The 115,343-nt window shown below is 42.2% G+C and carries 95 protein-coding genes (2 of these 95 running past the window's edge); 40 read left to right on the plus strand and 55 right to left on the minus strand.

Annotated features, from left to right (window positions below):
• Together J4E06_RS02225 and J4E06_RS02230 are read right to left on the minus strand one after the other, a co-directional pair.
• Positions 1 to 958, minus strand: partial view of an aldo/keto reductase gene (locus J4E06_RS02225; protein ID WP_349522415.1) — the 5' portion only. It extends 47 nt beyond the left edge of the window; 958 of the gene's 1,005 nt are visible here — the first part of the coding sequence; it begins with the start codon at positions 956 to 958; its stop codon lies off the left edge, out of view.
• A 574-nt stretch (positions 959 to 1,532) separates the two neighbouring features.
• Positions 1,533 to 1,688, minus strand: coding sequence for a site-specific integrase (locus tag J4E06_RS02230; RefSeq protein ID WP_349522416.1), 156 nt, complete (start codon positions 1,686 to 1,688; stop codon positions 1,533 to 1,535).
• 259 nt (positions 1,689 to 1,947) lie between these two features.
• On the opposite strand from J4E06_RS02230, the gene J4E06_RS02235 reads away from it, so the two are divergent.
• Positions 1,948 to 2,331, plus strand: coding sequence for a nucleotidyl transferase AbiEii/AbiGii toxin family protein (locus tag J4E06_RS02235; protein WP_349522417.1), 384 nt, complete (start codon positions 1,948 to 1,950; stop codon positions 2,329 to 2,331).
• Positions 2,332 to 3,025: 694 nt separating this feature from the next.
• Here J4E06_RS02235 and J4E06_RS02240 read toward each other — a convergent pair.
• Both J4E06_RS02240 and J4E06_RS02245 read right to left on the minus strand, forming a co-directional pair.
• The gene (locus J4E06_RS02240; protein ID WP_349522418.1) at positions 3,026 to 3,778 is read right to left on the minus strand and encodes a LytR/AlgR family response regulator transcription factor; all 753 of its coding nucleotides are present in this window, start codon (positions 3,776 to 3,778) and stop codon (positions 3,026 to 3,028) included.
• Between the two features lie 7 nt (positions 3,779 to 3,785).
• A complete protein-coding gene (locus J4E06_RS02245) occupies positions 3,786 to 5,582 on the minus strand; it encodes a tetratricopeptide repeat-containing sensor histidine kinase (protein WP_349522419.1) in 1,797 nt (598 codons plus the stop codon).
• A 188-nt stretch (positions 5,583 to 5,770) separates the two neighbouring features.
• Here J4E06_RS02245 and J4E06_RS02250 point away from each other — a divergent pair, with 188 nt between their 5' ends.
• The 5 genes from J4E06_RS02250 to J4E06_RS02270 are packed head-to-tail and all read left to right on the plus strand — an operon-like array spanning position 5,771 to position 10,822.
• The gene (locus J4E06_RS02250) at positions 5,771 to 6,310 is read left to right on the plus strand and encodes a hypothetical protein (protein WP_349522420.1); all 540 of its coding nucleotides are present in this window, start codon (positions 5,771 to 5,773) and stop codon (positions 6,308 to 6,310) included.
• A 14-nt stretch (positions 6,311 to 6,324) separates the two neighbouring features.
• Positions 6,325 to 7,353, plus strand: a complete 1,029-nt coding sequence (locus J4E06_RS02255) for a hypothetical protein (RefSeq protein WP_349522421.1) — start codon at positions 6,325 to 6,327, stop codon at positions 7,351 to 7,353.
• 3 nt (positions 7,354 to 7,356) lie between these two features.
• The gene (locus tag J4E06_RS02260) at positions 7,357 to 8,388 is read left to right on the plus strand and encodes a hypothetical protein (RefSeq protein WP_349522422.1); all 1,032 of its coding nucleotides are present in this window, start codon (positions 7,357 to 7,359) and stop codon (positions 8,386 to 8,388) included.
• Between the two features lie 16 nt (positions 8,389 to 8,404).
• Complete coding sequence (locus tag J4E06_RS02265; protein ID WP_349522423.1) at positions 8,405 to 9,565, plus strand: hypothetical protein; 1,161 nt, start codon at positions 8,405 to 8,407, stop codon at positions 9,563 to 9,565.
• A 3-nt stretch (positions 9,566 to 9,568) separates the two neighbouring features.
• Complete coding sequence (locus tag J4E06_RS02270; protein ID WP_349522424.1) at positions 9,569 to 10,822, plus strand: hypothetical protein; 1,254 nt, start codon at positions 9,569 to 9,571, stop codon at positions 10,820 to 10,822.
• Positions 10,823 to 11,007: 185 nt separating this feature from the next.
• Here the strand turns inward: J4E06_RS02270 and J4E06_RS02275 are convergent, their stop codons facing one another.
• The 9 genes from J4E06_RS02275 to J4E06_RS02315 all read right to left on the minus strand — a co-directional run bounded on the left by J4E06_RS02275 (position 11,008) and on the right by J4E06_RS02315 (position 28,558).
• Positions 11,008 to 12,675, minus strand: coding sequence for a sulfatase family protein (locus J4E06_RS02275; RefSeq protein ID WP_349522425.1), 1,668 nt, complete (start codon positions 12,673 to 12,675; stop codon positions 11,008 to 11,010).
• A gap of 6 nt (positions 12,676 to 12,681) precedes the next feature.
• Positions 12,682 to 14,949 (minus strand): beta-glucosidase BglX, encoded by a 2,268-nt coding sequence (gene bglX / locus J4E06_RS02280; protein ID WP_349522426.1) that lies wholly within the window; start codon positions 14,947 to 14,949, stop codon positions 12,682 to 12,684.
• Between the two features lie 25 nt (positions 14,950 to 14,974).
• Positions 14,975 to 15,778, minus strand: a complete 804-nt coding sequence (locus J4E06_RS02285) for a carboxylesterase family protein (RefSeq protein WP_349522427.1) — start codon at positions 15,776 to 15,778, stop codon at positions 14,975 to 14,977.
• A gap of 1 nt (position 15,779) precedes the next feature.
• Positions 15,780 to 17,156: a glucoamylase family protein gene (locus tag J4E06_RS02290; protein ID WP_349522428.1), complete on the minus strand. Its 1,377-nt coding sequence runs from the start codon at positions 17,154 to 17,156 to the stop codon at positions 15,780 to 15,782.
• Positions 17,149 to 18,522, minus strand: a complete 1,374-nt coding sequence (locus J4E06_RS02295; RefSeq protein ID WP_349522429.1) for a glucoamylase family protein — start codon at positions 18,520 to 18,522, stop codon at positions 17,149 to 17,151. The genes J4E06_RS02290 and J4E06_RS02295 overlap by 8 nt, the downstream gene beginning before the upstream one ends.
• Positions 18,523 to 18,569: 47 nt before the next feature.
• Positions 18,570 to 20,942, minus strand: a complete 2,373-nt coding sequence (locus J4E06_RS02300; RefSeq protein ID WP_349522430.1) for a LamG-like jellyroll fold domain-containing protein — start codon at positions 20,940 to 20,942, stop codon at positions 18,570 to 18,572.
• A gap of 24 nt (positions 20,943 to 20,966) precedes the next feature.
• Entirely contained in the window at positions 20,967 to 22,514 is a 1,548-nt protein-coding gene (locus J4E06_RS02305) for a RagB/SusD family nutrient uptake outer membrane protein (RefSeq protein ID WP_349522431.1), read from the minus strand.
• 13 nt (positions 22,515 to 22,527) lie between these two features.
• Positions 22,528 to 25,566, minus strand: coding sequence for a SusC/RagA family TonB-linked outer membrane protein (locus tag J4E06_RS02310; protein ID WP_349522432.1), 3,039 nt, complete (start codon positions 25,564 to 25,566; stop codon positions 22,528 to 22,530).
• A gap of 235 nt (positions 25,567 to 25,801) precedes the next feature.
• Positions 25,802 to 28,558, minus strand: a complete 2,757-nt coding sequence (locus J4E06_RS02315; protein WP_349522433.1) for a helix-turn-helix and ligand-binding sensor domain-containing protein — start codon at positions 28,556 to 28,558, stop codon at positions 25,802 to 25,804.
• A 320-nt stretch (positions 28,559 to 28,878) separates the two neighbouring features.
• On the opposite strand from J4E06_RS02315, the gene J4E06_RS02320 reads away from it, so the two are divergent.
• The 9 genes from J4E06_RS02320 to J4E06_RS02360 all read left to right on the plus strand — a co-directional run bounded on the left by J4E06_RS02320 (position 28,879) and on the right by J4E06_RS02360 (position 39,615).
• The gene (locus J4E06_RS02320; RefSeq protein WP_349522434.1) at positions 28,879 to 29,112 is read left to right on the plus strand and encodes a thioredoxin family protein; all 234 of its coding nucleotides are present in this window, start codon (positions 28,879 to 28,881) and stop codon (positions 29,110 to 29,112) included.
• Positions 29,113 to 29,191: 79 nt separating this feature from the next.
• Entirely contained in the window at positions 29,192 to 29,929 is a 738-nt protein-coding gene (locus J4E06_RS02325; protein ID WP_349522435.1) for a hypothetical protein, read from the plus strand.
• A 70-nt stretch (positions 29,930 to 29,999) separates the two neighbouring features.
• On the plus strand, positions 30,000 to 30,263 hold the full coding sequence (locus J4E06_RS02330; protein ID WP_349522436.1) for a DUF2024 family protein: 264 nt from the start codon (positions 30,000 to 30,002) through the stop codon (positions 30,261 to 30,263).
• Positions 30,260 to 30,616, plus strand: coding sequence for a gamma-glutamylcyclotransferase family protein (locus J4E06_RS02335; RefSeq protein ID WP_349522437.1), 357 nt, complete (start codon positions 30,260 to 30,262; stop codon positions 30,614 to 30,616). Before J4E06_RS02330 ends, J4E06_RS02335 begins: the two co-directional genes overlap by 4 nt.
• Positions 30,613 to 31,218 carry a MarR family winged helix-turn-helix transcriptional regulator gene (locus tag J4E06_RS02340; protein ID WP_349522438.1) on the plus strand — a complete coding sequence of 202 codons (606 nt, stop codon included), beginning with the start codon at positions 30,613 to 30,615 and terminating at the stop codon, positions 31,216 to 31,218. Before J4E06_RS02335 ends, J4E06_RS02340 begins: the two co-directional genes overlap by 4 nt.
• A gap of 622 nt (positions 31,219 to 31,840) precedes the next feature.
• Complete coding sequence (locus tag J4E06_RS02345) at positions 31,841 to 32,437, plus strand: Crp/Fnr family transcriptional regulator (protein WP_349522439.1); 597 nt, start codon at positions 31,841 to 31,843, stop codon at positions 32,435 to 32,437.
• Positions 32,438 to 32,878: 441 nt separating this feature from the next.
• Positions 32,879 to 33,427: a DUF4347 domain-containing protein gene (locus J4E06_RS02350; protein ID WP_349522440.1), complete on the plus strand. Its 549-nt coding sequence runs from the start codon at positions 32,879 to 32,881 to the stop codon at positions 33,425 to 33,427.
• An 11-nt stretch (positions 33,428 to 33,438) separates the two neighbouring features.
• Positions 33,439 to 38,691 carry a T9SS type B sorting domain-containing protein gene (locus J4E06_RS02355; protein ID WP_349522441.1) on the plus strand — a complete coding sequence of 1,751 codons (5,253 nt, stop codon included), beginning with the start codon at positions 33,439 to 33,441 and terminating at the stop codon, positions 38,689 to 38,691.
• A gap of 33 nt (positions 38,692 to 38,724) precedes the next feature.
• Positions 38,725 to 39,615, plus strand: a complete 891-nt coding sequence (locus J4E06_RS02360) for a PorP/SprF family type IX secretion system membrane protein (RefSeq protein ID WP_349522442.1) — start codon at positions 38,725 to 38,727, stop codon at positions 39,613 to 39,615.
• 103 nt (positions 39,616 to 39,718) lie between these two features.
• Here the strand turns inward: J4E06_RS02360 and J4E06_RS02365 are convergent, their stop codons facing one another.
• Together J4E06_RS02365 and J4E06_RS02370 are read right to left on the minus strand one after the other, a co-directional pair.
• On the minus strand, positions 39,719 to 40,456 hold the full coding sequence (locus J4E06_RS02365) for a carbonic anhydrase family protein (RefSeq protein WP_349522443.1): 738 nt from the start codon (positions 40,454 to 40,456) through the stop codon (positions 39,719 to 39,721).
• A 548-nt stretch (positions 40,457 to 41,004) separates the two neighbouring features.
• Positions 41,005 to 42,201: a GAF domain-containing sensor histidine kinase gene (locus J4E06_RS02370; RefSeq protein ID WP_349522444.1), complete on the minus strand. Its 1,197-nt coding sequence runs from the start codon at positions 42,199 to 42,201 to the stop codon at positions 41,005 to 41,007.
• A gap of 1,164 nt (positions 42,202 to 43,365) precedes the next feature.
• On the opposite strand from J4E06_RS02370, the gene J4E06_RS02375 reads away from it, so the two are divergent.
• Positions 43,366 to 44,895, plus strand: coding sequence for a sensor histidine kinase (locus J4E06_RS02375; protein ID WP_349522445.1), 1,530 nt, complete (start codon positions 43,366 to 43,368; stop codon positions 44,893 to 44,895).
• A 316-nt stretch (positions 44,896 to 45,211) separates the two neighbouring features.
• On the opposite strand, the gene J4E06_RS02380 is transcribed toward J4E06_RS02375, so the two are convergent.
• Positions 45,212 to 46,399 (minus strand): formylglycine-generating enzyme family protein, encoded by a 1,188-nt coding sequence (locus J4E06_RS02380; RefSeq protein ID WP_349522446.1) that lies wholly within the window; start codon positions 46,397 to 46,399, stop codon positions 45,212 to 45,214.
• Between the two features lie 257 nt (positions 46,400 to 46,656).
• Between J4E06_RS02380 and J4E06_RS02385 the strand changes: the two genes are divergently transcribed.
• Both J4E06_RS02385 and J4E06_RS02390 read left to right on the plus strand, forming a co-directional pair.
• Positions 46,657 to 47,802 carry a helix-turn-helix domain-containing protein gene (locus J4E06_RS02385; protein WP_349522447.1) on the plus strand — a complete coding sequence of 382 codons (1,146 nt, stop codon included), beginning with the start codon at positions 46,657 to 46,659 and terminating at the stop codon, positions 47,800 to 47,802.
• Between the two features lie 37 nt (positions 47,803 to 47,839).
• Complete coding sequence (locus J4E06_RS02390; protein WP_349522448.1) at positions 47,840 to 49,246, plus strand: S41 family peptidase; 1,407 nt, start codon at positions 47,840 to 47,842, stop codon at positions 49,244 to 49,246.
• Between the two features lie 48 nt (positions 49,247 to 49,294).
• Here the strand turns inward: J4E06_RS02390 and J4E06_RS02395 are convergent, their stop codons facing one another.
• The gene (locus J4E06_RS02395) at positions 49,295 to 50,059 is read right to left on the minus strand and encodes a 3-keto-disaccharide hydrolase (protein WP_349522449.1); all 765 of its coding nucleotides are present in this window, start codon (positions 50,057 to 50,059) and stop codon (positions 49,295 to 49,297) included.
• Between the two features lie 151 nt (positions 50,060 to 50,210).
• Between J4E06_RS02395 and trxA the strand changes: the two genes are divergently transcribed.
• On the plus strand, positions 50,211 to 50,510 hold the full coding sequence (gene trxA / locus J4E06_RS02400) for a thioredoxin (protein WP_349522450.1): 300 nt from the start codon (positions 50,211 to 50,213) through the stop codon (positions 50,508 to 50,510).
• A gap of 2 nt (positions 50,511 to 50,512) precedes the next feature.
• Here the strand turns inward: trxA and J4E06_RS02405 are convergent, their stop codons facing one another.
• The 8 genes from J4E06_RS02405 to J4E06_RS02440 form a co-directional block, all read right to left on the minus strand.
• Positions 50,513 to 51,373: a universal stress protein gene (locus tag J4E06_RS02405; RefSeq protein ID WP_349522451.1), complete on the minus strand. Its 861-nt coding sequence runs from the start codon at positions 51,371 to 51,373 to the stop codon at positions 50,513 to 50,515.
• Between the two features lie 4 nt (positions 51,374 to 51,377).
• The gene (locus J4E06_RS02410) at positions 51,378 to 52,223 is read right to left on the minus strand and encodes a universal stress protein (RefSeq protein WP_349522452.1); all 846 of its coding nucleotides are present in this window, start codon (positions 52,221 to 52,223) and stop codon (positions 51,378 to 51,380) included.
• A gap of 271 nt (positions 52,224 to 52,494) precedes the next feature.
• Complete coding sequence (locus J4E06_RS02415) at positions 52,495 to 54,114, minus strand: sodium:solute symporter (protein WP_349522453.1); 1,620 nt, start codon at positions 54,112 to 54,114, stop codon at positions 52,495 to 52,497.
• Between the two features lie 10 nt (positions 54,115 to 54,124).
• The gene (locus tag J4E06_RS02420; RefSeq protein WP_502877324.1) at positions 54,125 to 55,312 is read right to left on the minus strand and encodes an aldose epimerase family protein; all 1,188 of its coding nucleotides are present in this window, start codon (positions 55,310 to 55,312) and stop codon (positions 54,125 to 54,127) included.
• 21 nt (positions 55,313 to 55,333) lie between these two features.
• Positions 55,334 to 56,839: an L-arabinose isomerase gene (gene araA, locus J4E06_RS02425; protein ID WP_349522455.1), complete on the minus strand. Its 1,506-nt coding sequence runs from the start codon at positions 56,837 to 56,839 to the stop codon at positions 55,334 to 55,336.
• A 12-nt stretch (positions 56,840 to 56,851) separates the two neighbouring features.
• Positions 56,852 to 57,553: an L-ribulose-5-phosphate 4-epimerase gene (locus J4E06_RS02430; RefSeq protein ID WP_349522456.1), complete on the minus strand. Its 702-nt coding sequence runs from the start codon at positions 57,551 to 57,553 to the stop codon at positions 56,852 to 56,854.
• 3 nt (positions 57,554 to 57,556) lie between these two features.
• On the minus strand, positions 57,557 to 59,233 hold the full coding sequence (locus J4E06_RS02435) for a ribulokinase (RefSeq protein WP_349522457.1): 1,677 nt from the start codon (positions 59,231 to 59,233) through the stop codon (positions 57,557 to 57,559).
• Positions 59,234 to 59,265: 32 nt separating this feature from the next.
• A complete protein-coding gene (locus tag J4E06_RS02440) occupies positions 59,266 to 60,813 on the minus strand; it encodes an alpha-N-arabinofuranosidase (protein WP_349522458.1) in 1,548 nt (515 codons plus the stop codon).
• A 239-nt stretch (positions 60,814 to 61,052) separates the two neighbouring features.
• On the opposite strand from J4E06_RS02440, the gene J4E06_RS02445 reads away from it, so the two are divergent.
• The gene (locus J4E06_RS02445) at positions 61,053 to 61,787 is read left to right on the plus strand and encodes an NUDIX hydrolase (RefSeq protein ID WP_421812834.1); all 735 of its coding nucleotides are present in this window, start codon (positions 61,053 to 61,055) and stop codon (positions 61,785 to 61,787) included.
• Between the two features lie 44 nt (positions 61,788 to 61,831).
• On the opposite strand, the gene J4E06_RS02450 is transcribed toward J4E06_RS02445, so the two are convergent.
• The 4 genes from J4E06_RS02450 to J4E06_RS02465 form a co-directional block, all read right to left on the minus strand.
• Positions 61,832 to 63,532 (minus strand): DUF885 family protein, encoded by a 1,701-nt coding sequence (locus J4E06_RS02450; RefSeq protein WP_349522459.1) that lies wholly within the window; start codon positions 63,530 to 63,532, stop codon positions 61,832 to 61,834.
• Positions 63,533 to 63,623: 91 nt separating this feature from the next.
• Positions 63,624 to 64,631 carry a 4-hydroxyproline epimerase gene (locus tag J4E06_RS02455; RefSeq protein WP_349522460.1) on the minus strand — a complete coding sequence of 336 codons (1,008 nt, stop codon included), beginning with the start codon at positions 64,629 to 64,631 and terminating at the stop codon, positions 63,624 to 63,626.
• Between the two features lie 3 nt (positions 64,632 to 64,634).
• Complete coding sequence (locus J4E06_RS02460) at positions 64,635 to 66,158, minus strand: aldehyde dehydrogenase (NADP(+)) (RefSeq protein ID WP_349522461.1); 1,524 nt, start codon at positions 66,156 to 66,158, stop codon at positions 64,635 to 64,637.
• A complete protein-coding gene (locus tag J4E06_RS02465; protein ID WP_502877325.1) occupies positions 66,155 to 67,078 on the minus strand; it encodes a dihydrodipicolinate synthase family protein in 924 nt (307 codons plus the stop codon). The genes J4E06_RS02460 and J4E06_RS02465 overlap by 4 nt, the downstream gene beginning before the upstream one ends.
• 137 nt (positions 67,079 to 67,215) lie before the next feature.
• Here J4E06_RS02465 and J4E06_RS02470 point away from each other — a divergent pair, with 137 nt between their 5' ends.
• Both J4E06_RS02470 and J4E06_RS02475 read left to right on the plus strand, forming a co-directional pair.
• Complete coding sequence (locus J4E06_RS02470) at positions 67,216 to 68,058, plus strand: AraC family transcriptional regulator (protein ID WP_349522462.1); 843 nt, start codon at positions 67,216 to 67,218, stop codon at positions 68,056 to 68,058.
• 71 nt (positions 68,059 to 68,129) lie between these two features.
• Positions 68,130 to 69,497: an exonuclease domain-containing protein gene (locus J4E06_RS02475; RefSeq protein WP_349522463.1), complete on the plus strand. Its 1,368-nt coding sequence runs from the start codon at positions 68,130 to 68,132 to the stop codon at positions 69,495 to 69,497.
• A 13-nt stretch (positions 69,498 to 69,510) separates the two neighbouring features.
• Here the strand turns inward: J4E06_RS02475 and J4E06_RS02480 are convergent, their stop codons facing one another.
• The 3 genes from J4E06_RS02480 to J4E06_RS02490 all read right to left on the minus strand — a co-directional run bounded on the left by J4E06_RS02480 (position 69,511) and on the right by J4E06_RS02490 (position 72,891).
• On the minus strand, positions 69,511 to 70,287 hold the full coding sequence (locus J4E06_RS02480) for an aldose epimerase family protein (protein ID WP_349522464.1): 777 nt from the start codon (positions 70,285 to 70,287) through the stop codon (positions 69,511 to 69,513).
• A complete protein-coding gene (locus J4E06_RS02485; RefSeq protein WP_349522465.1) occupies positions 70,287 to 71,585 on the minus strand; it encodes a M20/M25/M40 family metallo-hydrolase in 1,299 nt (432 codons plus the stop codon). Before J4E06_RS02485 ends, J4E06_RS02480 begins: the two co-directional genes overlap by 1 nt.
• A gap of 64 nt (positions 71,586 to 71,649) precedes the next feature.
• On the minus strand, positions 71,650 to 72,891 hold the full coding sequence (locus J4E06_RS02490) for an ABC transporter permease (RefSeq protein WP_349522466.1): 1,242 nt from the start codon (positions 72,889 to 72,891) through the stop codon (positions 71,650 to 71,652).
• A 3-nt stretch (positions 72,892 to 72,894) separates the two neighbouring features.
• On the opposite strand from J4E06_RS02490, the gene J4E06_RS02495 reads away from it, so the two are divergent.
• On the plus strand, positions 72,895 to 74,118 hold the full coding sequence (locus J4E06_RS02495; RefSeq protein WP_349522467.1) for an exo-beta-N-acetylmuramidase NamZ family protein: 1,224 nt from the start codon (positions 72,895 to 72,897) through the stop codon (positions 74,116 to 74,118).
• Between the two features lie 272 nt (positions 74,119 to 74,390).
• On the opposite strand, the gene J4E06_RS02500 is transcribed toward J4E06_RS02495, so the two are convergent.
• Entirely contained in the window at positions 74,391 to 75,221 is an 831-nt protein-coding gene (locus J4E06_RS02500; RefSeq protein ID WP_349522468.1) for a sterol desaturase family protein, read from the minus strand.
• Positions 75,222 to 75,242: 21 nt separating this feature from the next.
• Entirely contained in the window at positions 75,243 to 75,737 is a 495-nt protein-coding gene (locus J4E06_RS02505) for a YkgJ family cysteine cluster protein (RefSeq protein WP_349522469.1), read from the minus strand.
• Between the two features lie 212 nt (positions 75,738 to 75,949).
• On the opposite strand from J4E06_RS02505, the gene J4E06_RS02510 reads away from it, so the two are divergent.
• Complete coding sequence (locus J4E06_RS02510) at positions 75,950 to 76,660, plus strand: class I SAM-dependent methyltransferase (RefSeq protein ID WP_349522470.1); 711 nt, start codon at positions 75,950 to 75,952, stop codon at positions 76,658 to 76,660.
• Positions 76,661 to 76,701: 41 nt separating this feature from the next.
• Positions 76,702 to 77,523, plus strand: coding sequence for a hypothetical protein (locus J4E06_RS02515; RefSeq protein ID WP_349522471.1), 822 nt, complete (start codon positions 76,702 to 76,704; stop codon positions 77,521 to 77,523).
• Between the two features lie 9 nt (positions 77,524 to 77,532).
• On the opposite strand, the gene J4E06_RS02520 is transcribed toward J4E06_RS02515, so the two are convergent.
• The 3 genes from J4E06_RS02520 to J4E06_RS02530 form a co-directional block, all read right to left on the minus strand.
• Positions 77,533 to 78,165 carry a 7-carboxy-7-deazaguanine synthase QueE gene (locus tag J4E06_RS02520; protein WP_349522472.1) on the minus strand — a complete coding sequence of 211 codons (633 nt, stop codon included), beginning with the start codon at positions 78,163 to 78,165 and terminating at the stop codon, positions 77,533 to 77,535.
• 49 nt (positions 78,166 to 78,214) lie between these two features.
• Positions 78,215 to 80,749, minus strand: coding sequence for an FIDD domain-containing protein (locus J4E06_RS02525; protein WP_349522473.1), 2,535 nt, complete (start codon positions 80,747 to 80,749; stop codon positions 78,215 to 78,217).
• Between the two features lie 92 nt (positions 80,750 to 80,841).
• Positions 80,842 to 81,294 carry a Rid family detoxifying hydrolase gene (locus tag J4E06_RS02530; protein ID WP_349522474.1) on the minus strand — a complete coding sequence of 151 codons (453 nt, stop codon included), beginning with the start codon at positions 81,292 to 81,294 and terminating at the stop codon, positions 80,842 to 80,844.
• A gap of 56 nt (positions 81,295 to 81,350) precedes the next feature.
• Between J4E06_RS02530 and J4E06_RS02535 the strand changes: the two genes are divergently transcribed.
• Together J4E06_RS02535 and J4E06_RS02540 are read left to right on the plus strand one after the other, a co-directional pair.
• The gene (locus J4E06_RS02535; protein ID WP_349522475.1) at positions 81,351 to 82,856 is read left to right on the plus strand and encodes a helicase HerA-like domain-containing protein; all 1,506 of its coding nucleotides are present in this window, start codon (positions 81,351 to 81,353) and stop codon (positions 82,854 to 82,856) included.
• Between the two features lie 5 nt (positions 82,857 to 82,861).
• Positions 82,862 to 83,410, plus strand: a complete 549-nt coding sequence (locus tag J4E06_RS02540) for a hypothetical protein (protein WP_349522476.1) — start codon at positions 82,862 to 82,864, stop codon at positions 83,408 to 83,410.
• Between the two features lie 11 nt (positions 83,411 to 83,421).
• Here J4E06_RS02540 and J4E06_RS02545 read toward each other — a convergent pair whose 3' ends face one another.
• The gene (locus tag J4E06_RS02545) at positions 83,422 to 83,844 is read right to left on the minus strand and encodes a winged helix-turn-helix transcriptional regulator (protein ID WP_349522477.1); all 423 of its coding nucleotides are present in this window, start codon (positions 83,842 to 83,844) and stop codon (positions 83,422 to 83,424) included.
• A gap of 97 nt (positions 83,845 to 83,941) precedes the next feature.
• Here J4E06_RS02545 and J4E06_RS02550 point away from each other — a divergent pair, with 97 nt between their 5' ends.
• Positions 83,942 to 84,781, plus strand: coding sequence for an alpha/beta hydrolase (locus tag J4E06_RS02550; RefSeq protein WP_349522478.1), 840 nt, complete (start codon positions 83,942 to 83,944; stop codon positions 84,779 to 84,781).
• 33 nt (positions 84,782 to 84,814) lie between these two features.
• Positions 84,815 to 85,237, plus strand: a complete 423-nt coding sequence (locus tag J4E06_RS02555; protein ID WP_349522479.1) for a VOC family protein — start codon at positions 84,815 to 84,817, stop codon at positions 85,235 to 85,237.
• A gap of 1 nt (position 85,238) precedes the next feature.
• Here the strand turns inward: J4E06_RS02555 and J4E06_RS02560 are convergent, their stop codons facing one another.
• Positions 85,239 to 85,865 (minus strand): DUF2306 domain-containing protein, encoded by a 627-nt coding sequence (locus J4E06_RS02560; protein WP_349522480.1) that lies wholly within the window; start codon positions 85,863 to 85,865, stop codon positions 85,239 to 85,241.
• A gap of 120 nt (positions 85,866 to 85,985) precedes the next feature.
• Here J4E06_RS02560 and J4E06_RS02565 point away from each other — a divergent pair, with 120 nt between their 5' ends.
• On the plus strand, positions 85,986 to 86,138 hold the full coding sequence (locus J4E06_RS02565) for a hypothetical protein (protein WP_349522481.1): 153 nt from the start codon (positions 85,986 to 85,988) through the stop codon (positions 86,136 to 86,138).
• Between the two features lie 6 nt (positions 86,139 to 86,144).
• On the opposite strand, the gene J4E06_RS02570 is transcribed toward J4E06_RS02565, so the two are convergent.
• From J4E06_RS02570 to J4E06_RS02585, 4 genes are all read right to left on the minus strand, one after another.
• Positions 86,145 to 87,023 carry a bifunctional 5,10-methylenetetrahydrofolate dehydrogenase/5,10-methenyltetrahydrofolate cyclohydrolase gene (locus J4E06_RS02570; protein WP_349522482.1) on the minus strand — a complete coding sequence of 293 codons (879 nt, stop codon included), beginning with the start codon at positions 87,021 to 87,023 and terminating at the stop codon, positions 86,145 to 86,147.
• A 79-nt stretch (positions 87,024 to 87,102) separates the two neighbouring features.
• Positions 87,103 to 88,431, minus strand: a complete 1,329-nt coding sequence (ffh, locus tag J4E06_RS02575) for a signal recognition particle protein (protein WP_349522483.1) — start codon at positions 88,429 to 88,431, stop codon at positions 87,103 to 87,105.
• A 105-nt stretch (positions 88,432 to 88,536) separates the two neighbouring features.
• Entirely contained in the window at positions 88,537 to 89,016 is a 480-nt protein-coding gene (locus J4E06_RS02580; protein ID WP_349522484.1) for a hypothetical protein, read from the minus strand.
• A gap of 47 nt (positions 89,017 to 89,063) precedes the next feature.
• Complete coding sequence (locus J4E06_RS02585; protein ID WP_349522485.1) at positions 89,064 to 90,830, minus strand: hypothetical protein; 1,767 nt, start codon at positions 90,828 to 90,830, stop codon at positions 89,064 to 89,066.
• A 111-nt stretch (positions 90,831 to 90,941) separates the two neighbouring features.
• On the opposite strand from J4E06_RS02585, the gene J4E06_RS02590 reads away from it, so the two are divergent.
• The 3 genes from J4E06_RS02590 (at position 90,942) to J4E06_RS02600 (ending at position 95,183) form a co-directional block, all read left to right on the plus strand.
• The gene (locus J4E06_RS02590) at positions 90,942 to 91,442 is read left to right on the plus strand and encodes an RNA polymerase sigma factor (protein ID WP_349522486.1); all 501 of its coding nucleotides are present in this window, start codon (positions 90,942 to 90,944) and stop codon (positions 91,440 to 91,442) included.
• Between the two features lie 281 nt (positions 91,443 to 91,723).
• Complete coding sequence (locus J4E06_RS02595; protein ID WP_349522487.1) at positions 91,724 to 92,638, plus strand: FecR family protein; 915 nt, start codon at positions 91,724 to 91,726, stop codon at positions 92,636 to 92,638.
• Positions 92,616 to 95,183 (plus strand): TonB-dependent receptor, encoded by a 2,568-nt coding sequence (locus J4E06_RS02600; RefSeq protein ID WP_349522488.1) that lies wholly within the window; start codon positions 92,616 to 92,618, stop codon positions 95,181 to 95,183. The genes J4E06_RS02595 and J4E06_RS02600 overlap by 23 nt, the downstream gene beginning before the upstream one ends.
• Here J4E06_RS02600 and J4E06_RS02605 read toward each other — a convergent pair.
• Positions 95,139 to 96,068 carry a Brp/Blh family beta-carotene 15,15'-dioxygenase gene (locus J4E06_RS02605; protein WP_349522489.1) on the minus strand — a complete coding sequence of 310 codons (930 nt, stop codon included), beginning with the start codon at positions 96,066 to 96,068 and terminating at the stop codon, positions 95,139 to 95,141. The genes J4E06_RS02600 and J4E06_RS02605 overlap by 45 nt on opposite strands.
• Before the next feature lie 98 nt (positions 96,069 to 96,166).
• Between J4E06_RS02605 and J4E06_RS02610 the strand changes: the two genes are divergently transcribed.
• On the plus strand, positions 96,167 to 96,895 hold the full coding sequence (locus J4E06_RS02610) for a bacteriorhodopsin-like (RefSeq protein WP_349522490.1): 729 nt from the start codon (positions 96,167 to 96,169) through the stop codon (positions 96,893 to 96,895).
• Positions 96,896 to 96,955: 60 nt separating this feature from the next.
• Here the strand turns inward: J4E06_RS02610 and argS are convergent, their stop codons facing one another.
• Positions 96,956 to 98,734, minus strand: coding sequence for an arginine--tRNA ligase (argS, locus tag J4E06_RS02615; RefSeq protein WP_349522491.1), 1,779 nt, complete (start codon positions 98,732 to 98,734; stop codon positions 96,956 to 96,958).
• Positions 98,735 to 98,827: 93 nt separating this feature from the next.
• Here argS and J4E06_RS02620 point away from each other — a divergent pair, with 93 nt between their 5' ends.
• The 5 genes from J4E06_RS02620 to J4E06_RS02640 all read left to right on the plus strand — a co-directional run bounded on the left by J4E06_RS02620 (position 98,828) and on the right by J4E06_RS02640 (position 103,909).
• A complete protein-coding gene (locus J4E06_RS02620) occupies positions 98,828 to 99,253 on the plus strand; it encodes a hypothetical protein (RefSeq protein ID WP_349522492.1) in 426 nt (141 codons plus the stop codon).
• On the plus strand, positions 99,250 to 100,671 hold the full coding sequence (locus J4E06_RS02625; protein ID WP_349522493.1) for an SDR family oxidoreductase: 1,422 nt from the start codon (positions 99,250 to 99,252) through the stop codon (positions 100,669 to 100,671). Before J4E06_RS02620 ends, J4E06_RS02625 begins: the two co-directional genes overlap by 4 nt.
• A gap of 551 nt (positions 100,672 to 101,222) precedes the next feature.
• Entirely contained in the window at positions 101,223 to 102,734 is a 1,512-nt protein-coding gene (locus J4E06_RS02630; protein ID WP_349522494.1) for a peptidase associated/transthyretin-like domain-containing protein, read from the plus strand.
• A gap of 166 nt (positions 102,735 to 102,900) precedes the next feature.
• Positions 102,901 to 103,356: a helix-turn-helix domain-containing protein gene (locus J4E06_RS02635; RefSeq protein ID WP_349522495.1), complete on the plus strand. Its 456-nt coding sequence runs from the start codon at positions 102,901 to 102,903 to the stop codon at positions 103,354 to 103,356.
• Positions 103,346 to 103,909, plus strand: coding sequence for a PIN domain-containing protein (locus J4E06_RS02640; RefSeq protein ID WP_349522496.1), 564 nt, complete (start codon positions 103,346 to 103,348; stop codon positions 103,907 to 103,909). Before J4E06_RS02635 ends, J4E06_RS02640 begins: the two co-directional genes overlap by 11 nt.
• Positions 103,910 to 104,226: 317 nt before the next feature.
• Here the strand turns inward: J4E06_RS02640 and ctlX are convergent, their stop codons facing one another.
• Together ctlX and J4E06_RS02650 are read right to left on the minus strand one after the other, a co-directional pair.
• Positions 104,227 to 105,132, minus strand: a complete 906-nt coding sequence (ctlX, locus tag J4E06_RS02645) for a citrulline utilization hydrolase CtlX (protein ID WP_502877331.1) — start codon at positions 105,130 to 105,132, stop codon at positions 104,227 to 104,229.
• An 80-nt stretch (positions 105,133 to 105,212) separates the two neighbouring features.
• On the minus strand, positions 105,213 to 106,127 hold the full coding sequence (locus J4E06_RS02650) for a dimethylarginine dimethylaminohydrolase family protein (protein WP_349522497.1): 915 nt from the start codon (positions 106,125 to 106,127) through the stop codon (positions 105,213 to 105,215).
• A 286-nt stretch (positions 106,128 to 106,413) separates the two neighbouring features.
• Between J4E06_RS02650 and J4E06_RS02655 the strand changes: the two genes are divergently transcribed.
• A complete protein-coding gene (locus J4E06_RS02655) occupies positions 106,414 to 106,881 on the plus strand; it encodes a hypothetical protein (protein WP_349522498.1) in 468 nt (155 codons plus the stop codon).
• A gap of 62 nt (positions 106,882 to 106,943) precedes the next feature.
• Here J4E06_RS02655 and J4E06_RS02660 read toward each other — a convergent pair whose 3' ends face one another.
• The 8 genes from J4E06_RS02660 to rpsK all read right to left on the minus strand — a co-directional run.
• Positions 106,944 to 108,227 (minus strand): citrate synthase, encoded by a 1,284-nt coding sequence (locus J4E06_RS02660; protein ID WP_349522499.1) that lies wholly within the window; start codon positions 108,225 to 108,227, stop codon positions 106,944 to 106,946.
• A gap of 119 nt (positions 108,228 to 108,346) precedes the next feature.
• On the minus strand, positions 108,347 to 109,885 hold the full coding sequence (locus J4E06_RS02665) for a glycogen synthase (RefSeq protein WP_349522500.1): 1,539 nt from the start codon (positions 109,883 to 109,885) through the stop codon (positions 108,347 to 108,349).
• A gap of 297 nt (positions 109,886 to 110,182) precedes the next feature.
• Positions 110,183 to 111,475: a phosphopyruvate hydratase gene (eno, locus tag J4E06_RS02670; protein ID WP_349522501.1), complete on the minus strand. Its 1,293-nt coding sequence runs from the start codon at positions 111,473 to 111,475 to the stop codon at positions 110,183 to 110,185.
• A 282-nt stretch (positions 111,476 to 111,757) separates the two neighbouring features.
• Positions 111,758 to 112,870, minus strand: coding sequence for a glutamine-hydrolyzing carbamoyl-phosphate synthase small subunit (gene carA, locus J4E06_RS02675; protein WP_349522502.1), 1,113 nt, complete (start codon positions 112,868 to 112,870; stop codon positions 111,758 to 111,760).
• A gap of 97 nt (positions 112,871 to 112,967) precedes the next feature.
• On the minus strand, positions 112,968 to 113,480 hold the full coding sequence (gene rplQ, locus J4E06_RS02680) for a 50S ribosomal protein L17 (RefSeq protein ID WP_349522503.1): 513 nt from the start codon (positions 113,478 to 113,480) through the stop codon (positions 112,968 to 112,970).
• Positions 113,481 to 113,540: 60 nt separating this feature from the next.
• Entirely contained in the window at positions 113,541 to 114,533 is a 993-nt protein-coding gene (locus J4E06_RS02685) for a DNA-directed RNA polymerase subunit alpha (protein ID WP_349522504.1), read from the minus strand.
• A 21-nt stretch (positions 114,534 to 114,554) separates the two neighbouring features.
• Positions 114,555 to 115,160 carry a 30S ribosomal protein S4 gene (rpsD, locus tag J4E06_RS02690; protein WP_349522505.1) on the minus strand — a complete coding sequence of 202 codons (606 nt, stop codon included), beginning with the start codon at positions 115,158 to 115,160 and terminating at the stop codon, positions 114,555 to 114,557.
• A 109-nt stretch (positions 115,161 to 115,269) separates the two neighbouring features.
• Positions 115,270 to 115,343, minus strand: the end of a protein-coding gene (gene rpsK / locus J4E06_RS02695) for a 30S ribosomal protein S11 (RefSeq protein WP_014031989.1). It continues 319 nt past the right edge of the window; the window shows 74 of its 393 coding nt (coding positions 320–393); the start codon falls outside the window, past its right edge; it ends in the stop codon at positions 115,270 to 115,272.

Here is a 115,343-nt window from a genome sequence, read left to right on the forward strand (position 1 = left end):
CTTCAAATTGATGTTTTTTCAGCGCCGCTAACGAATCATTCAATTGCTCTGGGCGACTAACGCCAAGTAATACAGATGTAACACGGGGATCGCGCTTTGCCCATACAAGTGCCATTTGAGCTAGGGACTGGCCCCGTTTTTCTGCTACATCATTTAGCTTACGCACAATTTCGATCCTTTCAGGGGTGATTTGGTCGACCTCCAAGGCACCATTGCCACGGGCAGATGCTGCACGAGATGTTTTTGGAATCCCATTAAGATATTTATTGGTTAACAAGCCTTGTGCCAAGGGCGAAAACACGATACATCCAACACCCTGTTTTCCAAGAAGCTCTAACAATCCATCTTCTATCCATCTATCAAACATAGAGTATCGAGGTTGATGTATCAAACACGGAGTACCCAATTCATCAAACATCTTTAAGGCGGCTTTTGTCTCCTCTTTATCATAACTTGATATACCCACATACAGTGCTTTTCCCTGTCGAACCATTAAATCCAATGCTCCGATGGTTTCTTCTAAAGGTGTGGATGAATCAGGACGGTGATGATAGAAAATATCCACATAATCAATGCCCATGCGTTTCAAACTTTGTTCCAAACTGGAAACCAAATATTTCTTGGAGCCAAAATCACCATAAGGACCTTCCCACATCTTCCATCCTGCTTTGGTACTAACAATTATTTCATCCCTGTAATTGGCCAAGTCCAATTTTAAAATTTTGCCAAAGTTGGATTCGGCCGAACCAGGTGGCGGCCCATAATTATTTGCTAAATCAAAATGTGTGATACCTGCATCGAACGCATTGCGCACAATAGTACGCGCATTGTCAAAATTATCATTAAGACCGAAATTATGCCATAGACCAAGCGAGAACTCAGGCAATAATAGCCCGCTGTTACCACAACGTTTATAGGACATTTCATTATAACGATTGGAATTTGGTTTGTAATCCATATCTTATTTTTAAATTATCAAAAGAACTCTCAGTTTTACAACTGTAGAAATTTAAAGGAAAGTCACCTATCCTTTTAGCATAAATTATTGAAAACAAGGAAGCGCAATAAATAAGAGCTTTCCAAATACGTGTTCTAGTCCTCCTGTACAATAATCCTTTTTTTTTTGGTATAGGTTCTCTGCCAATTCATTGATATTGTTCCCTAAACTTTTGGGCAATTGTACTGTCAATTCGATTAATTTGAAATAAAGGATTTCATAGTCTTCCAAATACTTTAGCAAAGCAATGTGACTTTAAATGAGATATTCGGATTGTACTGTTTGAAAAATTAACGCTTTAAGTTAAAAGCACTCTTTCATACTGTTAAACAGAGCTTCTTGCCTACCCCATAACACTACTATTATCCATATGAATTTGACTTCGTTAATCCCAATATACGCATTACGATAAGATTCAAGCCCTATCCTTAAAAACATTAACCCAAATTAGTTCTACCAACCCAAAACCCTATCGGCATCATTATCCCTTCTATTTTTCAAAACAGACCGAAGCCCCTCGATATTCGAACTGATCTTATCCTCCAATACCCGTGCATAAACTTATGTTGTAATTTTGGTAGCCCAAAATTTTGCTCACGGACTCAATCGGCATACCATTGGAAAGGGTCACGGTAGTGGCAAAAGTATGACTGAAGCAATGAAAGTTCAGTATGTCGCTATATACCAACATGTTACGTTATTTTTTGAAAGAAGGTAACCGAATAGGTAACTTTTAACCACTTCGATAAGCTTTCGAAACCAAATTTAATAAAATCGGAGAACATTAATAGTACATTGGAAATTAAACTATCGTTTTATTAAACTTTTGGGTTGATACAAGTTTTTCCGACTTCATAAAGTTTTTTACCTAACCTATGACCCGGTCGTAAAGTGTTGTGAAAATAGATTTGAACTGACCTCCTCTAAATTTCAATACAGAAGAGAAGTTATTGCTAAGGCCATTTTCTTTTTATGTAAAGTGTTTTACCGGACCAAGCTTGTTTGCTGGAAAAGTACACGCGTTATTATTCAGAAAATGGAAAGACAGGGTAAAAGGACGGGATTGGTATGATATGGAATGGTACATAAAGAAGGGGATTTATTTGGACTTGAACCATTTTTTGGCAAGGGCAAAAGACACAAATGACTGGCAAGAGAAACATATTTCTCCCGAACAGATAATTGAACTACTCCAAATGAGAATTGAAGTAGTGTCATTTAAAAATATCAAAGAAACTGTTGTAAGGTTTATTAAAAATGATGATGTTTTAAGTATTTGGAGTCCTGAATATTTCAATGATCTCGTTGGGAAAATCAAATTCAAAAACGAATAATTTCACGCAAGTCAAATACACTTAACTCATCGGCAACATAATTAAAGTGAAAATATGCGATTGGAGTTCCATATGTCCACTCCTCGATTCATAATCAGTGTATATAATATATAATTGATTTTTAATCAGTTAATAACAAGGTGACCTATTCGGTGAGCATACAATTTTGTAACGCCTGAAACCCTTGGTTTATTAGGGTTCCCAGGGGTAGGTTCTAGTACCTCCGGCTCCACTAGAACACCATCAAAACACAACAACAAACCTGTAAATCACTGATTTACAGGTTTTTTTGTTTTATCTAGTTTCATTTATCTTCAATTAAAATCAATATAAAAGACACCAAATCGATACCCAAAATATGTAAAATTCCTTTGCAGTACTTTTTTATCTAAAAGACAAGCTACTCGATAAATATGGAAACGCAAGACATAGTACACCGCCCCAGCCTTCTAAAATTTAGCATAGCAAAATATAAACAAACAACTGAACAACAAGCTTCTAAGACAAAACTTGCGATGGTTCAAAACATCCGTTTTCAGTGATTCTCGGTATCTGTTATTTCCAAGGGTGTCTCAGAACTTCATTCTACACATCCTAAAAGGATTTGTTTCCACTATAGCAATAGACTAGCTTCAACCACTGAATTTATGGTATAGCTGTAGTGAGAAATTCAAGGTTGGATATATCCGTAAAGTCAAGAATTGGGAGCAAGCTTTTTTACGAGCTCATCTTTACGTCTAACTGCAACCTCAATTTTGGAGCCATCCTTCAAAATAATATGGCCTCCTTTTCCCCTAATATAGTTCTCTACAAATGATAGATTGACAAGATGGGATTTGTGCACCCTGAAAAACGTGCTGTTTTCCAGAATACCTTCAAAATACTTCAAGGTTTTGGAGGCTGTTATTTTTTTGTTAGAAAGTGTATGGATGTGGGTATAATTGATATCCGATTGAAACCTAATGATATCGTTTGTGTCGACCAGGGCAAATCCATCCGTGGTAGGGATTGCAATTCTTTTTGATGAATCGTTTCCCTCTTTAAAATTGTGGAATAGAATATCTATCTTTTTGGAGGTTTCTTTTAGGTTTTTGTGTTGCCTTAGTTTTTGCAATGCACTGGCCAAATCGTTTTTGTCTATGGGTTTTAAGAGATAGTCCATGGCAGAGAACTTAAATGCCTTTAAGGCATAATTGTCAAAAGAGGTGGTAAATATCACTTCAAAATCGAAAGAATCCAGTTGCGATAGCAGTTCAAAACCTGTATTGTTCCCAAGCTGCACATCCAAAAAAACAAGATCAGGCCATGAATCAGTGATTTCACGTTTTGCCTCATCAATGGTCTTACAGCGGGCCATAACTTCAATGTCGGGCGCTTCGTCCTGCAACAGTAAGTCCAAACGGTTGATACAATGCTGCTCATCATCTACGATAATAGCCTTTAACATAGCGTTTTTAAAATTGAAGTTCCAAAGGAAGTCTTATCTCTACACGAAGTCCTTCCGTTTTGTCCAACAAATTAATAGATCCATTGGTATTATTTAAATGGTTTATGATTTCTATTCGATTACTGGTAATCTTTACACCGAACGAACCTTTCTTTTTGGCGTGTGTATGGGTTGCCGACCTTCCAATCCCATTGTCCTCAACAATATACTCCAACATATTTCCGTCTTTTTTTATCAAGAGGGCGATTTGTCCATCTCCTTGTTTTGGAGCGATTCCATGCCATATACTGTTTTCGATAAAGGGTTGTAATATGAGTGGGGGGACCAAGGTGTTGTCCGGTTCAACACTATCATCAACCGATATATGGTAGTTGAGCTTGTTCTCCAACCGGAGGGACTCTATCTGCATGTACAGTTCCATCAATTCCAAATCTTCCTCCAAGGTAATCCATTTTTTTTCGGAGTTTTCAAGGATGGATCGTGTGAGTTTGGAGAACTTGACCAAATAGTCATCGGCCTGTTGGATATCGTTCTTTGAGATAAAATCACTAATGGAATTGAGTGAATTAAAAATAAAATGAGGGTTCATTTGGGAGCGAAGGGCCTTGAGCTCGGTCTCTGCCACCTTTGCATTGAATTCGGCCAATTTTCTTTTTTCCAGTGCATCGCGTCTTCGTTTGTACAAAAAATATCCTATTATGGAGATCAATGCCAAGAGTATGGCCCCCAACAAATACCCATTTTTCACCAATTCCTGTCTCTTTATTTCCTCTTGGGCGACCGCTTGTTGCCGCTCCATCTGAAACTGCATTTCCTTTCGGGTCAATTCAGACCTCTTTTCCTCGTTCAGCACACTGTCCCTCAGTTGCACATGCTCTTTATAGGCATCAAGGGCTTCGGCCATATTTCCGTTGTACTCGTACACTTGACTCAACACTTCCCATGAATCGGATTCCCATTCCACAGCACCAACCTCCTGGGAAAGCGCAAGGGCTTGGCTGGCACTTGCCTCGGCCACTCCATAGTTTTCGAGCAGTACATTGATTTTGCCAATACTGTTAAGTGCGGAGGCCTCAATATACTTATTGTCAATCTGCTGGGCGAGGTCTACTGCTTCTTGATAGTGTGCAAGTGCTTTTTCGTTCTGTCCCAGCTTTTTGTAAGCCAAGGCCAAGTTATTGGTAATCGCTGCTATAAACAGGTTGTTTTCTTCCAATTTGGCCAAAGTCAGGGCCTTCTCCAAATAGGAAACACCTTCTTCAAACTTTTCCGTGTCGTTATAGATAATGGCAATGTTGGAAAGTGCTTTGATTTCATCTGGTCTGTTGTTCAGTGATTGTGCCGTCGACAAATAGGCATGATACTTTTTCAAGGCCTTATCATATTCCTTTAAATCAGCATGGATATTGCCAATATTTCCCAATAGACTTGATTCCAGTTGTCTGTTGGCCATATTTTGGCTCAAAACCAAAGCTTTTTGATAAGCATCCAATGCATTGAGGTTGTCTCCTAAGACATAATAGAGGTTACCTTTTTGACGGTTGGCCATAGCCTCACCCTTGATCCAGTTTGTTTTTTCTGAGATATTGAGGGCTTCCTCAATATACGGAAATGCTTCATTGGGACTGGAATAGGTCATCTCCCCAGCCATTTCAATAAGCAGTCCGGCTCTTAGGGTATCTTGTAAAGTAAAATTCTCCAATTTATTTCCCAGGGAATCAAGTGGTACCTGCTGTGAATGGCTTAATAAGGGTATAAGTATAATGAAAAGGTCTAAACAGTTTCTTTTGATGGATTGCAGCATGTTCTGAGGTTAGTGAATCCCAAATTTAAACCATTTGACCCATTAATGGGCTGTTATACCATGGTTTACGGATATTGGAAAATCCACTACGGTAACTCTTGATAACATTACGTAAAATAATTGACCATGGCACAGGGATAAAGGAATTCATAGTTTAGAGATTACTATACGGCATAACCATTAACTATATGAAGTACCCTACCATGCTCTTTTTGTCCTGTTCTATGTTATTTTTCCTTGTTGGTTGCGGCACCGATGATGGTAACGAACCTGAAAACGGTACATTAAACGAAGTACAAGGAACCATACAATTATCCGGGGAGGAAACTTCGGAACTGGGTACTTCATTGACCGTTGGTAATATTGAAGTGGCCAATGTTGCCCTTTCGGGGACAGATAAATCGGTAATTCTATTGTCTGAGAACATAACTGTGGTTGATAATGAATTTGTTTATGATAATGACCAAAACGGATTTGTAATCGTGGCGGCAGATTTTTCCACTGGTGGCTCTACGGATATTGACAAGACCATATCCATGACCATAGTAAGGAACGGCCAAGAGTTTCGCCATGCCTGTTCCTCGCCCTACCAAAACTTTTTTACAGCATGCGGTGACGGTTTCGGTGTTGATTTTGAAGCCAAACAGATCACCTTTGAAAATACAACGGTAATCAATACCGATGATGACACCATTTTGACCATGGATGGAACAATAAATTGGGAATGAACATCAAAAAAACAATGTTAAAGGTAAGATCGGTATTTAGTATTTTTCTGATGGTAGCAACTGTGCACCATGGTTTTGCACAGACGGCTGACGCAGATGAACTGATTGCCTTCAAGCCGCCCTCGGACAATTTTGTTTCAATATACCTTCAGACATACAAAGGCTTGCCCAGGTTTGGTGTTGTGGATTCTTATAAAAATCAAAGCGCCAATGCACAAGCCAATCCTAGATCCAATGTAGCAAGGCCCGTTCGCGGTGGTGGTAGAAACCCAGAGCAGCTTAAAAAAAACAATATGGTGAACAAGGGAAAAATCAATTTCTCTTTATTGATCAGCTTAAAATATCTCAAGCCATTTATGAGGGACCTGGACAAGGACCGATTGATCATTTTTAACGATAGGCTTACAGAACAACAATCGAATTCTGCTTACCTCCAGAGATTCTTGCTCAATCAGGTGGCTCCGAACTTATGTGTGGACGCGGCATGTAAGAATGCCAATGGAGGCAAGAACGAGTTTGAAAAACAACGAAACTATAAAACTTTTGTAGACAGTTATTTAGAGCCGCTATTGGAATGGAGTCAAGATGTTTTTAAAAATGATGTGTTGATCGGCTATCATGTTTCTACCCTAAATATTGGAAGAAATTATGATTTTGACAAAAAAGGCTATTGGGTGAGTCATTATCTGGCCCTCAATGATATTTTCCCATTTAAACAGGGAGGATTGAAAAGAGTGGTCTTTGAACCTGTCAAACCCTATGAAAATCAGCTTCTAAAAAAAATGTCTCTAGGAAAAAACATCAATTTCTTCTTGCCGATGGATGAGCAAACTGCTGAGCGCCTAAAAAAAAAGGGCATCAACCGATTATATCTGGTAAAAAAGATAAAACTGCAACATTCGGATAAGCGGATGGATGTTCCCACAGACCCCATCAACTTTAATTATTCCCATGAAAAAAGTGATGTGGAAATTTATACGGACGAAGCTCTTGCAAATCATTTTAGGACATTATCCCTAAACAATCTTATTCTTAAAAATTAATGCATGAAACATATCCTTTTTATAACAGCGGTCTTGGCATTCCAACTAATAGGGTGGGGACAGTCGCAGGAAAAGACTTTTGATCCTCCGACTGCCGATTTCATTTCCCTTTCCTTGCAGACCCACATGGGTAAACTCCGTTTTGGGGTGCAAGATGAGTATTTTCTAAAATCAGATGGTACCTATGTAAGTTCAAGGGATGATGAGTACTTTGAAAGGGATAAACAGTTCAGCCATAACAATGCGAGTAGGCATGCTTTTGTGGAGCTTTTGAAAATGAGGTTCAAAGAAGACATGTTCGAAGTGATGGACCGGGACTTTTTTACAGAACGGACACAAAACATGTACGAAAAAGACCTTAAATCCTATACGGCCCAACAACATGTGCTGGCCCTTGCCAATGCCTTGTGCAACAAACAGCAGTCCATACGGTTTTTCTGCAACCCAAAAGAAGAGGATTGTGCTTCAGGATTCCTTCAAGAGGGCTATTATAACGAACCGCGCAGCATTAGGCCATGGGGAGGAAGAGGCGCTTCGGAATTCCAAAAATTAAGGGCGTACACCAATTTTGCAAAGGAGAAGTTTCCGTTGGTCGAAAAGTGGGCAAAGACACTTTATTCCGACAATGTACTGGAGGGATATTATGTTACACGGACCAATTTGGGCACCTACGATTTTAAGAGTGGAGGTTATTGGTTGAATACGCATCAGTTTTACAATCAGGGTTTTTTATTGCGGTGGTATGGACTCCAACCCGTCAATTCATCAGAAAGAAAGTTGATGCACCCCAACGGTTCGTCGATACTGTTCAAAATGTCGCCCGAAGTGGCTGAAACCTTCTTAGAAAAGTACCAAAAGGTTTATTTGGTATTTGATGTGACTGGTAATCTAAATGGCCTGGAAAATTATAGAGCCGATCAACTCAAGACCACTTTTAGCCTTAACAGTCCCGTTATTGAAATCTATTCAGATGATGGTCTTACACAAAAAGTGGGTGAAATCAACATCACAACCATGGTAGCCAAGACTAGATAATCCAAAAGTTATGAAAATGAAACTTATAAAAACAAATGCCGTCTTGATTGTGACCGTGCTGGGAACGCTAATGCCGGTTTCCGCCCAAGGTCAGTTTTTTAAAAAATTAAAAAAGAGTGTTGAAGACAAGATTGTAAAAACAGCAAGCGATAAAACGGACAAATTGCTGAATGGTAATGGAGCAGCAGCATCGGTTCCTGATGCCAAACCTGGGCCAGTATCGGACAATAAAACCTCCCAGAGCGAAAAAGTTGATAAAAAAGCTCCTTTTGCTGTAAACGATCAAAATATTCTAACATTTAAGGCACCCTCCAAAGATTTTAGAGATGTGGTCATACAAGCACACAAAGGACTTCCTAGATACGGAGACCTTTATTTTTTGAGAGGGACCACGACACCGACAATGAACAAAGCTTATGAGGCACTTTTAGAGTTGAAGTTTTTGGAAAATACCTTTAAGGATTTGGATCGATCAAAATTGACCAAACATCAGAACATCTCAGGAGATCTTGAAAAAAAGAATTCTGTATTTGCCCAAAATCACTTGTTGATTCTTGCTAGGGAAACCCTATCCGATGAAAAGCTTCAAGAATACTTTTGTGATTCCGAGGCCAAATCTCCCTGCAATTTTTATAATTCCGCAGGAGAAAGGAGCCGTGTGTCCTATTGGGGAGGTACTCATAATAATGAATTTGCACAAAACCGCAGTTATACAAAGTTCATCAAGAACCATTATGGCACTCTTCAGACATGGAGCAACTCCTTTTATGAAGATGGGAGTCAAATTGCCTATTTCGTTGCAAGGGGGACAGTGGCCGAAAAATATGATTTCGGAAACAAAGGTTTTTGGATTGTAAATATATTCTCCGTTGGCGGTGACTTTATTTTGCACAAGTCCAATTTTATGGCGTATTCGGAGAATGAGAAAACCCTGAAAAATTATTCAAAAAAGGTTTTCCTGCCTGTTGAGCCCACTGCTGCCAAAGCATTTAATTTGATTGAGCGTTCCCCCGTGTTTGTGGTATTTAAAGTCAAAGTGACCCCTAACGTAACAAGCCCGACGCACATAGCCTGGGAATTTGAGATGGAAGATACCATAATGGAATTTTACAAGGATAGCCCACTAAGTCAAAAAATGGGAGAATCGGACATCAGAACCATAAAATTTAAGGATTGAGAAATGAAATGTAATTGTTCCAAACAGATTTTATGGGTGATAACGGCTGCTTTGACGCTAGGTTTGCCACAAACTACGACAGGTCAATTTTTTAAAAACCTGAAAAAGCAGGCTGAGGAGAAAGTTATTAAGAAAGCGGATAGCAAGGTAGATGATATTCTTAATGGAAATAATAGTAAGGTGCAAGGACCGGGCATACAAACGGGCAGTACAATACAAACAGAGGAAAAAAAACCTGACAAAAAATCGACTCAACAAAATACAAATACATCATTCAACGATTCCGAGTATTTGGCCTACAAATCTCCTGATCCGGCGTTTAAAGACATTGTAATTCAAAAGTACAAAGGACTTCCGAGATTTGGCGCCATTGATTTTTATATGATGCGTGACAACCCAAAGAAAGTAAATCTTTCCAAGGAAGCCGCTGAAAAAAGGAACCTGACCAGCCTGGGATATGCTGGGTTTGCACATTTGGTACGGATACATATGTTGAAAGAGCACTTCAAGGTAATGGATAGGACTGCTTTAACAGAACAAACCAAAGGCAAAATTATTGAAAAGGAGGCCAAATCCAGTCTGGCCCAAAAAGTATTAAAGGATTTTGCCTTTGATATGGGAACTGATGCTCTTAAAAAGGAATATTTTATGAATGATTGGAGCGGAACCGGCAAAAGTGCAGTGGTAAGGGAATGGGGAGGACACGGAGCAGATGACTTTACTGAAAATGAACGGTATGTGTCCTTTGTGGAAAAATACCTGGATATCATTTTAGAATGGAGCGAAAGCTTTTTTAGCAATGGAACGGAAGATTTTCAACTGGTCCATGCCATAAAATTTCAAGGGCAATATGACTTTGATAAAGGAGGTTTTTGGGTACGCCTGCCCATTAAAAGACCGCCTCAAGGTATTATTTCCTCGGTCGAGTATTTTAATGAATTTGCACCAAAAACACATTACGGACATGAGTTTTTCAATAAAACTGAACAAGTGGATTACATAAATGGCGATGTGCTATTTAAAATGAGCCCGGATAAGGCTGAAGCATTGATCAATGATAAAAGCGTGATGTTACAGTTAACAATGAAAGTTAGGTCTGTTTTCAAAGATTTTGATACGGGGAGCCCTTTTGCCTATGGAGCCTATTATACCTATCATTTTCTTGACCCCATTTTAGAGCTGTATTCGGATGCCCAATTAACTAGAAAAATAGGGGAAATCAATATGGAAAGTCTAGTGTTTAAAGAATCCAATTGATATGAGTGAAGCTAGAATCAATATCGATGGGATTGCAATAGGTCTTGAAATCATTGTGCGATAGAACTGCTTCCATTGACACCACAACTCCAGTCTTCTCTGAACTTGAGTCATTTTTGCAGGCAGAAGTATAACCACTGCTATGTATACAGATGATTTTTTCATTTTTAGCGCTTAACGTTTTCCTATTTTATGGGGTCGTAGGCCGTACCGGTAGTTCCCCTTAACTTTTCAAACTGTTCATAGGCGCTTTGAACACTTTCCTTTGGAGCATGTTCAAATTCTTCGTTCGTTACTTGATATTGTCTCTGCAAATCGATCAATCGCTTCCTGAGCCGTGATTCCACCTCATCATAAAAAGGATTATCGATTTGGTTATGTATTTCGTTAGGATCTTCCTCTAAATCATATAGTTCCCACGTATCGATATCATCGTAAAAGTGCATCAGCTTGTAACGCTCCGTCCTAATGCCATAATGCTTCTTTACCATATGGAATGCGGGATAATCATAATAATGGTAGTACACCGCATCCCTAAAATCATCATCATTGATGGTATCTTCCAACAAGGGCCGTAACGATTTGCCTTGCATATCCTTTGGAATATCGACACCTGCATAATCCAGAAATGTTTCGGCAAAATCGAGGTTTTGGGTCAGGGCATTAATTTCAATGCCCGCTTTGATATGGTCGGGGTATTTCATCATGAGGGGCATTGCCAATGATTCTTCATACATATAACGTTTATCGAACCATCCCTTTTCACCCAAGTAAAAACCTTGATCGGTCGTATAGATGACTATGGTGTTTTCGACCATGTTACTGTCTTCCAAATAATCCAATATTTTGCCCACCCCTTCATCTACCGATGCCAAGGTGGCTAAATATTCTTGTAAATAGCGCTGCCCTTTCCATTCTGCCAATGCCCTGCCTGATAGGTCGGCATCATGAAATGCATCGTTTTTGGCCTGATACGCATTATCCCATGCGGCACGCTGTTCTGGAGTCATACGTTCAAAATCCGTTTTCCAAGGATTCCATGCCAATTCAGGGCTTCCCTTTCTCTTGGTCATTTTTAAATCGTGACCTTCATACATATCCCTATAAATCGTCTGCAATTGATCTTTGGAACCCAGAGAACCTGCATGATCGGTGAAATAGGTATCCGGTAATGGAAATTGAATGGAGTCAAATTTATTTGCATGTCGCAGGGCGGGCATCCAATTACGATGTGGCGCCTTATGTTGCAACATGAGCATAAAGGGTGCCTCGGAACCCGTCCTGCTCCTGAGGTAGTCAAGGCCTTCTTCGGTGATAATATCCGTTGCATATCCCTCGATTACGGTGGTATCGACTGCTTTGGTCTGTCTGTCGATCGAAATAAAATCCGGGTTGTAGTAATTGCCTTGGTCCTTTAAAATGCTCCAGTAATCGAAACCTTGGGGCAGACCGTGTAAATGCCATTTGCCAATGAGAGCGGTATTGTACCCCGCCTTTTGGAGGAGTTTCGGAAACGTTTGTTGGTCTCCGTCAAAGCGGTTACCATTCATTTTAAATCCATTTATATGGCTGAATTTCCCTGTTAAAACCACAGCTCTACTAGGTCCGCAAATCGAATTGGTACAAAAATTATTTCTGAACAGAGCACCTTCGTTTGCTATTCTATCAATATTGGGTGTTGGGGCTAAATTACCGATTGGGTGACCATAGGCACTAATGGCCTGCTCCGCATGGTCATCCGACATGATAAAAATAATGTTCGGCGGGCCTTGGGCCACTTCTTCCTTTGGTTTTTCCAGTTGATTGCACGAAACCATAATGAATAGAACAAGAAGTATCGACCTTATATACATATGGTTTTATTTTAGTGTGAACGATTTGGATAATTCCGCATCGGAGTTGGTTCCCACAAACACTTCAAACTCCCCAGGTTCCGAGACAAGTTCAAGTTGACCGTTGTAGAATTTCAGATCATCGGGAGACAAAGTGATGGAAACCTCTTTTCTTTCCCCTTTCCTTAGCATGATTTTTTGAAACCCCTTTAATTGACGCTTGGGAGGCGTAATGCTCCTTACTACGTCTCGAAGGTACAATTGCACCACTTCTTCCCCATCATAATCCCCCGTGTTCGTAAGGGTCACGGTAGCGGTAATTCCCTCTCCTTGACGGACCTGTTTCTTGTCCAATTTTAAATTGGAGTATTCAAATGTGGTATAGCTCAACCCATGGCCAAAAGGCAACAATGGGGCATTGGGCGCATCCAAATAGTTGGATTTAAATTTTTGGAAGGCATCGCTTTCTGAAGGAGGTCTCCCTGTAACCTTTGCGCTATGGTACACCGGAATCTGTCCAACATTCACAGGCCAGGTCGCGGTTAATTTTCCAGCTGGATTGTAATCCCCGAATACCACATCAGCTATGGCATTTCCTGCCTCAATACCAGGATGCCACACTTGTAGTATTGATACGGGCATTTCATACTCCTCTGCAATGGTCAATGGCCTACCGCTCATCAACACCAAGGCTACAGGTTTTCCAGTCTCTACCAAGGCTCGTATCAATCTCTTTTGACTTTCCGGAATTGAAATATCGGTTCTACTTGAGGATTCCCCGCTCATTTCCGTAGCCTCCCCCACAACTGCCACCACAACATCCGAAGTTTTGGCCAGAGCAACAGCCTCTTGCAGCATGTCTTTCGAACTACGCTCATTTATGCTTATTCTAGGACCAAATACGTTAACGCGTTTGGCAAAATCCGCATCATCCGATATGTTGGCCCCTTTTGCATATGCAATCTCGGTAGTGGGCGCTATATTTTTAAATCCTTCCAAAATGCTAACCGCCAATCTAAAATCCCCCGTAGGTGCCCAGGTCCCCAACATATTCTCCTTACTATCGGCCAAAGGACCGACCAAGGCTATCTTTCCCTTTTTTTCCAAAGGAAGTACACTGTTATGATTTTTGAGCAACACAAAGGAACGGCTCGCCAATTTTCTTGACAGTTCCCTGTTGTAATCCGTCAAAATATCTTTTTCAGGTCGCTTGGTATTCAAATATCGGTAAGGGTCATCAAAAAGTCCGGTATTATATTTGGCCTCCAATACTCTTCTGCAAGCATTGGTGATGGCAGCTTCGGTCACCTTTCCTTCTTCAAAGGATTTCTTCAGACTGGTCAAAAAACCTTCTCCCACCATATCCATATCCAGTCCGGCTTTCAATGCCAAGGCAGATACTGCTTGCAAGTCCCCTAAACCATGTGCTATCATTTCGTTCAGGGATGTATAGTCCGAGACCACAAAACCATCAAAACCCCATCGGTCTCGCAACAAATCCGTAAGTAACCACTTGTTTCCCGTGGCAGGGACTCCATCCACATCATTGAACGATGTCATCACACTGGCAGCACCAGCATCTATGGCCGCTTTGTAGGGCGGTAGATATTGGTTGAACATTTTGATTTTGCTCATATCCACAGAATGGTAATCACGGCCCGCCTCAACTGCTCCATAGAGCGCAAAGTGTTTTACACAGGCCAACATGGTATGGGATGCGGACAGGTCTTCACCTTGGTAACCTTTCACCATTGCCTTGGCTATTTTAGAACCTAGATACGGGTCCTCACCCGCCCCTTCGGATATACGTCCCCAACGTGGGTCCCGGGCAATGTCCACCATAGGGGAAAAGTTCCAGTTGATACCATCGGCCGTAGCCTCCTTTGCTGCCATTTGGGCTGCCTGTTCTACCAAATCCATATCCCAACTGGACGAAAGTCCCAACGGAATGGGGTAGGTAGTCCTATATCCATGGATTACATCGGAACCTATCAACAACGGTATTCCCAATCGGCTCTTTTTTACAGCCAGTTCTTGAGCCACCCTTACTTTTTCTGGGCCCGCCACACCAAAGAGGCCTCCCACTTTCCCTGCTCTGATCTTAGCTTCCACATTTTCACTGACCACAGCACCTGTGGCCACTCCCCCACCAGGGGTCAACAAGTTCAATTGACCTATTTTTTCCTCAAGGGTCATTTTTTGTAAAAGCTGCTCAACTTCAGGGATCCGTTTTTGGGCATGGGAAGTGAAAAGCACCAAGCCCATTAAGGCCAAAGCTATGTTTTTAGGGTTCATGACAAGATGTTTTTTAATTTCCGTATTAATCGTTCGTGTCGGCAGTTGTTGCTTTCAGCTTGGAAAACAGCCAAGGCAACAGGTCCGGTTCGGCAAATGCCGGGTCCCAGCTATTGTGATTGGCAAAATCGTAGATCGTGAATTTTGGATGGGCTCCTGCTTTTAGCAATGCAGCAACCATTTCAATGGATTGCAAGGGATGCACTACATTATCCTGCGCTCCATGAAACACCCATAAAGGTGTATTTTTTGCATAAACGGAAACGGATTCGGGTTCGCCACCTCCGCATATTGGCACAGCGGCCGCAAACGTATCTGGTTTTCTGCTCAATAGTTCAAAAGTTCCCATGCCTCCCATGGAAAGCCCCATCAAATAGACTTGATCATCTTTGGTGTAAGGTTCGGCTATGGTGGTTTCAAGCAAATCCATGACCATTTTCAGCGGCTTTGTCGGTCCCTCACTGTATGTAAAGTCTAAATTGATAGGATATGAACTTCTATCCACATCTACATTGGACCAATAACTATCTTTGGGACATTGTGGAAAAATTACAATGGCCGGGTATCGTTCTTGCAAATAATCAGTAGCAAACAATTTAGCACCGTGCCACAGTTGTTTTTCGTTGTCATTTCCACGCTCTCCTGCTCCATGGAGAAAAAGTACCAAGGGATAGTTTCCATTCGCCTTGAAATTTTTGGGATACATAATGCGATACCTTAAGGTATCGTTCCCATCAATAAGCATTTTGGCCTCGTATTTGGATTGCCATTGTGCGGATAACATAGTACACGTGAGAAACAAAAGAAAAAATGATAATTGTTTTTTCATATTAAAATCCAAGTTTGGTCAGACCAGCTTGAACGTCTTCATTACCCATAAACAGGTTCCAAAGCAATCCGGTCCGATAGTTTTCAATCATGATAATCTGGGGTCCTTGATCAATAGCCAAATAAGCCTCGGCTACCCAATCGTATTCGGGGCTAAAGGCATCGTAAAAACCTGCAGGACCCAACAAATCATCCTTGTTCCTATAAAAATAGTGCAGGGCGGCCAAGGATTCCTCCGGTGCATACGGAATGGAACTAATTGCTGCAGTAGGTGATATGACACCGGTGTCATTGTTGGGACTGTGGGCATTGTACCCGATACTGCCATCATTGTTACGGGAATAACTGGCCGTTAAACCCCAACACTCTTCACCATAATCTTGGTATTGGTCCGGATTGTTCACACAGTATTCGTAATTAATCATAGTATGGTTGACGTTTACATCCCAAAAGTCCACATATTCGTCGGACAGGTTATGTGGATCTAATCCCAAGTAAGAATAATGTGCCCAAAACAATGGTCCACCAAACTGTTCGGAGCCATTATGTTTAACCAAAATCGGATAACCATATTGGGTGTTCCCTGATTGGATACCTCCCCCTGAGGCCCAACCATTGGTATACACTTCTTTTTCTATGCCAAAATCGGGTGATGCCGCGGCCATCACGTAGGTAATCAACACCTCATTGTATCCTTTTAGTTGAAGATTGATATCAAAGCCGTGGTTGGGGCTCCAATGCCAATACAATACATTTTGATTTTGGGTGTACCAATCCCACTCCACCCCTTTCCAGAGGTCATCGGCCTGTTGCGCCAAATTTTGCTCTGCATCGGTACCGTTTTTAAAATATTCTTTGACACAAACAAGACCTTGGGCCAAAAAAGCAGTTTCTACCAAATCGCCCCCATCATCCAAATCGCTAAATGGAATCACATCACCTGTGGAACCATTGATCCAATGCGACCATGCACCGTGAAAGCGATCGGCATTTTCCAAAAAATCCAATAAGGTATTCAAGCGTTCAACACCTTCCGCTCTTGAAACGAACCCCCTTTCGATGCCCACCAAAATGGCCATAAGTCCAAACCCTGTGCCCCCAGCGGTAACAACTCCTTCACTATTACCCGGGTCATTCGGGTGGTACCTCTCTCTTGCCCCGCCTGAGCTGGAATCGGCAAAATCCCAAAAATATTTAAAGGTTTCTTCTTGGGTCAGGTTCAACAACGCTTCATCTGAAATGACAGGAACCTCATCATCATCACCAGAACCGTTACCGGGAAGTTCAGGTTCCGTGGGAATATAGGTGTAATCATCCCCTCCTCCACAGGATACCATAACTATGGAAACAATAAAAAGATAGATTGCCTTTTTAATCATCGGCTGTTTTCAAATTAGGGCTTTCAAAACCCAATTTTATTAGACCTTCTTGTACTTCTGTATTGGCCATGAACAACTTCCAAAACAGCCCGCTTCGGTAATTTTCAATCATTACGGGAATGGGGCCTTGGTCTATAGCCAAATACCTTGGCAGGTACCAATCGTCTTCCAAACTAAAGGCATCGTAAGGTCCGTACTTCCCTATTAGGCTATCCTGTTCGTTGTACATAAACCTCAAAAACTGTTTGCTCTCCTCTGGGGTATAGGGCATGGAAGAGAGTGCCGCCGTAGGTGAAATCACTCCTAAATCCGCTTCTGGACGATGCCCTGCATAGCCGTTGATGGAATAACTAGAGGTCAAGCCCCATAAGTCTTTTCCATATCCTTCGTAATCCTTTGGATTGTCCACAGCATACTTATAATGAATCATTGCATGGTTCTGGTTCAATTTCCAGTAATCACCGAACTGATCCTTCAATCCTTTTGGATTCAAGCCCAAATAGGAATAATGGGCCCAAAATAAAGGTCCTACGGGCGCATCGCTATGCTCATAATGATTGAGCTCCGTTTCCAAACCGTAGTAAGTGGTGTCCTGTGAAATTTCACCTGAACCGGCCCAACCAATTTCATAGACGGACCTATCAATGGAATGTGTTGGGGAAGCAGCAGCAAGAATGTACATAATGAGTGCTTCGTTGTAGCCCCCTACGGGAAAGTTCATTTCCCATTCATACTCTGGGCTCCAATGCCAGTACAACACATCTTCACCATTTTTGGTGTACCAGTCCCATTCTACGCCTTCCCACAGTTCTTGGATTTTTTCCGCCAATTGCTGTTCGCGCTCATTTCCATTTTTGAAATAAGCTTGAACCGTTAACAATCCTTGCACCAAAAAGGCGGTCTCCACCAAATCCCCTCCATTATCCTTTTTGCTGAAAGGGGTCACTTTCCCTGATGGCAACAACCAATGTGGCCATGCTCCATGAAAACGGTCTGCATTCTCCAAAAAATTGACAATGCGTTGGTAGCGCTCCAAAGCCTGCTCACGAGAAATAAAACCTCTTTCCACACCAACCAAAATGGCCATGAGTCCAAACCCGGAACCACCTGTGGTTATGATGTCCTTATCGTGGTTGGGATACACCCCATCCAAATGTATACGCTCCCTGGCCAAGCCTGAAATCGGTTCCGCACCTTCCCAAAAATAATTGAAAGTCTGAAATTGTATGGAATCCATCAATTCCTCATCGGATACTGTTGGGCGTTCAACTGCTTTTTGGGCCGTTACTTCTTTTTTATTAGCATTATGGCCATTGCACCCTAAAATTAGGGTGACAACGGCCAATGGTAACATAATCAACCTCATATAACTAAACTAACTCTAATATTAAAAAATGCTGCTATGGAAGCACATTAATTGCTCATGATTTCCTGAATCTCCTCTTGCGTCAATACTCTATCAAAAAGATAGAGGTCATCGATATAACTGAGGTCGGATAGGTGGTTCCAACCGATGAAGTTGGGGGCTCCAGAACCGATCGACAAAATGGAACAGTTGTCCCAGCTTATAGTCTTTCCGTCCATGTCCCCGGTATTCACCGCCGGTTCACCGTTCAGATAAATCAAGGTTTCCGTTTCCGTAACGGTAAAGGCCACGTGCACCCATTCGTCGAGCGTGGCATCGATAACATCCCCATCGTTCCAAACATCTCCGGCATCGGTGCCCAAATGCAGTTTGATACGCTGCTCATCGGCACTTCCTTCCCTGATCAACCTAAAGCCTGCGGAAAGATCGTTATCCGTTCCATTCATTGGAGGGCTTACCGTTAAAATACCTGCCCTGTCAGGGTCAGCATTGACCTTGTACCAGAAAGCGCCACTGAATTGATTATTGAACAATCCATCCATCGGGAAGGTGAGATACGAATCCGTGGCACCTGCATAGGCATTGCTACCCACGGCACTCTCCCCTGCAAAACCGGGAGAACCTACCACCGTGGCCTCTTCGCCCGAGTTGTCATCCACATTGGACCCATCAAAGGGCATGTACAATGTGGAGCCATAGTTTTGTGGCGTGACTTCTCCTCCAAATACTTCGGCCACTTCTTCCGGAGATAGTGCTTTGCTGTAGAACCTTAAATCATCGATGATACTATTATCGGAGGTATGACCCCAATAATCGAAGGTTGGTCCACCCGCACCTATGGTGAAGGTATCACAGCCAGTCCAATCGATTGGTGCGGACATAGCCGAAGACAAGACTTCAGCACCATTCAAATAGATAACATTTTCAGTGTTTGATATGGTGAAGGCTACGTGTACCCATTCTCCTGCGGTAACGTCGATCACGTCACCATCGTTCCAGCTTTCTCCACTACCGGTTCCAACGTTCAACTTGATGCGCTGTTCATCCACACTTCCTTCACGGAAAAGACGGAAACCTTGAAAACGATCCGCAGCATCATCACCTATGGTAATAATGCCCGCCCTATCAGGGTTGGCATCCACTTTGTACCAAAAGGACCCACTGAATTCAGCAGTCATCAATCCTTCCGCTGGATAATTGATATAAGAATCTGTCGCACCCAAATAGGCTTGCCCCCCTACCTGACTTTCGTCGGTAAAGCTTGGCGAGCCCACGGTTGTGGCCGCCTTACTCCCTATTAAATCTATATAATCCCCTTCAAAAGGCATATAGAATGATTCACCATCATATTGGGGAATATACGGGTTGGCTGCATTCATCATAATTTGTATGTCGCTCTGTGTCAGCGCCTTGTTAAATATGCGTAGCTCGTCCATTTGACTGGCGTCGTAACCATGGTCCCAGTAATCAAAAGTTGGCCCTCCTGCACCAATATGCAATTCCTCGCAACCTGTCCAATCGATTGGTGCGGGTAAATCAGCTGTCAACATTTCTACCCCGTTAAAATAGATGGTACTCTGGGTCTGTGAAATGGATACGGCCACATGCACCCATTCGCCTACGGTTACGTCAATTACCCCACCATCGTTCCAACTCTCTGCGGCACCAGTGCCCACATTGAGCTTGATGCGTTGTTCATCGGCATTGCCTTCTCGAAACAAACGGAATCCTTGGTTTCGGTCTTCTGCATCATCGCCCACCACCAAAATTCCAGCCCTATCCGGCGTTGGATTGACCTTGTACCAAAAAGCGGCACCGAATTCCGTGCTCTTTAAGTTATCCATTGGAAAAGTCAGATATGAATCAGCAGCACCTTGAAAGGCGTCAGCACCCAAGAAAGCATCTCCCGCAAAACCGGGATTGCCGACTTCTCCCGCTTCCTGAAAACTGATAAAGTCCATAAAGTCCGCATTAAAGGGCATATAGAGTACTTCGCCATCAAATTGAGCGCTATATGGAGCCAGTTTGGCAAAGCTAACTTCTTGGGTGGTCGTTTTGCCTTCGGCGTCCGTAGCCGATACGGCAACGGTATGCTCCCCATTGCCCAATCCGTCGTAGGTTACTTCTTCCAATACAATTCTATAATCTTTAAAGGAACTGAATGCTGCTATCTGTGACCCATCCATGGATACAGTTATGCTGACCACTTCGATATCGTCGGTTACCTCAAACGCTATGTCAATTGATGTTTCTTCTTCAAATGGCATGAGTTCCACGCCTTCGGTCGGATAGGTTATGTTAACCTGAGGTGCCGTTTCATCCACTCCTGCATCTATTGCCGTGATGGGATCGATTCCCTCATTACATGAAACCACCAGAAGGCCCAGTAGTATCATTATGGATTTAACTATATGTTTCATCTTGTGCTGTTTATTTAGTTAATTTTAGTCATCGCTGCCACCGCCACCCAATGATGGAAGTGCATCCAGCTGGGCTTGCGGATAGGGCAATAGTTCTTTGTCGGATGTAAAAGTTCGTCCGTCGTAACTCAGTTCAGAATAGTTGTCCAAGCGGATCATATCATAATAACGAATACCCCACTCCATGCCCAATTCTGCAAATTTCTCATCCATTACGTCACTGGATGTCACTCCTGACAACGATGGCATCCCTGCCCTACTGCGAACCAGGTTTACAGCTTGGTCCGCTGTCATTCCGGATCCACTGGCCCCTCTTGTGAGGGCCTCGGCATACATCAACAATATTTCGGCATAGCGTATAACGATCATATTTTTACCTCCGCCGTAATCATTTCGTTGATCGGTAAGCTGAACGGAGGGCAAGTAATGTTTACCGCTAGAAAACAAAGCCCTTGCATAGTCGTTGATCACATCCCCATCGCGTGTAGTGTTGCTCACAAAAGCAGGGAGCGTGGCATAATTGGGATCGGTCTGCAATTCGGCAATACCGCGGTCTGTCCAAAGCACACTGGTTTCCAAACGAACGGCTTCTTCCCTGTCCAACATAAATTTGATGAACTTCATACTTGGCTCATAGAAGCCCCATCCACCAGAGGCATTTTCCCTGGCAGGGGTCCATCCCTGAGGACCAAACGGTGCGTACAAGTGATAAAAGGTATCCCCGGTACTTGAGCCATAATCGGAAAATTGTAGTTCGAACAAACTTTCATCGCTCAACTCCCCAGGCTTTTTGAACAGGCTATAAAAATCGGGGTACAACGAAAACTTATTGGAGTTTATTATCGCCGCACAGGCGTCAGCCATACCTTGATAATCCTCCATTTCCATATGTGCCATCGCTTTTAGCGCATACGCGGTGTAACTTGTGACACCGCCTGGAATGTCGGTTCTTTCATTGGGCCTCATATTGGGCAAGAGCGGAATGGCCTCATCCATTTGATCGGAGATATACTGCATGATCTCTTGCTTGGTCGCTGGCCCACTGGCTATCTCGGCATCGGGCTGTGTGGATTCGATAATAAATACATCGCTCCACACCCTTGCCAAGTTAAAGTGCAACCAAGCTCGCATCACCTTGATTTCAGCTATGTACTGGTCTGCGGTCGCTTTTTCGCTCTCGTCAGCAAAATCCTTGAAGTTTTCGATCAATTCGATTTCCGTATTCAATTGGACAATGTCTCCATAGTGCACGTTCCACAAGGAGTTGTACATCCAATACCCTTGGGCATAGATATAGTTGTCGGTGTCCGCAAAAGGCTGTTGATCGCCAAGACCTCCTGCATTTACATCATCCCCGCGAACGGAAAGCAACAATGGTTCCTCCCATCCTCTTGTAGCAATGATATAATAAGATCCTATCAAGGCTTGAACCATATCCTCGGTAGCCGAATAATCCAGATCGTCAGCATTAAGCTGTCCTTCAATGTTATCAAACTTGTCCGAGCATGCTTGGATAGTGAGTATCGCGATCAGGACAACTATTATTCGATATAAAAGGTTGTTATTCTTCATCTCAATTTTCTTTTTATAGTTTAACATTAACACCTACGGTGTAAATTGCGGGAACAGGATATGTTTGACGGTCGACCCCATCCGATACCTCGGGGTTAAATCCGTTGTAGTTAAAGAGGGTCAAAGGTCTTTCGGCAGTCAAGGTGAATTTAATGTCGGGTGCATTCCCCTTAAGCTTGTCGCCACGTATGGTGTACGCCAACTGAATGTTTTGGATTCTAAAGAAATCCCCATCCTCTACCCAAAAATTGCTCAATCTTTGGTTCCAACTGTCCCGAAGCCCGGCCGATGAAGGGTAACTGTTACTGGTTCCTTCGCCATGCCAACGATTCTTGGCCAAATCCGCGTCCATATTTGTATCGTTGGTAAAGATGACTTCACCACGTTTTCGGTTCAGAATCTTGTTGCCTGATTGTCCGTAGAAGTTCATGGAAAAACCAAAATCTTTATAGTTCAATCCAATATTGCCACCATAGGTAAACTTGGGAAGGAAGGACCCCAACACCATTCTATCCTGATCTGTGATAGCTCCATCACCGTCCCTATCATTGAATATGAGGTAACCAGGTTGTACGTTTTGGCCATCAGCTATTGCATTCTGTGCCACGGGATCGGCATCAATCTGAGCTTGGTTCTGATAAACACCGGTAGCTTGGTAACCGTAAAAGGCATACAATGGCTCCCCGACCAAGGTTCGCTGCCTAAACTCGGCCGAACCTGAATCGATATAACCGCTTTCGTCCTCAATCTCTATGGCTTCGTTTTTTACTGTGGTAAAATTGGCACCTACGGTATAGCTAAAGTCAGGCGTAATCTCATCGCTCCAGTTCAAGGCGACCTCTACCCCTGAGTTTCGAATAACCCCTGAGTTTCTTAATACGGTCTGGTTCGCAATAGGGATGTATACCGGCATAATGGCATCCTCTGTATCCCTGATATAATAATCGGCCTCAACGGACATGCGGTTGTTCAAGATGTTCATATTAAACCCAAAATCCAATTCTTCCACAACCTCCCAGGTCAAATCGGTAAAAGTACTTGTAGCGGTAATCCCTGTATTTGGCGTATCGCCCAAATCCACGGTTTGATTGGAAATAGTATTTGCTCCTGAACTTGCCGGAACATTATCGTTGCCCAATCGGCCCCATGCAGCCCTTAACTTCAAAAAATCGAAGAAACCGACGTTTTCCATAAAAGGTTCTTGGGAAATTACCCATCCAGCACCCACGGAGGGGAAATAACCCCATTGCTCTTTGGTAAACTTGGAGGACCTATCCGCCCTAAAGGTTCCGTATAGCAAGTAACGGCTCTTGTAGTTATAGGATACCCTTCCGAAATATGATTGTCCGTAAATCCTGCGATTGTTCTCTGCAACATTGTTGTTAAAGGACAAGGGATCTGCAAAGTTCAGATACCATGAGGTTTCAAAATCGATTCCAGCAATGTCGCTGCCTGTTGCCTGGAACTGATTGGATGCCTCGTCCCGATAGGAAGTACCGGCCATAACGGTTACATTATGATCATCCGCATAGGTGTCCGTATAAGTTAAGACATTGTCCCATATTTGATTATAGTAGTTGTTTTGACGTCTATTTATGGATGATATTCGCTGATCGCCAAATCCCATATTGTAAGGTAGGTTCACATAGCGTTCCTCCAATGCCGAAAAATCAATGTTATAGGCGGTTTTGAAGGTGAGTTTATCTTTGATCAAATCTGTTTCCAAATAAATATTGGCCAACAACTTGCGTATCTTCAATCTATTGTCGTTGTAATCCATATCCGGGAAAGGGTTTTGAGTACCTCTATACCCCAAAGCTTGGGCATTGGCATAGCGTGTGGGTGTAGCCTCCGTGTTCAAATCATCGAACACGGGAAGAATGGGTACCGCAAAATAGGCTTTAAACCACGCCGAGTTTTCTGGGGTCTGCTGTGTAGCGTTACTGAAAACAGTGTTGACCCCCATTCTTAGATTATCCAAGATGTCCACGTCCAGTTTGGAACGGATATTGAATCGTTCGTAGTCGTTCTTCATATCCAACAACCCTTCTTGGGAAAAGTAGTTTGTGCCGAGGGAATAGGAAACATTGTCCGTGCCTCCGGTAACACTTATACTGTGGTTTTGAATGAGTCCATCCCTGATGATTTCATCATACCAATCCGTATTAACATCCGGTACATTGGGGTTGATTCGACTTCTTCCATAGCGCTGCATAGCATTTAGGATGAATTGGACATCTGCATCCGAACCAGACTCCACCGCCATGGTAACAAATTGCTCCGCGTTGGCCATTTGTAAAACGTTCTGAGCCCGCTGAATCCCAGTGTAACCATTATACTCTATGGTCGGTTTTCTGTTTTTACCTCCGGATTTGGTTTCTATAATAATAACCCCGTTGGCAGCCCTTACCCCATAAATAGCGGAAGAAGATGCATCCTTAAGTACGTTCATGGACTTAATGTCATTCGGGTTCAAGAAATCAATATTGCTATAGAACATACCATCAACAACATATAAGAGGCTTGTCGCATCCGAATAAGTTCCCAGCCCACGAATACGTACGGTCGGAGATGCCCCAGGAGAACCAGGGGTGACAATCTGCACTCCGGCCACTTTGCCCTGTAAGGATTGAACCGGGTTAGCAGACGGTGTTTTCTCAATTTCTTCAGCATCCACTGTAGCAATGGAACCTGTTAGGTCGGCCTTCTTTTGGGTACCATAACCAACCACTACAACTTCATCCAAAGTTTGGGTGTCTTCTTGAAGGGTTAAGTCAATTGTAGTCCTACCATTGATAGGTACGTTTTGAGTAGTGAATCCAACATAACTGAACACTAAAGTTCCATCACTTGGAACGTCCTCCAAACGATAATTTCCATCAAAGTCAGTTTGAATTCCTGTAGTAGTGCCCTGAAGCACTACGCTTGCCCCGGGCAATGGTTGCCCTTGATCATCCAAGACCGTTCCTGAAATCGTTATATTGCTTTGTGCCCAAAGTACGACCTGAAACAGCAAAAACGATATTAGCAAAAGTTTGCTTTTAATTTTCATAATTATGCAAAAATATAGTTTGTTTTCTACTAAATTAACAAGAGCTTAGTGATTAAAAGCTCCGATAGGATACATAAAAAATACATCATCCCAACAATCGCCGTAAACCCCTATTGCAGCACACTTGCAGTAGTATGCATAGATCTTGATGTAAAAAGAATTAACATAGTGATGTAGTATTGATGTAGTGTCAAAATAGGATGCTAGACCTCTTCAACAAGCTGATACATCATTCCTAGAAAGTGATAAGAAAATTGGAAAGGTTTTCAGAGCTGTCCATATCAAGCTTCTTGCGAAGCCGATAGCGATGTATTTCCACTCCCCTTACTGTTATCCCCATAAGAGGTGCAATCTCTTTGGTGGAGAGATTCATCTTCAGGTAGGCGCAGAGTTTTAAATCCTTTGGGGTTAGCGAAGGATATGATTTGAGCAGTCTTTCGAAGAAATCTTCGTGCAGTTCTTTAAAGTTCACCTCAAAACGTTTCCAGTCCTCCGTGTCTTCAATGGAGCTGTTCAATTTTTTGATGAATGTTCGATACCTTTGGGAGTTGGAAAACTTATCCTTGTTCATTACCAACATGTTCTTAAGCTCCAAAATCACTTCATTTTTTCTGGCAATATTCAAGGTCGTACTGGCCAATTCATTCTGTTTCAACTTAACCTCCTTGGCCAATTCTTCTTTTTCCATTTTTGCCATACGCTCTTGTTGCTCGTGATACATCCTCTCCTCCAATTCACGATGTTTCCTGTCCAACTTTCGCCTATTGTGCCTTCTCACCAAATAACCGGTCAACAAGGCCAAAGCGGCATAGATAAAAAGGCTCCACCAAGAAAAGTACCACGGTGGTGCTATTTGAAAATTAAATGTATTGAAATCGGAAATGGCGTTGCCCACTCCCACGGTGGCAACCTTAAGGCTGTAATCCCCAAAGGGAAGGTTTTGAAAATTGATGAATCCATTTTCCGAATATTCGGAATATTCCTGCGGCCCATGCAGTTCGTAATAATAGTGGGGCGATATATATTCCGGCGAGGCTATCTCCACGGTGATGGATTTCGAATGCCTAAATGGAACTTCCACAGCTCCTCCCGAAATCGAGTGTTTCTGTTTCTGATCCCGCATCATCATAAAGCCCGGTACCGGTATCTCTTGGAGCTCCGAATTACTTTTTAGGTGAAGGTCGTTGATCTCGGCGAAACCGTCGTTTAATGTTATGTAGGATATACTATCGTTGAACTCGACCATTTTTTGAGAATCCGGTGCCAATCGCTCTCGTAAGGGCAGATCGGTAACTATAAGACTGTCCCCCCTTAAATTGGTGTGGATTATGGTTTTTTGTTCCTCATCATCAACAAACCAAAAATACGCTTCATCATAAAACAACAGCTCCTTATTCCGGTATTCGGCAAACTCGTCAAACTTTTCGATGTGGTCACCAATGGGATTATAACCATACCAGGTGCCCTCACTGTTCAGTACAATTTTGTTTTTAATGTTATAGAGCTTTACGTTGTATTCGCTCGGGGCATCCTCGTGCCCAAAGGATTGTACCCTATCGATTCTATCATATGCCCCTTCTTCAAAGTGTATTCTAAAGAATCCTTTATAGGGATGCGCCACCCAAAGTATATCTGGAGTCTCAAAACACAGTTGTTTTACCGGGGCACCAAACCCTTCTATGCGTTTGACCTCCCATTCACCGTTTTCCAGTTTATGGAACATGGCCAATCCATTATAGGTCCCCTGTACATAGGTGTTGTTTTGATCGGGCACCTTAATCAATTGATAACCGCCCGATATCTCGCTCAAGATCTCAAAGCTGTCCTTGGACACCTTATAGGTTCCCGTATTGTGGCCACAAAGCAATTCGCCCTCGAGCACTTCCAAGTCCCAGACATGTCCTTGAGAGCCTTCAACGAACTTCAGCTGGTTTCCCTCAAAATAAAACACACCTGTATTGCTGCCCAAAAACAAGGTGTTGTTGAACCAGGCGATATCGTAAACCATCCCCAAGCTTCCTGTATAATCGGTATAGTAGGATATTGAATTATTAAGTCGCACACGTGCAATTCCGTTGTCCAGACCAAGCCACAACTGGTCATTGAACAACAAGGAAGAAAGAACCGTGTTGTTTTGAAGCCCAGACTCCCTGTTCAATACGCGATATTGCTTTGAAGCCGAGTCATACAGGTACATTCCATTCTTGATTGTTCCAAAACCCAAAAGCCCACCTCCCAATGGCGTTATCTTGTTTAATTGATGCTGTTTCAGTTCCTTGTTAAGGGGTGCGGACCATGGCGCCAGCGTTTTTCCGTCGTATAAAAAACAACCATGCAGTTTGGTTCCGATCAACAGCTCCCCCTCAAAAAGGGCCATATCATTAACGGTTTTGCCGATAAGCAGGCCTTGATCAGGCAAAGGCTCCAATGCTTCTCCCTTCACCTCAAATAAACCCAATGAACCGCCCGCCACCACCAAATGGTCTTTAAACTCTATAAAATCAGAGACGACTTCGGTCGGATCTACAACGGAGATTTCATCATTCCCATAGGCATAGATTGCAGAAAAAGATCGGAACATGACCTTTCCGTTCTTGGATGGAAAAATCTCCCAGAATTCCTCGCTGGTAAAAGTGTGCTCCTCAATCAAGTGGGTCAATGAAGTATAGTCCAGTTCCCCGAATTCATTCTTGGCCCAGTACCCAAACTCTTCGTAGGATCCCGTATATACCCTGTCTCCAATGCTTTCCACAGAACGGATAATGGTATTGTTCGGCAATTTGTTCAAGCTCCATTCCTCACCGTTGAAGTGAAGCAAGCCCTTGTTGTTTGCCACAAAAAGCTCTCCTTTTTCATTTACGGAAAGGTCCCAGTTTTTGCTTCCCCCCTTATAATCCAATAATTGATAATTCTGGATGGGAGGCAACAATTGTTGACCACTTACCCACCAACAAGTCAACAACAAAACCAATGTAAAAAGCCTAAAAAGCATACTGCTATGTTTGTCCGATAAAGGTCTTTCTAAACATTGAATATACAAAACCAACGAAAATCATTTTTGGAAACGTATTTCCATCAGAACAAGTATGAAATTACTTTTGAATCCAATCAACATGAAAGACCGGTTGATCTACCAAGGAAGCTGCATGCCAGCTATATGTATTTTGTCAAAAACCCATCTTGGGAAAGGCTAAAGGAGGCATCTACATACATATTCAGAAATAAATTCTCAAAAAATAATTTTATTTGTTAGGATTCCTTACTATATTTACCTCGGCAATAATGCCAAAACACAAATTAAACCTTAATCAAATGGCAAAATCAATTTTCTTTCACGCCGGATGTCCCGTATGTGTTAGTGCAGAGCACGACATCATTAATTTAGTTGGTGAAAACAATGTAGAACTCGTACACCTTGGCGAAGACCGTAACCGAATTGCCGAAGCTGAAAAAGCAGGAGTAAACTCTGTTCCAGCATTGCTTACACCAAACGGGAACGTATTGCACATCAATTATGGTGCGTCCATGGCCGACGTAAAGGGCTAAAAAAAAATTATTTCATAAAGTTAGGAATCCTAATTTAATGAAAGACTCCTAACTTTTAACCATTTAAATTCAACAAACAATGAAACAATTATTCTTCCTTCTTGGAGTTTCCCTTTTCGCAGTTAAGGGTAATGCCTGCGACAAATGCAAAGACTACAACAATGACGATTTTCAAATTAACAGTGTCAACGTAAAACATTCGGATGACATTGCAGCGACCATTTGGAAAATTAGTGTAAAAGGAACCGCAGGGACAACAACGCCAACACCAGCAGGTCAGCTGAATGGAGCACCTGTTCTGGGCTACGTATTCCCAACTACGTTGAAACCTACCGATGTTGGCTTTGGCGATACCGAGGGCATAGTGGCGCTTGCCCTGACTTCACACCCCGACTTTGACGATACGCCACTTTGGGATGAAAACGCAGACCGCAATTTTACCAATGATGGGATTGTTTGGCATCCACATTGGGTGGTCTTGACCGATGACAAACGTGTGGAAGGCGGTTTGGCCGTAAAACAATTTGACACAAAGGACACAAGTGTGGTTTTACCCCCAACCAATCCAGGAATGCCCATGTACATGGACTCACCGGGTTTTCAAGTCATCACAAAAGGAAATACCATTCGCGTAATTGTTCCAGATTATCGAATGAACAACAAAACAGATTTTTCTTATGACGGAGTAGCAGCTTATATGGAAGTGTATACAGGTGGAGAAGGTAACCACGGAGGTGGAGACAAGCCAATGCTCGGCGTTTATAAAGTATATTCTGTGGCAAGTGGCGATTTGTCATTGCCCTATAGTGTAAAGTAATATTTTTTGCCCCGTAAAGTTAGGATTCCTATCTTTACGGGGCTTTCCTTTTTATTAAAGAAAAACAAAAATGAAAGTAGCAGTTTGGGACACCTATGTAACCAAAAAAGACGGTAGCATAATGCACTTTGACATTATCGCTCCCAAAGAAATTAGAGATATAGCCGTGATCTTCGGTTATGGTAAAGAATATTTAAAAACCAAAGCTCAAGAAGGACAAGCTTTAACCTCAAAAGAATGTAGATTCTGCCATATGGAAACAGTACGGCCCGAATGGGAAGCGGAAATCGAGCAAAAAGGCTTTTTTATCATTGAAATGGAAAATTGCAGATGAAAGAGGGCATACATTTACTATTCTCATACGGCACCTTACAGTTGGAGAACGTACAGCTTGAAAATTACGGTCGAACCTTAAGAGGAGAGCGAGATAGATTGATCGGATATAAAATTGAAAAAACAAAAATCACAGATACCACGGTCCTTGCCAAAAGTCAGCTTGATCATCACCCTATTGCCCTTAAATCCGGCAATGAATCCGATTTTTTGGAAGGAATCCTATTTGAAATCACGGACACTGAACTTAGGGAAACCGACAACTATGAAGTCAGTGAATACCATAGAATACTTGAAACGTTTGAGTCAGGAAAAAAGGCTTGGGTCTATGTGGCCAAAAATATGAAACTATGAAATATCCATCGTTCAATTTAAACGAACAAAACCAAAAAGTAGAAAGCCGGATCGTAGTTGCTTTGGAACGTATTTCGGAAGCATTTAGGGTATTGCTTTGGAACGAAAGCAAAGAAAACTCATTAAGTCCGATACAAATTCAAATTTTGATATTCATCTCTTTCCATTCCTCGGAAAAATGTAAAGTGGGGTATTTAGCAGACGAGTTCAATATGACCAAAGCCACAATAAGCGACAGTGTCCGGGTGCTGCTTTCCAAAGCATTGGTTACCAAGGAAATGGACCCTAGCGACACAAGAAGCTATTCGCTTTTACTTACTGACGAAGGAAAAAAAATTGCTAAAAAAGCATCGTTCTTCGCTTCTTCAATCGAACAACCAATTGAAAGATTGACCGAAGAACAAAAAACAACAATGCTCAACGGATTGCTGAAATTGATTTATGACCTAAACAAGTCTGGTATCATTACCATTCAACGCATGTGTTTTACCTGCTCTTTTTACAATGGTGAAAACGGAAATCATTATTGTAATCTACTGAAAACAAAACTTACTGAATCTGAAATTCGTTTGGACTGCCCTGAGCACAAAATGATTCCGTGAGCGACAAATAAGGGCCAGCCTGCACAATATACGGCTTTGTACTGCCTGGGAACTGGGCACCCCACACACCAGTCTTTAAAAGGCTAGGACCGTGCCATGCAGTTCACGCACAGGGCAGTTTGTTAATTTCTCATAACCTGGAAGTAGCCCAACATTGAGAGGAAGCACCCAACTTGAAATCGCCTTAGGGTTATACTAAAAGAAAACCGCCCTAATCAATGGACTATCAACCCTTTGAAAATGAACATTATCCGATTAATTGTGAGATGGACCATTCTATCAGTATTTTTACTGTTCCATGCCAACCTGACAACTGCACAAACTGGACTTATTACATTTGACCGGATATAAAGTCAAAATACTATCTTGAGTCTTACTTTTGCAAAAACAGTTCCTCCTTTTTTTTCTATTTGTCATGTATTCTTTATCAATCATTGTGCTTTTGTGACGATGATGTGAATAGGTATTAATGCTTTATGGCGGGGTAGCATCTTGAACGTTTTATCTGTTTCTTTAGAACTAGGGTGTCTGCGTAGGTATTGGTATAAAATCTCCTTGTTAGGCATGAAAATGTTACTTTTGTGTATCCAAAAAAACCAACCCAACCAAATTGATTCTTTAAATGGTCACCAATAAGCATTCAGATAAAAATCTTTTTATCATTTTATTTCTCAATGCAATTTATCCTTTAAGCCCTAGCTTAAAAAATTACCTTGTTCAGCATATAAAAAGTTGTTCTTTCGAAAAAAATCAACTCATTAGCAAAGCCGGCGAAATTTGCAATCGTCTCTATCTTATTAAGAAAGGGTTGGTTCGCGGATACTTTGTAAGTGAAGGATTGGAAATAACAACTTGGTTGGATTCCGAAAATGAAGTTTTTACCTCTATTACCGGTTTTTTCAGAAATGAACCCAGTCAAGAAAACATACAAAGTCTGGAAAACACTTATTGTGATTACTTGGAATATGAAGACTACAAATATTGTTTGAATCATTTTCCAGAAATGCGGCACATTAACCGGATATTACTCGAGGAGTATTATATTTTGGCAGAACATCGGGTATATTTAGCAAGAATTCCCAATGCCCGAAAAAGATTGGCCTATTTCATGGGAAACATAAAACCCCAGATTGTGGAGCGAATCCCACGAAAACATCTAGCTTCTTATTTGGCCATAAGACCTGAGACTTTATCCAGGCTTATGAAAGAAATAAATTAAGGCTACCATCCCTGATCTAGATTACTACAACGCTTCTTGAAAGGGTTCCTAACGGTCCTTTCAGTGTTGCTCACTTCCTTATATACTTTCAATTTTTGTAAGAATATAGCTCTAAATTGATATTTGTCAATTTAGTGAGCGATTTTTTAAAATAAGGAGAGTATACCCCCGTTTCCCATACAACAAATAAGAAATAGATTACACAATTGGAGGTCTTTGTAAGAAAAAAGACCCTTTAAAAATGTTCCCATAATATATGACATAGCACTACTGTTTCAATCAATCGTTCCACATGTAATTATCGCTGACCTGATCTAGTACTGCTAGAAAAACGGTTGCTAAAAAAAATTGCCGATAAAGTCGGCCCGGGCAACTTATGCCTTTTTAGAGACAAAATTGAACCTTATAAATCATTATTAAAAACCTAAACTAAATTCGCAAATGAAAACCATTTTCAACCAAAAAACAGCACTGAGCTTCCTGCTCTTATTTTCATTGACCTTGAGCGTCTCCATGGCCCAAACGGATGATGTTGTGATTATGGATTCCGGATATTCCCAAAAACAGGAAATCATAAACCAACTTCCATCCAACATAGCCATATTGGAAATCAATAGGGAAAACAATCCATGGAAAACTATACGTGAATATTTACTGGCGAACACTTCGGTCCAGAACATTCACCTCTTCGCCAATGCCAGTTATAACGCATTTGAACTTGGCGGAATAACCTATAATTCCGAACAAGTTAACCAAGAGTTTGAGTTTTCGATGCTCGAAGGACTTTACCAAGGTACCAACATCCAACTTTTGGTGTACGATTGCAACCTCGGATCCAATGAAGAAGGACTTGCACTTTTAAAACGAATCAGTGAACGGTCATACTTCAATATCGGGATTCCCACCAACTGTAATTCAGTTTTGGATGGCGACCTTGATTTTGACCATACCACTATGGACCAGCCAATCAACAGTTCAATATTTAACTAGAACAACCAACCATGAAACAAATTTTTCAAACCTCACTAACACTTTTCACACTTTTTCTGCTGTGCAATGCCCTACAGGCCCAAACGGTGGATATGACAGTACAGCAGGGCCCAAATGTAGACGTAATGGTCACCGTGGGATCGGCAAATGTGGATCTTTCAACTTTTGAGAACGACTTGGAGCAAGCTATGTACGCCAAAGGAATCCCATTGGGCAAACTAAGGGTGGAAGCCTTTCAACGGAGTTCAATCTCTTCCGATCAGGCTGATGCCGGCGACATTTTTAACAGTTGGAACATTATGGACTTCAATGGGACAGAACCACCAAATACCCATACTGACCTTAATTACAATAACTATACCGGTAACTATTTCAGTTTTGATACGAACACCAACCAAATTTTAGCCGATTTTGTTCGCCGAAATTCCGGAAATTATGGGGTTGCCATGTACGATCCTACAGGAGATGTTGCGGATGGAACCATATCGGCCACCTTTGGACTTTCCGGTTCCCCATACACCCACGCAGAAGTTGGGTTTATTTTTAGAAAGAAGGACAATCAAAATTTTTATGCATACATCATCGATAACCATACCGCCTGCGGTAACCTGATGAACTATGCCAACGGTGACGGATTCCCTGCTGAGGCGATCTTAAAAAGAGAAAACGGGGTTACCACCATTTTGGCCGTAAACACCAATAGCACACGCTCTGGCTCGGCCCCCTACGGATGGGATGCGAATAGGGCCGATATGTTTGCTGCCTTTTACAATGGACAAAAAATCGATTTCAAAATAGAAATGTCAGGGAACGATATCAAAATTTCCCGTAGAGGTGGTGGCGGCAATGCTGGAACGGACTGGATCCAATCCTTTGACATTACCGATACCTCATTCCCTTCGGGCAGTTACGGGTTTTATGTGCACGAACAACAAAATGCCTATTTTCAGGATATTAGCATTGAAAAACTGGAACTGCGTGCCTTCAAGGATGTCCTTCGCGAACCACAATGGAGAAACAGTGCACTGCGTTTTAATGTAAACTTGGATGATATCGAAGTTGCTGATTTTGATAGCGATCAAGACCTTTCCGAAATCTTGATGCGGACCATCAACGAGGATATCCACTACATCGGATGGGGAACCAATGCCAACCAAGCACAGTTTGAACGTTTTATCCAACAGAACAACACTCAAGGAACCTTTATCAACCGGGATGCCGGGAGCTGGTCAACTTGGATGGACGATATGTCACAATACATTTATGACCAATATCAATTTGGAACCGTTACGGCGGGAGAATTTTTCATAGCGGGCACCTCGGTAGAGATAGATGTGGACCCTGCACAATTGAAGTCGAACACAGCCAATGCCAGTTATCCCTCGGGGCGATGGAAGATTACTCATGACGAGACCTATTTTGCCAACAATACTGGAAAAGTATCTTGGGACGGACTCTATTTGGAAGATGTACCGGAATTCTACGAAAAACCAGGTAAATACTCCTTCACTTTCGAGGATTTGCCAACAGCGCCCACTACCCTATTCTTTCATAGAAAACCCGTGGCCAGTTTTACCTATAGTGCGGATACAGGATTCATCAACAACACCTCTTACGATTTGGATGGCGGCGCCAATAACGGTATCAACCAATCCGAATGGAAATGGAAGGCAGTAGATGCCGGCTCCACGAACGATTGGACCATTGGACAGTTTGATAAAAACTCCGTTCCGGATGGAGAATACTTGGTGATGCTAAGAGTTCAGGACCATCAAGGTACTTGGAGTAGTCCAACCAGTATCTATGTTGAAAAAACAGCCAGTTCGGGAGGGGCAACGGATTTACCCATTGCACAGTTCAACATCCAACCCGATTTGATCAATACCTACACGGGCAACATGACCATTGGTATTGTGGATAACTCTGTCGACCCCTACGGAAGAACCCTATCCGTACAGGAATGGATCGTTACCCAGCGTACCTACGATACCGACGGAAACCCATCCGACACGCAAATTTATAATGCTGGCACACCTATGACCGATTTTTCGGCCTACAACAATCTGTCAGCAGATTATATCATAAGCCTACGGACACAGACCAATACAGGTGTTTGGTCCGAACCCTTTTATCGTACCCTGACCATTGTGGACGATAATACCAGTCCTACCATTACCGCAACACCTGCCAACGGAAATCTGGATACCAATACGGACATTCAACTGGTGTTCCAAGATGAGAATGGCGGAAGTGGCTTTGATGTACAGCGCTTTGCTAAAGTCCAGAGTGCCTCTGCACCTGCAACCGACCACGCTTCGTGGACTTCGTGGAGCAATAGCCAATCCAAGACCACTTCTTTCAACTCTGGAGGTTCCGGATGGTACATCCATGCCGAAGTAAAAGATAATGCTGGCAATATTGGCACAGCTTCTTTCGGTCCTTATGATATTACCCTTGTGGTAAGTGCCGATAATGACTTGGCCATTTTGGATGAGGATACTACATCAGATCCAATTGATGTACTGTACAACGATGTATATGATACCGGTGCCACCCCAACCGTGACAATTACGGCTCAAGGAACCAAGGGTAACGCCGTGGTGAATAGTAGCAACCAAGTAGTATATACACCAAGTGAAAATGAAAATGGAACGGACACTGTTACCTATGAATTGGATGACCAAGGCCAAAAGGTAACCGCAAACATTACGCTTTCCATTTTACCTGTCGATGACGAGCCCTTGGCGAACGATGACAGTTTCAATCTGGATGAAAACGCCACCTTGAACGATGATGTCTCCACCAACGATGTTGAAGTGGACGGTGATGATAGAATTTACCACATCATCTCAAACCCATCCAGCGCAACCTCTTTTACCTTTAATGTTGATGGTACTTTTACTTATGAGCATAATGGCGATGAAGCTGCAACGGATAGTTTTACTTACAATTTCGAGGATGCTGTTTCTTTTTCGGAGACAGTGACCGTCACTTTGAACATCACCAATGTGAACGATGCCCCAGAAGGTGGAGATGTTACCTTGGAAGTGGTTCAGGATTCTGGCTATACCTTTAAAACAGATGATTTTAACTTCTCCGATGCTGATCCAGGCGACACTTTTAATGGCATACAAGTAATCTCCCTTCCGACAAAAGGTACTCTGGAATACAATGGCTCTCCCGTACAGTTAAATGATATGATCGATGACGTAACCCTACTTGTCTTCACAACGGCAGATGGGGAATACGGCGCATCCTATACATCTTTCTCCTTCAAGGTAAAGGATGGTGATGATGTCTTAAGTGCCGCTACCCATACAGCAGACATCAATGCTGCCCAAGATACCGATGGTGACGGAGTGCCCAACGAAGATGATGAAGACGATGATGGGGATGGTACACCTGACGCTGAGGATGATTTCCCATTGGACCCTTCCGAGGACACCGATACCGATGGTGACGGAACCGGCGACAATGCCGACGAGGACGATGACAACGACGGCACACCCGATGCCGAGGATGATTTCCCATTGGACCCTTCCGAAGACACCGATACCGATGGTGACGGAACCGGCGACAATGCCGACGAGGACGACGACAACGACGGTACCCCTGATTCCGAGGACGATTTCCCAAAAGATGATTCTGAGGATACCGATACCGATGGTGACGGAACTGGCGACAATGCCGATGACGACGATGACAACGACGGTACCCCTGATTCTGAGGACGCCTTCCCGAAGGATGATTCTGAGGATACCGATACCGATGGTGACGGAACTGGCGACAATGCCGATGACGACGATGACAACGACGGTACCCCTGATTCTGAGGACGCCTTCCCGAAGGATGATTCGGAGGATACCGACACCGATGGTGACGGAACGGGCGACAATGCCGATGACGACGATGACAACGACGGTAGTCCCGATGCCGAAGATGCATTCCCTAAGGATGATTCGGAAGACACCGATACCGATGGTGACGGAACCGGCGACAATGCCGATGACGACGATGACAACGACGGCACTCCTGATGCCGAGGATGCATTCCCGAAGGATGATTCTGAGGATACCGACACGGACGGAGATGGAACCGGTGACAATGCCGACGAGGACGATGACAACGACGGTACTCCCGATACCGAAGATGCATTCCCAAAGGATGATTCTGAGGATACCGATACCGATGGTGACGGAACTGGCGACAATGCCGATGACGACGATGACAACGACGGCACTCCTGATGCCGAGGATGCATTCCCGAAGGATGATTCTGAGGATACCGACACGGACGGAGATGGAACCGGCGACAATGCCGATGAGGACGATGACAACGACGGTACTCCCGATGCCGAGGATGCATTCCCTAAGGATGATTCGGAAGACACCGACACTGACGGAGATGGAACCGGGGACAATGCCGACGAGGACGACGACAATGACGGAACCCCTGATACCGAAGATGCATTCCCTAAAGATCCTTCCGAGGATACCGATACCGATGGTGACGGAACCGGGGACAATGCCGATGATGATGCCGACAACGATGGTACTCCGGATTCTGAGGACGCTTTCCCGAATGACCCTAACGAAGATTCCGATATAGATGGCGATGGTGTTGGTGACAATGCTGATACCGACGACGACAATGACGGAGTTACAGACATCGATACGGACGGAGACGGCCTAGGTGACAACGTTGACAACGATGATGACAACGACGGGATACCGGATGATCAAGACGATTTCCCTAATGATGCATCCGAGACTATTGATACGGATGGAGATGGAACTGGTGACAACGCCGATACCGATGATGATGGTGATGGCTATTCCGACGAAGTGGAATTGGCCGAAGGAACCGATCCTTGGGATGCATCCAGCACTCCTTTGGATACCGATGGCGATGGCATTCCCGACAGTATGGACGATGACGACGACAATGATGGTGTTGCGGATGTGGATGATGCGTTCCCCACAAGTGAAGAACCTTCATTGGTACCCGCTCAAGCTTTTACTCCTAATGCTGATGGCAACAACGATGCTTGGATCATTCCCGGAATCGACAACTACCCCAACAATGTAGTGAAAGTTTACAACCGATGGGGACACGAAGTGTTCGGTACCAGATCCTACCGAAACAACTGGGAGGGCTTCTATAAAAACAGAAGTGAAAAGCTTCCTGCGGGATCATACCTATACATCATAGACCTAGGGGACGGCAGTGCGCCGCTTCAGGGATGGATTTTCATCAATTATTAATACCAACAGAACAAAAAACACCATACAAAAACGATGAGACTTTTTAATTATATACAATTAGTGGCCCTGTTTCTTCTGCTTTCCTTTAAAGCAAGCGCTCAACAGGACCCCAACTATACCTTTTACCGCTATAACATGAATATTTACAACCCTGCTTTTGCGGGAAGTTCAGAGGCTGCCGAATTCTCCTTGGGAATTCGCAGCCAATGGGCCGGAATAGAAGGAGCCCCAGAAAGCCAAAGTGCCATATTTGGGATGCCGGTCGGAAAAAATGTCGGTCTGGGGGTTTCCATTCTCAACGATAAAACTTTTATAGAACAGCAAACATGGATGGCCATCGATGTGTCTTACAACATACAACTCGATGAGGAACACACCCTATATTTTGGAATCAAAGGAAGTGCAAACTCTTACGATGCCAATACTCAGGGATTGGTAACTTACGGTGTGGGACAAGATGGTGCACTGGTCGATTATGACAGTCGTTTTACGCCGAACGTTGGTGCCGGGGTGTTTCTTAAACATGATAGATACTTTGCATCTTTGTCCGTACCCAAACTATTGACACCCGACCGCTTACAGGAACGTGATGGAAATGCCTATCTGGGTACAGATAGAATGCATGCTTACCTAAGTGGCGGCTATACCTTTCTTTTGGGGAAAACATTGGATTTGAAGACCATGGGAATGTTTCGTTATGTGGACGCATCGCCCATATCCGTCGAAGTAACGGGAATCCTGGACTTCGGCGAGCGCTTTGAGTTCGGTGCCAGCTATAGGTATGACGAGAGCATCAGTGGACTGTTCCTGTTCAATATCAGCAACGGGTTCAATTTGGGTTATGCCTATGAGACCTCCATCCAAAACCCTATTGATGGCCTGGACAACAATACCCATGAACTTTTTATGCGGTTGAAAATGTAACCCACTAGGAAATTCCAGATCTAAGATGAACAAAAGAGGCTGCCAAAAAAAGGCAGCCTCTCATTTTATAGGGGAGTGTAGAAAAAATTTTGACCCTATTGTATCAATCCAAAAAAATGACTACTCCGGTATCCATATCATACACTGCACCCTTGATATCGATTTCTCCTTTATCGAACATTTCTTTAAGGATAATGCTATCTTCTTTTATTCTATTTATGTTCCGGTACACATTGTTTTCCACTACTTCATGCACGAACAGCCTATTTTTAGAGGTCCTCTCTCCAGTCGATTTCGTGGACATTTCCACTGCCGGTTTTATATTTTCCAACATGGTCGTAATGTTCCCAAGTTCTACACCATCAATCGCCGCATGGATGGCACCGCAATTTTCGTGTCCCATTACCAAAATCAATTTGGCCCCTGAAACCTTAGTGGCGAACTCCATACTGCCAAGGATATCAGGGTTGACAAAATTACCGGCCACACGGGCAACGAAAATATCACCGATTCCCTTATCAAACACATCCTCTACAGGGACGCGACTATCCACACAGGACAACACAATAGCCTTGGGAAACTGAGCTTCCACCGTCTCACGAATTTGGAACGAATGATCACGGGCAGTCAAATCGCTTCTCACAAATCTTTCATTGCCCGCCCGTAGTTGTAGCAATACGTCCCCCGGAGTCAAGGCGGCCTGTTCTTCGGCGGTTAGAACATCCTCGATTAGAATAGCACTTCTATCTATTTCTATGGTTCCCTGCTCCATTTGAGCGGTAAGAGTGAAGGCACTTAAAATAGCTAGGACAAAGACGAACGTATTCAAATTATTTCTCATAGTATGCAAGGTTTTATTTAGCAGGATAAAAGTATTATCAAATATTGAAATTAATACTATTACTATTCATAAATAATAGTTAAACTAACTTAAATAATAGTATTACTATTATTTTTAGACGAATGATTGTTTGAATTTTCTAAAAATTGAGCCATCCCGATTTTTCTCAAGTATTTAAACCTAAGTGTTTGGATGTGGTCACCATTGAAAGATTCCTTCTTTTTAGTTCTTATTACTCGCTAAATTTGAAGTCGGCAGGTATTCCACCATGGCAATCCATATTCCATTCATCCGAAGAAGAGCAGATACACTCTCTTTATCCTCCGAAAAACTGAATGGAAATGGTATCATTTGCAAATCAATCCATTGTAAGAAGGGTAACACTATAAAGTATCAATGGACTTTATACGGAATCAATGTATATCGTAACGATTCCAAAAAATAGTTGATGTTAATTGTTTCTCTTTACTTCTCACAGGAAAAAGCACGAAAGCACATGGTAAAAGTATTCGAACTCTTATCAATATCAATGGAAAGTGTGAAGCTGATCAATTCAAGTTTAGAGGTATGGCAATTTTGATGTTTGTCCCCCTACCCTCTTCGGATTCAATGTTCAGGATTCCATGGATACTCTCGACCATTTCAGCCACAAGGGATAGTCCCATCCCATATCCTTTTTCATCAGCTGTGCCACGGTCATCTTCTAGACCAATGTCCGTTATATTTTGTAATTTTTCTTTTGGGATTCCTTTTCCATTATCGCTCACTTCAATACGAAGAGCTGTCATTTCTTCATCTTGCACTATATCAAGATTCACCTTTATTTCCCCTTTTGATGGAGTGAACTTTACGGCATTGGCAATAAGGTTGCCCACAATGGGCAGTAATTTTCTTCTGGAGAATCTTTGATGGTCTTTTGTTTGGTTGAATGCAACTTGGAGATTGACCTCCTTATTGTGGGCAGAAAGTGCATAAAGATCTTCTAGATGAGCCTTGAATTCAGAGAGCGTAAAATAATTATCCTTTTGCAGGGCTTTCTCTCTTTCCAATATATCATCCGTCAAGTCCAACAGCTTGGAAGCGGAACCCTTGATCATTTCCATGTATGACTTAAACTCCTCTTTATCAACCGTTACATTTTCTGTACTCATGGCCAAGCCAAGAATGCCGCCCACGGGTCCCCTTACATCATGAGCCAATTGATTACGCTGAACAATGGCTTTGTCAAATTCATCTTGGAGCGAATCCATTTTTATTTTACACTCCAATTTTTTCACGATTTCATCAGCAATAAGTTCAAGGAGCCTTTTACTTTCTGCAGAGACTTTCTTTTCCTCTTGGTCCAAGACACAAAGTGCTCCGATATTCTCCCCTGTCTGTACCTTTAACGGAATACCTAGATAGAATCGGAATCCATCTTCGCCTTTCACAAAAGGATGTTCGCTGAACCGTTCATCTTGGTCAAGATGTGGTACTTCCATCAAGTTTTCCGTCTGAATAGTGTATTGGCAAATAGAGGCTTCACGATCCATTTGGAAGATGTCCGCATTATAACGTGATACGCTCCATTGGGAATGATTATCGATCAAATTTATTAAGGATACTTCTGTACCCGCGACATGGGCCGCTAACTCGACCAAACTCTTGAATTCTTCCTGAAGATTACCATAATCCAAGTCAAATTCACTTAATTTTCTAATCCGATTATACTCTATTTTAATGCGGTCTACATCATCTTTCCTCATGAATCATTATTTATTTAAAACAGTCGAATAAGGGGTCTTTACAGAAAGTACACTTTCCCAAATCTTAACGATGATTTCAATGGAATAGTATCCAAAAAACAAGTTTTTTCTTACAAATTATGTTCAGATATCATTGGTGGTATTCGCCATAATGTCAAAGCATTGAAAATGCTCGCTATGAAAGATTTCTGCATGTTTTTTTTACAAAAAGGGCCTAAAAAAATCAAACCACTATGTATTCCTATCTTTTAGGACATTCGCAAAATTGTCTTTTTCGAAGAAGAATTCCAACAAAAAAGAAATTGAATGTCCATAATGTGTCATAATATCACGAACGTCACTCTGAACTTGATTCAGGGTCACATAAAGAGGCTTATATTCAACAAAATGAGATGTTGAAACAAGTTCAACATGACACCAAAACACCCATTATGACATTAAACGGGCAATCAGAAAAAGAATTAGATAAATCACATAGTCAATCAGAAACGGCCACAGTAAAGGGAAACTGCGGATAAACTACATTTTCAATCCCTACTTGGTGACCTATTTTTTCAAAAGTCTGGAAAGCCTTTGTTTTATCTCATATCAGACATGACCAAGACACCATTCCGAATCGCAGTTCGTTTATCTTAAATAAAAGGCCTTAAGGTTGCAGACGGCAAATGGCCAAAGCAATGTACTGAGTGCTTCACACAAAATATACCCTCAAAAATAATTTGCTCCGATGGGAAAATCAAAGTGCTAAACCTTTCCTAAGAAAAATGTAACACAACAAAGTCACCTTTTGGACTGAGCGAATCAGTTTTGGGTCGTACTACTAAATTGTTAAATTTTGATGCTCTTTTTTTACTTTATGAATATTGTCCACTTAGCTTAGATCGCCCATATCAAAAACATTTGGAGGATTATCCATTAGGCTCACTTGGTTCTTCGTTCCAAAAACCCCACACCTTTCACTTGACATCATGTAAGTGGACAAATTACGCAACATCAAATATTCTCTATTACTTGCCCGTTATAAAGCATGGTATACAAGGTGTTATCATAACCAAAAAACAATATATGAGCATGGTCGTTGCGGCTTGTCCAAAAATAAATTATCTTACAACCTTAACATTTATTCACTAGAAATGTACTCGCCTAACCTACAAACTTTCCACCATGGACTTGATTGATACTGGAAACCTGGAAACCATTGTATTCACATCCATTTTCGGCATTTTTGGGATATACCACCTGCTCTCTTTCTTGGTTTTGAAGCACAAAGTATTATTCTATTATTTTATTGTCATTTTGGGGTTGACGCTACATTGGAGTCTTTATTTCTTTATTGGCGGTGCTTTTGGAGATGCAATTTCCAAGATTGCCGACAAAGCCTCTCTCAGTACCGCCATGATCACAACTTTGGGGTTGTTGCTTTTCACAAAAAACTATCTTGACATCAATGGAAACGACCATCCAAAATTATCGAAGACCTATAAGGTGTTTATTAGCCTTGTAGCCAGTCTTCCGCTCTTTCATATCACTAACAATCTGATATTTGGAATAGGTTGGCTAAATGATTCTTTTGTTTTGTTGGCAGCCCTTTTGGCCATGCTTTCCATATTCCTCAATATATTTTCCGGCTTTCAATTGTTCCGCAAACATCAATTAAACCGATATTACCTGTATTCCTATACCCCAATCCTGCTGGCCGCCCTACTATATACGGGGACATGGTTTTTAAAAAGAGGTTTTGATTTTGATGCCGGCACCATAGTCCTGATAACCTCCATCTTAGTGACCCTTCAGTTGATTCTTTTTTCATTGTTGATAAGTTTCAAGTTCAAGGCTATCGAATATGAGGCCATGAAAATACAGCTGGATGCGAACACAATGCTTCAAAGCGAAGTGGACAGACAGACCAAAAAACTTCAGCTTGCAAAGGGAGTGTTGGAGGATCAAAACAAGGAACTCGAAAAAGTCAACCAACTTAAGAACAAATTGTTCTCATTGCTAACCCATGATGTTAGGGCACCACTCAACAACTTCATTGTAATCATCGAATTGATCCAGGCCGAACTGGCGGACAGTGAACTAAAAGCGGTAACGGAACAGTTGAAAAGTGAAATTGCCGATAAGATTTCCATGGTCAATGGCTTACTACAATGGTCCTATAAACAGCTGGATGGAATGACCGTGGATAAAAAAGTTTGTGACCTGGAACAGGTTTTTGGCACCATTGCCAATGAATTTGAACGATTGGCCAATGATAAAGGGGTTACATTAGAGCTACAGATATCGCACGCTAAACTTTTGATCGACGAGAACATGTTAAATGTAATTCTCCGCAATTTGATTTCCAATGCTATTAAATTCAGTCCAAGTGGTCAAAAAATAGTCCTTTGGTCAAAGCGTAGCGGCGGATATATTGATGTCGGGGTGAAAGATTTTGGTGTGGGCATGAACACCGATTGGTTCGAGGACCTGGAAAAAGATGGCAGACCCCAAACCAGAAAAGGCACAAAAGGAGAAAAAGGTACCGGTTTTGGTTTGTTGATAGCCAAGGACTTTGTAGCAATGAACGGGGGTGAACTGATTTGCGAAAGCGAGGTCGATAAAGGAACCAACTTTTTTCTGCGCTTTACAATTGCCGCCTTGGATCAAACACCAAATCCAATAGTGCTCGATGCGACCCAGGAAAGAGGTTAAAAGGAATACAGAGATTTAATGTGTTCATTCCCGGAACCGATGTAAATGGCCATTTGGCAAAAAATGAGCTAAACCTTATAGAAAAGCAGTGTGCCAAGCAGGCAATTATAAGAACCTTGGTTCTACAAATAGCTAAGGAATAATTTATTCCAAATAGGGATTAGACCTTCTTGATTTTCCGTAGGTCCAGTCCTATCCTGCTAATGCAGCTTTTTATGTCATAGAATGTACAATTCCTTTAGATTCCACTTAAAGGTCTTCAAAACAAAACTTAAAACCAGTAGGTTGCTGATTTCAAGTTATTTCTTAGCTATGATTATCGCACCTCTCTCACACATCTAAATCCAACATGTTGCATACCGGAATCAGGGCTTAAACGCATTCTTCGCGAATTTCTGAATCCTGAGCACCAATCGTCATTACATAAAAATGACCCGCCACGGACCACTTTATTGGTCGCTTGTTGGTTATAGACCTCACTGGTCTTCTCTGGTCCCTGTGGGTTTAAAGCCGTTCCACCTTCATTTTTCAAAATTTGATAGTAATCGGCTCCATACCAGTCCAAGGTCCACTCCCAAACGTTCCCCGAAATATCATACAAACCATAAGCATTGGGGGGGAAGGACTTTACGGGCGCCAGAGCTTCAAAACCATCTTCTACCGTATTTTCATAAGGAAAGTTTCCTTGTAAAAAATTACCTCTTTGGTCGGTGTCGCCTACAATTTCGTTGCCCCATGGGTACATGGTGTTATTACTGCCAGCCCGCATGGCATATTCATATTCCGCCTCTGTGGGCAAACGTTTATTGGCCCATTTTGCATAGGCCATTGCATCGTACCAGGAAACCTGGGTTACCGGCATGTTCAAGATCTCTTCCAACGCTGGATTACTGCCATCGGGGTTTTTCCAATCAACCCCTTTTTGAAAAGACCACCAATTGGCCAAGTTATCTTTTGGAGTGCCTTCCGGAACATATTGAAACACCAAAGCACCAGCTTTCAGCATCTCTTCATCGGGTTTGGGCGTTCCTGGGGGCAATTGTTTTTTCAATTCCTCCCAGTCCACATCATACTCCGCAACCGTTTTGTAACCTGTTGCTTCAACAAACTCCAAAAATTGCTTTACGGTAACTTCGTGTTCATCCATATAAAAATCCGAAACCTGAACAGCGTGTTTGGGAAATTCATCCGGTTGGGGCAATGCCGTAGGAGGCATTCCTTCCGTATTCGTGGGCATATCTCCTCCCATATCAAACGTCCCTCCTTGTATCAGCACCATACCCGAAGTGTCTGTCAACCTTTCCTCTTCTGGAGCTATGCTTCCAATGTCCGCCAAAGCATTCATATCAAGGTATTGTTTTCCAATCAAGGAATCGGAGGGTATATAACAATAGTGATTCGCCGATACTATTTCAGTTTCCGTGTCTGCTTGTTTTTCCTTTGGCTTGCACATTACAAGAACAGGAATACAAAACAGGAAGGTGATGATTTTGAAACTTTTCATTTTCATTAGGTTCACCTAGATATTTTAATTGAAGTTCTTAATTAAAAAGATAAATGTAGCCATTTAGGATTAGGTCAAACTATTCACCTGCACATAAATGTAATTGTACCAATACAGTTAATAGTGATAATAATAGTTTGTGTAGGCCCAATGACCATTTTTCGTTGAAACTATAATCGTTAGACAGAGAAAATGATGGCGCCGTGAAATCAAACACGACATTGTTGCCCATAGAAATTAGCTAACTTAGCGACCTGATGAGTTCGCCAAATCCAATTTTAACCACAATCATATTTGTATTTTCCGTGCAGGCCATTGTTTTGGGCGTTCTATTGCTTACCAAGCGCCCACGGAGCCAGTCCAACATATTTTTATCGCTTCTTATTTTCTTCTTTGCCCTAATGGCATTGAATATCGCCTTGGTAAATGTACTTAGCAGTTATGATATGATGGATACCTTTAGGTATGTACAACTAGAACTACTTTATGGCATTGGCCCGGCACTGTACTTTTACACCAAAAGCATTACGGACAATGACTTCAAAATTTCAAAAAAAGACCTGATTCATTTTGTCCCATTGGCATTGGAATTTATTTTTTACCGAACCGCTTTTTATAGATTGGGTGCCGACGGCCTTTACCAAACACCTTCACATCCCTATACTAAATTCTACTTGGCGGAACAGTGGCTGGGTATTTTATCCATTACCATTTATAGTATCATATCACTATTGGTACTGTTCCGATATCAAAATTGGTTAAAACAGCAATTTTCCAACTTGGAAAACAAATCATTGAATTGGTTAAAACTTCCCATAATCATTTATGCTGTATTTTGGATAGGCTGGATGGTTTTGACCGAGATTGACCGTTTTGTTTTTGATAGGGGTTTAAGGGACGCCTACTTCCTGCCCACTTTTGTTGGATTGGCCTTAATAACCTACTGGATTGGTTTTAAGGGTTACTTAAAAGCCCGCACAGAAACTTCGGGTTACTCCTCAAAAAAGGCACTATTAGAAGATAATACACACAATTTGGCGTGGGCAAAAGAAATCACCAAAGTGATGGAAAGCCAAAAACCTTATTTGAATCCTGAACTGGATTTGAGTAAATTGTCGGAACTCGTGAACTTGAATCCGAAACAAGTTTCCCACACCATCAATCGTAGTTTTTCCAAAAACTTTTACGAGTACGTAAACAGCTATCGCGTGGAAGCATTTAAACAATTGGCAGCTGAACCCAAAAACAAAAAATTGACCCTGCTAGGCCTTGCATTTGATTGTGGTTTTAAATCCAAATCCACTTTTAATGATGTCTTTAAAAAAACAACTGGAAAAACACCTAGTCAATATGTAAATCAGCTCAAAAAAGAGTCCGAAAAGAAGCAGTCGGTCGCTTCGTAAATACAATGAAACTAGTTTTGCGGAAAATTTAAATTTGATGAAACCCACTTTTTTATCCTCGACCTCTTTTTGTAAGCTCTTCCTTGTTCTAGGTTTATTCTTTGGTGTAAACCTACATTCACAAAATCTTTTTTCCAGAAATGACGTTTTGCAAGATTTGGCGTTTTTAAAGGGATCCCTTGAAGAGACACATTACAACCTCTACGCCTATACCCCAAAACAAGAGTTTGATGAAAACTACAACCAAGTCAAAAATGAAATAAGCAAGGATAACTTCAATTTATTGGAGGTGACCTCGCTTTTCCAAAAAGTAATTTCAAAAGCAAACAACGGTCATACCGAAATAGGATTTCCAGGCAACTCTTATGGCGCTTATGCCAATGCTGGTGGTACTCTTTTTCCTTTGGAAATAGCCTTTGAAGATGGGAAATCCCTAGTCCGAAAAAATTGGTCCAACAACGATGCCATTAAAGTTGGTGCTGAAATCCTTAGCATTAATAGCGTTTCGATGACAGCGATTTTATCAGAAATATATCCTTTGATTTCCGCAGAACGTCGCTATTTTAAAAATGCCAAACTAGAACTGTATTCTTTCCCAAGATATTACTGGCAGGTTTATGGTAAAGAAGACAGTTTTGAGGTTGAGATCAAATCGGATGGGGTTACAAAAACCTACGTGGTCGATGCCGTAGATTTGATCCAGGGCTATGAAATGAAAAGAAAGGAGTTGATCAATTCTGAACGAAAGTTGGAATTTATTGGGGAATCCGCCTACATCAAATCTGGTAATTTTGGCGGGGATGAAGAAAAATACCAACAATTTATTGATTCTGCTTTCACTCAAATAAAAGAGAGAAAAAGCAAAAATCTCATCATAGACTTAAGAAACAATGGAGGTGGAGACGATTCCTACAGCAATTATTTGGTATCCTATTTTTCGGACAGGCCTTTTAAATGGAACTCAAGCTTTAAGCTAAAAACCAGTAAGTTTTTAAAGGAACATACCCGAAAAAATTATGATACAACGAATGCATTTTGGCAAAGTGTGCTCAATCATAAAAATGGTGAAGTTTACGATTATGAATTCGAACCTTACCAACCTCAACCCAAAACTAAAAGGTTCTTGGGAAAAGTCTATGTCTTGGTCAACAGACAATCGCACTCGCAAGCAACGGTTACGGCAGCCCAAATTCAAGATTACGGTTTTGCCACCATTGTTGGCGAAGAAACTGGAGAGTATCCTTCACTCTATGCGTCTATCTTTCAATTTAAGTTGCCTAATACCCAAATCCCTGTCAATGTTTCCAAAGGAAAAATAGTACGTGTCAATGGAAGCACCGTAGAAGCAGGTGTAATTCCCGATATTTATATCAAAGACCATTTGTTGGACGAAGAGGATGAGATATTGGAGGGGCTTTTGCAAAAAATACGATCAAATGATTAGGTTGCTTTTCCCATTCCTGTCTTTTTGGCGAAAAGGGCCATTGCCCTTTTACAACTCCCTGATTTTTATATTTCGGAACCAGGTTTCAAAATACCAGTATTGCAATGCAATTTTACCTTCGGTTGTCTTGCCAAATTCGGGGTATTTGGAGAAATGGGTCTCGGCAATTTTACTTTTCCATTCCGGTGAGCTAAAGTCTTCTTTGGCCGTTAAGACTCCATTAAGATAAAACTCTACTTTTCCATCTACTTGTTTTATTCTGGTTTTGTTCCAATTGCCCTGTTTAATCTCAACTTTATTTTGTTGTGGCTGAAAAACATACAGACAACCCGGTCGCTTTTCCGGTAGGTCGTAATCCATATGGTCCGCACCCAAAATTTGATATTCGGGGCCACTTTGCCAAGCAGTTGGAACATTTGGCAATTCCTGTACGTTTATAAAAATACCGCTATTTCCATTCCCGGAGACTTTCCAATCCAATGTTAACTCGTAATTTTCATAAGGTTGGTCGGTAACCAAATCTCCCGCCTTCAAGGATTCGTCATTAACGTTGCTATGCAGCTCACCATCCACTACTTCCCAAACCGATTCAGTTTCCGAATCGTTGTAAAGGTGCCAGCCCTCCATCGTCTCTCCATCAAAAAGCAATTCCCATCCTTCTTCTTTTTCAACCTCCAACAATTGATTATGGGTCGCGTTCTCCACTGCCACCTTTTTGGTTCGCCAAGTATCCGTTTCCTCACTTTTTTTCTCGGTTTTACAGGATGCCATAATCAAAAGGGCAAGAATGCATCCAGTTATTTTTGTGTGCATATGAAATGTAATTTGTTTAGATGTGCAGCGATTAAAGATAGAAAAAGTATCCGACCCTGCATGTTTAAGGTTCTTTTCTTGGCTGGGTGACCTAAGTCACTTTAAGAAATTGTCGGTTTTTATAAATTGCGGGCACTAATTTTTGAGAACGATGAAAGGAAATTTTGCAAATTTGATCAACAACGACCAATTGACACTTGTAGATTTTTCCGCGGAATGGTGCGGGCCCTGTAAGATGCTCGCTCCTATTTTAAAACAAGTGAAGGATGAAATGGGTGATTCTTTAAAAGTTGTAAAAATAGATGTCGACAAAAACCAGAACCTTGCCAATACGTATCAGGTAAGAGGAGTTCCTACTTTAATATTCTTTAAAAATGGCGAACAACTTTGGAGAAAATCGGGTGTACTTCAAAAAGGGGAAATTGTACAGTTGGCCAAATCATTTTTATAGCCCTACTCGAATAGATGAATGACCAAAAAGGGAACCTTGGAATTAAAGGTCACTTTTTTAATCACGGGCTCACGGGTTAATCTTTCAAAGAAAGAATGGTCCTGATTTATCATGATCACCATGTCAATATCCCTATCTTCATCGATCAACTGCTGAATCGTATGGTTTACGGAAATTTCTTTTTCTACCTCCACGAATTCATAATTGATGGATTCTAACCGTCTCTCCAATGTTTTCTTGGAAGCCTTTTGTTCGGAAGTAAGGGCATCCAAACTACCTACATGGGCAATCCAAAGCTTGGTATTAAAATGTTTAACAAGGTTCAATAGAGGCTTAAGCTCGTAATTCTCAAAAAGATGCTCATAACCTGTTGCCAAAAGCATGGCATCCAATTTACCATCTTGTTTATAATCATCTGGAACCGCTATTACCGGGCAAAAATCGATTTCCTTGATTACCTTGTAGGTGTTGCTGCCCATAAAAACCTCTTTTAAACCGGAAGCCCCTTTGGTCCCCATAATGATATAATCGATTTCCTCTTTATAAACGGTCTTGCCTATGGCATTGACCAACGTATCCATTATAGACCTTGTTTTAAACGTATGCTCTGGATTAATATCAAAGCTTTTGATTTTTTCCAGCTCTATTTGCAGATCGCGTTTAGATTGCTCTTTGATCAAATTGTACAGTCGTGTATCGTTGGCACCTGCCATTTTGGTTGATAGGCCCGACGCCCCCACCTGATAGGAGTTCAATACAAAAAAATCGCAGGGAACCTCTTTGAATATCGTTAGGGCGTATGCAATGGCATTCCATGCATTTTTGGAAAAGTCCGTGGGCAATACAATCCGTTTCTTTCTCATCGCACTACCGTTTTAAGTTCTGCATGACCATAAATGGTATTTTAATTTTTAATCCCAGTAAATCCACGGTGGATCTGTAGAGCATATCTTCAAAAAAAGAGTGACGGGAATTTATCATCACCAGCATACCAGCTTCTTTCTGCTCAATCTGTTCCAAAATCAACTCAGCCTTGTTCTTTACGGGTGCGGTTTCAAAATATAAATAGGCTTTGCTCAAGGTACCTTCCAAAAACATCCTATTGTCCTCTTGTCTTGGGCTTAGTTCGTCAAAATCCGTAATGTACAGGCAATGTACCTTAGATTTAAATTTACCTGCCAAATCACCTAGAAGTTTTAGTTCCCTTCGTTTGTAGGGCAGCAGATAGTCCGTTGGAAAAAGAATAGCCTTGGGTTGCCTGTACTCAAAATCCTCAGGAACGGCCAATACGGGGCACTTTACATATTTAAATATTTCAATGGTATAGCTTCCAAATGTGGTGCTATGGTTACTTGTTTCCCCTTTTGTGCCCATCACCACCAGATCAATGTTCATTTCATCTACAAAATCGTTCACCCCATCAACCAAATTATCAAAACTTGCAACGGTCTCAAAATTATGTAGCGGGTTCGGTGGTTCACCGATTACGGAGTTGACCAATTTGTCCAATTTCTTTTCGGTTTGCTCCTTTTTTTCATTTTTGAGTTTATCAACCTCCTCCTTTGTTGCTGTTTTATAGGCGCCGTAAACCTCTTCCCCATAGGCATGCAACACAAAAAAACAGGCGCGTTCACATTTAAAAAGCTCTTTTGCATATTGCAAAGCATGTAAAGCATTTTTGGAAAAATCGGTAGGGATCAATACGGTTTTCATGGGTATCTCGCTTTTACCAAAGATAAATCGATGAAAACGTATAAAAAATGACGTAGGTCACGATATTGATAGAAAATATCTTACATACCCTTTATTTTGAAGGACTCCCATAAAACAATAGTGGTTGTCTAAAAAATATTGAAATGCGTCATTCTGAATTCATTTCAGAATCTCATCATACTGATAAACCAATTGTTATGAGAGTCTGAGACAAGTTCAGGTTGACGAAAACCTACCTTTCAGACAGCCTCAATTATATATTCAAATATTATTATTTACCATTAAACCATATCATCACATAGGCAACGATAGCTATAATAATGACGGAAATGGCAATATCTTTCCAATTGTAGCTGTTTTTGTTCTTCTTTCTTTCTTCATCAGAAATTGTAGCATAGGTAAGGTTCTTTAGCTTTTCATCTGATGGTGCCGGAGTAGCATAACTCACGACCACAATCAATATAATACAAAAAAGGAAGAACCATGATGCAAAGGACAAGAAGTTCATATCTCCCAAAAGATACCAGAAACTGTCCGGGTCCAATGAATCCTTGACCAATTCAAGAACAATTCTCAATGCCCCGACGATAAATCCAACCACCATAGTCACAAATGCCCCTTGGGAATTAATTCGTTTGTGGAAAATACCCAAAAGGAAAACTGCTGTAATGGGTGGTGCGATATAAGATTGAACACTTTGTAGGTACTCGTAGAGCACCCCGGAGATATTGGCCATGATCGGAATCCAAATAATACCAATGATCACAACTATTATGGTTGCAATCTGACCTGTCCTCACCAATTTTTTCTCTGGCGCATTGGGTCTTATTTTTTTATAGATGTCCACCGTAAACAAGGTAGAGCACGAATTAAATACGGAAGCCAAAGAACTCATCAAAGCAGCCAAAAGTCCTGCTGCTACCAACCCTCGAAGTCCCGATGGCAACAAGTTGCTCATCAAAACAGGGAATGCTTCATCTGGACTGTCCCAATGTAATTCTCCTCTCATTTTTAAGGTGAGGGCAATCACACCCGGAATCAAGAACAAGAATACCGGGAAAAGTTTTAATAACGCACCGAAAATGGTACCTCTCCTACCCTCTTTGATATTTTTTGCGGTCAATGCTCGTTGCACGATGTACTGGTCCGTACACCAATACCAGATTCCAGTTATAGTACTGGCAATAAGCAATGAAGGCCAAGGGAAATCAGGGTCTGAGGCCGACCTCCACATATTTAGGTATTCCGGGGTAACGGTTTCTTTCATGCTTTCCCATCCGCCTACGTGATCTAAACCAATAAACGTAAGCGCAGCAGCTCCAATCACCAAAATGATGGCCTGCAAGGTTTCGGTATACACCACGGCACGCATACCTCCAAGCACAGTGTAAATTCCTGTAAGCACAACGGTAGCTATGGCTCCTGTCCAAAAATCAATTCCAAGAAGTGCGGAAACCACAACTCCCCCTGCGTAAATGGTCACGGAAATTTTGGTGAGCACATAGGCCACGATGGAAAATACGGAAAGAATCCACCTGGCTCTTGCATCAAAACGCTTTTCCAAAAATTCGGGCATGGTAAACACTCCCGCTCTTGCATAAAAGGGCAAGAACACCCAACCTAAGATCAGTACAATCCAAGCTTGTATTTCATAGATCAACATGGGCAAGCGGTCTCCCGCACCCGCTCCTGCAAGTCCCACAACGTGCTCAGAACCAATGTTCGATGCAAAAATGGAAGCACCGACCACAAACCACCCTACATTTCTGCCCGCCAAAAAATAATCTTCGGTGTTGTTTTCCTTTTTTCGAATTACCCATAAAGCGATTCCCAGAAGGACCAGAAAATAAATGGATATAGCAATCCAATCAAAAGAATCCAGTGTCTGCATAACAGCTTATCTATTTTGTTGATAGTTTGTACATGGTCCTAGAAGAATACATTTCCCCGGGATTTAACCTAACGGAAGGAAAATCGGCCTGGTTGGGGCTATCAGGATAGTGTTGTGTTTCCAAACAGAAACCAGAACGCTTCGCATAGGTACCTCCATCTTTTGCAGGCAATGTGCCATCCAAAAAATTTCCACTGTAAAATTGTATGCCGGGCTCATTCGTATAAACCTCCAATAAACGCCCTGTTTCTCCATGATGGGCCGAGGCTGCCAATCGGAAATCCTTTTCTCCTTCGTTGAGCACCCAACAGTGGTCATAACCTCCACCAAGGCTTAGTTGTTCATTGGCAGCCTCTATCTCTTCGCCGATTGGTTTTGGCTCCTTAAAATTGAAGGGGGTTCCAGCAACCTCCCTAAATTCTCCTGTTGGAATCAAACCACCATCAACGGGCATGTAAGTGTCTGCGTTCAAATAAATTTCGTGATCCAAAACAGGTTCGGAAAGTTGGCCGGAAAGATTAAAATAACTGTGTTGTGTCAAGTTGACAACGGTTGGTTTGTCCGTAACAGCCTCATACTGAATATCCAATTCATTATTATTGGTAAGGGTGTACGTAACTTTTACATCCAATTTCCCGGGGTATCCTTCCTCCCCATCTTCACTGGTGTAGGTGAGCTCGACCGTAGCGCCTTCCTCAGTAGTTTTGGCAACTCCGTCCCATACCACTTTATCGAACCCTTTTTCTCCTCCGTGAAGGTGATTGTCCCCATCGTTTGTGGCCAGAGTGTAGGTCTCTCCATCCAAAGAAAATTTTCCGTTGGCAATACGGTTCCCATAACGGCCAATAAGCGCTCCAAAGTATGGGCTACCATCAAGATATTGTTCCAAACTATCAAAACCTAGGACTACATCCTCATAGTTTCCTTTTTTATCGGGGGCCGTCCAACGAGTCATGATACCACCATAGTTGATGATATCCACTTCCATTCCTGCTTCATTTTTCAAAGTGAATTTCTTCACTTTTGTGCCGTCCGGCATTTCCCCGAAGATGGTTTCTTCAATGGGGTTTTGATTACTTTCGGTTTTTACAGTTTCCATTTCTGACTGGCTTTCTTTTTTGTTTTGCTTACAGCCTATAGTTGTAAAGACCAAAAGTAAAACACCGTAAAATATATAAGGTTTGGCTATCCTCATCATTATAGTTTTATGTTAGTTTGATTACATTCCATGCTGAAACAAATGATAGTAAGCTTCATTGGCGTGGAGTTGATCTTTAAATGCTCTAAGTTTCGTGTCCGAATCTATAACTAAAAGTTCTATCCCAAAAATATCGGCTAAATCTTCCATGTATTCGGTGGTCAGCGCTTGTGTATATACGGTATGGTGGGCTCCGCCGGCATGAATCCAAGCGGTTGCTGCAACTTCCAGATTCGGTTTTGCGTCCCAAAGCACTCGTGCCACAGGTAGTTTTGGCAAATCGGCCATGGGTTCCACGGCCTCCACTTCGTTCACGATCAAACGGAATCTGTTGCCCATATCAACCAAAGAAGCGTTCAACGCTTCCCCTGCTGGAGAGTCAAAAACCAATCGTACAGGATCTTCTTTACCCCCAATACCCAAAGGATGCACTTCGCAAGATGGTTTTGCACTTGCAATGGAAGGACAAATCTCCAACATGTGAGAGCCCAGTACATAATCTTTTTGTGGTGTAAAGTGATAGGTGTAATCCTCCATAAACGAGGTTCCCCCTTCCAATCCTTCGGCCATCACTTTCATGGTTCGGGTCAATGCGGCGGTTTTCCAATCGCCTTCTGCACCAAAACCATAACCATCGGCCATTAAACGCTGTACAGCAAGACCCGGTAGTTGTTTTAGAGCGCCCAGATTCTCGAAAGTATCAGTAAATGCTTTAAAACCACCATCATCCAAAAAGGTTCTAAGTCCCAATTCAATTTTAGCTGAATCAATCAACGATTGTCTTTGCGCTCCATTTTTTTGAAGGGACTCCGATATAGTGTAACTAGCCTCATACTCCTCCACTAGTTGATCAACGGCTTTTTGATCCAATCCATCAATAATATTGGTAATGTCTGATGAATCATAACCGTTCACAGCCACACCAAAACGTAATTGAGCAGCAACTTTATCGCCTTCGGTAACAGCAACTTCTCGCATATTGTCCCCAATTCTGGCCACCTTCATGTGTTGTAATTCATCAGCTCCCAAAGCAACTCGAGCCCAAATGGCTAGTTTTTTTTGAACTCGCTCATCTTTCCAATGCCCCACCACTACTTTACGGTTTTTGCGCATTCTGGACATCATAAATCCAAACTCCCGGTCACCGTGTGCCGATTGATTCAGATTCATAAAATCCATATCAATGCTGTCCCAAGGTATTTTCGCATTGAATTGGGTATGTAAATGGCACAAAGGCTTGCTCAATATCTTGAGTCCCGCAATCCACATTTTAGCCGGAGAAAAGGTGTGCATCCAAGTCACGACCCCTATACATGATGTGGAGTTACTTGCTTCACGACAAAGAGCGGTGATTTCTTGCGGCGTGGTGACAATAGGTTTAAAAACCAAGCTAACAGGCAATTTCTCTGCTGCGTTCAAACCATCAACAATATCTTTTGAATTGCTTGCCACTTGTTTTAAAGTCTCAGGCCCGTACAAATGTTGACTTCCTGTTACAAACCAGATTTCTTTTGCAGCTTTTTTCATTTACGTATTTTTTTACTGACCGTAATAGGCGTTTTTACCATGCTTACGCCCGTAGTGTTTTTTTATTAGTGAATCCTTTAATCTTGGTGCCTGCGGATTAATCTGCAAAGTCAAGTAGGCCATTTGGGCCACCGTTTCCAGTACTTTGGTATTGTAAACCGCTTTGGCAGCGTTTTTGCCCCAAGCAAATGGCCCGTGATTTCCGATCAGTATCATCTCCACTTGCTGATAATCCAATTTTCTTTCTTTGAAGCAATCCAAAATCTGGATGCCTGTATTATGCTCATAATCACCTTTGATAAGTTCGTCGGCCATGGGCGGTGCACAAGGAATATCTTGGGTTAAATGATCGGCGTGTGTTGTTCCAAAGATTGGAATATCCTTTTGGGCCTGTGCCCAAGAAACAGAATACATGGCATGCGTATGGGCCACTCCACCGATGTTTTCCCAATTCGTATACAGGTAACTATGGGTCTTGGTGTCCGATGATGGCCTTAAACTGCCCTCTACTACATTGTTATCGTAATCCATAATGACAATATCCTCGGGCTTTAAAGTCTCATAGGGCACACCACTGGGTTTAATGGCAAAAACCGCATTGTCCCTGTCCACGGCGCTTACATTGCCAAAGGTGTAAATTACAAGTCCAAGGGCATTAAGTTCCATGTTCGCCTCGTAGCATTCTTCTTTAAGCGATTTGTATTTTGAACCCATGGCTTATTTATTTTTGTTGGTTTGTTCTTCCACAAAGTTTCCAAGCTGTTTATATTCTAACAGTAATTTGGCATATACTTCCACTTGGGAGGACTGTGGAAAATATTCTGCTTCAAAGTCACTTCCCATCACTTTACTTGCCTCGATGACGTTTTCATAAATGCCGGAAGCAACGGCTGCATAGATTGCGGCCCCAAGGGCAGGCGCTTGGTCTGACTCTGCCACTTTAATGGGCATGTTGAGCACATTGGCCAAAGTCTGCATGATAAAAGGTGACTTTCGGGCCACACCTCCGATACCGATTACGGTCTCGATTTTAACGCCTTCTTCTTCAAAACGGTCCACGATCATTTTGGCTCCAAAGCAAATGGCATTGACCAACGCCTTAAAAATATGTGGTGCTTTGGTTCCCAAGGAAATACCCGTAATCGCACTTTTCAACTCTTGGTCGGCATCGGGCGTTCTCCTTCCGTTCACCCAATCCAAAGCTACCGGGACCACTTCCGACAAGGGAATGTTTTCAGCTTGTTCCGTCAAAGTACGCATGAATTTTGATTCCAATTCCTCCTTAAGCTCTTTCTTTTGTTGGTCAGATAGGATTTTTGATTCCATGACCAAATTGTCGATGGGCCATTCCAAAACGCTCTTGAACCATGCGAGCACATCGCCAAAAGCGGATTGCCCAGCTTCGAGACCAACCATTCCCGGGATTACAGACCCGTCAACCTGACCACAGATTCCCTTTACAGTCTTATCGCCCAAAGCTTCGTTGGAAGACACCATAATGTCACAGGTCGATGTTCCCATGACCCTCACAAGTGCATGATGGTCCACTTTGGCACCAACCGCACCTGCATGGGCATCAAAAGTTCCTACAGCGATTACCGTGTCTGTCGTTAAGCCCAACTTCTCTGCCCATTCTTTATTTAAATGGCCTGCAATTTCGTTGGAAGTAAAGGTTTCTTCGTACAGATTGTCACGAAGTGATGCTAGATAAGGGTCCAATTGGGACAAAAACTCCTTATCGGGAAGTCCGCCCCAGCTTTCGTGCCACATGGCCTTATGTCCTGCGGCACATCTGCTACGCTTGAATTTTTTCAAATCTTTTTCATCGGCCAACAAATACGTCATAAAATCACAGTGTTCCATCCAGGTATGTGTAGCATCGATTACGTTTTTGTCTGCTCTGGCCACATGAAGTATTTTGGCCCAAAACCATTCAGAAGAATAAATACCTCCTTCATACTTGGTATAGTCCTCGTCGCCCCAATTTCTGGCCAATTCATTGATTTCATTGGCTTCTTTCACCGCGGTATGGTCTTTCCAAAGTACCATCATGGCGTTCGGGTTTTCTTCAAAACCTTGCGTGCATGCTAATGCTGTACCATCTTTTGTCACTGGCATTGGCGAAGACCCTGTGGTATCGATACAGATTCCTTTGACGGTTTCTGGTGACACCTCGCTTTGCTTTATCACGGAGGTTATGGTATGTTCCAATCCTTCGATGTGGTCTAAAGGATGCTGACGAAACTGGTTGATGGACGGTTTACAATATTTTTGTGCTTTCCATCTGGGATACCAGAATACTTCTGAGGCCAACTCCGCCCCATTTTGGGCATCGATCATTACCGCTCTTACCGAGTCGGAACCATAATCGAGTCCTATTACATAGTTTTTCATTTTTTAATAGATCTTCCTAAAAATATGTCCTGCTACTTGTATTCCCCTTGCAAAACAATCAGGGAATGTGCCGGAATGGTCAGGGAAATTTTGTCCTTTTTCAATTTGGCCCCTTTAAATTCCTTTGGGGTCACTTTTTCGGGTTCATCAAAGGAATTGTGGTCTTGCAGCTTGTCCGATGTCAATAGTTGCCCTTTGATGTTTTTGATGCCCAATCCAGCTATATCAAACTCCACAGGCATATCTTTCTCTGGGTCGATATTTACAAGGGAAATATGAATCTTACCGGTTTCGTCCTTTGACGCAGACACCGATAGGACAGGAAGTCCTCTATATTGAGGGTTTTCTTTAATTGTTGAGGGCACCAATTTTGCATCATGGTGCACTTTGTACATGTGCATTACATGGTAAGTAGGGGTTTTGATCATTTTTTCCTCATCCGTGAGTATAACCGCTTGCAACACATTGACCATTTGTGCCAAATTGGCCATTTTCACCCTGCGAGCGTGATTATTGAACGTATTGAGTACGGTGCCGGCAATCATGACATCCCGGATGGTGTTTTGCTGGAACAATACTCCATTTTTCACTTCCTCTTCAGCATCGTACCAACCGCCCCACTCGTCTACAAAAAGGTCCACATTGCCTTCAGGGTCATACTTGTCCATAATTTCGATATGCTTGGTAACATACTCCTCCATTTTCAGCGCTTGTTCCATCGATTTAAAATAGACCTCTTTGTCGAAATTGACGGATGGGCCTTTATCGGACCAATCAAAAACTGCGTAATCGTGAAGCGCAACCGCCTCCATCAATTCATGGGGTACATTTTTCATTAGGGTTTCCGTCCAGTGGTAATCATCTTCAGATGCACCCGATGCAATTCGATACACTTCAGTTTCGCCCGACCATCCTGGCATAAAGGTTGCATATTGCCGGTAGATGTCTGCGTAGTACTCTGCGGTCATATTTCCACCGCAGCCCCAGGTTTCATTTCCAACGCCCCAATATTTAACCTTCCAGGGTTCTTCCCGTCCATTTTCACGGCGCCAATCAGCCATGGGACTTATACCGTCGTGGTTGGTATACTGCACCCAATCGATCAACTCTTGTACCGTTCCGCTTCCAACGTTTGCCGATAGATAAGGTTCCGCACCCAATACTTCACACAGATTTAAAAAGTTATGGGTACCAAAACTGTTGTCCTCTGTAGTTCCTCCCCACCATCGATTTACCATGGTAGGACGATCTTCCTTGGGGCCTACTCCATCTTTCCAATGGTAGGTATCCGCAAAGCAGCCTCCCGGCCACCTTAAATTGGGTATATCAAGCTCCTTAAGGGCTTCAATAATATCGTTTCGCACGCCTGCGGTGTTTGGAATGAGCTTGTTTTCCTCTCCAACATACAACCCTTCATAAATGCAACGCCCCAGATGCTCGGCAAAATGACCATAAATATGTTTACTGACTATGGGAGCTTCAGCATCTTCCATCAAACTGACCTTAATTGAGCTTTGTGCATTGGAAAAAGTAATGAAAAAAAAGGCGGTTGTAATTGTGACATACTTTAAAATTTTCATGTGCATTTGATTTAATATGTTTTTAGTTCTATGTCAAAAACAACAAAATTCCGACACAGTTAGCCTGTAAAAGAACGCGTTAAAACCAATCTTTTACAAGTGTTGTATTTACATTTAATAAATTAACGAAAGTTTTTTGGTTAAAACAAAAAAGATAACACCTCAATTGAAAAAAGTATCCAAAAGATTACTATAAAGAATTGTTTATATTTTAGCATTTGGAATTTATATGTTAAGAAATGTTTGAAGAAAACTTTGAGGTACCAGAAAACCCGAACATGCATCTCAATTATTATCAGAAAGAAGATCAGGTTTTACTGGCGGTGGACTGCATCATCTTTGGGTTTGATAAAGAAAACCTAAAAATATTGCTGATCAAGAGAAACTTTGAGCCTGAAAAAGGAAAGTGGTCATTGATCGGTGGATTCCTCAAAAAAAATGAAAACCTTGACCAAGCTGCGGTAAGAGTTTTGGAAACATTGACCGGTTTGAACGATATATATCTGGAGCAAATCCATACTTATAGTAAAATAGATAGGGATCCAGGACAACGCACTATCTCTGTTGCTTATTACGCCTTGATTGATGTGGACAGCCACCATTTTGATGGGATCCAGATAGATGCCGCACAATGGTTTGATATTAAGGAGGCCCCCGACTTGATATTTGACCATAATGAAATGGTGGAAAAGGCAAAGGCTCGTTTAAGAAGAAGAGCTTTGACCAAACCTATTGGATTTGAACTGCTTCCCGAAAAATTCACGATGAGACAATTACAAAATTTGTACGAGTCGATTCTGGACAAAGAGCTGGATAAACGGAACTTCATCAACAAAATCAACTCCCTTGACGTACTCATCAAATTGGACGAAAAGGACATGAGCGTTTCCCGAAAGGGGGCATACCTCTATGTTTTCGACAAGGAGAAATATCGAAAAAAAGTGGAGGAAGACGGGTTTATCTTCAAAATCTAAACCCATACCCCCCTACTTTCACCGCTTGTGATTTAGAAACTACCTCAATCCTTAAAATCGGTAGAAAACTTCCAAGTCGTTTTATGGTTTTTGGTGAGTGGCAACTCTTGAAGCAGGCTTCGCAACAGTTCCACCGGCATTCGTCCCTCAACCATCACCCGATCATGGAATTGTTTCTCTGTCCAACCCTTTTCGATCATTTCATTTCTTAAGGCATAAAACTGTAGTCCGCCCATCATATAGGCCAGCTGGTACAGCGGAGGGTAACTTGTAGTGAAGGACCTTCTGACCTCTGCCTCGGCATTCGCATATTCGTGCCCGACCTCATCTACCAAGAGATCTATACATTCCTGTGGGGTCATTTCCCCTAAATGGAACTTTAAGGAAAAAATAATCCGGGCACATCGGTGAATCCTCCAAAAAAGCATTCCCATTTTCTGTTCAGGGGTCTGCGGAAATCCCTTGTTCCAAAGAATAATTTCCCAATACAAGGCCCAGCCTTCGGTCCAAAAAGGCGTAGAAAATGGTCTGCGGTAGCTTTTATGGCGGCTCGTCATAAAATATTGCAGGTTATGCCCTGGTAGCAATTCGTGTTGCACTGTAGGAAAGGAAAAGTTAGGGTTGTTCCCACGCATGCTCATCAACTTGTCGTTATGGTCCATCTCCATGGTTGGATATGAAATAATAATATCCCTGCCTCCCAAAAAGAAGGGGCTTACCTTTTGCCTTTCGGGGCTCATCATTTTCATGCCCCAGGTTTCCTTGGCCAATTCGGGTAAGGTGATCAAATCCCTTTCCTCTATAAAATCCACGGAATGTGAATATAAATCCATAATGGCCTGTGGCTGCTGACCTGCTGGAACATAGGTGTTTTTTACATGCTCCAAGGCCTTTTTCCAGTCGTTTCCGTACCCAAGCTCCCTAGAAGCCTTAATCATTTCATTTTTGCACCATTCAAATTGCTCCTCTGCTGTTTTGATGAGTTCCGCTGGGGTGTAGGGAATAAATTCCAACGCCAAGCTTTCTTTTAGCGCCTCTTCACCGATAGGTTTTCCAACAATCCCGCTACCGTCGTCCTTTACACTATCCTCGGAATAATTTTCCTTTAGGAATTCGGCATAGGCGGTGATTTGTTCGTTTAGTTTTTGATATGGTTTCTCCATCCACCAAGTAAAATCGGGGTCGTAGCCATAGTAAAATTCATAGGCCTCCTTTAACGCTTTTTGGAATGAGGTAACTACGTCCGATGCCTTATCGGCAGTTTGCCAATCCTTAAATGGTTTGGACTTCCAGGTTTCCATATCGGCATCAATCGCTTCGGTGGCATCCTGGAACAGTTGTGCCAATTGTTTTGCATCGGGTTTTTTGCCTCTTCTCCGCTCTTGGATGAACGGGAAAATGGGATTTACAAAATCGCCCACCTCTTTCACCCCTTTATAAGCGCTGTAGTCTTGATTCAAAAAGTAGTTGCCCTTGGTCACCAGATTCTTCAACAACACATAATCCACCTTTCCCTGTTGCGATAGGGATGAAAAGTCAATATTGGACATTCTTTTTTGCCAATCTGCGTAGAATGAGGTGAAACGTTGATAATATTCCTCGGATTCGTCAACGATGTATGTTCGTTCCAAGGCCCAAGTATCCATTTCAAACTCGGTGACCAAATCCGCCAATCGACTATTTTGTGCTGTGCCCCAGGTACCCACAAAGGCGACCAATGCAATGGTTATTTTCTTTAAGCTCATATCGCTCTATTTAGTTGATCAATACCTAAAGGTAATGATTGATTATTTTCATGTTTTTGATGCACCTTCCACATCTTAATTTCGATGTACCCTAAAGGACCTGAAACCCGTGCGCATAGGGATCATCGTCATCAATTATAATATTATTATAGCCCGTTACCTGTGCCCACCCCTGAATACTGGGGATAATGGCTTGTTTTCCGTCCAAGGTAGTTTCCTTTTCAACTTTCCCTACGAATTTGCTCCCAATAATGCTTTCGTGCACAAAAGGTTCTCCTACCTTCAAAGTTCCTTTCGCATATAACTGGGCCATACGGGCAGAAGTTCCCGTGCCGCAGGGCGAACGGTCAATGGCCTTGTCCCCATAGAACACCGCATTTCGACCTGATGAAGTGGCATCCAAAGGTTTTCCTGTCCACATCATATGGCTCACATCCCGAATGGTTGGGTTCTCCGGATGCACGAACCTATCTGGATATTTCTCGTTTATGGCCTTTCGAACCACTCGTGAAAACCGGATAATCTGTCCTGCGGTATAGTCCTCCAATCCTGTGAAATTTTCCTGAGGGTCCACAATGGCATAATAATTTCCACCATAGGCCACATCAAAATGGATTTCACCAAGGCCCGGACAGTCAATGGACAAATTTTCTGACGCCAAATACGATTTTACGTTCACAAGTTTTACCCATTCTACCTTTTTACCTGTTAACTGATATTCAATTTCAACCAAGCCCGCAGGTGCCTCCATCCGCATTTTTCCAGGAGTTTTGGGTACTATCAAACCTTCTTCAATGGCCACTGTTATGGTTCCGATGGTCCCATGACCGCACATGGGCAAACAGCCTGATGTTTCTATAAAGAGTACGGCAAAATCATTTTCTGGATTGTGTGGCGCCATCAAAATACTTCCGCTCATCATATCATGTCCCCGTGGTTCAAACATTAAACCCCTACGAATCCAATCGTACTCCCGTAAAAAATGCTGGCGCTTCTCGCTCATGTCCTTGCCCATCAAATTAGGGCCTCCACCTGCCACGACTCTTACCGGATTTCCACAGGTGTGGGCGTCTACACAAAAAAATGTTTTTCTGGCCACTCGCTATTTTTTTAAATGGTCTGGCAACAATTCCATAGGAAATGATTGATAACTGATGGGGCGCACCCAACGCTTGATGGAATGCACACCAACAGCCGTAAACCTTGAATCGGTGGACGCTGGGTAAGGTCCACCATGTTGCATGGACGCACACACCTCAACTCCTGTGGGCACACCATTGTAAATAATTCGTCCTACGCGATGCTGCAATGCATCGACGATTTTTGGTAAATTCAAAGTATCATCCTTTTCTGCGATGAGCGTCCCGGTCAATTGCCCTTCCAAGCCTTCGATAATCTGAATCAATTCCGCTTCGTCCTCACATTGCACTACCAAGGAAAAGGGACCAAAGACTTCTTGGTGCATCTTCGGGTTATCCAAAAATGCCCTACCAGAAACGGTAGCTATGGTGGCCGCGGCTTCATTGGTATCCAAATCCCCATCGTAGGTTGCTACCACTTCAACACCCTCTTGAGCGGTTACGGTATCTCCTTTGGAGATAAACCCTTTTTTGATGTTAGGATGTAACATGGTTTGTGGGGCTATGGCAACGGTTTCTTTGGCCAACGCTTGAATAAAACTCTGGGTATCATCACTCTTCAAAGTCAACAAAAGTCCTGGATTGGTGCAAAATTGACCCGTACCCAAGGTAATCGACCCTGCATAGGTTTTGGCGAGTTCGCTGCCCCGTTTTGAAATGGCACTTGCGGTCATGATTACCGGGTTGATACTTCCCATTTCTGCAAAAACAGGGATGGGCTCTTCTCTTTTGGCTGCCAAATCGAACAGTGCCCTGCCCCCTCCGATACTTCCGGTAAAACCAACAGCTTTTACTTTTGGATGGTTCACCAAATCAATTCCGGCCTGTACCGAACCATTGATGCTTGAAAAAACGCCTTTGGGCATACCTGTTTTGTTGGCCGCTTTTACAATGGCAGAAGCAACCAACTCATTGGTTCCCGCATGCATGGGGTGAGACTTTACAATCACTGGGCAGCCTGCGGCCAAGGCGCTTGCCGTATCGCCTCCTGCCGTGGAATACGCCAACGGAAAATTACTGGCCCCAAAAACGGCCACTGGTCCCAAGGGAATCATGGTTTTTCGCAGATCTGGTTTTGGTTGCGGTTGTCTATCGGGCTGGGCTGCATCAAATGTATTTTCGCGCCAATCGTCGTTGGCAACCAGTTCGGCAAACGAACGCAACTGAAAAATGGTGCGTCCCCGTTCGCCAATGGCCCTACCTTCTGGCAAGCCCGACTCCAACATATAGGTGTCAATCAATTCTTGGTCCAGCGCCAACATTTCGTCAGCAATGGTATTTAAAAACGCTGCTCGTTGTTTGCCCGGCATACTTCGGAATACCTTAAAAGCCTCCCAAGCCAAGTCTACGGCCGTATCTATTTCATCTTTGGTGGCTTCTACGAATACCGTTGGGTTCGGAACGTTCCTTTTGGGTTCCGTTGTTCTAAACTCGACGGAACCGTCTGCCTTAAATTGTCCTCCAATACAGTTTTTACCTGTAATCATACTTCGTTATTTATGTTTTTATAGTCCGGGAGCTCCGGTCTATGTTTCATTGCGGTTTCAATCACTTGTAAAACGCGTTCCCGTTCAGCGCCTTGCAAGGGCAATCGGGGTGCCCGCACATGTTCGGTGCCAATTCCCGTGGCTACTTCGGCCAGTTTGATGTTTTGCACCAACTGTGGGCTGATGTCCAACTCCAATAAGGGCATGAACCATCGATATATCTTCAGGGCTTCCTCAATCCTGCCTGCTTTCACCAACTCATAAATGGCTACGGTTTCGGCGGGGTAGGCACAAACCAATCCGGCCACCCAACCCACGGCCCCGATAATCAAACTTTCCAATCCCAAGGTATCCACTCCTGTAAAAACCTTTACACGATCGCCAAACCTGTTCTGGATCCGGATAACGTTGGTAATGTCCCGAGTGGATTCCTTTATGGCTTGGATATTATCGCACGCCATCAATTCCTCTAACATATCCAGACTTACCTCAATCTTGTAATCTACTGGATTATTGTACAGCATGATGGGCAAAGTGGTGTTTTCTGCCACGGCCTTAAAATAAGCGACCGTTTCATAATCGGTAGCCTTATAACGCATGGGTGGCAACAACATTAATCCCTCTGCACCTACTTTTTCGGCTTTCTGGGCAGCTTCAATGGCGCCTTTGGTACTTTGTTCCGCCACATTCATGATTACTGGAATTTTTCCGTCGGCAAGTTCTACCGACTTTTTGATCAAGATTTCCTTTTCATCTTGCTCCAAGGTGCTCGCCTCTCCCAAGGTACCTCCTAAAATAATCCCGTGTACCCCTGCATCGATTTGTGCTTGTATGTTCTTTTCGAACATTTCAAGGTCCAAGGTATCGTCGCTAGTAAACTTTGTAGTTACCGCTGGCATTACGCCTTCCCATTTTACCATAATGTAAGCTTAATTTTTTCCTTTTTAAAATTACGAAGAGACCTACTCTTTCTTTTGTTCGATTATTAGCTTATTATGATAGTATATTACCCTAAATTAGCGACAAAATCAATTTTTCAAATAATTTAGGCGTATCCATGAAGGTGCTTCCCTTTAAAATACCAAAGCCACAAGATGAGGCATTGGTCTATCAAATTGATCGAGAGCAGGTATTTTATGACCAATTGCACCAACATGGTGAAATTCAGATCAGTTATGTGGAAAAAGGGGCAGGTTCTCTCATCGTGGGTGACAGCATCAATGAATACAAAGCTGGTGACATTCTGGTCATTGGTAGTTTTGTCCCTCATGTGTTCCGAAGCGATACCCGAATCAATGAAGAATCATTGATGCACACCTTGTTTTTTGACCAAGATTCCTTTGGAAAAAGTTTTTTTCAATTGGCGGATCTTTCTTCCATCCAACACTTCTTTAAAAAAGCGGAGTTTGGAATGCGGGTAACCTCAAGACAAGGTAATATAATCCCTTTGTTCCTTGACCTGCAGGAACAGGATAAGGTGGAGCAAATTGCATCGCTACTGCTCATCATCAACCAAATCAATAAATCCAAGACGGCGCCACTTTCGGCCTTTGTGTATCGCAAATCGTTCACGGATGATGAGGGCAAACGGATGAGCAAGGTCTACGACTATGCCATGGAACACTACAGAGAACCCATTACTTTGGATGAGATTGCAGAAAAGGCCAACATGACGAAGAATGCTTTCTGCAGATACTTTAAAAAGAGGACCAACAAGACATTTTTCCAATTTTTGATTGAAATACGCATTGAAAATGCATGCAAGCTCCTTTTAAAAAACCCTGAGCTTTCCATTGCTTCCATCTCTGAGCAGTGCGGTTTCAACAATATTGCCAACTTTAACCGCAAGTTCAAGGAATTCAAGCACTGCACGCCAACCCAATACCGTCATCAATTTTAATATAAATGGGCATAGCACTTGGATGCTGGGACGTTTATCCATAATTTCAAACTATATAAGCAACACATCGTTTGTACACCATCATCGACATAGAAACTACGGGGAACGGCATCAAGGGCAACAAGATTACCGAAATTTCCATTTTTAAGTATGATGGCAATCAAATTGTGGATGAATTTACATCGCTTGTCAACCCACAATGTCCCATTCCGTATTTCATTACGGGACTAACCGGCATCGATGACCAAATGGTGCAAAATGCTCCGGTATTCCATGAGATTGCCAATACGGTGCAAAGCATCACGGAGGGTTGCATTTTTGTGGCCCACTCCGTCAATTTTGATTATGGTGTGATCAAGGAGGAATTCCGGCAGATCGGGATTGATTTTAACCGAAAAAAGTTGTGCACGGTTCGGCTGTCCCGAAAATTGATTCCCGGACTGCGTTCGTATAGCTTGGGAAAACTTTGCTCGGCCATACAAATTCCTTTGGTGGACAGGCACCGTGCCCGAGGGGATGCCCATGCAACGGTGCTTCTGTTTGAGCAGTTGTTGGAGCAACCCGATGCTGATTCCATATTCAAAAAGTTTTTGAATGCCCGAAGTCAGGAAGCCACCCTCCCGCCCCATTTGCCCAAATCAGTTTTTGACCGTATTCCCCAAAAACCGGGCATCTATTATTTTATGAATCATAAAGAGGAGATTATTTACGTGGGAAAGGCCATCAACCTAAAGAAACGGGTATTGGGCCATTTTTACGATAAGAGCCGAAAGGAAATCCAAATGTGCAGCGAGACGACCAACATTGATTTTAAACTGGCAGGCAGTGAATTGGTCGCTCTTTTGATGGAATCTGCGGAAATTAAACGGCTTTTCCCACCCTATAACCGTGCCCAAAAAAGAATGGGAAAACAATACGCCATTTTTGCCTACGAAGACAGAAATGGGATTACCCATCTGGCCTATAACACCATTAAAGGTGTACCGAACCCATTAAAAATATTGCATAACCAAACGGAATGTCGGGCATATTTGGAGCAAGTATGCAAAGCATTCTCGCTGTGTCCTAGATACTGTCATTTGCAACAGACTGCATCAGCTTGTTCCCATCACGAAATAAACACCTGCGAAGGTATCTGCAGCGGTCAAGAGGAAATAGACGCGTACAACCAAAAAGTTGAAGAGGCCATCACCCACATGAAAATGCTCTCCTCGGAAATCAGGGTCATTCAAGAAAAAGGCAGAAACGAAAATGAACATGCGGTCATCTTGATTGCGGATGGTATTTACAAGGGTTTTGGTTTTGTCGATACCGAGACGCAGTTATCCAACCTTGAAGATGTGGAGGCTTTTATCACCCCACAAAAGCATACCTTGGAAACGGAAAGTATTCTGACGCAGTATTTTCTCAAGCAAAATAAGAGCAAGATGCTCGTGTAACCCTAAAAGCAGTTTATACTCCTGATTTTAAGACTACTTTAAATTCGGCCGTATCTGTGAGCTTTTCAAAGCCTTGGTGCAACTCTGTTTGTTTTACAGCATAGGGATAGAATGATATAGGTTCGATACAGACCATATTCCGCACCTCGGTCCAACACATAAAATTACCGAAACCTTCTGTTTCGATGGTGATTTCCTTTTCGTCTTTCAAGATAACGGAGGTACAATCTGAAATTTGGAGTGCCCTACTGCCCACCGCCAATACCTCATCCAGCGAAATCCTTTTGCCTTTGGCCAAAATAACAGGAGATTCCGTATGGAGTTTAAAGGCAGGATGGTACCCAAGCATAAACGGCATTCCATCTTCGCCTGTAATCTTAAAATTGATTTCCAGACTGGAATCGGTCAATAAAAAAGTCTTCTCAAACCGAAAGTTGTAAGGCCAGGTAAGAGCTTCTTCGGTAGATTTTTCTGGAAACTTGGAATTGCGCACCTCAGTGTCCGATTGGTATTGCTTCACAAAAACGGCAGAGGTTTCGGTTTGTCCTTCCAATTCGTATTCAAGTTGGCGTAAATGTCCATGTTGGTCTTGAACCGCTTCGCCTTTCGGGGTTTTTACCCGAAAACCAGATTCATTGACCGGGCCAATGATAGGAAACATTTCGGTATCGGCACTCCCCCAACCCGGGCTCCCTTTTTGGTGGATAAACTCATGCCCGTCCACTTGATAGCCCACTAGTTCGCCGGCTTCAATCCTTACAGCTGCGTTTTTGTTTTGCAGTGTTACCATTACTTACTGTTGATCAATCGATAAATTAAAATTGCCGTTCGTTTGGTCAAAGCTTCGATGGTATTCAGGTTAACGGTCTCCTGCGGCGTATGTGCACCGGAGCCCATGGTTCCCAACCCATCCAAACCATCAACATATTCAGCTACAAAGGACACGTCAGCCGCCCCTCTTCTACCTGGGTCATAAGCCAAGACCTCACCTTGATCAAGGTCCAAACTCACTTGGTTCAAAGTGCCCAATAGGGCAAGGTTTCCTTCCGTAGGCTGCATGGCAGGATAGCTATCCGTAAAACTGACAGTAGCCGAGGTCTGCGGTAAATTATTGGCCACAATCTCTCTCATTTTGGCTCTAGCCCGTTCTTTTTGTTCTTCCGAAATAAATCGAAGTCCTCCCTTTACCACCGCTTTTTGGGCCACAACATTGGTTTTCCCAAAGGCGTCGCCCTTGCTGGTTTTTTCATCAAAATTAACAAAGGTTCCTCCAAGCAGTACCCCCGGATTAAAGGTCAATAGATCTTCTCCCTTCACATCGGTATAAAATTGATGTAGGATTCTGGACATTTCAAAAATGGCACCAGCACCGGTACGCTCGCTGAAAACACCTGAGGAATGAGCCCGTTTTCCTTCCACTTCCACCGCCCAGCCCGAAGCTCCTCTTCTGGCTACAGTTGCATAATTGAACCCTGTTGATGTTTCAAAGCCCAAGGCAATATCGCTTCGCTTAGCGGCATCGATCAAGTCTTTTCTACTTATCGACAAGGGTTTACCCGTACTTTCCTCATCCCCTGTAAACGCCACAATGATTTGTGCATCATCCAACAGTCCGTTATCCGAAAGTGCCTTTAGGGCGTAAAGCACGATGACATCCCCTCCTTTCATGTCATTTCCGCCAGGAGCATGGGCAACGCTGTCGTTTACCATTTCAAAGGTCTGGAATGGACTATCTTCTTCAAAAACAGTATCCAAATGACCAATGAGCAATAACTTCTTTCCTTTCTTTCCTTTTGTTTCGGCAAAAAGGTGACCTGCACGATTCATTTCAGACGGCATTTCGATCCATTTGGTCTCGAATCCAATGTTATCAAAAGCATCCTTAAACACCATTCCCACTTCTTTAACCCCTTTGGCATTGAGGGTACCACTATTGATGTTGACCACCTTTTCCAAAAAATCGATGGCTCCGACATTGTTCTTTTCAATAGTGGAAACAATCCTTTTTTCGGTTCTTGAAAGCTTTTGTGCAGATATAGATGCAGTTAAAAGTAAAGCAAATAATGTGGAATAATATTTAAATGTCATGGTGGGTTATTTTGTTTGACAAGTTATCAATTTAGATTGAAAAGCCCACACGAGAAAATAGCCTCTACTCAAATTGAATGGCTTTTACCGGTGTTATTTTAGTAATGATATAGGACGGAATCAGCAGCATTAACAAACAAAGTAGCATCACCCCTAGATTCAATAGTAAGATGGTCGGTAAATCCAAATGCACGGGAATGTAATCGATATAATATTCTTCCGGGTTCGGGAATTTGAACATGCGGTACTTATCCTGAAGAAAGATGACGCCCAACCCGATCAGGTTGCCCCAAAACAACCCAATGGCTATCAAATAGGCAGCGTTGTATAAAAAAACCTTTCTGATGCTCCAATTCGCAGACCCCAGAGCCTTAAGGATTCCGATCATTTGGGTACGTTCCAAAATCAAGACCAGTAATGCTGTAATCATATTGATGCCGCCTACGATAATCATAATGCCAATAATTAGGGCAATATTGAAATCGAAAAGACCGATCCATTCAAAAATGCGGAAGTACTTGTTTTTGATGTTTTGGGTATCCAGAACGGAAACCGTCTTCCCATAAATCTCATTGCTCTTTTCCTCCAACTGGTCAAAATCATCAATAAAAACCTCAAAATTCCCAATTTGATGTTCCTCCCAACGGTTCATCAGTTGGATATGGCGGATATCCACGAACACATAGGTTTCATCAAACTCCTCAAAACCGCTATCATAAACCCCCACGATTTCAAACCTACGATTGTTCGGCGGCTTGGAAGCATCCCCATCCCTCAGAAAAAAGGAAAAAAAACTATCGCCCACCTTCAACCGCAGCCTGTTGGCCATTAAACTGGATATGAGCACTTCCTCGTTGAGTTCACCGCTATAATCGGGTAGTCGGCCATCCACCAAATATTCCTTAAAAGTGCTCCAATCGTAATCGGTACCCACTCCTTTGGCGAGCATGCCCTCAAACGTATCCGCAGTTCGGATAATCCCACCTTTGGTGGCCACCGCTTGCACATGCCTCACCCCTTCTACATTTTTAAACTCAGGATAGAAATCTTGGTTAATTAAAACCGGGGTCAAGGAGACTTCGGAATTATTGTTATCGAAATTGGAAATTTGGATATGGCCGTTAAAGGCAGCGACTTTTTCGCGAATTTTGTTCTTGAGGCCAACACCTGTGGCGATGGCAATGAGCATCATCACCACACCAATCGCGATTGCGGCGATGGCAATTTTTATTATCGGGGCGGAAATACTAATTTTATGTTCCTTCCCTGTAATCAGGCGTTTGGCTATAAATAATTCTAAATTCAACGAATGCCCATTTTATCTAAGTTCAAAAGTACAGTTTTATTGTTGTTTTTGGTGTTTTCCGCCTGCAAGGGACAACAAAAAGATGCCGATGCCACTTCGGCGGTGACAACCAATGCCCCGGCACCTATAATAGTGGCGGCCAATCGCACTGAGGCTTACCTGCCGCTGCTGCAAGGAAAAAAAGTGGGTGTTGTGGCCAACCCGACTTCGGTTGTCTTCCACAAAAGTGGATGTACTCATTTGGTGGACTCCTTGCTCTCCTCTATGATTGAGGTCCAGAAAGTCTTTGCTCCGGAACACGGATTTCGAGGTACGGCGGATGCCGGAGAACATGTTAAAGATGGTGTAGATACCCAAACCAACTTGCCCATTATTTCACTCTACGGCAAAAACCGTAAACCTGCGCCTGAGCAATTGAGCGATGTAGATGTTATTGTCTTCGATATTCAAGATGTAGGGGTACGCTTTTACACCTATATTGCCACTTTGCAATTGGTGATGGAGGCCTGCGCCGAAAACAACAAACCGATAATCGTTTTGGACCGACCCAACCCAAACGGACATTATGTGGACGGCCCCACCATGCTAGAAGAGCACACCAGCTATTTGGGCATGAACCCCATTCCGTTGGTATATGGGATGACCATGGGCGAATACGCACAAATGCTCAACGGCGAAGGTTGGTTAGAGAATGGCAACAAAGCTGACTTAACTGTAATTGAGTTGGAGAACTACACGCACGAATCGGAATACCATCTTCCTATTCGGCCTTCCCCCAATTTGCCCAACGATATCTCCATCAACCTATATCCCAGTTTGGGATTGTTCGAGGGTACCAATGTAAATGCCGGGCGCGGTACCGAATTCCAGTTTCAACGTTATGGGGCTTCATTTATGGATAGCACAAAGTATGATTATAGCTATGTTCCCGAACCCAACTTTGGGTCCAAATACCCAAAGGAAGAAGGAAAAACATGTTATGGCCGTGATTTGTCCCACGTGCCACGAATGAACGAAGTTTCCATGGAATGGATCATCGACGCGTACAAGAATACCTTGGACAAATCCAAATTCTTTTTAACCGACGGATTTACCAAACATGCTGGAACACCACTTTTACAACATCAGATTGAGAATGGGATGACGAACGATGAAATCAAGGCCACTTGGCAAGCGGATTTGGAGTGTTTCAAAAAAATTCGAGAGAAGTACTTGATTTATGATTGATTCAGAGGTCTAGCACGACTACCTTTGGATGTCATTTTGAGTCTGACCAAAAATCTTTACGTCATCCTGAACTAGTTTCAGGGACTCACTCCAATGGGATTCCGAAACAAGTTCGGAATGACGGTCGATAGTATTTGACGCGAATACACTACTAACTCGATTTTTTTGTCATTCTGAGCGGAGCATCTTTTGTTTTGCAATTGATGCTTGGACTTTTGGTTTTAAAAGAGATTTCTCAATCTATGCAAAGCACCTCATCTCGAAATGACTTTTCACACCTCCGTAGTAGGCCTACGATATTTGTGAAAAGGTTGTTTTAGCAGCCCTTTGATACTACTGTTCTCTTTTTCATCAGGAAACGTATCAACGCCATAAACGATATTCTTGGGATCCATGGACATATACGTGCCGAACAATCGATCCCAAATAGAGAAAATATTCCCATAATTGGAATCGGTATAGGGCAATTGATAATGATGGTGCACTTTGTGCATATCCGGGCTCACGATAATCCAGCTTAGCGCGGTATCCACCTTTCTTGGCAAACGGATATTAGCATGGTTGAATTGTGAAAACACTACCGAAAGACTCTGGTACAGCATGATGATTCCTATGGGCGCACCTACTACGAGCACCCCGACCAAGGTAAAGAAATAACGAATCAAACTTTCCAAGGGATGGTGGCGATTGGCGGTTGTGGTGTCCACATTATGGTCGGAATGGTGCACCAAATGTACCATCCACAACGGTTTTACCTTATGCTCTACCCAATGCGCCGTGTAAGCTCCTATAAAGTCCAACAACATTACGCCAAGAACCACATAAAGCCACAAGGGCATTTCTGGTAACCAGTTAATAATACCAAACTGGTTCTCAATCGCCCAATCCGAAGATTTGAGCAGCAAAAAAGCCAGCGGAAAGTTCACGATAATCGTGGTCATAGTAAAAAAGAAGTTGGGAACAGAATGTTTCCATTTTTTGTAAGGTATGTTGAACAAGGGCACAATCCCTTCCAAAATCCAGAAAAAAGTTATTCCGCCCACCAATATCAAACTACGGTGCCAAGAGGGAATGGTCTCGAAATATGAAATAAGCTGCTCCATACTATCAAATATATGAAATCGTCAAATTTTTATCGCCTTTTTCATTTCCTCGACAATGTTAAAGGCGGCTGGGCAAATCGCCACATTTTTTAAGGTAAGATTGGCAATTTGTTGGAACTTCTTTCTATCTGTATGTGGAAACTCTCGGCAGGCCTTGGGGCGTACATCGTAAATGGAACAGTAGTTATCCTCTCCCAAAAACGTGCAGGGCACAGACTGAAGCACGTAGTCATTCTCTTCATCGACCCTTAAAAAGTCATCGATAAACTGGGAAGGTTTCATTCTAAAATGTTTGGCAATTCGTTCAATATCCGCATTGGTGAACAGGGGCCCGGTGGTTTTGCAACAATTGGCACAAGTAAGGCAGTCCGTCCGTTCAAACTCATCTTCGTGCAATTTCTGCATAGTGTAATCCAAGTCCTTGGGAGGGCGCTTTTTTAACTTGGCAAAGAATTTTTTGTTTTCGGAATGTTTCTCCCTAGCCTTTTGTGGTAAATCCCTGAGTGTTTTATCCATAGCACACAAACTTATCCATTTTAAACGTCCTGCTGAACTTGTTTCAGCATCTCATCACCTTGATACAACTAACGCATTTGGATGAGACCCTGAGACGGGCTAAGGGTGACGTACATCTTTATGTGCAATGCAAAGGATTCAAGCACAAACTTATCTATTTTAAACCTTTCAATACAATTAAAGTCCCACCTTTGCAGAAACAAACCCGAACTATGGCAGATGTTTTTGGAATGGCCCTACTGGATTACCAAAAAGGGGATTATACAGAGGACATAAAAACCTATTCATCTTTAGATGAAGAAGATGTCATCCCTATTCCTTACCTATTTCGAGAGTTTGATGAAATGCCCAAAATTGAGCAAAAGGCACTCCAGTTGGCGCACGGAAAGGTACTGGACATAGGTGCGGGGGCTGGCAGCCACGCACTTTACCTTCAAAACAAAGGATTGGACATAACTGCCTTGGACAGTTCCGAAGGTTGCATCGAAGTCTGCCGAGAACGTGGGGTAAAATCAACCGTATGCAGTCCTATTTTGGATTATTCTGACGAAAAATATGACACCCTATTATTGTTGATGAACGGCATCGGTTTGTCGGGCAAACTCAACAATTTGAGCCGTTTTTTACAACATTTGGCCTCATTATTGCTGCCCAATGGTCAGATTTTGATGGATTCTAGCGATATTATCTATATGTTTGAACAGGATGAAGATGGTGGGTATTGGATTCCCAATGATGGAAACTATTATGGAGAAGTTACTTTTGAATTGGAATACAAAGGACAAAAAAGTAATGCTTTTGACTGGGTTTATGTCGATTTCAATACCTTGCAAAACGCTTGTGATTCCAATGGTTTTGACTGTGAACTTTTAAAATCCGGTGAGCATTACGACTATTTAGCCAAGCTCACATTAAAAGCATAATAGATTCCAATGTGAAACGTTTTAGTTAATATTGCCTTGTTATGAAAAAAATTGCTCTCTACGTTTTAGTCTGTTTTGGATTACTGCTAAGCTGTTCCAAGGATTTAGACAACTCATCTACAGATTCCAATGCCAGCCTTAAGGCGGGAAACCGTTTATCCACAGGCGCATCTGCCAGAGATTTGCTCTCCAATGAAAATTATGACCAACTCCTGATAGAAATCGCCTATGTTGCAGGTTTTGAACCCACTTTTGAAGCCATATCCAATTTTGAAGATTTTTTACTAGCGAGAACGTACAAGGAAAATATTGAGTTTAAGTTCACCTCACTTTCTACACCTTCGGAAGAAACATTGACTTTGGAAGAAGTTATAGACCTAGAACAAGAGAACAGGACCCAATACAACAACGGAAACACCTTGGCCGTATATATTTATTTTGCGGATGCTCCGGCGGATAGCGACGATAAAGACGAAGGGCTTGTTACCCTTGGTGCCGTATATCGCAACACGTCCATGGTTATTTACCAATCTACCGTAGAAGACATTGCAAGCAGAAGCTCTTCTGTAAACATTGCCGATGTTGAAACAGCCACTTTGTTGCATGAGTTCGGGCATTTATTCGGTCTGGTCAATTTGTCAACCCAATCCGTGAACGATCACGAAGAAACCAGCATCAACGATAATGGAGAGGAAGAAGGAAACAACCACTGCAATGTGAATGGCTGTTTAATGCGTTCAGAGTTGGAATTTGGAAGTTCATTATTAAAACAGATGGAGAAAAATGCATCTAAGGGACTTGCTGCTATCCCCAGTTTGGATGCAGAATGTATTTTGGATTTGCAAAAATATGGTGGACGTTAATCTTTAGATCTAAGGAATGTTCAAATACTTATGGGTCTGTAGGGAAACTTTCCATTTTGGGTGTTTCATCACATAGTCCACAATTAGCGGAACCATTTTGTCGCGAACACTCCATTCTGGCTGCAAATATAGAATGCAATCCTCGCCTACCTTTGCTGCCTGTTCTTCCGCGAAAATAAAATCGTGTTTATTAAATACGATTACCTTGAGTTCGTGCGCTTTTTCATAAATATCACCTACGGGAAGTTTAATCTTCTTGGGCGAAAGGCAAATCCAGTCCCATACTCCGGTCAAAGGATAGGCACCTGAAGTTTCGATATGAATCGACATATTTTTGTCCTTTAGCCCTCGGGTCAACGGCCCCATGTCCCAAGTAAGCGGTTCACCGCCTGTAATTACGATAGTGTCCGAGTATTTTTCGGCATTGGCAACAATGCTGTCTATCGCTGTCGGGGGATGTGTTTCGGCATTCCAGCTCTCTTTCACATCGCACCAATGGCAACCCACATCGCAACCGCCCACCCGTATAAAATAGGCCGCCGTACCTTTGTGGAATCCTTCCCCTTGAATGGTATAAAATTCTTCCATCAGGGGCAGCATTAAGCCCTTTTCCACCAAATCCATCACGTTTTCTTCTGCCATGGTGCAAAGATAATGCGAAGAAATTGCATAACCGTGCTACTTGGTCTCATTATTGCTTTAAGGTAAAATGCCCCTTTTTTCGATGCAGATTACCATTTACATCTACCAACTCCAAAACATACCAATAATCTGATGGTGGCAAAACCGCACCATTGAACATTCCGTCCCAGCCCTCAATCATTGGATTTTTTTGGGCAAGCAACCTTCCATAGCGATCAAATATGTGAAAGGTTCCTTGCTGATAATATTCTTCCGTAACCCCTAAAATTGCAACTTCATCATTGACACCATCACTGTTTGGCGTAAAAAACTTGGACACACCTATGACACCTATACTGATTTTGTCCGATCCACAACCATTAACATCGGTGACATATAAAGTGTGCAGCCCGGGTTCCACAGCTGTAAAAACACCTTCAGGTTGGCTGTTGAATGTATCATCCAAAGAAAACACATAGTTTCCAAGGCCCAGTTCTCCATTTTGGTGTGTTACGGTAATTGTACCTGTTTCACCATCATCATCAACCTTTATAAATTGGGGCAATAAAGCTGGGGGACTAGACTCATTTACCCGGAAGAATATGGGCTCCGAAACACAACCGTATTCCGAAATTGCCACAACACTGTACACCCCTTGCTGGGATAAACTGATGGTTATATCGTTTCCTATCATTTGATTGCTATCATCATACCATTCATATTGATAGTTCCCGTTTGAAGAAAATGGCAGCACCAATACATTTTGGCCTGTACAATACGTATATTCCTCTTCCATTTGAAAAGCTGGAATGGGATTTACGGTAAGTAATAGATGTGGCCCTACGCCATAGCAAGTGCCCGATTGCTCATCTTCCACTCGAACAAATAGGGTTTGGCTAAACGGCGTTGAGTTGGTATAATTGTTTGGATCAGTGATTGCATTTCGGTTGAGGTAAGCATCATCTTCATTTTGATAAAAATAAACGGATAAATTTTGACCACTCGGAAACTCCGAAAGTATAGTATCTGCAGCCTCACCCAAATTAAAGGAAGATAGCCCATCCGAGTCCAACTGATCACAGGCTTGTTGTTCAAATTGATAATTCTGAGGCAAAGAGGTCGTAGTCACATTCAAAAACAAGTGGCCCACCGAATAACAATATTCCCCAGTGCCCTCAGCTCTAAAAAAGAGTTCATCGGCAACGCTATTATTAAAAAGCGTGGTTGATTGTGGATTCACATTATTTTCCGCATCACTTTCTGATAAATGAAACGTGATGTCCAAATTGACATAATCCTCCCTGATGAGATACAGATACTGGGTCAGGTCAAAATCTGTAAACCCATCAAGCACACCATCAGCATCACAGTTGGAAATGGTAAATCCATCATTAATAAAAGGTTTAAGCTTTACAACAGCCTCCACCGGTCTCCTTTCTCCGGTTAAGCATCCATTGTAGGATGCCAAGGCATAATACGTGGTATTATCGGTCAGCCATGTTGTTTGAAACGTATCTCCAATTGCCACGGGGCTGCCTCCTGTTTCTGTATCGAACCATAAAATATCGCCCATGCTCGACTCCGCTTGCAACGTTACCATACCCGGCCCACAGATAGTTCCCGGGCTTACTTGCAAAATTTGTGGCGTAGTAAGTTTGGTACTGGCCGAAAGTGTAAGTGTTGGGTCTCCCGGCATTCCGCCATACTCCACAATATATCCTTTGGGCTGGTAATCTCCCACTGCATCACCCGCTATGGGCAAATCATTCCAAGAACCTATAATTCCCACACCTGGAGCTGTAATATGGGCATAGTCCTCATCTATCAGGTTATTGGGCTCATTGGTGTTCCAAAAAGCAAAATTTGGTGAACTGCCCGTCGATAGTCCGTTCCAAAACACTGTTCCTGCTTCAGGACCTGTTGCCCATTTCCATACGCCTTCGACCTCTTCGTCCGTACCCCCAATCCAACCGGTACCTGCAGCTTGTTCGCCTGTAAGTTGAGCTTCGGCATCAGAAGATATTGTTGTCAGGTACCCTTGCAATCCAAAATAGGTTCTGTTTTCTGCAGCAACTTTGGCATCATCCCATCTAATTCCAAGAGCAGGAATATATTCATAGTAATGTCCCGTTTCGGGCAAATAGTTAGCGCTTCCTATAGTAAATGAAAAATATTTTTCTTGTGAAGGGGATTCTGATGAGCTTTCAAATACCACATCTTCCACCGCTGCTATTAAATTGGTATAGGCCACAGGAGTGCCTCCTGGTCCCGTTAAGGTAAGTTTTCCCTCCTGATTATCCCAGCTGGTGGCCACCATAGGATGATTGTTTTCCAGTCTCAAAATATCAGCCCCTCTTTGATACCCGGTGGAAATTTGAATATAAAATGCATCAATCTCAGTGTCGTCTGGGTCGATTATGTTAAATGAGGTTGTTATTGATATTGAAGTTTGTGGGCAATACACCTGATCTCCCTCGGCCATTACCTCGGGAGCCAAATTGTTTTGTGCTTGAACATAAAAATTCAATGGTAAAAAAAACATAAGAATGGTGAGCAGCCCCACTCTTCCAAAGCAAAAAAAACCAATCTCCTTTGTTGAGTTCATGCTATAGCGTCCTTAATTATTGAAAATGATGAAGCTGGAGATGGTTTCCAATTATATCTGTTCATCGTTGCATATCCTCGATAGGCAACCATTTATTTTACAGCAATAACATCAATTTCTATGCTACCATTGGCAGCAAGTCCCTTGGCGGCAAAAGTGGTTCTAGCGGGTTTCTTTGTAAAATATTGGGTGTAAATTTCATTGAAAGCGGCGAAATCTTCAATTTCAGCCAAGATTACGGTACACTTCACCACATTGGCCAAAGTCATCTCGTGTTGTGCCAAAACCGCCTGAATGTTTTTTATGGCTTGTTCCGTCTCAGCTTGAACCCCTCCTTCGACAAGTGTCCGAGTCGTGTGGTCCATCCCTATTTGCCCTGCCAAAAAATACATATTGCCAGCCTGTACAGCATCACTGAAAGGAGCATTTTGCTTTTTGGGCTCGTGCGATTTATGGAAAATTATTTCTGTGTTCTTTTGTGCGTGGCAAGTGCTCATTGCCCCACTCATCAAAATAGCAAGCAGGGCATAGTGGAAAGGTTTCATAATCTCGTTTTTAGTTTTGCCTAAAATTACCCTATTTTTATCGGAAATTGAACCGTATGGGCCGCAAAGAAAAATTCTTTGAGCATATAGAACAAGGATACACCACAAAGGGCGAGTATATTACTGTAGGTGCCGGAATGTTGGATGGTGAAACCTTGACCAACGCTTATATCAAGATTCCATTAAAAACCATGAACCGTCACGGGCTGATTGCCGGTGCCACCGGTACTGGGAAAACCAAAACATTGCAAGTGTTGGCCGAAAACCTTTCCGACAAAGGTATTCCTGTATTGTTGATGGACCTCAAAGGTGACCTCAGCGGTATTGCCCAACCCAGCCCTGGACATCCGAAAATTGATGAGCGCCAAGAAAAAATCGGTCTTCCGTTTGAAGCCAAAGGATTCCCCGTGGAAATCATGTCGCTCTCGGAACAAGATGGCGTTCGCTTGCGGGCGACCGTTTCCGAATTCGGACCGGTTTTACTTTCCAGAATTCTAGACCTTTCTGTTACGCAAGAAGGAATAGTTGCCGTGATTTTCAAATATTGCGATGACCATAAAATGCCTCTTTTGGATTTGAAAGATTTTAAAAAGGTATTGCAATATGCCACTGGGGAAGGCAAAGAAGAGTTCCGAAAAGAATATGGACGCATCTCCACAAGTTCCACGGGAACCATTTTGAGAAAAATCATCGAATTGGAACAGCAGGGTGCCGACCTTTTTTTTGGAGAAAAATCGTTTGATGTAGAAGATTTGGTTCGGATTGATGAAAATGGACGCGGTTATGTAAACATTATCCGTTTGACCGATATTCAGGACCGCCCCAAACTTTTCTCAACATTTATGTTGAGCCTATTGGCCGAGATTTACTCTACTTTTCCCGAACAGGGGGACAGCGACAGACCGGAACTGGTGTTGTTTATAGATGAGGCCCATTTGATTTTTGACAATGCCAGCAAGGCACTTTTAGATCAGATTGAAAGTATCGTAAAACTGATACGCTCCAAGGGGATAGGGCTTTATTTTGTGACCCAAAACCCTACCGATGTGCCCGACGATGTATTGGCACAATTGGGATTGAAGGTGCAACATGCCCTACGCGCATTTACGGCCAAGGACAGAAAAGCCATAAAGCTCACGGCACAAAACTATCCTATTTCCGATTATTACGATACTGCTCAAGTATTGACTTCATTGGGAACGGGGGAAGCCTTGATATCTGCCCTGGATGAAAAAGGACGACCAACGCCTTTGGCAGCCACCATGATGCGTGCACCCATGAGCCGCATGGATATCTTAAGCGATTCCGAAATCAAAGATGTGTTGGGCAAATCCAAACTCATGGAAAAATACAATGAGGAGATAGACCGGGAAAGCGCTTACGAAATCCTCACCGAAAAAATTGAAAGGGCCGAGAAAGAAGCTGAAAAAGAAGAAGAAAAATCAACCTCCCACAGATCCTCCGGTAGAAGAAGTACTCGAATGAATCCAGTTGTAAAGGTACTGACCAGTGCTACGTTTATAAGAGGAGTTTTGGGAGTGTTAAAAAAAGTGATTCGATAATTTATATGAAAAAGATAAGCAGAGTTATTGCCCTAGTTTTAGGATTTGTATTGATTCATTCTTGCCAAAAGGATACTACATTTTTAATTACGGAAACAAGCGTTGGTCCACTGACCAAATCAACCGCAGTCAGGGAAATGGAGTCTACCTTTATAAATGATTCCGTAGTGGGAGATACCGTTCGAATCAATTTAGGTGTTTCCCCCAAGAAAATCGAAATTTATGAAAAAGGGGGCAAACACCTTTTAACGCTTACCGCAAACTCTGACAGTATTCCTACCGTTGAGAATGTAAGGGTTATGGACCCACGATATGTCACCGAAAAAGGGATAGGGTTAAAAAGCACCTTTAAAGACATCCAAAACAAATATGACATTAAAAAAATTGTGACCACTTTGAACAGTATTGTGGTATTTCCTAAGGGAAGCAATCTCTATTTTACCATTGACAAGGAACAGCTGCCCGAAAATTTACGGTTTTCCACATCGGATATTGAAGCAGTGCAAATTCCCGATGATGCAAAAATCAAATATTTAATGTTGGGTTGGGAGTAGCGGAAAGGGAACTAAACCAGTCCATATTTTTCTCGATTGGCCAAAACCTTCGGACTGTTGTCGTGCATCCACTCGGCCAGTTCCAACAATTTTTCCACATACGATTGTCCAAATTCGGTAAGGCTGTACTCCACACGGATAGGTACTTCTGGAAAAGCCTTTCTTGCAATGTAACCGTCAGCTTCCAGTACTTTTAAACGCTGGCTCAATACTTTATTGGAGATTCCATAAACGTATTTTTGGAGCTTGTTGAACCTGAGTACGGGAAAATACCCCAACCAAAGAAGAATCAAAATACTCCATTGATCGGAAGCTACGGACATTACGTCTCTGACCGGGCAAAGCTCGGGCGGGTTCTTATGGTCAATGTGGCCAAACATTTTTTCTAGTTTTTTCACCATTCTAACTTTCTGATAATCAGCAATAGTTTCCATAAATACACTTGGTTTTCAATCCGTCACTTCTTTTCTGTTCTAAAAGTAATATGTACTTTTAGTATCAAATTAAGAGTAAGTTACAAAAAGTAACCTGATGAAGAAACTATTTCATAAAGTTATGCCCTTGGCTTACGGGCAATACTTCAATGCTTACAGCCTTATTGCGCCCACAAAAGCAGCTGACAGTGCATTTCACGTTTTTTGTACCGTCCGAAAAGGAAGGGTAAAGCCCGAGCAGGCTGCATATCTGGACAATTTTAAGCTCACTGTTGAAGAAGTTGCAGGACACAAAATACAGTCTTACCAATGGCCAGGAAACAAAGAAACCGTATTACTGGTCCATGGATGGGAAAGCAACACCTTTAGGTGGCGTAATCTCATCAAAAAACTCAGAGAAGCGGACTTTAACATCATTGCGTTTGACGCTCCATCCCACGGTTACTCTTCTGGTAAACATTTGTATGTTCCCTTGTACGAGGAGGCCGTTAATCATATGGTAAAAAAGTACAACCCCAAGCACCTTATTGGACATTCGGTAGGCGGCATGACCATTATTTACAATCAGTATAAAAACCCAAGTGATGATGTGGAAAAAATGGTCACTATTGGATCCCCTTCGGAATTCCATGAGATTGTGGGCCAGTTTCAACATATTCTAAAGTTCAATAATCGGGTGATGAAACACTTGGATAACTATATTTACAATCGTTTTGGATTCAAGATTGACGAATTCTCAACTTCCAAGTTTGCCCAAACCATTAGTAAAAAGGGACTATTGTTTCATGATAAGTATGACAAAATCACTCCCTATCATGCTTCTGTGGCAATAAACAAGAACTGGAAAGGCAGCAAACTGATCAGTACCGAAGGTTTGGGACATTCTATGCATCAAGCTGATGTCAACGATCAGATTGTCTCATTTTTGGAAGCTTAATAAAGTTATCCTAAATTTCAGAAAAAATAGACCATGCAAAAAATAACACCTTTTCACGTTGCCGTACCCGTACATAATTTGGAACAATGTCGAACCTTTTACCGCGATATGCTCGGTTGTAAAGAAGGTAGGAGTGCCGAACAATGGGTAGATTTTAACTTTTTTGGGCATCAATTTGTGATTCACTACAAACCAAAATCCGAAGAAGACACGCACACCAACCCTGTTGATGGCAAAAATGTGCCTGTACCCCATTATGGTGTTGTTTTGCCGTGGGAAACCTTTCAAACATTTTCCAAGGATTTGATTGAAAAAGGAATTGATTTTGTAATTGAACCTTATATTCGATTTAAAGGTGAACCCGGTGAACAGGCCACTATGTTCTTTTTAGATCCAGCAGGCAATGCGCTGGAATTCAAAGCTTTTAAGGATATGGGACAGTTGTTTGCCAAATAGTTCAAACCAAGTTGATTCCTTTTCTCTTTACCCAGATCTGGGCAAATATGATATTGGGCACCCAACAGAGCCAAGCCACTATTTTATAGGCCAATAAGAATTCTCCGAATACCATGGTGAGGACCGGCAACCATATACGCAAGGTTACCGCGGCAAAACAAGCGGCATAGCTATAAATCATCATACCTTGATGCAATGAAAGGTCCTTGTTTTTTATGGCGATATATGCCCTACTGGTTGTAAAGAGCCAAATGACACCAAGGCTTATAAAACCAATAGATGACACCATACCTCCTGTGGCAAAAAATCCAAGATATACTCCGCACAGTCCACTGATCAAAGCAGAAGCTACATAAACTTTGCCAAGGTTTCTATGTAGTTTTAAACGTTTTGACCGAAGCTTTTTACTGAACTGAGACCAGCCCACCAATAACGCCACCCCTCCAAAAACAATATGTCCATAAAAGGCAATCTTCCATACCGGACTGGACAGCACATCGGCGGACTTGCTTAACAATACACCAAAATCATCCGAAGCAAATACATAGACCAGAGGGTACAAACCTATCCCAATGGCCAGAAAGACGAAAACCACCCAAGCTACTTTGTTTCTTACCGTTTGAGCCATAATGCCTTGTTTAGCAAGAGGTAAGTTATCGATATTTCGACAACAAAAGCAAGAATTTGGACGGTATTTCGTTATAAGTATATAATATGTACAATTAATTCGAACCCAAATCCTACTGTTATGAAGACAATTCTACTTTTGGTCACCCTTATTTTTTCTGCTATGGCCGTATCCAGTTGCACCAATGACGAAGGTGATACTGAGTTTGAACATCTAAACCCCGAAGAGGAGCAACAAATGGCTTTAAAAGCAGATCAGGAAAATGTAAACTAAAGTTTGCTAAGCGTTATGGCGCTCACGTGCCAACAAGGTGTTCTTGAGCAGCATGGCAATGGTCATGGGCCCTACTCCCCCAGGCACAGGGGTGATAAAAGATGCTTTTTTACTCACATTTTCAAAATCCACGTCTCCTGTAATGTAGTATCCTTTTTCGCGGGATTCATCGGGAACACGGGTAATACCAACATCAATAATCGTCACACCATCCTTGACCATATCGGCTTTTAGGAATTTTGGAACCCCTAAAGCAGATATCACTATATCCGCTTGAAGTGTCAATTCCTTTAAATTTTTGGTTCTACTATGTGCCAGGGTAACAGTGGAATTTCCTGGATTTCCCTTTTGGCTCATTAAAATGCTAATAGGCCTTCCAACAATATGGCTCCTACCGATAACCACGGTGTGTTTCCCTTCGGTTTCCACCTTGTAACGCTTCAACAATTCCATAATTCCAAATGGAGTGGCGGAAATAAAGGTCTCCATATCCAAGGCCATTTTCCCAAAATTGGTCGGATGGAAGCCGTCCACGTCCTTATCAGGGTCTACGGCCATCAGCACTTTTTCCTCATCAATATGTTTTGGCAAGGGAAGTTGAACAATATAACCGTCAATATCCGCATTGGCGTTAAGTTCAGCCACCTGCTTTAGCAGTTCCTCCTCTGTGGTTTCTTCTGGAAGATGGATTAGGGTGGACTCAAACCCTATTTTTTTACAGGAACGCACCTTACTGCCCACGTAGGTAAGACTTGCTCCATCATTACCCACCAATACAGCTGCCAAATGAGGAACTTTTTCGCCCCGTTCTTTCATTTGGGCCACCTCAACGGTGATTTCTTCTTTTATCTGGTTCGATACTTTTTTTCCGTTAAGGATTTCCATGGATTATGCTGGCTTTTGGTTCTGACTTCTGACTTCTGACTTCTGACTTCTGACTTCTGACTTCTGACTTCTGACTAAGTTACCTCATATTCTGCATCATCTGCATCATCTTTTTGCCTCCGCCGCCCTGCATCATCTTCATCATCTTGCTCATTTGATTGAATTGCTTTAGCAACTGGTTCACTTCTTGAATGGATGTTCCGCTACCCGCAGCAATACGTTTTTTGCGGCTTGCGTTCAAAGTGGATGGTGTGGCCCGTTCTTCCGGTGTCATGGAGTGAATAATGGCTTCAATGTGTTTGAAGGCGTCATCATCAATATCCAATCCTTTCAAGGCCTTTCCTGCGCCCGGGATCATTCCCATGAGATCCTTCATGTTCCCCATTTTCTTGATTTGCTGAATCTGGCTCAAGAAATCATCAAACCCAAACTTATTTTTGGCAATTTTCTTTTGAATCTTGCGTGCCTGTTCTTCATCGAACTGCTCTTGGGCACGTTCCACCAAGGATACCACGTCTCCCATTCCAAGGATACGATCGGCCATTCTGGAAGGATGGAACACATCAATGGCTTCCATTTTTTCTCCTGTACCAATAAACTTGATTGGTTTGTCCACCACGGATTTAATGGAAATGGCGGCACCACCTCTGGTATCACCGTCAAGTTTGGTCAATATAACCCCGTCAAAATTCAGTACATCGTTAAATGCCTTTGCAGTGTTTACCGCATCTTGCCCCGTCATGGAGTCTACCACAAACAAGGTTTCCTGTGGCTTTACGGCTTTGTGGATGTTGGAGATTTCATTCATCATCTGCTCATCCATAGCCAAACGACCCGCGGTATCAATGATCACTACATTGCACCCTGTACTTTTTGCATGGGCAATACCTGCCTTGGCAATGGCAACAGGATCGTTGTTGTCCCGATCGGAATAGACCTCCACCCCTATTTGATCACCTACCACGTGCAACTGATCTATCGCCGCTGGACGATATACATCACAGGCTACCAAAAGTGGTTTCTTTGTTTTCTTATTCTTTAGGAAGTTGGCCAGTTTACCTGAAAAGGTGGTTTTACCAGAACCTTGCAAACCTGACATCAAGATTACAGATGGATCGCCCGAAAGGTCGATACCTTCTGCCTCGCCTCCCATGAGCTCGGTAAGCTCATCCTTTACCAATTTTACCATGAGCTGACCTGGCTGAAGGGTGGTCAACACGTTTTGGCCCAACGCTTTTTCCTTTACCGTATTGGTAAATTCCTTGGCTATCTTAAAGTTAACATCGGCATCCAACAAGGCTCTGCGAACCTCCTTAAGGGTCTCTGCTACATTAATTTCCGTAATCTGTCCATGTCCTTTAAGAACGTGGAATGCCTTATCTAACTTTTCGCTTAAATTATCGAACATAGGTTCTATGTTTTAAAGAGGGACAAATTTAAGAATAATATAAAAGAAAAAGGACGGCTTTGGGGAGAGCCGTCCTTCTTTTGGAAAAAAGATTGGGGAAAATATTTAATTCTTTTCGAAAACCAGTTTATCGGTTCCACCATTACCTCCGCTTTCATCGATCAATTCAATTCTAACAGAGGTATACTTCACAATATCCCAATCATCTGTCAAGTCAGCAAAATCGGCAGGAGTGCTAAAGGCAATGTTGAAATCCACATCGCTATCGTCATCTGGGCTGTCGTCATCACCATCATCGTCCAAATCAGAAATGGACCAAGTACCGTTTACATCCGTGGTACCATTGGAGGCAAGCAGAGTCCCATCGGTATTAAAGGTAAATGTATAACCATTAAAATGGTCGGTCTCTTCCTTATCATCAAAGTAGTAAGTAATGGTCCATGAGCCACTTGCGGCTATTCCCGTAAGTTCGGTGACCTCGGCTCCAGATATATCGTTAAGCATATCATCATCGTTATTGTTCTCGCAGCCTACGGATATAATAAACAATAGAACCGCTGTAAGTCTTAAAATTGAGGTTTTCATATATAATAATTGAATAAAAGTTTAGTGTTCTCGTTTTATATCGGGGGTTATGGTTTTTCGAATACCAGCGTATCCACTGAGCCATCATCGCTTTCATCGGATAGCTCGATTCGAGTGGAAGTAATGGAAACTACTTTCCAATCCTCAGTCAATTCTGATAGGACATCCATGGTGTCAAAATTGATAAAAAACTTTAGTCCTTCTTCGGAATCCCGCAGCACTCTCCAAAGACCTGTAGCCTGTGGGTCTGCATTTATGGACACCTCCACTTGATGCATCTCGCCAAAATTAAAGTCCATTCCAGCGAAAGAAGTTGTCAAATCGGTACTGCCTTCTTGGTAAAGGGACACATTCCAAGGTCCGTCCAAGGCGATTCCTCTTATTTCTACCACATCTCCGTCGTTAGCACTGTTATCGCATTCACGCAGCAAAGTCATTTCGTGATCGGCATCATCGATTTCAAACTCCAATCGTGACTGTAGCATTTTGCGAATGGGCCATTCAAAGCTAACTCCGGGTTCATCTCCAATAGTTATCATTAGAGAAAGTTGCAACTGACTGTTCAAACCTGTTTCCCAAGTACCTTGTTTGGTATTCACACCATTGCTCAAGGTAACAGTGCCGCCAGCGGCAAATTCAAATTCGTAGCCCAAAAGTCTTTCTATTTCCTCACCTTGGTTTTCCACTTCTTTGATAATCCATTTACATTCTTTGAGCAAAGCTATAAAAGCCTCCCTGTCTATTGGATTGGAATCGTCTAAATCACATCTCTCTTTCAATATGATTTTGTTACCATCGTCCTTGTAGAGTTTGATCTTGTCATCATCCAGTTCATACACTCGTGCATCTATTGTAAAATCCGGGAAGTTTTCAAAGTCAAGGCTCAGCATGACACCGTTATCTGACATGCTGGTGCTCCAAGTTCCCATGATTTCATCGGCAGTAAAGGTGGTAAAGTAGACCGTACCATCAGCAGAAAAAGTCAACAGACGCTCAATGTACTGTTCTGTATTGTCCACACTGTTTCGGATGACCTGCCTTACCTGCAATGGGCATTCCAATAACAGCTCGTCCAACTCGGATTCGGTAAAGTCGTCATCATTGTAATCATCATCGTCATCTTCGTCACATTGGTTTTTGGCCATTTCGAGCGCTGCGGCCAAGGCTGCGTTATTCTCGATCACCACTTGGGTGCCATCAAATTTGATAAGAGTAATTGGAAATTCGATACTGATCAAATCGTCATCATCCAGTTCGTCAAAGAATCGCCTCATTTCTCGGTCGCTCTCAATAATCACTTGACCGGACTGTTGATTGTCCACACCAAAGGTGAATAGCGTAATGGGATAAACAAAATCGATACATTCAATATCGTCATCGTCACCTTCTTCAAAACACTCCCTTGCATACTGCTCCAGTTGATCTTGATTTTCTATGGTGATTTCACTGAAATCGGAAAGCGTGATGGTAATGGGGAAAAATATATCGAGGATATCATCATCATCATCCAGTTCGTCAAAAATTTCTTCAACCAAATCCAAATCCTCCTTGGAATCGATGGTTATTTCCACTCCGTTCACATTTACGGTATATGGAAACTGTACGGCGAAGCAACTGGCACCATCCACAATGTTGTCATAAGAACCATCATTGGAAGAGGTCTTCTGGATCAAATCGGCCGTAGAGGAACTAGCGGAAATAGTTTGATTTTCTGGATCATCTCCAATTCTTTCAAACTCTTCTTGGCAGGCAGTAAAACCAAGAACAAGTACTACAAGTAATGTACGCATCAAGTTGTTTATCAACTTTTTCATAACAATTGAATTTTGGGGTTATATTCAACCTTAAAACAACCCTATCTAAAAAAACCCTACTTTTTCTTTAAAATTTTCAAATATATTTGACCTACAAACAATTTTCCCGCTATGAGCAACGTCTGCGAAGACCATATTTTCAGTGAAGTATTTAAGGCCCACTCCAAAACGGTCTTTAATTATATTTTCTACAAATTCGGGAATGAGGAAAAAGCGAATGATGCGGTACAGGAAGCCTTTGTGAAGTTGTGGCAGAACTGTGCCAAAGTGAGCCCTGAAAAGGCCAAATCTTATGTGTACACCATAGCCAACAACCTTTATTTAAATGTAATAAAAGCAGAAAAGGTAAGGTTAAAGCATGCTGACAGCCTTATAAGGGACAGAACCAATGAGTCTCCAGAGTTTTTAATGGAGGAGAAAGAATACAAGATAAAATTAGACAATGCCCTAAATGCCCTGCCCGAAAACCAAAGAACCACTTTTTTGCTCAACAGGATCGATGGAAAAAAGTACGCAGAAATTGCAGAAATTGAGGGTGTAAGTGTAAAAGCTATCGAAAAACGGATGCATTTGGCACTCAAAAGCTTACGGGAACAGATTGATGGAATTTAAGAATGGGACACAAAAAAAAGACAGGAGACCTTGAACTTGATGTTGGAAGCACGAAGCTTGAGTTTGAACTAGATGTTTGATTTTAAGCCTGAGTTGAGCACAGTCAAAACGTCTGATGTCAGCTCGCAGTAGACAGTAAGAAGTCGGTAATAGCTCCAGCCTTTGTCGTTTGGTCCTGATTCATGAATCTAAGTTCTTGAATTTGGAATTTGGAATTTGGAATTTGGAAAAGTAGGGTATTTTAAAAGGTAGTTGTTATTATAACGTAAAGCATAGAACCCATGCAAGAAAATTATTTGGCAAAATGGCTTAGTAATGAGCTTTCGGAAGAAGAACTTCGGGAATTTAAAAATTCCGAGGAGTTTGCTTCCTACCAAAAGCTCAAAGATGTTTCAAGCAGTTTGATGGCGCCCGAGTTTGATTCGGACAAAGCCTTGCAGCGCTTGAAAAACGAGCATATTAAAAATGCGCCAAAGGTAATTTCCTTGAACCCGTTCAAGAAATTCCTTAGGGTTGCTGCCGTTATTGCCGTGCTCCTTGCCGGTTCTTACTTCTACATCGACACTTTGAACGAAAAAGTGACTACCGAGTTCGCCGAACGTTCCGAAGTTGTGCTTCCTGATGATTCCGAAATATTTTTGAATGCCGATTCTCAAATATCTTTCAGTGAAAAAAAATGGGACAAAAAAAGAAACGTTGATTTAAAAGGTGAGGCCTTCTTTAAAGTGGCCAAAGGAAAAAAATTCACGGTCTCTACCGATCAAGGCACCGTAACCGTGTTGGGAACCCAATTCAACGTAGAAAACAGAAAAGGTTTTTTTGAGGTGACCTGCTACGAGGGTCTGGTTAGCGTAACCCACAAGAACGAAGAGCTAAAATTGCCCGCGGGAAATTCCTTCTTGGTAATCAATGGAAAAATTATCTCTACCGCAACTCCTGATGGCAAATTACCCTCTTGGATGAACAACGAAAGTAGTTTCGAAAGTATTCCATTAAAATATGTCTTTGCTGAACTCGAAAGACAGTTCAATATCAAAGTAACCACAGAAAATATCGACACAAACCTCTTATTTACCGGGTCTTTTAACAACACAGACCTAAATATGGCGTTAAAAAGTATAAGTACCCCCTCCCAAACACATTACAAAATAGACGGAGACAACGTACTTTTTTATGCTGGGAACACACTACAATAAGCATTTGGGCCTCGCCTTGGTTTTTTTGTTTTTCATGTTTTGCAATATCAATGCACAGGAAAAGCAAAGGACTTCCATTGACCTTGTTTCCTACTTAAAATTATTGGAGACCCGATACGACATCAAATTTTCATATATCGATAAAGATTTGGATGGACTTACCATTGTTGTTCCTGAAAACCTCAACGCCATAGAAGAAATTATACAATACATAGAGGGTACTTTTCGCATTGAAGCAGAAAAACTTAACGACCGGTATTACACTCTTTCCAAAAACAGTAGGGTGAACATCTGCGGAATAGTTTTGGATAATTTTGCGGACAACACTGTCACAGGTGCCACCGTGGAGGTATTGGGGACTGACGTAGCCAAAATCACTGACAACAATGGCTCTTTTTCATTGGAGAACGTTCCTCGCAACGCATCTTTGCAAATTCGATATTTGGGATACGTCACCAAATATGTAAAAATTGAAACACTTTTACAGCAGAGAGGTTGCCCTAAAATTCTATTGGCACAATATTATGAGCAGTTGGATGAAGTATTCGTTTATAAATACCTTACTTCGGGAATCATTAAAGAAAAAGATGCGAGCATCACATTGAACACTGCCACGTTTGGTATCCTTCCAGGATTGATTGAACCTGACATACTCCAAACCGTACAGGCCCTGCCAGGTATTAAAAGTATAGATGAAACTGTTTCCGATATTAACGTGCGCGGTGGAACCAACGACCAAAACCTTATCCTATGGAACGGTATTAAAATGTATCAATCCGGCCATTTTTTTGGACTCATCTCTGCATTTAACCCTTACCAAACCGATAAAGTAACCGTTTACAAGAACGGTACACCCACCAATTTTGGGGATGGCGTGAGCAGTGTCATCCAAATGGAAACAGGAAATTCCATTCCTGAATCCTTTAAAGGTGGTGGTGGTTTTAATTTGATAAGTGGTGATGTTTACGCAGAAATTCCTGTATCCAATAAATTGGGAGTTCAATTTTCAGCCAGACGTTCAGCTACCGATTTTTTAAGCACTCCCACCTACAAACAGTTTATCAACAGGGCTTTTCAGGATAGTGAGATCACCCTTCAAAACAATAGTACCGTAAATGATGAATTCATCCGGGATGAAGACTTTTTCTTTTATGATTTTTCGGGTAAAATCTTGTACGACCTCAACGATGACCATAAAATTAGACTGAGTGCAATTCACATTAAAAATAATTTAAAATTTGAAGAGACCAATGTATCTGCTGATCAGACCAATATCAGTTTATTAAAACAGGACAATATTTCGGTGGGTGGGCAATTGCAGAGTAATTGGACGAATAGGTTCTCTACTAATCTTAATATATATTACTCCAAGTACAATTTGGATGCTCAAAACGTTTTTGCAAACCAAGTGCAGCAACTGTTCCAGAACAACCAAGTGACGGAAAATGCATTAAAACTGAATTCAAATTATGTACTAACGGATGAATTAAACTGGAGCAATGGGTATCAATACATTGAAACAGGTATTATTAACGCAACTAAAATCAACCAGCCAAACTTTATTAGTGAGATCAAAGGAGTCATCCGGACCCACGCCCCCTATTCACAGGTCAATTATAATTCTCCAAGGAACAAATTCATTGGAAAAATTGGGGCACGTGTCAATTTGATTGAGAATTTGGACACATTTCAGAAAGTACTCATTGAACCCCGAATCAACCTTAATTTTAAATTGGCCAATTATATTAGAGCGGAAGTGTTGGGTGAGTTCAAAAGTCAGACCACCAATCAGGTTATAGATTTGGAACAGAACTTTTTGGGTATTGAAAAACGCAGATGGATTCTATCTAACGACAAAAGCCTGCCTGTCACCAAAAGTAAACAAGGTTCCGTGGGCATCAATTATGAAAAGAACAATTTCTACGTTGGAGTCGAAGGTTTTTACAAAAAAGTGGATGGTATAAGTACCAGCACACAGGGTTTTCAAAATCCCTATCAATTTTCGGGTGAAATAGGCAGCTACGATGTTAAGGGTATTGAACTGCTCATCAACAAAAAAGGAGACAATTATAGTACATGGTTAAGCTATGCTTATAACAAAAACGATTATACATTTGATTCCATTGTTCCCCAGTCCTTTCCCAACAATTTGGACATAAGGCACACGGTTACCTTCGCAAGCACCTACACCTACAAAGATTTGAAATTAAGTATCGGACTAAACTACAGGACCGGTAAACCATTTACCGAGCCAGTTGATGGAGATGAAGGCTTGGATGATGACTTTGTACCGCCCCGTATCAATTTCCAGTCCCCGAACAATAGCCGTTTGCCCGACTATTTTAGGGCAGATGCCTCTGCAATATATAATTTCCAGCTCAGTAGAAATATTCGGGCCAACGCCGGATTGTCCATCTTAAACTTCACGGACAGAAAAAATACCCTTAACAAATATTATCGCGTCAATGAGAATGATGAAATCGAGACCATAGAAAACTTTTCATTGGGCATCACCCCCAATGTTAGCTTTAGGGTGAGTTTTTAAATATTCTTCAATCTTTGTCATAACCAAAACATGGGGAACCGTAATTGAAGCAAGGAAACAAATAAGGCTTGAAAGCAAAAACTCCTCATTAATCTTTAAAAATAGGTACAACCCCAAAGTACCAAGTACGGAAACCAACCAATAAACAAAGCTGCTCCTGAAATAGCGATAAAATGTTTTCCAACTGACCTCTCCATAAAGAAACCGCATTTGATCCAATAATGACGGGATGCTGTGCCAAATGACAAAATAGATACAGAAAGCCCACAATAATGAAGCTGTATTAAAGATTACATAAAACACTCCCAAAAGAAACAACTCCAACAAAATAGAACTCCCCTTGCTACCAGAACAACCGAAATACAGCAAAAACAATCCCACGGATATGCCCAGCCCCAGGAAAATTTGACCAAAAATATAAGTAGGTACACTGTTTCCTGTAATATCCTTAACAATCCCCCCCACTTGGGGTATATGCGAATAAAACAGCATAAACAATATTAAAGCGCCATAAAGTGTGTAAAAAAGGCTTTTCCCCTTCAATTGCCTTTTCAAGGTACCGCTCCAATGTTGCTCCCCAAAATGATAACCGCTAAAGACTACAAACAATAGCAAGGCAATAGCAGGGAAAACATAAAATATGGCATATATAGTGGCAATCAATAAGATATAAAGTAAAGTCAAGCTAACCTTTGACATACTAATTTCCCTTTTATGAAAGTAAGACGTGAGTACTTCAACGTCGTTTGCGCCATGTAATATCCCAAAACTGATGATCAACACATAGGACAAGAACAACTCGAATTCCAAGGGCAAATAAACCGACAACCACAACCCAAAAAAAGTGGCCACCAGCAAAAAACTTGTTGTTCTAACAATTTTCAATATGTTTTGTTTAAATATTAATAAAATAAGTTATACAAAAATAGGGATTTATTGTTTAGTTTTTTATACATTTAGTTAAACAAAAAAACAATTGTACTATGGAAAGTTTAATTACTATGTTACCCACGGTGGCCAAAATAGCCACCAACGATTACGTTGGCTTCACCTTTTTTGTAGGGTGCATGGCCATGATGGCCGCATCGGCCTTCTTCTTTTTATCAATGAACAATTTTGATAGAAAATGGAGAACATCCATTCTGGTATCAGGATTAATTACATTCATTGCCGCTGTGCACTATTGGTATATGCGCGATTATTGGGCTGCCAATGGTGAATCACCCACCTTTTTCCGTTATGTGGACTGGATTCTAACGGTTCCCTTAATGTGTGTTGAGTTTTATTTGATTCTAAAGGTGGCTGGCGCAAAAAAAGCGCTAATGTGGAAGTTAATTGCCCTCTCCGTAATCATGCTGGTCACCGGTTATCTCGGAGAAACCGTATATCGTGACCAAGCCCAGATTTGGGGGCTCATTTCTGGAATCGCTTATTTCGTAATCGTTTACGAAATATGGTTAGGAGGCGCCAACAAGCTTGCCAGAGAAGCCGGAGGTGCCGTACTTTCTGCACACCGAACGCTATGCTGGTTTGTATTGGTAGGTTGGGCCATTTATCCTATTGGGTATATGGCAGGAACCCCAGGATGGTACGATGGAATTTTCAATGGACTATCCATGGACGTCATATACAACATCGGGGATGCCATTAACAAAATTGGATTTGGCCTTGTGGTTTATAATTTGGCGGTAATCGCCAATGAGAAGGCCTAATCTGATATCATTTTACTTAAACTTAGAAGAAATGGTCATGCAAAACATGGCCATTTTTTTTTACATCCGATCAGGAACATCAATACCCAACAAACGGAACGCGGATTGAATGACTTCGCCCACTTTTTGCGATAACTGTACTCTAAGGTTTTTCTTCTGCTCATCCGTTTCACCCAAAATGGATACCTGCTGGTAAAAAGAATTGAACTCCTTGACCAAATCATAAGTATAATTGGCAATTAAGGCAGGACTAAAATTCTCAGCAGCCAACTGAACCGTTTCCGGGAACAGCTGAATCTGCTTCAATAATTCTTTTTCCTTTTCGTGTAGATGCAAAGAGGTATCGACTGCGCTCGAACTCACATTCTCTGCCTTTCGTAAAATAGATTGAATCCTAGCGTAGGTATACTGAATAAACGGCCCTGTGTTTCCCTGGAAATCTACTGACTCCTCAGGATTGAACAAGATGCGTTTTTTGGGGTCAACCTTTAAAATGTAGTATTTAAGTGCACCCAAGCCTATGGTTCGATACAATTGTTTTTTCTCTTCTTCGAAATACCCTTCCAACTTGCCCAATTCTTGTGAAATGGATTCGGCCGTATCCTCCATATTTTTAATAAGGTCATCTGCATCCACCACGGTACCTTCCCTACTCTTCATTTTTCCACTGGGCAAATCTACCATTCCGTAGCTCAAGTGATACAATTGCTCCGCCCAAGCATAACCCAATTTCTTCAGGATAAGGAACAACACCTTAAAATGGTAATCCTGTTCGTTCCCTACCGTGTACACCATTCCATTGATATCCGGGAAATCAGTTACCCGTTGAATGGCGGTACCAATATCCTGTGTCATATACACCGCGGTTCCATCGGAACGAAGGACAATTTTTTCATCCAATCCTTCTTCGGTAAGATCAATCCAAACGCTGCCATCCTCTTTTTTAAAGAAAACACCGCGTTCCAGACCATCTTTCACCACATCACGACCCAACAAATAGGTATCGCTCTCGTAATACAATGTATCAAAATCGACACCTAGGTTTTTGTAGGTAGTAGCAAAACCATCATACACCCAACCATTCATTTTCTTCCAAAGTGCTACCACTTCCTCATCACCGGCCTCCCACTTACGGAGCATATCCTGTGCTTCCAACAAAATTGGAGCCTCTTTTTCAGCTTTTTCTTTTGGTGTTCCAGCCTCAACCAGTTCAGAAATCTGTGCTTTGTATGCTTTATCAAAAGCCACGTAGTATTTACCGACCAAGTGATCCCCTTTTAATCCAGAAGATTCGGGAGTTTCACCCTCTCCAAATTTCTGCCAGGCCAGCATACTTTTGCATATGTGGATACCTCGGTCATTGATAATTTGGGTTTTGTACACTTTCTTGCCCGATGCCTTCAAAATTTTGGCAACCGAGTATCCCAAAAGGTTGTTTCGGATATGTCCCAAGTGTAAAGGTTTGTTGGTGTTAGGTGAAGAATACTCCACCATTACCGCATCATCCGATTGGGATTTTACATAACCAAAATTGGTTTCACTAGAAATACTATTGAAAAAATTGAGGTAATAACTATCCTCAACAACAATGTTCAAAAAGCCTTGCACCACATTGCATTTGGCTACCTCCTCAACGTTTGCAACCAGATACTCTCCGATTTTGGTGCCAATCTGAACAGGATTCCCTTTAATTTGACGCAACATCGGAAATACCACTACGGTAATATCACCCTCAAAATCCTTTCGGGTAGGTTGAAATTCCACCGTAGGCAGCTCAACTTCGTACAGTTGTTTTACCGCCTCGATCACTTTTTGGCTCAAATCGTTTTGCAAACTCATCTAAAAGGCTTTTCAGGGCGCAAAACTACGCATTTTTTGGTCTTTTACCACACCATTATCAAATGGTCCGCCTTAATTTGACTATTTTTAGATATGCTATTGAACGTCTCCTACAACGACAAAAAAATCACCAAAAAAATTGACGAAGCCGTGGGCAAACCCCTCTCCATAAAAGAGCGTTTTGCACTGGGCGGTATCGGTTCACCAAAATTGCAGATTACCGAGGCCAGTATCGACATCTACAACCTGCTTATTTTGGACAGCAGCACCAATACCTGCAATGTTGAAATCCGTCCCAACGGCATCATTGTTCGGTTCCGTTCCCGCTTGGAAACCTATGGTCTAATCATCCCCTACTATAAATTGAATGTGTACAAGGGTGATATAGGCATTTATTCCATTTATATGGACCATTATTTCATTAAAGTACGCTCGGATACCAAAGCCATTCAAAAATTCTTTCGGAAATTACTGGACCATCGCGCCGATAACCTTCCCACCAATCTTGAAGATCTATGAAAATACTGCTTACAGGAGCCAATGGCTACATCGGGATGCGATTGTTGCCCAAACTTTTGGATATGGGCCATCAGGTAGTCTGTGCCGTTCGCGATGAAAAACGACTTTCAGTCGACGCCAAGACGCGTTCCAAAATTGATGTGGTAGAAATTGATTTTTTGGATGATCCGGAAAAGCAACAAGTTCCCGCAGATATTGATGCTGCCTACTACTTGATACATTCCATGACCTCTTCGGTCACGGATTTTGATGAAAAGGAAGCCCAAGCCGCAAAAAACTTCAATATTATTTTGGAGCACACCCAATGCAAACAGGTGATTTATCTCAGTGGGATTGTCAATGACAAAAAACTATCCAAGCACCTGAGCTCCAGAAAAAATGTAGAAGAGATACTCTACAAAGGCCCTTTTGATGTTACGGTGCTTCGCGCTGGGATCATTGTGGGTTCTGGTAGTTCTTCGTTTGAAATAATCCGTGATCTCTGCGAAAAGCTACCCGTAATGATCACACCCAAATGGGTGCTCACCAAAACTCAGCCCATCGCCATACGCGATGTGATTCAGTTCCTTACCGAAGTTTTGGGTAACAAAGACACCTACGACCAGTCTTTTGATATTGGCGGACCCGACATACTCACCTACAAGGATATGCTACATGGCTATGCAAAGGTCCGTGGCTTTAAAAACTGGATTTTCACAGTTCCCGTAATGACGCCCAAACTATCTTCGTACTGGCTCTATTTTGTTACCTCTACCTCTTACAAACTTGCGATGAACTTGGTGGACAGTATGAAAATGGAAGTCGTGGCGCAAGACAATCGCTTGCAAGAAATGTTGGGGATTGAAACGCACACCTACGAAGAAGCTATTGATTTGGCTTTCAAAAAAATTGAACAAAATTTGGTGATCAGTAGTTGGAAAGACAGCATTGCCAGCGGACAAATCCAAGAAGACCTCGAAAATTACATTCAAGTGCCCAAGTATGGTGTGCTTCAGGATAAAAAATCCATCCCGATAAAAGATGAAGATGCCGTTCTGGAAAACGTTTGGCGCATAGGTGGGGAAAACGGTTGGTACTATGGCAATTGGCTATGGAGATTTCGTGGGTTTCTGGATAAATTGGTGGGTGGCCCAGGACTCCGGCGCGGACGCACCCATCCCTACCGACTTTTCCCGGGAGATGCATTGGATTTTTGGCGCGTGCTCTTGGCAGATAAAAAGAATAAGCGTCTACTGCTCTTTGCCGAAATGAGAACCCCCGGAGAGGCTTGGCTGGAGTTTAAGATCGAGGATAGGGTGCTTTATCAAACCGCCACGTTTAGACCAAGGGGTTTATTGGGAAGGTTGTATTGGTATTCGGTTCTCCCGTTCCATCTTTTCATTTTTGGAAACATGATCAGGAATATTGCAAAAGTGTAAGTACTCAAAGTAAGAACCTTTGTCACATCGAGCGCAGTCGAGATGTTTTCATTTGTTGGTCATCATTTCTTGACATAAGATTTCTCGACTGTCCCCTACGACTGCGCTCAGGGTGACAGCTCAAAATTACAATCATACCAATAATTGAGCGTAGTGCTGTCATTCTGAAGAAGCTTTGCAACCGATGAATACATTTTTAAAGCTCAAGTACAGGTTTCAATTTCGAGAGCAAAAGATTCTTCACTCCAATCGGAATGACAAAGATGGCTGTTAGTGCTAATTAGAGTAATTCGTGTTAAAACCATTTGCGCTTCACCATTGACCCAACTCCCAACTCCCAACTCCCAACTCCCAACTCCTAACTCCCAACTCCTAACTCCCAACTCCTAACTCCTAACTCCTAACTCCTAAGCTGTTAAATTCCTATTAACCCGTATCGGGGATTCCGTTTTTCTTCGCACATTGTCACAAATTCCCTTAACAGTCGTCTAACCCACAGGCAACCTTTACCGTTTAAAAAGTGTCTTAGTATTGTAACCTTAGATAAAAATATGCTTCTCAAAAAAAATTTTTGTATTACCATTTTCACACTGTTGCTTGGATTTCCGCTTCTTGCCCAAACTGTTAGTTCCCGATTGGTGGATGCCAAGACACAAAAAGGCATTCCATATGCTACTGTTCAATATGGGGAAAATCAAGGAGTAATCACCAATGAGGAGGGCCGCTTCAGTTTTGTGCTGGAAGAAGGCATTAGCCTCCCCGACTCCATTTTTGTCACCTCAATGGGGTATGAGAAAAAAGGTTTCACTTTGGAACAAATGCAGGACAGCTTGGTTCCCTTGAATTCCAAAGCAATTGAACTGAGTGGCGTTTATGTGTTCGACAAGGAACTGGAAGTGGATGACATCATCGAAAAAATGATAGAGAACATTCCTCAGAATGTGAACAAAAGCCCCGTAAAACAACGATTTTTCCTTCGGAAGTCTGAATTGGCCAATATGCAGAAGGTGGATTTTGGTTTTGAAAAATCATCCATAAAAGAGTTGAACAAAGAACTAATGGACAGTATTGCCCAATCCATTCCCAGAAATGCATCGCACTACACCGAAAGTTTTGGTGACCTCTATAAAAACAATACCGATTACAAGCTCAACATCATAAAAGCAGCGGACCTTTACGACAAACGAGATGTGGGTTCCTTTGAGGACCTTGCCGAGCATATGGAAGATATTTTTAAGGAGAATGTAAAACCTGGCTCTTATCTTAAGATCAAATCGGGCATCTTCAGTGAAAAAATTCAAGTGGATTCCATTTTGGACACTATGGACGATGAACGTGTGGAACAAGTAAAAAAGGTGAAGGCCCAAGTGGAAAAGGATAGCATATCGGGATTAACGGATAGTCAACGCTGGGAATTCAAAGAAATGCTGAGTCAACTCTATTATAAAGAAGACACCAAACTCGACCTTGTGGACAAAACCCGTCGTTACGAGTTTCAACTGGCCGGCTATGCTGATATTGGCGATGCAGGAGTGTACGTAGTGGATTTTTGGCCCAAGCGCAGCAGTGCTGACTTTAAGGGGCGTCTCTATATAAACATAGAGGACTTCGCCGTAATGCGACTGGATTTCACCAATACGCAACGCTTACGCAACTTTAGGCTATTGGGCATTACCTACCGCGAAACGGTGTACAATGGAACGATGCGCTTTGCCAAATTGCCCAACGGCAGGTACGACCTTCAGTTTATGGATTTTTCCGATGGTAAATACTTTGCGGTGGACCGCCCGCTAAAAGTGGTGGAAAAGAACAAACACGTAAAGGGACGTCGCAAACAGAATGAACTAAAACTCAACATAGACTTTCGGATGAACATCACCGCCAAATGGGAACTGGTGGTATTTAACCAAGACGAAATTGCAGAGAACGAGTTTAAAACTTTCGAAGAAGACAAAACCATCCGTGCCACGTACATGCCACGCTACAATCCCGAGTTTTGGAAAGGCTACACCATTATGGAACCCAACCAAGCCATTCGTGGGTTTACGGTTGAGGAAGAGTAGCAGCCCTATCTTCCTTTTATCATCAAGATGATTAAAAGTTGTTAAACCTGATTAAAGACCTTAACCGTAGCTACTTTAACACACATTAATCAACTTTAACATCTTTTGAATATGTTTATTTCGTTTATTTCGTTTATTTTGTGTTGTCAAATAATTGTAAAACACGATGGAAACCTTCAAAAACATTAATAAGCCCTCAAAAGATGAGCAAAAAATTGCACTCAAATCCTATGATGCTTTGGCACCGATAATCAAGCAATTAACATCTGACAACCCAGAAATTGAAATTGAGGAAACCCAAGAGCGGATTAAAATTCCTTTGAGCGCCTTAAAGCTCTTAGGCGATATACTTGAGGCGATGAGTAAAGGAAAGCCGTTTTCCCTTGTACCTATTGCTACCGAGGTAACGACCCAAAAAGCTGCCGAAATATTGGGTTGTTCAAGACCACACTTTGTCAAGTTGTTGGAGAGCGGCGAAATAGCGTTCACTAAAATAGGTAAACATCGAAGGGTTAAGTTTGAAGATGTACTGAAATACAAGATAAAAATGAAAGCTGCCCAGAAAAAGCATCTTATCGATATGATACGATCTGACGAAGAAACCGGATTGTATGATTCATAGCGTGCGTTTCATCTGTGTTTTGGACACGAATGTCATCTACCCTATTGAAATTCGCGATCTGCTTTTTTGGTTCGCCCATTACGATCTTTACACCCCAAAGTGGAGCGAACATATTTTTGATGAGTGGGCAAGTGTCATGGAGCGTAAGGGAGTGGTACCGTTCGAAGCGAAGAAAAGGTTGGAAAAGGCCAATTTGGCTTTCCCCGATGCTCTGGTCAACAATTACTCAGGTTTGATTTCCGGGTTGAATTTACCAGACCCAAAGGACTGCCATGTTTTGGCTGCGGCCATCAAGACCAATGCCAACGTAATAGTGACGAACAACATAAAGGATTTTCCAAAAGATTATCTTTCTTCGTTTGGATTGTCAGCAAAAACTGCAGATGATTTCCTGACCGATATTATTGACCTTAATCCCGAAGAGGCCGTAAAAGCATTTCAAGAAATGGTATTCAACCGCCGCAATCCCGATTTGGATGAGTACGAAGTGCTTGACATACCTAGAAAACATGGCTTAACAGATACCGCCAATTTTCTGCATTCCCAACTCTAATTATTGTTTTTTGCTATGGACTGGGTTTCCATGTCGCAAATTTGAGATAAGAGGACTTCTAAGGCTTAATTCATAAAAGCAACGATTGAAAAATCCCTTCGTACTTAAAACATCTCGACTGCGCTCGATGTGACATCTTGATACTTCAAGAAAATTCGTGGAATTCGTGTCAAATAAAAAATAAAGATTTCTCGACTGCTCCTTCCGCTCCGCTCAGGATACAGCACCAAATAACAAATCAATTATCATTCATTGTTTAATAGAGAATTTTCTAATAATAGATGAGATTCCGTGTCAAGCACGGAATGACAAAAAAATTATGCCTTTGGTAAAAACACTTCGGCCATCATACAGCGGGCACTACCGCCGCCACAGGTCTCAATGGTGTCCAAAGGACTGTGGATAATGGGGCAATGCTTTTCGATGGCTTGGATTTGTTCCTTGGTCAAACTATTGTAGGCTTGGGTACTCATCACCATATAGCGTTGGTCGTCAGCACCAATCACTTGCAGCATATTGCCCGCAAAATGGCACATTTGCTCTTCGGAAATACGGATAACTTCTTTGCCGTCCATCTTAATGTGCTCCACTACATTCTTTCTTTCCTTTTTGTCATCAATGGCGTCCAAACAAATCACCGCAAAGGTTTCGGCCATGGCCATCATTACGTTGGTATGGTAAATGGGCAATCGTTTACCGTCAACCGTTTGGTTCGCGTGAAAAATTACCGGAAAACAATCAAAATCTTCACAAAATTCTATAAAAAGCGCTTCGTGGGCGCGCTCGGAAAGCGCACAATAGGCCTTTTGGTTTACCCTATCCAGTAGAATACTGCCTGTCCCTTCCAAAAAAACTTCTTCTTGTTCAGCTGCGGTATAATCCATAAAGTTCTGGATTACAAAGCCGTTATCTTCCAGCAATTCAAAAATATCCTCTCTACGCTCCCTTCTTCGGTTTTTGGCAAACATAGGGTACACACCAACAATTCCGTTATCGTGAAAAGAGACCCAATTGTTCGGAAAAATGGAATCTGGCGTGTCCTGTTCCATATCGTCATTGATGGTAATTACATTAACGCCATGTTCCCGAAGCACCTTTACAAATTGGTCGAACTCTTGCTGTGCCTTTTTGTTGATTTCGACATTTTTGAGATGCGGGTCTTCCTGAAAGTAATTGTTGACCGCAGTTTGCTCGTTCATTCTAAAGTTTACGGGACGCACCATTAAAATGGTGTTGGTAATCTGTTTTTTCAATACGTTGACTGTTTTGATCAACCTGTGGCAGCAGGAGGTTGAGTTAAAAATTATGTTCTGATCAAAGGCATGGTGCTACAACGCAACAAGCCTTCTTGTTTGGCTATTTCGGCATAGGGAATCTCCTCTACGGTGAACCCTTGGTCACGAAGCCAATGGTTCAATCGGGTAAAGCTTTTCTCCGACACCACCACTTCAGGTGATATGGAGAACACATTACTGAACATTTGGTACATTTCTTCCTTATTGATTTCAAAAATATTTTCCGGCCCAAAGAAGTCGACCAAGTATTGGTATTCCTCTTCGACCAAGAATCCATTTTTATGAAGTATCGCTTTGTTCTTTCCTACAGGCTGAAAACAACAATCCAAGTGCAATGCATTCTCCTTGGGGTCGGTATTGGATTTTCTGAGTTCGAAGGATTTTACGGTCTTATGCGGAAACATATCCCGGATAAATTCCACGGCCTCCATATTTGTCCGTGCGGTAATATAACTCGCGTAGTCTGCTCCCGAGTAGGTTCCGATAAAAATATGGTCGTGCCAGGGCATTACATCCCCTCCTTCAATATGGACTTCTTCCGGTGGACGGATGATTTTTTTGGGGTCTATCTGGTCCAATACTTGATGGATTGCGACAAATTCACGCTCCCTATCGGGTAAAATGTTTGCATGGAACAATTTATCTTCGATCACAAAAGCTATATCTCGAGCAAATATCTGGTTGCAGTCCTTGAGAATCTCTGGTCGGTACACTTTTACTCCATATTTATGGAACACTTGGGCAAAAGCTTCAATTTCCTTGATCATATCCGCTTCTTTGGGGTAGGTACCTGCCTTGATATGCTCAATGGATTTAGGGTCATAGGCTTCCTCAATGGTAGGAGTGGGACCACTGCTTTGCGCGGTACCGAGAATTACAGCCTTTAGTGTACTGGTCTCATCAACGACGTTCAATGCAATCATAATAAGGTTGTTTAATAACCAAAAAATTAGGCCAATGATAGCGCTATGGAAAATCCTTAAAAATTCTGTGGCAAATCTAGTGTTTTAGTTGTATTTAATTGCCAAGCAAAATGATAAAATCATTTAAATATTGTAGGGAATTAAGTTTAAAAACTAGGGTACGTCTTGATAAACAAAAAGTTGTTTATCAAATAGTTAAAATCTCCATGAAAACGCAAAAAACTGATAAATGTCAGTTTGCCAACTTGTTTTTATCACTACATTTGCATTAAGATTTTTCTTACATATGAAAAAATTATTGCTTACATCTGTTTTGTTGTCCACCGTATTCATCGTTATTGGCGGAATGAATGCCCTTAATAAAATACAAGGAATTTACGAGGCCTCTAACGATAAGATCAACAATCAAACAACTTCATTTCAATCTGCCAAATATGAAGATTGCATTACGAAGGATGACCTTCCTGACGGTTTTTTACTTTATACCCATGAGCTAACGAATCCACATGCGAATTGGGATATCGAAAAAGTGAACGAATCCGTCCAAAAATACGGTAAATCGTTGGACTCCACCATAAAGAACCTAAGTACTGTGGATGCACATGAATTTATCCATCATACTTTTAACAAAGCGAAAAGCGCTCTAGCAACTGATTCCATTTCTGATATCAAAAAGCATTACCATGCCGAAATGATGAAGCTCTGTTATACCAGAGACAAATTACTTAGCCAAAACACCGTAGGTGTTCTTTAGTTCCCCTTGTCCCATAAAAAAAAGGGGCGGTACCGCCCCTTTCTCCTTTTCGTCCTAAAATCTTATCTTTTTTCTACTGGAACAAACGCTCTATGGTTCTTCCCAATATAGACTTGCCTTGGTCTTCCAATGGGTTCTTTTCTGAGTCTCATTTCTCTCCATTGAGCAATCCATCCGGGTAACCTACCCAATGCGAACATTACGGTGAACATTTCTGTTGGTATACCCAAGGCCCGGTAGATAATTCCTGAGTAGAAATCCACGTTGGGATAAAGTTTTCTATCAACAAAGTAGCTGTCTTCCAAGGCTTCTTTCTCCAATCCTTTGGCTATGTCCAAAATTGGATCTTCAATGCCGAGGTTGCCCAATACTTCGTCCGCGGATTTTTTAATGATTTTAGCCCTAGGGTCAAAATTCTTGTACACACGGTGTCCAAAGCCCATTAACCTGAAAGGGTCTTTTTTATCCTTGGCCTTGGCCATATATTTTTTGGTATCCCCACCATCAGCTTCAATGGCCTCCAACATTTCCAAAACGGCCTGATTGGCACCTCCGTGCAATGGTCCCCAAAGTGCAGAAATACCGGCAGAAAGGGATGCAAAAAGACCCGCATGCGAAGAACCAACGATACGCACTGTGGAAGTGGAACAGTTTTGTTCGTGGTCTGCGTGCAAGATCAATAGTTTATCCAAGGCATCTATGGCGATACGGTCTTTTTTGTATTCTTGGTTTGGTCTCTTGAACATCATTTTATGAATGTTCTCTACGTACCCAAGGGTATCGTCTCCATAATCCAATGGCAAACCTTTTTTCTTGCGTAAGGTCCATGCTACCAAAACTGGAAATTTGGCCAGAATACGCACAATGGAATTGTACATGGCCGATTCTGATGAAACATCCACACAAGATGGGTTAAAGGCCACCAAGGCACTAGTCAACGAAGAAAGTACACCCATTGGATGCGCCGATTTTGGAAAGCCATCCAAGATTTTCTTCATTTCTTCATCTACTTGGGACTCTTCCTTAATATCGTTGTGGAATTTTTCCAGCTGCTCTTTGTTTGGCAGTTCACCAAAAATCAAAAGATAGGCTACTTCCAAAAAGTCGGCTTTCTCCGCTAAATCTTCAATGGAATACCCACGATATCTCAAGATTCCCTGCTCACCGTCCAAGAATGTGATGGCACTCTCGCAAGAGCCCGTATTTTTATAACCGGGATCTATTGTCACCATTCCTGTTGTGGCCCTCAAGGTTTTAATATCTATGGCCAATTCATCTTCAGTACCTTTGATAACGGGGAATTCATATCTTTCTCCCCCATATTCGAGTATAGCTTTATCCGACATTTTATATTTTAATAGATTAGTAAAAAATGATTGCGAAAATTACGAAAAAGCGTGGCCATTAACAATTTCCAGCCACTATTTGTGTTGATATTAACGCTTAACTGACAGGGAACATTTCCTTAATCCAATTTGTAGAGCAGTTTGTAATATTGATCAACGGATTTCTCCCAGGTGAAACGCTTTTTCCTTGCTGCGGCTTGTATTTTTTTCCAGGTCGGCTTATCATTTTTAAACACATCCAAAGCTATATCAAAAGCTTCCAGCATATTCTTTATTTTCTCATCGTAACTGTCCCCATCGAAGGCAAAACCTGTTTTCATATGCTCTACGGTATCTTTTAATCCTCCTGTATGATGTACCAAACAAGGATTCCCGTTTCGCATAGCCAACATTTGGCTAATGCCGCAGGGTTCAAAAAGGCTGGGCATAAAATATAGGTCGGATTCCAAATACATGGAATCGATGAGTTTTTCGGATTGACCGTTGGTAAATACAAAATTGCTATGCTCGTAACTCAGTTTTCGGAACAGCTCTTCATACTCTGGCGCTCCCGTGCCCAACAGCATAAAAATACCATCGACCTTCTCCAAGCGTTTCAGAATTTCGACAAAGGCCTCGGGCGAACGCATAAAGAAATAAAACTTTTGTTCCGTTAACCGCGCCACACTCGACGCAATGAATTTAGGTCGCTCATCCACGAAGGCCATGATTTTCTCTCCCGTGTGTGCTAAAAAATCAGCTTTGTATTTTTTATCCTCTTGCTGTAGCCATCCGAACAATGCTTTCACCGTATTTCGGTAAATATTACCCTTCTTCTCTTTGTTGATGTTTTTGTAGTTGCACCCGTTCAAAATACCGAACAACCTTCCTTCTTCGTCAGCGACCTGTAAATCCTTTTCCAATCCTTCGCCACCAATAAACTCGGGAGGCGAACTTGGGAGTAGGACATCATCTTTATAAGAGGGTGAAACCGTATGCACAGCATCGGCAAAGCGTATGCCCACGGCCATTAGGTTGATACAATCCTGATACCTGTAATCCATCAATTTTTGATAGTCTATAGGCACATTGGGAAACCAATGTTTTAAGGATGAGTAGTTCCCATCAAACGGGCGTATGCCCTGAATGGCCAAATTATGAATACTGTAAACTATTCGGATGTCTTTTAGATTGGTGTATTCTGGATGGTACTCCCTCAAAAACAACAACAAGCTGGAATGCCAATCGTGTAAATGAATCGTGTCCACATCCCCAAAGGCCCCCTGTTTAATGGCTTCGGCCGCGGCAGCGCAAAATATAAAGTATTTAATGGCATCGGTATAGAACGGTTCTTCGGGATCGTTGTGATAAATGTGTGCAATGTCCCCAGCTTCTATCTCCGGATGATGCAATACATAATGAAAAATGTTCGAAAATTCCTTTTTCGGTTTTACTTCATACAATTCCGCGGTGTACCCCATACCACGAAGGTTAAAATTTAAAGTGGTCTTGGGCAATCCGCCGTGATGAAGCCTGGAATAAGCCGGTACCACAACGTGTACTTTGTCTCCCCGCTCCGAAATTTGTCTGGGTACATCGCGGACAACATCGCCCATACCGCCAGCTTTACAATTTTCCAAAGCATCATTTTCGGCGGCGACAAAAAGAAAGTTATTCATACGGGAGAATTTTAAGGTAGTTTAGTGAACCATTAAGTTAACCAAACTTTGTTATTGAAACAAAAAAAAGCCTTTTCCAAATGGAAAAGGCTTATCATATGCTAAATAATTATTATGATTACTCGTTGTACACTTTTTAAGCTTCCGTATATCAAAAGCTGTCAATTCGAGTGAAATTCCAACGGAATTGTATATCGAAAATCAGCTTTTGGCTTAAAATTCCAGTTCTCGATACGATTTTTCGAAAAAAATCACTCGAACTGACCAATTTCAATCATAATGCAAAACGGGATATCCTTATTTTAACTTGAAGGCTTTTTCTTGAGGGTAGTAAGCAATATCGCCCAACTCTTCCTCAATTCTCAATAATTGGTTGTACTTGGCCATACGGTCACTTCTTGAGGCGGAACCGGTTTTGATTTGACCTGTGTTCAATGCCACTGCCAAATCGGCAATGGTGTTGTCCTCGGTTTCACCTGACCTGTGAGACATTACTGATGTGTAACCAGCATTTTTTGCCATGTTTACGGCTGCGATGGTCTCTGTCAATGTTCCGATTTGGTTTACCTTGATCAAAATGGAGTTGGCGATTCCGTTCTCGATACCGCGAGACAGACGCTCAACATTGGTCACGAACAAGTCATCCCCCACCAATTGTACCTTATCGCCAATTTTTTCGGTCAACACTTTCCAACCGTCCCAGTCGTTTTCATCCATACCATCCTCAATGGAAATGATTGGATATTTATCACAAAGGTCGGCAAGATACTGTGCTTGCTCCTCGGAAGTTCTAACTACACCCTTGCTACCTTCGAACTTTGTATAATCGTAAGCACCGTCAACATAGAACTCAGCGGCAGCACAATCCAATGCGATCATGATATCGTCACCCAATTTGTAACCTGCTTTTTCAACGGCTTTTGCAATGGTATCCAAAGCATCTTCGGTACCACCTTCCAAAGTTGGTGCAAATCCACCCTCATCGCCTACAGCGGTACTCAAACCACGGTCGTGCAATACTTTTTTAAGGTTGTGGAAAATCTCCGTTCCCATTTGCATGGCATGGCTAAAGTCCTTTGCCTTCACCGGCATTACCATAAACTCTTGGAATGCAATCGGTGCATCGGAGTGTGAGCCTCCATTAATAATGTTCATCATCGGTACAGGAAGCGTGTTGGCACTAACACCACCTACATAGCGGTACAATGGCATGCCCAACTCGTTGGCGGCTGCTTTCGCTGCTGCCAAGGAGACTCCCAATATGGCGTTGGCACCCAATTTTGATTTGTTTGGTGTACCGTCCAATTCAATCATGGCTTGGTCGATGTAATTCTGCTCAAAAACAGAAGTTCCGATCAATTCCTCCGCAATGATGGTATTTACGTTGTTCACGGCTTTACCAACTCCCTTACCCATAAAGGAATCGCCACCATCTCGCAACTCAACGGCTTCATGCTCTCCAGTAGAGGCTCCAGAAGGTACTGCTGCCCTCCCCATAATTCCATTTTCTGTTACTACATCTACTTCTACTGTTGGATTTCCTCTGGAATCCAATATCTGTCTTGCATGAATGTTGATAATGATGCTCATTTTAATTCAATGTTTATAGTTGTGATTATTTGGGCTAAGATACAAAAGGCAGCGTTTTTAACTTCATGATATTACGTACAAAACGCACTTAATTGCTTAAAAACAAAACTATAACGTTTTAGAAACTGTTTAGAAATTTGTCAACTGTTTTCTTATGCCCCTTTTTGCGCATTATTTGGTTACGTTTTTGAACCGTAACCACGGCTATGCTTAAAAATTGTGCCTCAAACTGCATCAAAAATGGCCTGTACCAATTCCAATCACAAATTCCTGAACAAACTCTTAGTTTTTTCTTGCCTTGATCAAATCGAAGAATTGGTCGAACAGATAATCTGCATCGTGTGGTCCTGGACTTGCTTCTGGGTGATATTGTACCGAGAATACATCCTTGTTCTTCATTTTGATTCCTGCTACGGTTTGATCGTTCAAATGGGTGTGGGTGATTTCCAGCTCAGCGTTTGCTTCGGTTTCCTCTCTATTCACCGCGAATCCGTGGTTTTGAGAGGTAATTTCTCCTTTCCCAGTAACCAAGTTTAGAATCGGGTGGTTGATTCCTCTGTGGCCGTTGTGCATTTTATAAGTGGAAACACCATTGGCCAAAGCCAAAACTTGATGTCCCAAACAAATCCCGAACAACGGCTTGTCGGAAGCTATCATTTCTTTGGTTGCTGCCACAGCATCCGTCAAAGGTTCTGGATCACCAGGTCCATTGGATATAAAAAAGCCATCAGGATTCCATTCCTTCATTTCATTATAAGAAGCATTGTATGGGAATACTTTGATGTACGCCCCTCTTTTTGCCAAGTTTCTCAAGATGTTCTTTTTGATTCCGATATCCAAAGCAGAAATTTTGATTTCAGCTTCCTCATCCCCATAGAAATAGGGCTCTTTGGTGGATACCTTGGATGAAAGCTCCAAGCCTTCCATACTCGGCACTTTGCTCAACTCTTCTTTTAAGGCTTCGATGTCGTCCACTTTTGTGGAGATCAATGCGTTCATAGCTCCATTGTCTCTAATGTAGCTTACCAAAGCACGGGTGTCCACATCGGAAATGGCCAATAGGTTATTCTTGTCCAAGAATTCCAAGAGGCTCATTTTGGCATCTGGTCTTGAATATTCGTAACTGAAATTTTTACAGATTAGACCTGCAATCTTTACAGAGTCGGATTCCACTTCATCTTCGTGGGCACCGTAGTTACCAATGTGTGCATTGGTCGTCACCATTAACTGACCATAATAAGATGGGTCGGTAAAAATTTCTTGGTAACCTGTCATCCCTGTATTGAAACAAACTTCCCCTACTGCGGTACCTTCTCTTCCTCCGACGGCCTTACCATAAAAAATGGTTCCATCCGCCAACAAAATCAACGCTTTTTTCTTTGTGTGATACTTCATTTCGTGCTCTAGTTTCAGTTAAGATAAAAAAACATAAAAAAAGGATAAGCTTTCACTTATCCTTTTTCCTAAAATATAATAGTTAATAACATTCCTCTTATTCTTCAGAATCGTCAGTTTTAGTTTCGGCTGCTGCCGCTGGAGCAGGTGTTTCAGCTTTTTTGGCGCCTCCGCCTCCTCTTCTGCTTCTTCTGGTCGATTTCTTCTTCGGCTTACCTGCGTTGTAAAGCTCGTTGAAATCCACCAATTCGATCATCGCCATATCAGCGTTATCACCCAAACGGTTACCCAATTTAATGATTCTTGTGTAACCTCCTGGTCTGTCACCTACCTTTTCGGCAACTGTGCTGAACAATTCTGTTACGGCCTCTTTACTTCTCAAGTTACTGAAAACAACTCTCCTGTTGTGCGTACCTTTTTCGGTAGTTTGGTTGTTTTCGATTTTTGCTTTTGTGATCAAAGGCTCGATAAACTGTTTCAACGCCTTGGCTTTTGCAACCGTAGTGTTGATTCTTTTATGCTCAATCAGGGAACTTCCCATATTGGCCAACATGGCTTTTCTGTGGGCGGCTGTTCTTCCTAAGTGATTAAACTTCTTTCCGTGTCTCATTTTTCTCAGTTATCATCTTGCTACCAAATCCCAATTAATCAGGAGAGCAAAATATGATTATTAATCTTTATCTAATTTGTATTTGGAAAGGTCCATACCAAATTGTAGGCCTTTGTTGATGACCAATTCTTCCAATTCGGTCAAAGATTTTTTACCGAAGTTTCTGAACTTCATCAAATCATTTTTGTTGAAGGAAACCAAATCTCCCAAAGTATCCACTTCGGCAGCCTTAAGACAATTCAAAGCCCTTACGGACAAGTCCATGTCGACCAACTTGGTCTTTAACAACTGACGCATATGCAATGATTCCTCGTCGTAGGTCTCGGTCTGGGCAATTTCGTCGGCTTCCAACGTAATGCGCTCATCGGAGAACAACATAAAGTGGTGAATCAATACTTTAGCAGCCTCGGTCAAGGCGTCTTTTGGGTGAATGGAACCATCGGTGATGATTTCGAAAACCAACTTTTCATAATCGGTCTTTTGCTCTACCCTAAAGTTTTCTATGCTGTATTTTACATTCTTTACAGGAGTGTAAACAGAATCAACCGCAATGCTACCCAACGGTGCATTGGATTTTTTGTTTTCCTCAGCAGGAACATAGCCACGACCTTTTTCGATAACAATTTCCATGTTAATGCTCACTTTGGGATCCATATTGCAGATAACCAAATCTGGGTTCAACACTTGGTATCCCGAAATAAACTTTTGGAAATCACCGGCGGTCATTTGTTCTTTGCCGCTTACGGAAACAGATACAGTTTCGCTCTCTACATCATCAATCTGTCTTTTGAACCTAACTTGTTTTAGGTTCAAGATAATTTCCGTTACGTCTTCAACAACGCCAGGAATAACAGAAAATTCATGTTCAACTCCATCTATGCGCACAGAAGTGATGGCAAAACCTTCCAAAGAGGAAAGTAAAACCCTTCTCAGCGCATTCCCAACTGTTAATCCATAGCCAGGTTCCAAAGGGCGAAATTCAAATTTCCCTTCGAAATCTGTTGAATCGATCATTATAACTTTATCGGGCTTCTGAAAATTAAGTAATGCCATAATTGGATTAATGTTGAATTCTTATTTAGAGTATAATTCGACGATCAGCTGCTCCTTGATGTTCTCAGGGATCTGAAGTCTTTCTGGAACGGCAACAAATGTACCTTCTTTCTTTTCAGAGTTCCATGTGATCCATTCATAAACGCTGCTATTATTAGCCAACGAGTCTTCAATGGATTGTACGGATTTTGATTTTTCCCTAACACCAACTACATCGCCTGCTTTTAGTGAATAGGATGGAATGTTTACTACCTGTCCATTTACGGTAATATGACGGTGCGATACCAATTGACGCGCTCCTCTTCTTGAAGGGGAAATTCCCATTCTGTACACTACATTGTCCAAGCGGGATTCACACAATTGAAGCAAAATTTCACCGGTAACACCTTCTTTTCTTTTGGCTTCACCAAAAAGGTTACGGAATTGCTTCTCCAAAATACCGTAAGTGTATTTTGCTTTTTGCTTCTCCATCAACTGGATTGCATATTCAGACTTTTTACCACGGCGTCTGTTGTTACCGTGTTGTCCTGGAGGGTAATTTTTCTTTTCGAAAGCTTTGTCGTCTCCGAAAATCGCTTCTCCAAACTTCCTAGCGATCTTTGATTTTGGTCCTGTATATCTTGCCATCTTCTTTTAGTTTGAAAGTGCGATTATGAATTAAGGCTTATCCTTCGATAATCTAACTGCACCTTCGGGTGAAGACCCTTTTTGGGGGCCATTAATCTATTTATGATTATTAAACTCTTCTTCTTTTAGGGGGTCTACAACCGTTGTGTGGAAGTGGGGTAACGTCTACAATCTCCGTCACCT

This window comes from Allomuricauda sp. NFXS6 (assembly GCF_040148835.1).
In the GTDB taxonomy this organism is placed as follows: Bacteria; Bacteroidota; Bacteroidia; order Flavobacteriales; family Flavobacteriaceae; genus Flagellimonas.

Excerpts from the sequence above, each read along its gene's own strand:
- J4E06_RS02350 (WP_349522440.1), top strand. The coding sequence starts at position 32,879 with ATGAAAACCATTTTCAACCAAAAAACAGCACTGAGCTTCCTGCTCTTA.
- rplQ (WP_349522503.1), bottom strand. The coding sequence starts at position 113,480 with ATGAGACACGGAAAGAAGTTTAATCACTTAGGAAGAACAGCCGCCCAC.
- J4E06_RS02420 (WP_502877324.1), bottom strand. The coding sequence starts at position 55,312 with ATGATGAGGATAGCCAAACCTTATATATTTTACGGTGTTTTACTTTTG.
- J4E06_RS02260 (WP_349522422.1), top strand. The coding sequence starts at position 7,357 with ATGAAACATATCCTTTTTATAACAGCGGTCTTGGCATTCCAACTAATA.
- J4E06_RS02570 (WP_349522482.1), bottom strand. The coding sequence starts at position 87,023 with ATGGAAATCCTTAACGGAAAAAAAGTATCGAACCAGATAAAAGAAGAA.
- trxA (WP_349522450.1), top strand. The coding sequence starts at position 50,211 with ATGAAAGGAAATTTTGCAAATTTGATCAACAACGACCAATTGACACTT.
- J4E06_RS02470 (WP_349522462.1), top strand. The coding sequence starts at position 67,216 with ATGAAGGTGCTTCCCTTTAAAATACCAAAGCCACAAGATGAGGCATTG.
- J4E06_RS02300 (WP_349522430.1), bottom strand. The coding sequence starts at position 20,942 with ATGAAACATATAGTTAAATCCATAATGATACTACTGGGCCTTCTGGTG.
- J4E06_RS02560 (WP_349522480.1), bottom strand. The coding sequence starts at position 85,865 with ATGGCTCAAACGGTAAGAAACAAAGTAGCTTGGGTGGTTTTCGTCTTT.
- J4E06_RS02445 (WP_421812834.1), top strand. The coding sequence starts at position 61,053 with ATGTTTGAAGAAAACTTTGAGGTACCAGAAAACCCGAACATGCATCTC.
- J4E06_RS02430 (WP_349522456.1), bottom strand. The coding sequence starts at position 57,553 with ATGGGTTCAAAATACAAATCGCTTAAAGAAGAATGCTACGAGGCGAAC.
- J4E06_RS02630 (WP_349522494.1), top strand. The coding sequence starts at position 101,223 with ATGCTTCTCAAAAAAAATTTTTGTATTACCATTTTCACACTGTTGCTT.
- eno (WP_349522501.1), bottom strand. The coding sequence starts at position 111,475 with ATGAGCATCATTATCAACATTCATGCAAGACAGATATTGGATTCCAGA.
- J4E06_RS02665 (WP_349522500.1), bottom strand. The coding sequence starts at position 109,885 with ATGAATAACTTTCTTTTTGTCGCCGCCGAAAATGATGCTTTGGAAAAT.
- J4E06_RS02640 (WP_349522496.1), top strand. The coding sequence starts at position 103,346 with ATGATTCATAGCGTGCGTTTCATCTGTGTTTTGGACACGAATGTCATC.
- J4E06_RS02465 (WP_502877325.1), bottom strand. The coding sequence starts at position 67,078 with ATGGTAAAATGGGAAGGCGTAATGCCAGCGGTAACTACAAAGTTTACT.
- J4E06_RS02525 (WP_349522473.1), bottom strand. The coding sequence starts at position 80,749 with ATGAACTCAACAAAGGAGATTGGTTTTTTTTGCTTTGGAAGAGTGGGG.
- J4E06_RS02355 (WP_349522441.1), top strand. The coding sequence starts at position 33,439 with ATGAAACAAATTTTTCAAACCTCACTAACACTTTTCACACTTTTTCTG.
- J4E06_RS02685 (WP_349522504.1), bottom strand. The coding sequence starts at position 114,533 with ATGGCATTACTTAATTTTCAGAAGCCCGATAAAGTTATAATGATCGAT.
- J4E06_RS02450 (WP_349522459.1), bottom strand. The coding sequence starts at position 63,532 with ATGAGCTTAAAGAAAATAACCATTGCATTGGTCGCCTTTGTGGGTACC.
- J4E06_RS02600 (WP_349522488.1), top strand. The coding sequence starts at position 92,616 with ATGCTGGGAACACACTACAATAAGCATTTGGGCCTCGCCTTGGTTTTT.
- J4E06_RS02315 (WP_349522433.1), bottom strand. The coding sequence starts at position 28,558 with ATGCTTTTTAGGCTTTTTACATTGGTTTTGTTGTTGACTTGTTGGTGG.
- ctlX (WP_502877331.1), bottom strand. The coding sequence starts at position 105,132 with ATGGTGCGTCCCGTAAACTTTAGAATGAACGAGCAAACTGCGGTCAAC.
- J4E06_RS02255 (WP_349522421.1), top strand. The coding sequence starts at position 6,325 with ATGTTAAAGGTAAGATCGGTATTTAGTATTTTTCTGATGGTAGCAACT.
- J4E06_RS02345 (WP_349522439.1), top strand. The coding sequence starts at position 31,841 with ATGGTCACCAATAAGCATTCAGATAAAAATCTTTTTATCATTTTATTT.
- J4E06_RS02590 (WP_349522486.1), top strand. The coding sequence starts at position 90,942 with ATGAGCAACGTCTGCGAAGACCATATTTTCAGTGAAGTATTTAAGGCC.
- J4E06_RS02480 (WP_349522464.1), bottom strand. The coding sequence starts at position 70,287 with ATGGTAACACTGCAAAACAAAAACGCAGCTGTAAGGATTGAAGCCGGC.
- J4E06_RS02320 (WP_349522434.1), top strand. The coding sequence starts at position 28,879 with ATGGCAAAATCAATTTTCTTTCACGCCGGATGTCCCGTATGTGTTAGT.
- J4E06_RS02505 (WP_349522469.1), bottom strand. The coding sequence starts at position 75,737 with ATGGATAAAACACTCAGGGATTTACCACAAAAGGCTAGGGAGAAACAT.
- J4E06_RS02610 (WP_349522490.1), top strand. The coding sequence starts at position 96,167 with ATGGAAAGTTTAATTACTATGTTACCCACGGTGGCCAAAATAGCCACC.
- J4E06_RS02340 (WP_349522438.1), top strand. The coding sequence starts at position 30,613 with ATGAAATATCCATCGTTCAATTTAAACGAACAAAACCAAAAAGTAGAA.
- argS (WP_349522491.1), bottom strand. The coding sequence starts at position 98,734 with ATGAGTTTGCAAAACGATTTGAGCCAAAAAGTGATCGAGGCGGTAAAA.
- J4E06_RS02265 (WP_349522423.1), top strand. The coding sequence starts at position 8,405 with ATGAAACTTATAAAAACAAATGCCGTCTTGATTGTGACCGTGCTGGGA.
- J4E06_RS02250 (WP_349522420.1), top strand. The coding sequence starts at position 5,771 with ATGAAGTACCCTACCATGCTCTTTTTGTCCTGTTCTATGTTATTTTTC.
- J4E06_RS02660 (WP_349522499.1), bottom strand. The coding sequence starts at position 108,227 with ATGTCGGATAAAGCTATACTCGAATATGGGGGAGAAAGATATGAATTC.
- J4E06_RS02460 (WP_349522461.1), bottom strand. The coding sequence starts at position 66,158 with ATGATTACAGGTAAAAACTGTATTGGAGGACAATTTAAGGCAGACGGT.
- J4E06_RS02585 (WP_349522485.1), bottom strand. The coding sequence starts at position 90,830 with ATGAAAAAGTTGATAAACAACTTGATGCGTACATTACTTGTAGTACTT.
- J4E06_RS02360 (WP_349522442.1), top strand. The coding sequence starts at position 38,725 with ATGAGACTTTTTAATTATATACAATTAGTGGCCCTGTTTCTTCTGCTT.
- J4E06_RS02515 (WP_349522471.1), top strand. The coding sequence starts at position 76,702 with ATGAAAAAAATTGCTCTCTACGTTTTAGTCTGTTTTGGATTACTGCTA.
- J4E06_RS02330 (WP_349522436.1), top strand. The coding sequence starts at position 30,000 with ATGAAAGTAGCAGTTTGGGACACCTATGTAACCAAAAAAGACGGTAGC.
- J4E06_RS02370 (WP_349522444.1), bottom strand. The coding sequence starts at position 42,201 with ATGAGGAAAGATGATGTAGACCGCATTAAAATAGAGTATAATCGGATT.
- J4E06_RS02285 (WP_349522427.1), bottom strand. The coding sequence starts at position 15,778 with ATGAAAAAACAATTATCATTTTTTCTTTTGTTTCTCACGTGTACTATG.
- J4E06_RS02415 (WP_349522453.1), bottom strand. The coding sequence starts at position 54,114 with ATGCAGACACTGGATTCTTTTGATTGGATTGCTATATCCATTTATTTT.
- J4E06_RS02405 (WP_349522451.1), bottom strand. The coding sequence starts at position 51,373 with ATGAGAAAGAAACGGATTGTATTGCCCACGGACTTTTCCAAAAATGCA.
- rpsD (WP_349522505.1), bottom strand. The coding sequence starts at position 115,160 with ATGGCAAGATATACAGGACCAAAATCAAAGATCGCTAGGAAGTTTGGA.
- J4E06_RS02305 (WP_349522431.1), bottom strand. The coding sequence starts at position 22,514 with ATGAAGAATAACAACCTTTTATATCGAATAATAGTTGTCCTGATCGCG.
- J4E06_RS02435 (WP_349522457.1), bottom strand. The coding sequence starts at position 59,233 with ATGAAAAACTATGTAATAGGACTCGATTATGGTTCCGACTCGGTAAGA.
- J4E06_RS02240 (WP_349522418.1), bottom strand. The coding sequence starts at position 3,778 with ATGTTAAAGGCTATTATCGTAGATGATGAGCAGCATTGTATCAACCGT.
- bglX (WP_349522426.1), bottom strand. The coding sequence starts at position 14,949 with ATGAACCCTAAAAACATAGCTTTGGCCTTAATGGGCTTGGTGCTTTTC.
- J4E06_RS02335 (WP_349522437.1), top strand. The coding sequence starts at position 30,260 with ATGAAAGAGGGCATACATTTACTATTCTCATACGGCACCTTACAGTTG.
- J4E06_RS02410 (WP_349522452.1), bottom strand. The coding sequence starts at position 52,223 with ATGAAAACCGTATTGATCCCTACCGATTTTTCCAAAAATGCTTTACAT.
- J4E06_RS02500 (WP_349522468.1), bottom strand. The coding sequence starts at position 75,221 with ATGGAGCAGCTTATTTCATATTTCGAGACCATTCCCTCTTGGCACCGT.
- J4E06_RS02325 (WP_349522435.1), top strand. The coding sequence starts at position 29,192 with ATGAAACAATTATTCTTCCTTCTTGGAGTTTCCCTTTTCGCAGTTAAG.
- J4E06_RS02270 (WP_349522424.1), top strand. The coding sequence starts at position 9,569 with ATGAAATGTAATTGTTCCAAACAGATTTTATGGGTGATAACGGCTGCT.
- J4E06_RS02365 (WP_349522443.1), bottom strand. The coding sequence starts at position 40,456 with ATGAGAAATAATTTGAATACGTTCGTCTTTGTCCTAGCTATTTTAAGT.
- araA (WP_349522455.1), bottom strand. The coding sequence starts at position 56,839 with ATGAAAAAAGCTGCAAAAGAAATCTGGTTTGTAACAGGAAGTCAACAT.
- J4E06_RS02540 (WP_349522476.1), top strand. The coding sequence starts at position 82,862 with ATGAAAAAGATAAGCAGAGTTATTGCCCTAGTTTTAGGATTTGTATTG.
- J4E06_RS02495 (WP_349522467.1), top strand. The coding sequence starts at position 72,895 with ATGCCCATTTTATCTAAGTTCAAAAGTACAGTTTTATTGTTGTTTTTG.
- J4E06_RS02295 (WP_349522429.1), bottom strand. The coding sequence starts at position 18,522 with ATGAGGTTGATTATGTTACCATTGGCCGTTGTCACCCTAATTTTAGGG.
- J4E06_RS02555 (WP_349522479.1), top strand. The coding sequence starts at position 84,815 with ATGCAAAAAATAACACCTTTTCACGTTGCCGTACCCGTACATAATTTG.
- J4E06_RS02310 (WP_349522432.1), bottom strand. The coding sequence starts at position 25,566 with ATGAAAATTAAAAGCAAACTTTTGCTAATATCGTTTTTGCTGTTTCAG.
- J4E06_RS02530 (WP_349522474.1), bottom strand. The coding sequence starts at position 81,294 with ATGAAACCTTTCCACTATGCCCTGCTTGCTATTTTGATGAGTGGGGCA.
- J4E06_RS02565 (WP_349522481.1), top strand. The coding sequence starts at position 85,986 with ATGAAGACAATTCTACTTTTGGTCACCCTTATTTTTTCTGCTATGGCC.
- carA (WP_349522502.1), bottom strand. The coding sequence starts at position 112,870 with ATGAAGTATCACACAAAGAAAAAAGCGTTGATTTTGTTGGCGGATGGA.
- J4E06_RS02395 (WP_349522449.1), bottom strand. The coding sequence starts at position 50,059 with ATGCACACAAAAATAACTGGATGCATTCTTGCCCTTTTGATTATGGCA.
- J4E06_RS02535 (WP_349522475.1), top strand. The coding sequence starts at position 81,351 with ATGGGCCGCAAAGAAAAATTCTTTGAGCATATAGAACAAGGATACACC.
- J4E06_RS02290 (WP_349522428.1), bottom strand. The coding sequence starts at position 17,156 with ATGATTAAAAAGGCAATCTATCTTTTTATTGTTTCCATAGTTATGGTA.
- ffh (WP_349522483.1), bottom strand. The coding sequence starts at position 88,431 with ATGTTCGATAATTTAAGCGAAAAGTTAGATAAGGCATTCCACGTTCTT.
- J4E06_RS02545 (WP_349522477.1), bottom strand. The coding sequence starts at position 83,844 with ATGGAAACTATTGCTGATTATCAGAAAGTTAGAATGGTGAAAAAACTA.
- J4E06_RS02550 (WP_349522478.1), top strand. The coding sequence starts at position 83,942 with ATGAAGAAACTATTTCATAAAGTTATGCCCTTGGCTTACGGGCAATAC.
- J4E06_RS02625 (WP_349522493.1), top strand. The coding sequence starts at position 99,250 with ATGAAAATACTGCTTACAGGAGCCAATGGCTACATCGGGATGCGATTG.
- J4E06_RS02580 (WP_349522484.1), bottom strand. The coding sequence starts at position 89,016 with ATGAAAACCTCAATTTTAAGACTTACAGCGGTTCTATTGTTTATTATA.
- J4E06_RS02245 (WP_349522419.1), bottom strand. The coding sequence starts at position 5,582 with ATGCTGCAATCCATCAAAAGAAACTGTTTAGACCTTTTCATTATACTT.
- J4E06_RS02635 (WP_349522495.1), top strand. The coding sequence starts at position 102,901 with ATGGAAACCTTCAAAAACATTAATAAGCCCTCAAAAGATGAGCAAAAA.
- J4E06_RS02375 (WP_349522445.1), top strand. The coding sequence starts at position 43,366 with ATGGACTTGATTGATACTGGAAACCTGGAAACCATTGTATTCACATCC.
- J4E06_RS02230 (WP_349522416.1), bottom strand. The coding sequence starts at position 1,688 with ATGTTGGTATATAGCGACATACTGAACTTTCATTGCTTCAGTCATACT.
- J4E06_RS02390 (WP_349522448.1), top strand. The coding sequence starts at position 47,840 with ATGAAACCCACTTTTTTATCCTCGACCTCTTTTTGTAAGCTCTTCCTT.
- J4E06_RS02510 (WP_349522470.1), top strand. The coding sequence starts at position 75,950 with ATGGCAGATGTTTTTGGAATGGCCCTACTGGATTACCAAAAAGGGGAT.
- J4E06_RS02485 (WP_349522465.1), bottom strand. The coding sequence starts at position 71,585 with ATGACATTTAAATATTATTCCACATTATTTGCTTTACTTTTAACTGCA.
- J4E06_RS02655 (WP_349522498.1), top strand. The coding sequence starts at position 106,414 with ATGAAAAAATTATTGCTTACATCTGTTTTGTTGTCCACCGTATTCATC.
- J4E06_RS02520 (WP_349522472.1), bottom strand. The coding sequence starts at position 78,165 with ATGGCAGAAGAAAACGTGATGGATTTGGTGGAAAAGGGCTTAATGCTG.
- J4E06_RS02385 (WP_349522447.1), top strand. The coding sequence starts at position 46,657 with ATGAGTTCGCCAAATCCAATTTTAACCACAATCATATTTGTATTTTCC.
- J4E06_RS02275 (WP_349522425.1), bottom strand. The coding sequence starts at position 12,675 with ATGTATATAAGGTCGATACTTCTTGTTCTATTCATTATGGTTTCGTGC.
- J4E06_RS02595 (WP_349522487.1), top strand. The coding sequence starts at position 91,724 with ATGCAAGAAAATTATTTGGCAAAATGGCTTAGTAATGAGCTTTCGGAA.
- J4E06_RS02380 (WP_349522446.1), bottom strand. The coding sequence starts at position 46,399 with ATGAAAAGTTTCAAAATCATCACCTTCCTGTTTTGTATTCCTGTTCTT.
- J4E06_RS02440 (WP_349522458.1), bottom strand. The coding sequence starts at position 60,813 with ATGAAAATTTTAAAGTATGTCACAATTACAACCGCCTTTTTTTTCATT.
- J4E06_RS02620 (WP_349522492.1), top strand. The coding sequence starts at position 98,828 with ATGCTATTGAACGTCTCCTACAACGACAAAAAAATCACCAAAAAAATT.
- J4E06_RS02650 (WP_349522497.1), bottom strand. The coding sequence starts at position 106,127 with ATGATTGCATTGAACGTCGTTGATGAGACCAGTACACTAAAGGCTGTA.